The organism is Burkholderia sp. HI2714, from assembly GCF_002223085.1.
Classification (GTDB): domain Bacteria; phylum Pseudomonadota; class Gammaproteobacteria; order Burkholderiales; family Burkholderiaceae; genus Burkholderia; species Burkholderia lata_D.
This window is the reverse complement of the sequence record NZ_NKFM01000056.1, coordinates 1-112,122: the sequence shown is the minus strand read 5'-3', so window position 1 is coordinate 112,122 and position 112,122 is coordinate 1. Positions and strand designations below refer to the sequence as shown.

The following is a 112,122-nucleotide window of genomic DNA, read 5'->3' as shown; positions in this document are numbered from 1 at the left end:
CGCCCAGCGGGCTCGGAATCAGGTGAGCGGGTGTCATCGCAACACATCTCCATGAAGGCGCCACACGTGCAGTGCGGCATACGCGCGCCACGGCGCCCAGCGCGCCGCATGCGGCGCGGATGATGGCACACGGGCGCGTTCGGTGCGCGCGGGCAGCCACGCATCGTCGGCCGGGAACGCATTCGGCCAGGCCATCGCGCGCATCGCGACGTACTGCACCGCGTGCTCATCGAAGCCGGGTAGCGCGCGCAATGCGTCAAGCGTCGTGTCGAGCGGCGCCATCGGTTCGAGTGAGAGCGTGCCGTGGTCGACTGCGCGGGCGAGCGATACGATCGCCTGTGCGGGTTCGCGCGCGATGCCGATCGTTTCGAGGGTGGAAGGCGGCAGGGCCGCTAGCGTCGCGGCGGAGGGCAGCGCGTGCGTGAGGCCAGGCGGCGTGCCTTCGATCGATGTGCCGAAACGTTCGGCGATGCGTGCCAGCACCGGCGTGCCCGCATGCGTCGCCGCAAGCCGTTCGCCCGCGATCGCACGGATCGCGATCTCGATGCCGTCGAACGCGCCGGGGACTCGCAGGCCCGGCGAGCCGCTCGCGAGTTCGCCGAGATGCGCGTCGATCACGTCGGGGCGGCTGTCGAGATCGAACAGCCGCCGCACACGTGCGAGCACGGCCGGTACGACCGGCGTCAACGCGGGCGATACGGTGACGGCCAGCGCGAAGCGCTGCGGCACGTGCGCGACGGACAACCAGCCGGCCACGCGCCCGTTGTCGACGTTGGTGCTCCCGTTCCCGTTCGGCAGTTCGACGACACGCGCATAACCCTGCGCATCGATCCGCTCGACACCGTCGATCTGCCGCTGCGCGAGAAAGCGCATCAGGTCGTCCCAGGCGAACGGCGGGCGATACGGCAGCGGAAACGTCATGTCGCCATCGGCCGACGCGCGGGCTCCTTTGCGCAGCCGGAGTGGATTGAGGCCGTAACGCTGCAGGAACAGGTCGTTGAAGCGCCGCACGCTGCCGAACCCGGCCGTGGACGCAACGACGGCCACCGGCAGCGCGGTATCGGTCAGCAGCCGCTTGGCCATCAGCAGCCGGTGCGTTTGCGCGAACTCGACCGGCGACACGCCGAACTGCGCGCCGAAGATCCGGCGCAGGTGGCGTTCGGTCACGCCGACGCGCTGCGCGAGCGCATCGACGGAATGGGCGTTCAGGAAACCGTCCTCGATCAGCGTGGCGGCCGCGTCGGCGAGCGTGCCGGACAGGTCGAGCAGCCCGTGGCCGGGCGCGAGCTCGGGGCGGCAGCGCATGCAGGGTCGAAAGCCGGCTTTCTCGGCGGCCGCGGCGCTCGGGTAGTAGCTGCAGTTCTGCGCCTTCGGCGGCTTCACCGGGCAGACGGGGCGGCAATACACGCCCGTCGTCGCGACGCCGACGAAGAACCAGCCGTCGAAGCGGCGGTTCCGCGAAAGCAGGGCGTCGTAGCAGGTGTCGGGATCGAGGCGCATGAGACGACTGTAAACCATCCCGCCCGCCGATTCTGGCTGGAATCGGACATGTGTCTCGGCGGCCGTCCTCGCGCGCGGCGGTCAGGAAAATCCCGGAAAAACGGTTAATGCCATGTAGTGAAACAGTCGTCTCTTTTGCCGCGACTAATTTGAGATGACTCATCGAAATCCCCGACTGACAGGGCGCCGGCGCACGACCTATCCTTTGAAAAACGTTTTCCAGATTGATCGACGGAATCGGTCGTGCGCGACAGGCGCGCCGCCGTCCGCCCCGGCGCCGGTCGCCGGTCAACGAACATCGTGCGGAGCGACGGGCGCGGCCGCGTATCGGAGACAATCATGCAATCTGCCGTCGTCGGCGCCGTGCGCGCAGCCGCCAGCCGCTACCGCTGGACCGTCTGTGCGCTGCTGTTTTTCGCGACCGTCATCAACTACATGGATCGGCAGATCCTCGGCCTGCTCGCGCCGATGCTCCAGCACGACATCGGCTGGAGCCAGGTGCAGTACGGCCGCATCGTGATGGCGTTTTCCGCGTTCTATGCGCTGGGCCTGCTCGGCTTCGGGCGCATCGTCGACCGGCTCGGCACGCGCATTTCGTACGCGCTGGCGATGCTGGTGTGGAGCATCGCCGCGATGCTGCACGCGGCGGTCGGCTCGGTGATGGGCTTCGCGTTCGTGCGCGCGCTGCTCGGGATCGGCGAGGGCGGCAACTTCCCGGCCGCGATCAAGACGACGGCCGAATGGTTTCCGCGCCGCGAACGCGCGCTCGCCACCGGCATCTTCAACTCGGGCGCGAACATCGGCGCGGTGTTCGCACCGGCGATCATCCCGGCGATCGCGGTGGCCTACGGCTGGCGCGCGGCGTTCGTGATCGTCGGCGCGATCGGCATCGTGTGGCTCGCGGTGTGGCTGGTGATGTATCGCACGGCCGACACGCGCGCGCTCGCCGCGGAGTACGACGAGCCGCGCGACGAAGCGGAAGCGCTCGACGCGGCGAACGCGAATGCCGGCGCGCCGCGCTGGGGCGAACTGATCCGCAAGCGCGAGACGTGGGCGTTCCTGATCGGCAAGTTCCTGACCGACCCGGTGTGGTGGTTCTACCTGTTCTGGCTGCCGAAGTGGCTCAACGAATCGCGCGGGATGGACATGCAGCACATCGGCCTGCCGCTCGTCTGCATCTATGCGCTGACGACGGTCGGCAGCATCGGCGGCGGCTGGCTGTCGTCGATGCTGCTGCGCGCGGGCTGGAGCGTGAACGGCGCGCGCAAGACGGCGATGCTGATCTGCGCATGCTGCGTGCTGCCGATCGCGTTCGTGTCGCAGGTGCAGAGCCTGTGGGCCGCGGTGCTGATCGTCGGGCTCGCCGCCGCCGCGCACCAGGGCTGGTCGGCGAACCTGTTCACGACGGCGTCCGACCTGTTCCCGCGCCGCGCGGTGGCATCGGTGGTCGGCATCGGCGGGATGGCCGGTTCGATCGGCGGCGTGCTGTTCTCGGAAGTGATCGGCCAGGTGCTGCAGCGCACGGGCCACTACTGGGTGCTGTTCGCGATCGGTGCGTCGGCCTACCTGATCGCGTTGGGCGTGATGCACATGCTCACGCCGAAGATGAAACCTGCGCAGCTCGACGCGTAATCGTGTAATCGCGTGTCCGCAAACGAACGCGCCGCCCAAGGGCGGCGCGTTTTCTATTGAAGGCGCGAAAACAGGGAACTCAGCCGACCGCGGCCGTCGACGCGCGCATGATCAGCCGCGGCTCGAACGTCGAATAGCTCGCATCGGTGCGGCCCGCGAGCGCGTCGATCAGCTTCTGCATCGCGAGCTCGCCCATGTTCTCGCTCTGGATGTCGACGGTGGTCAGCGCGGGCGCCGCGTATTCGCCGTACGGCACGTTGTCGATACCGGCGACCGACACATCCTGCGGCAACCGGAAGCCGAGCGACGTGGCCTCCTTCATGAAGCCGAGCGCGATCAGGTCGTTGTAGCAGATCACGGCCTGCGGGCGCTGCGGCCCGAGCATCACGCGCGAACACGCACGCTCGCCGGCTTCGGCGGTCGGCGCATGCGCATCGTGCACGTCGAGCGTGAGCCCGGCTTCCGCGAGACAGTCGCGCGCGCCCTGGATCCGCTCGTCGTTCACGCGTGCCGTGCCGAAGCCGAGATACGCGATGCGCGTGTGGCCGAGATTGAGCAGGTGGCGCGCGAGCATGTAGGTCGACAGCCGGTTGTCGATGCCGACGCTCGGAATCGGCAGGCCGGGGCTGCGACGCAGCAGCACGAGCGGCTTGTTGAGATCGAGCATCCAGCCGGCTTCCTCATCGGGCATCCGCGTGCTGACGATCAGCCCGTCGACGCGCTGCGCGAGCGCCTCGATCAGCGAGCGTTCGCGCGCCTGGCTCTCTTCGGTATCGACGAGCAGCAGCGTGTAGTCGTGCTGCAGCGCGACGCGGTTCGCGCCTTTCACTACGTTCGTGAAGTGCGGGTTGCTGATGTCGAGGATCACGAGGCCGATCGTGCGCGTGCGGCCGGTGATCATCGAGCGCGCGAGCGGATTCGAACGGTAGCCGAGCCGGTCGATCGCCTCCTTGAGCCGTGCCTCGACGGTCGGCGAGAAGCGCTGCGTGCCGTTCACGTACTTCGATACCGTCGCGACCGACACGCCGGCTTCCGCCGCCACGTCGCGGATCGTCGGGGAAACTTTTTTCATTCGAAGGGTAACGTTTTCGTTCCGTAAGGCCGGATTGTGGCAGAAAAAGGGCGCGCGCGGCCACGCGCCGATATCGGGAAAGTGCGGATGGCTGCGACCGGGTTCGGCCATTGACGTTCGGCGGTGCGCCCGCGTATAGTTGGAAAACGTTTTCCGATTCAGTCAGATTTCAGATCAGATTCAAGGAGAGTCAATGAACGCCTCATCCACCGGCGCGCGCAAACCGTTCGGGCGCCTGCTGCTGACGGGCGCGGCCGGCAACCTCGGCCGCCAGTTGCGCGGCGCGCTCGCCGACTGGGCCGACGTCGTGCGCGTCAGCGACATCGCGACGCTCGGCGACGCGGCCGCGCATGAAGAAACCCGCGTCGTCGACCTGGCCGACCGGGCCGCGGTGATGCAGCTGGTCGACGGCGTGGACGCGATCGTCCACCTCGGCGGCATTTCGGTCGATGCGCCGTTCGACGATCTCGTCGGCGCGAACATCACCGGCACGTACAACCTGTACGAAGCCGCGCGCAAGCACGGCGTGAAGCGCGTCGTGTTCGCGAGCTCGAACCATGCGATCGGCTTCCATCCGGTCACGGAAGTGCTCGACGCCGATTCGCCGCTGCGCCCCGACAGCCTGTACGGCGTGACGAAGTGCTTCGGCGAATCGCTGTCGCGCTACTACTTCGACCGCTTCGGGATCGAGACCGTGTGCCTGCGGATCGGCTCATCGTTCGAAGTGCCGAAGAATCCGCGCATGCTCGTGACGTTCCTCAGCTATCGCGACTTCATCGAGCTGGTGCGCTGCTCGCTGCTGACGAACCGCGTCGGGCACGCGATCGTGTACGGCGCGTCGGACAACCCGGTGAAGTGGTGGGACAACACGAAGGCAGGCTTCCTCGGCTTCCGCCCGCGTGACAGCTCCGAGCAATTCGCCGGGCTGTTTCCGGTGACGGCGCCGACCGCCGACTACGACGATCCCGCGCAGCGGTTCCAGGGCGGCGGGTTCGTCGTCGGCGAGCCGATGGAGCGCAACGCGTCGTAAGCGTCGCCGGCGCCGTGCCTCAGCGCAGGATGTCGGTCGCCTTGTGCCGCTCGTCGACGCCGTCGATCAGGATCAGCGGGCCGCTCGCGTGCCGCGCGCGCAGCGGCTGGATCTGCCGATACGCATCCGATTCGTACCACGCGCGCGCCGTGTCCAGATCGGGAAACGCGATCGCGATCAGGTCGCCGCGCCACACGCCTTCACGTACGTCCGGCCGCGCGCCGTGAATCACGAAATGACCGTCGTACGGCGCGAGCGTGCCGTCGATGCGTTCGAGGTATTCGACGATGTCGTCGCACATCTCGACGTCGTGCAGGTGGGCGATGGCGTAGGCGGTCATGGCTGGCTCCTCGATGTGATGCGGTTCGTGCGTCGATGGAGCCATCATCGCGGCGCGGGCGGCGCGCGTCGATTACCTGCGACGTAAGCAAATCTGCGCGGCCGAGAAAGGGGGCAGGCGCGTTCCGGCAGACACACTGCGCGTGCGGCACGGCAGTGTCCGCGCATACCGCTTGTCCGCACGCATCGCCAGTCGCGGCGCGGCGGCGTGGCGTCGCCGTCAATGCGTCTTGCTGCAAGCCGGATCGCTGCCTCGCCGCTCGGCCGAATCACACCAGTAACCCGGCCGCCACGCTTCGAACGTGACCGCTTTCGCCGCATTGGCGCGCGTGACGCGCACCGGGTCGGCTTTCAGCGCATCGCCGTTCGGGTCGTCGTTGAAGCGCCAGTTCCGGAACACCTCGCGATGGAACACCCACGTGCGATGCGCGTTGTCGTAGCGAAACGTGACACGGTCGCGCCAGTGGTCATGGCCCGCGAATACGCCCTGTTCGACCGTGAAGGTGCGCGGTTCGATCGTGAGCGCGTTCTCGGCGACGCCGTCGAGATACGGGTCGCCCATTCCGCCTTCGTCGGCTTTCATGATCACGGTGTCGTTGCGCGCCGCGAGCCGGTAGTGCCCGTCCTTCCCCGGCAGGAAGATCATCAGCGGGCGCAGCGACGCCTTGCGCGTCGAGTCGTCGGGCCGATGCGCGACGACGACGTAGCCGACATGGGGGCTGTCGGTCAGTCGCCCTGACGCGGCATCCATCGCTTCGTAGCCGGCGGGCAACTGCGCGACGATGTCTGCCGGAAGCTCGGGGGCGTCGGGGCACGCGAACGACGCAGGCGTATCGGCGCACGTCCTGGCGCAAGCGCTGCCGATGCCGAACGTCAGCAGTGCGGCGACGAAGAGTCCTTTAATGCCGGGGATCGTCATGCGAATCGGGTCTTGAAGTCGCGCCGCGGAAGCCGGCGCGCGCGCGTCGACTCGACTCGCCGCCGCGCGGGTTGAGGTTTTTTCAGATGCCGCAGTGTAACCAGTCATGCGCGCTTGCGTGTCGGCCGCGGGGCCGGCAGCGGTGCCGGTGCCGACGCCGGCGCTTCGTCGGCCTGCGCGCTCAGCCGGTCGAGCATCCGTTGCGCGGTTTCCGCGCAATCCTCGCCCTCGGGCTTCTTCTCGATCTCGTCGATCAGCACCTCCAGATGTTGCCGGTTCTGCGCGAGACGCTGTTCGAGCAGCACGATTTCGTCGACCTTGTGCCGCAGCGCGACCAGCAGCTCGTCGCGCGGCCACGCGCCGAGATCGGGCGGACACACCGCGCGGATCTCGTCGAGCGTAAAGCCCGCGCGTTGCGCGCGGTCGATGATCGCGAGCCGCATCAACGCTTCCGACCCGTATTCCCGATAGCCGTTGGCCTGCCGACGGGCCGGTTCGAGCAGCCCGCTCGCTTCGTAGAAGCGGATGCGGGACGCCGCGAGGCCGCTCGCCTTCGCCAGTTCGCCGATTTTCATGCAGTGCTCCAAAGGGCTTGACCTTGAAGTTGACTTTAAAGTTATCGTTGGGCATCGTCAATCGAGGGTGCCCTCCATGAACCTGTTTACACCGCTGACACTGCCCAACGGGGCGGTGATTCCGAACCGTCTGGCCAAGGCCGCGATGGAAGAGAACATGGCCGATGCGAACCACGCACCGTCCGATGCGTTGCTGCGCCTGTACCAGGCGTGGGCCGATGGCCAGGTCGGCCTGATCCTGACCGGCAACGTGATGGTGGACGGTCGCGCGATGACGGGGCCGAACGGCGTCGTGCTCGAGAGCGATGCGCATCTCGACCGCTTCCGCCGCTGGGCGCAGGTGGCGCGCTCGGGTGGCGCGCACGTGTGGATGCAGATCAATCACCCGGGGCGCCAGATGCAGGCGGCGCTTGGCCAGACGACGCTCGCGCCGTCGGCCGTGCCGCTCGCGCTCGGTGCGCTGTCGAAGCAGTTCCCGGTGCCGAAGGAGATGACGCCGGCCGATATCGCCGACGTGCAGCGGCGCTTCGTGCGTGCCGCGCAACTCGCGGAGCAGAGCGGCTTCACCGGCGTGGAGATCCACGCGGCGCACGGCTACCTGCTGAGCCAGTTCCTGTCGCCGCTGACGAACCGCCGGCAGGACCAGTGGGGCGGCAGCATCGAGAATCGCGCACGCCTGCTGCTCGACATCGTGCGGGACGTGCGCGCGACGGTGTCGCCGGAATTCGCGGTCGCGGTCAAGCTGAACTCGGCCGATTTCCAGCGCGGCGGCTTCAGCGCGGACGATGCGAAGCGCGTGGTCGAACTGCTGAATCCCCTCGGCGTCGATCTCGTCGAACTGTCGGGCGGCAGTTATGAAGTGCCGGCGATGCAGGGCGAGGCGCGCGACGGGCGCACGCTGGCCCGCGAAGCGTATTTCCTCGAATTCGCGCAAGACATCACGGCCGTCGCGCGGATGCCGCTGATGGTCACGGGCGGCATCCGGCGTCGCGTGGTTGCCGAGCAGGTGGTCGACAGCGGCGTGGCGATGGTCGGCATCGCGACCGCGCTGTCGATCGAGCCGAACCTGCCGCGCGACTGGCGGGCCGGCAAGGACAGCGCGCCGGTGCTGGAACCGATCCGCTGGAAGAACAAGGCGCTGGGCGCGCTGGCCAACATGGCCGTCGTCAAGTTCCAGCTCACGCGGCTCAGCGAAGGCCGGCGCACGCACCCGCAGGTGTCGCCGCTGCGCGCGCTGGTCGGGCAGCAAATGGCCGCGCAGTGCCAGACACGGCGCTACCGGAAGTGGATGGCGGGGCGCGCGGCGGGCACGCGTGCGTGACGTGCGGTCATGCGGCCCGGCGAGTTGTGCGTCGGGCCGCTGTTCGCCGATCCAGGGCGTTCATGCGGTTGCGTGAGTGGCCGTGCATTCGCGGCGAGGTCGCGATGCATGCCCCCGCCGCAGTGCATGCGCACTGGCGGCGGGGGCCGCGCACCGCACCGCGCAGCATCAGAACCGGTAGTTCGCCACCACTTCGAGCCGCCGGTCGTTGCCGAGCAGGTACTGCGTCTCGTTGTAGTACGCGGACTGCACGAAGCGCCGGTTGAACACGTTGTACGCACGCGCGGTGATCGTCGTGTCCTTGCGCGGCTTCCACGCGAGGCCGAGGTCGACGGTCGTGTACGACGGCATCACGAGCTGGTTCGCGGTGTCGGCGAAACGCTTGCCGACGTACTTGACGCCCGCGATGCCCGTCCAGTCCGGCGCGAAGCGCCAGCTCACCCACAGGTTCGCGAGCCGCTGCGGCACCGACACCGGCACGTTGCCCGCGCGCGATACCGTCGTGCCGCCGGACGTCTGCTGGAAGTCGTCGTATTTCGCGCGCAGGATCGACACGTTCGCGTCGACGCGCCAGTCCTTCGCGATCTCCGCGCCGACCGTGGCCTCGAGCCCGCGCGACGACTGCCGGCCGATCTGGATCGACTGGTTCGGGTTCAGCGGATCGGCCGTCAGGAGATTGCTCTTGACGATCCGGTACGCGGCCAGCGTCCATTCCGCCTTGCCGCCGAGGAACGCCTGCTTCACGCCGATCTCGATCTGCCGGCCGGTCGCGAGCGTGAAGTTCGCCTTCGACGCGTTCAGCGACAGCAGCGAGCTGATCGGATCGGCCGCGACCGAATACTGGCCGTACACGGCGAGGCCGGGCTGCACGTCGTACACGGTGCCGATGCGCCAGCCCGTGTTCGCGAACACCTTCGTGAACGCGCCGCCGTTCACGAGATCGTCGCGGTTCACGCTCGCGTGGTCGTAGCGCAGCCCGCCGATCACCGACCAGCGCGGCGTGATCTCCAGCCGGTTCTCGGCGAACAGCGCGTACTGGTTCGCCTGGCTACGGTACTTCGGATAGGTGCCGGCCGTGTTGATGAAGCTGCCCGGATCGAAGTTGAACGGATCGACCGTCGACGTGCCCGAATACGGCGAATTGTTGTCGTGCTGGAACGTCGTGTGATTGAACTCGAAGCCCGTCGAGAACGTGTTGCGCATGCCGAGCAGCGCGGTGGTGACGGTGGCCGCCGTCACGTTGCCGTACTGCGCCTGGTCGTGGAAGATTTCCGTGAAGCTGCTGCGCCGCACTTGCGCGGTGGACGGCAGGTACGTGTAGTACTCCGCATCCTTCCAGTGACGGTTGCTCTTCATCCGGTAGAGCGTGCTCGTCACGTTCAGGCTGTCGCTCGGCTGCCAGTTCGCCGATACCGTCGCCCAGCTGTCGCGGAACGCGATGTCGCTGTCGCCGACGTTGTAGTTCTTCTTGTCGAGCGCGCGATCGCGCGCGCCGTTCACGAGCGGCACGCCGAAATACTGCATCGGATGCTGGAAGCCCTGCGCGTACGACGCGGTCACGTACAGGTCGGACGTCACGTCGTAGCGCAGCGCGCCGGAGATCGACAGGTTGCGCGAATTGCCGCGGTCGACCCAGTTCGACGAACGGTTGCCGCTGATGTCGAAGCGGTACGACAGCTTGTCGTTGATCGCGCCGCCGCTGCCGAACGCGACCCGCGCCGTGCCCTCGGTGCCGCCGCCGACCTGCAGCTCGTTCCGGATCGCGCCGCGCGTCGGCTTTTTCGGCACGATGTTGACGACACCGCCGATCGCGCCTTCGCCGTAGATCACCGACGCCGGGCCGCGCAGCACGTCGATATGGTCGACCGACCACGTGTCGAACGGAAACGTGATGCCGATCGCGCCGTACGGGCGCACGCCGTCATAGAGCTGCGTGACCGACGACGCGCCGACGAAGCCGCGCGCGCCGAGCTCCGAGCCGCCGTTGCCCGGATGCGGCGACGCGCTGATGCCGGCGGCGCGGCTCACCGCGTCGACGATCGCGCTGTCGCCGCGCGTGTCGAGCGTCTTGCGATCGATCTGCTCGACGCTCGCGGGCGTTTCGAGCGAAGTCAGGCCGAGACGGCTGCCGGTGTCGAGCGGCTGCGTGAGCGGTGTCATTTTCTGGGCGTTGACGCGAATCGGTGCGAGCGTCGCGCCGGTGCTCGCGGCATCGCTTTCCTGTGCTTGCCCGGCGGGCGAGAAGACCGCGAGGACGGCGGCAGGCAGCATCAATCTGAACTTCATGTTTCGGTATCCTTTGAATCTGTTCAATGCGGTGTTTCTTGTCAGGCCGGGCATCAGAACGCGTACCGCATGCCGGCGAACACGCTGCGGCCTTCGCCCGGATAGAAGATCGCGGCGTTCGCGGTGCGCGCATCGGCGACTGTGCTGATGTCGCTCACATAGCGCTTGTTGGTCAGGTTGCGCGCGTCGACGAACAGCGAGAGGCCATTGCGGAAGTCGTAGCCGGCCTGCAGCCCGAGCAGCGTGTAGCTCGGCACGCGCAACGTGTTCGCATCGTCGGCCCACGCGCCCGACGGCACCCAGTCGAGCGTCGCCGCGATGTGGAAGCCGCTCGGCCGCGCGTAACCCAGCGTCGCGCGCAGCACGTTCAGCGGCACGCCCGCGATCCGGTTGTTGCCGTACTGCGGGTCGTTCTTGAAGCGGAAGTCGTTCAGGTTCCAGATGCCCGACAGCGTGACCTTGTCGCCCGTGCCACGCCCGGTGACGTTGCGCAGCAACTCGACCGACGCGCCGGCCTCGATCCCTTGCAGCACCGTCTTGTTCGCATTGAACGTCGACGCCGGGACATCCGGGTTCGTCGTGTACTGCAGCAGCTGGTCGCGCACGAGCGAGCGATAGGCGGTCACGTCCCAGCTCACGCGCTCGCGCGAGCCGCGCGTGCCGAACTCGATCGTCCACGCGTGCTGCGCCGCGAGCGGCGTGAAGCGCGTCGTGTTCGAGAAGGTCTGCGTGAGGTCGGTGAAGTCGGGCACGTCCTGGCTGCGCGTGATGTCGACGTAGGCCTGGGTGTGCGCATCCGGCTGCCACAGCAGCCCGAGCTTCGGATTGACCCCGCTGTAGCTCGCGTTCGTCGACTTGTAGTTCGGGTCGCGCGGCAGCCCGCCGTTGTCGATGTATTCGCGCACCGAGTGCAGCACCTTCACGCCCGTCATCAGCGCGACCGTCGGCACGAAGAACAGCCGGTTCTCCACGTACGCCTCGTAGTTGAACGCCGTCTGCGTCGAGTCGAGCGTCTGCGCGCCCTTGTTGCCGTTGACGTTCACGTACTGGTTCGCCTGCGTGCGGCCGCCGAAGAAGCGCGCACCGACGATCAGGTCGTTGCGCATCCCGCCGAGCGTCAGGTGGCCCGTGTAGCGCGGCGCGAAGCCGTAGGTCCAGCCGTCCTGGTCGAGCGCCTGGAAGATCGGGTGATAGAGGCTTTTGTGGATCGCCCACGTGTCGAACTGCAGTTCGCCCGAATCGAGCTTCACCGTCGTGCGGTTCGCGATCCGCTCGGTGCGGGTGTTGCGCGCCTGGTCGCCCGATATCGCGTTCGGCGCGGCCCGGGTCGGATTGTTCAGCGCGTCGGACAGCGACAGCGTGCCGGGCAGCAACTGGTCGACGACGTACACGCCGACATAGAAGCGCGTCTCGACCGTCGGGCTGAACCGGTAGCCGACGTTCGCGTTGAACTGCTCGTATTGCCCCTTCGAATGATCGCGGTAGCCGTCCGCGTGATTGACGCTGAAGTTCGCGAGGAAGTCGAGCGGGCCGAGCACGCGCGAGATCTGCGCGCTGGTGCGCACCGTGCCGTAGCTGCCGCCTTCCACGCGCACGATGTTCGGCGCGTCGGCGGTATGGGCGGTCGGCGTGATGAAGTCGATCGCGCCGCCGAGTGTCGACGCCCCGTACGCGAGGCCGTTGCCGCCCTTGTAGACCTGCACCGCCTGCAGCGCGAGCGGATCGATCTGGTAGTAGTCGCCGCTGCCGTCCGCGAGGTTGGTCGGGATGCCGTCCTGCAGGATCTCGAGGCCGCGCGTGTGGTACGAGCGGGCGATCCCCGAGCCGCGAATCGACAGCCGCAGCTCCTGGCCGTAGCGGTTCTCGACGAACACGCCGGGCACGTCCTTCAGCACGTCGCGCAGCGTGAACGCGTAGGTGTTCCGGTAGCTGTCGGCATCGACGAAGCCCACCGAGCCGACCGTCTGCTCGAGCGTGCGCTTCAGCTTGCCGGTCGATGTCGATGTCAGCGAGTCCATCTCGCGGGTTGCGTTGACGTTGATCGCGGGCAGCGGCGACGCGGCCGGTGCATTGGTGGGCGCGTCGGCGCCTTGCGCGCATGCGGCCGGCGCGGAGAGCACGGAGATCGCGCCGGACAGCGCGACGGCAATACGGGTCAGGGTAAACATGTCGTTGTACGTAAGGTGAGGGTGACGATGACGAGTCGGACACGATGCGCGCGATGCGCGGCGCCGGCCGCCGCGCGTGGTCACGCGCGCGGGTTCGGCATCGGGCACCGGCAGGGCGGGCAGGCGAAGCGGACGGCGCCGCGCGGTGTGCGGCGGCGCAGTCGCGAGGGGCGTCAGGCGCGGGCGGAAGGCGGCCCGCGCGCGGCGAGCGCGTAGCGCTTCGCCGGGTGGCGGGCAGAGGGGATCAGCGGCGCGGGCGGCGCATGCCGCACGGCCGGGGAGGCGGACAGGAACACCGCATACTGCAGCGGCGGATGGCCGGCGAGCAGGCCGCAATAGCCGCAGCGGTCGAAATGCCTGTCGGATGGAGAACCGGACGGCGCATCGGACGGCGCATGCGATGCCGCGTGCGCGATGAGTGTGTTGCCGGTGGCCGAGCAGATCGGCGCGGCCGGCAGGCCGTCATCGGGTGCGGCAGCGCGCAGTTGCGAGATCAGCGGCGCGACGAGCGCGAGCACGAGCGCGAACAGCCCGAGCCACGCGGTGGCCCGGGCTTGTCGCGTCGGCGCGCCGCGTATGCCGGCGCGCGATGAATCAGGCCGCTGCGCGTGCCGCACGGCCGAACAGCAGACGGTCGATCAACCAGACCGCGACGATCGTCGCGCCCATCAGCGGGAAGACGACGCCGAGCAGCACGAGCCCCGCGATCCAGCCGCGCATCGGCGGCGCGCCGCGTTCGCGCGACGGCGCCCCCAACTTGGCCGCAGGACGGCGCTTCCACCACATCACGGTGCCCGTGACGGCCATCGCGGCCAGACCGAGCGACAGCACCGCACAGACGATCTGGTTCGCGAGCCCGAAATAGCGGCCCATGTGCAGCGACGTGCCGTACGACACGGCACGCGATACCGCGCCATAGTCGTCATAGCGGATGTCCTTCAGCACGGCCCCGCTGTACTGGTCGAGATAGATTGTCCGCTCGGCTTTCGGGTCGTCCGGGAAGTACGACGCGGTGAACACGCCGTCCGCGCCGGACGGCAGCGCGAGCGTGTAGCCGCTCGTCACGCCGAGGCCGGCGACGATCGCGATCGCGCGGGTCAGCGGCAGCGGTGCCGGCGTCGGCGCCGACGGCGAATGCGGGACGGGCACGTTGCCGACCGCCCACGGCGTTTGCGGCAACGGCAGGTCGTCCATCACCATCCCCGGCATCGACTCGCCGGATTCGTGGTGATGGCCGGATGGTGCTGGTGCGGCAGCCTCGGCTGGCGCGGGCGCCGCGGCGGCACCCGGGCGCGTCGAGCGTACCGACCCGCCGCCCCATGCGCCTTCCGGCGCGCCGAGGTTCACGGTCGCGGCCAGCGCCTTGAAGTTCTTGCCCCACGAGCCCGACCACGGCAGCCCCGTCAGGATGAACGCGACCGTGCCGGCCGCGAGCCAGATGCCGGCCGTCGCGTGGAGGTTTTTCCACAGCGGCCGGCCGCGCAGCGACAGGTCGGGGCGCAGTGCCCGCCCGACGCGCGCCGTGCCGCGCGGCCACCACAGCGCGATGCCGGTGCCGATCATCACGAAGGTCCAGCACGCGGCGAGCTCCATCAGCAACTCGCCCGTCTTGCCGAGCAGCAGCTTGCGATGCAGCATCCGGTCGATCTGCATGAAGCGATTCTCGACGCTCAGTGTGCCGAGCACACTGCCGTCGTATGGGTTCACGTACACGCTCTCGCGGCTGCCGTCGCGCAGCCGGAACACGTATTCGGCGCTGCGGTCCGGCGCGGTCGAGACCTGGACGGACACCGGCGTCGCGCCGGCCGGCATCGCGGTGCGCGCGCGCGCGAGCAGCGTGTCGGAATCGAGCCGCGGCGTGGCGCGCGGCTCGACGACGAGCCGGTGCGGATACAGCAGCGGCTCGATCTGCGGCTGGAAGCAATAGAGCGTTCCGGTGATCGCGAGAACCACCAGGAACGGCATGACGAACAGGCCGGCATAGAAGTGCCAGCGCCACAGCGTCCGGTAGCCGGCATGAGCGGATTGGGTGGGCGAGATTGCCCGTTCGACGGTGGTCGACATGGTGTCAGCTCCTCGTGTTCGTTGAGCGGCCACGCCGGCGCGGGCCGGCGGACGTCAACGCGCGTTGCGCCCGCCGGCGCGCATCGATGGCACGGGCGGCGCGGCGCCATGCGCGGAAGAGGCGCAGGACGGCGTCGCCCGCGCGAGGCGGGCAGGCGGGTGAACGCTTGAATCAGGTCGTGTAGGACGAACGGCATGCAGGCCCGCGCACGTCGACGTGCACGAGCCGCGGGGCGGAACCGTCAGCAGGACAGGGGAGGGGCGCGGGAGGGTGGGCGATCGTCGAAGATCGATCGCACGACGGGAATACGGTCGAAGTGAATCCGGAAGCGCCGCGGCGCGGCGGCGGGAAACAGCAGCACCAGCAGCACGAACGACGCCAACGCGGTGAACAGCGCGGCGCCGAATGCGCACAGGCTGTCGCCGCTGCCGGGCGACGCCGTGTTGTCGGCATGCCCGTCATGCTTGAGCGCATCGGCGAGCGCGAGCGCGTCGTTGGCCGGCGTGATCGGCGCGCCGGCATCGAAACGGGCAGCCAGCGCGGCCACGTTGACGATCAGCGGGCCGCGGCCCGAACACAGCACCACCGAGCCCGCATCCGGACCGTCCGGATCGAGCATCACGGCGCCCGACATCAGCGCGCGGGACAGCAGCGTCACGAGGAGGAACCCCCACAGAAGCTGTCGCGCGACGCCTTGCCGGAGCAGGAAGCGGCGAAGTGCGTTCATGGCGCGCGATTGTACCTCCGTTTGCGGGGCGGGGCCGTCCGCCACGCTGATGCACGGCATCAGCCCGGCGAGCTGCCGGAAGCAGACGAAAGCACGCGGGCGGCTATTCGGAACCGAACGGGTTCCCGGGGATCATGCCGCGAGGTCATCGGGCATGCGCGTGCCGCGAATCGGGAAGGGCCGCCGTGGCCGTGCGTGACGCCCGCGGCAGCCGATGCATGGCGCCGGCTCAGGCCGGATACGCATCGTCGACTTTCAGGTTCGCGAGCCGGAACAGCGTGCGCAGCGTCTGCGGATGAATGTCGCGGTGCGCGGCGAGCGACGTCAGCATGAAGTCGAGCACTTTCGCGTAGCGGAGCAGCACGAGGCAGCGCGCGAGATCGGGCGTGCGGCCGCGCATGTCCTCGGCGAGGTGAACCATTTCGGTGGACAACGAGCGTGCCATCTCGAGTTCCATCTGCTGTTTTTCGGTCCAGTCGGGCAACGGCTGTTCGAGCAGCTTCGCGAGAAAGAGCTGGAACGACGTGTCGGACGAATTGGGCAGCGCATCCATGAAGGGCCTCGTCACTTGCTCGGATCGTTCGGGTGTATCCGCTGGATGCGCCCGACGGTGGGTTCGTGTCCGCGCGGTGATCGGCGCGGTGGTCACCCGAACGGGACGCAGGTTTCGTACCAGCGGCGCGAGACGATTGTTGAGTATTGTTGAGCGGCGATGCGACGAGGGCGGAGAGTCCCGCCGGTACTGGGTGGGGGAAGGGACCGAGGAGGCGGTCTACCGGGGCGGCGCGATGCAGATCGAGTGCGCGGAGCGGCTCGCCGAGGCGAAATGCTTCACGCATGTAACGTAACGCCGGGAGAAATTGCGTGGCGCGTTCCCCGGCAGTCTGACGAAACGGACCGGCCCACGCGTGCCGCCTGCACCGGTCAAGCGTTCGGCCCGCCGGAAGCGGGGGAACGGGATGTCCGCCATGCCCGGCGAAAGCCACCGGCGAATGTGACGGATGTTTCAAATCCGAGACGGATTTTGCCGATGGCGATCCGGTTGCGCGCCCCGTCCAACTGGCCCAGCGAATTGTCGAGCAATTGTCCATGGGCAGACGGCGCGCGTTTGCCAACAATCCTCTGATCATCCCTGCGAGGTTCGACATGAGCGTCCACGCCTTTTTCTCGGCCAACCTGCTGCTGGCCTACACGGCCTATTTCATCGGGACGGCCAGCCCCGGGCCGAGCAACCTCGCGATCATGTCGGTCGCCGCGAACCAGGGCCGCAAGGCGGCGCTCGGTGTGTCGGCCGCGCTGCTCGCGTGGTCGAAGCTGCTGGTCGCGATCAAGCTCTTCGGCGGGCTGTACCTGCTGTGGCTCGCGTTCAAGTCGGGGCGCACGGCGTGGTCGGGCAAGGCGGCGGCATCGCTGAACGCAGCGGGCGAGCAGCGGCTGTCGCGCTTCTTTGTACGCGGCGCGATGCTGCATCTGACCAATCCGAAAGCGATCCTCGTGTGGGTGTCGATCGTCGCGCTGTCGTCGAACGGCGCGGGTGCGTCGCACGGCGGCGTCGTGCCGGGCTGCATCGTGATCGGGTGCCTGGTGTTCGGCGGCTATGCGCTCGTGTTCTCGATGGACGGCGCGCGCCGGCTGTACGTGCGCGGCCGGCGCGCGATGGAAGCGTGTCTCGCCGTCGTGTTCGGCGTGGCGGGGATCCGGCTGCTGGTGTCGAACGTCTGACGCGGCACGCCCGCATATCTAGCGGGCGGCGCGCCGGGCCGTCGAGCGGGTGGCGTTACCCGGCTGCTCCGCCGGACGCGTGAACAGCGACACGATCGTCTGCCGGAGCCAGCGGTGCGCGGGATGGCTGTCCCAGCGCTGATGCCAGATCACGCAGTAAGGCCGCGCCGGCATGCGCACCGGCGGTTGCCGCGACACCAGTTCCTTTTCGTGGATCGACAGATCGAGCAGCGTGGTCGGTAGCACGCCGATGAAATCCGACTCCCGGATGATCGCCAGCGCGGGCGAGTACGCATTCAGCGTGAGGACGAGATTGCGCTGCAGGCCGTGCGCGGAAAGCAGGCTGTCGTACACCGGCACCCGCATGCCGGAAAACCCGACGTCGAGATGCCGCGCCGCGAGAAAGCGCTTCAGCGTGAGCGGCCCCTTCGCGAGCGGGTGATCCTTGCGCATCAGGCAACTCCAGTGGATCGGCCACATCTCGTGCGTGCGCACGCCGCTGCTCGGGCTCGAGTCGTTCAGATAGCCGCCGATCGCGAGGTCGACGCCGCCGCGGTCGAACATGGCCGGCAAGTCGGCGACGCTGAACGGCGTGAGCTCGATCCGCATCGATGGCGCATGCGTGCCCATGTACTGCGCGAGGCGCGGCATGATGCGCTCGACCGAGTAGTCCGACATCGCGATTGTGAAGGTGCCCCGATGCGCTTGCGGGTCGAACTGGTCCGGCGAGATCGCCTGCTTCAATGCGTCGAAGTGCGGCTGGACCGCCGACCACAGCTCGCGCGCCCGCGCGGTCGGCCGCACACCCGTGACGGTCTTCTCGAACAGCACGTCGCCGAGCGATTCGCGCAGCCTGCGCAGCGCATTGCTGACCGCCGACTGTGAAAGCGCCAGCCGTTCGGCGGCGCGCGTGACGTTGCCTTCGGCCATCAATGCCGCGAACACGGGCAGCAGGTTGAGGTCGAGCTGACGGAACACATCCTTCATCGCACATCTCCCATTCGGGTGCCGGCATCCCGCGCGTGGCGTCGGGAGCCGGAACATCGTGGCGGCCAGTGTCCGGGCCGCGGGCCGTTCGCGCAAGGTCGCGTTTGCCCTTGCGGAAAGCCGGCCGACGCCGCGACGAAGTCGCGCGCCGCGCTCGCACCGTTATTCACGTTGGTGATGATCATATTCCGGAAATCCGTTGGACGCGGTAACGGTGCGCATCGAACATGAGCACGAAACCACTGCAGCCAGCAGCGGGAGGAGACAAACGATGAAAGAGGATGTAGTGAATCCGGCGGGCGCCATCGCGCTCGATCGCCGTTCGGCTGCGCCGCAGCCGTCTGCACGGGCAGGCACGATGCGCGACGTCGCGGCGGCCGCGGCAGGCAACGCGCTCGAATGGTTCGACTTCGTGATCTACGGCTATTTCGCCAGCGTGATCGCGAAGCTGTTTTTCCCGGTGGCCGGGCCAGTCGGGTCGCTGTTGCTCGCGACGGCGACCTTCGGCGTGGGGTTCGTCGTGCGGCCGCTCGGCAGTGTCGTGCTCGGGCTGTACGGCGACCGGTACGGCCGCAAGGCGGCGATGTCCGTCACGATCTGGCTGATGCTGGCCGGCACGGCCGCGATCGCGGTGGCGCCGCCGTATGCGCAGGCCGGCTGGCTCGGCGCCACGATTCTCGTGCTGGCGCGGCTCGTGCAGGGCTTCGCGGCGTCGGGCGAGTTCGGCAGCACCGTCGCGTTCCTCGCGGAAAAGGCACCGCCGCATCGACGCCATTTCTTCGTCAGCCTGCAGATGTCGAGCACGATGCTGGCCATCGTGCTGGGCGGCACGATCGGCACGATCCTGACGACGTCGCTCAGCCCGCATCAGCTCGAAAGCTGGGGTTGGCGCGTGCCGTTCGTGGTCGGCCTGCTGATCGGCCCGGTCGGCTTCTACATCCGCAGGAGCGTGTCGGAAACCGACGCGTTCGTGCACGGCGAAGCGCTGCCGGTCGCGCAGGTGCTCAAGCGCCTGTTCGGCGAGCACCTCGCGTCGTTCCTCGCGGCGAGCGGCGTGACGATCGTCAGTACGGCCGCGTTCTACATGGTCCTGATCTACATGCCGACGTTCGCGGTGAAGCAGCTCGGGTTGCCGATGTCCGCGCCGTTCATGAGCACGACCGTCGCCGGCATCGTGATGGTCGCGATCGCGCCGCTCGCGGGCCTGCTCGGCGACGTCTGGCGCCGGCCGGTCGCGATGGTCGCCGCCGCGATCGTCGTGCTGTCCGCGATCACGCTGCCGCTCTATATGTGGGTCATCGCGAGCCCTTCGCTGCGCAACCTGCTGATCATGCAGGCCGCTGCCGCCGCGCCGATGGGCGTGCTCGTCGGGCTGGTGCCCGCGCTGGCCGCGCGCGCGTTTCCGGCCGCGGTGCGCAGCACCGGACTCGCGGTGTCGTACAACATCCCGACGACGGTCTTCGGCGGTTTTTCCCCGCTGATCGTCACGTGGCTGATCGCGACCACGCACAACAAGGCGTCGCCGGCGCTGTACATCGTCGCGATGTCGGTCGTGAGCCTGGTCGCGCTGCTCGGGTTTCGACGCATGCCGAGCGAATAAGCGAGCCGGATTCGGTTTCGACCCGTATCGCTGAAATAGAGGATAACGAATGAAATGTCGATATATGGAGGCGTGGAAATGATCGGCCGTCCCGTCACTCTCAACAGGAGAAATCACGCATGAAGTTCACACCCACTTTCGCACCGCCCAGCGAGGCGGAACTCAAAGGACGCCTCGACCGCGTGCGCGCGCGCATGGCGGAAGCCGGCCTCGATCGCTATGTGGCGTTCTCGCCGGACAACATCTACTACCTGACGAACTTCGCGAACATCGTCCACGAGCGGCCGTTCGTGCTGGTCATTTCGCGCAGCGGCCCGCCGCAGTTCGTCGTGCCGCAGCTAGAGCAGCCGCATGTGCGGACGCGCTCGATCGGCGAACTCGAGCTGATTCCGTATTTCGAATTTCCGGCGCCGGCCGGGCGCGAATGGAGCGACCGGTTCAAGGCGCTGTTCGGGGCGGGCGAACGTGTCGGGGTCGAGTCGGTGTGTCCGTTGCAGGTCTATGCGCAGACGCCGGGCGAGCGTGTATGCATCGACATCATCGACGACGTGCGGATGATCAAGTCCGACTACGAGATCGGCCGCCACGTGTATGCGTGCGGGATCGCCACCGACGCGCACAACCTGCTGCTGAGCGAAGCACGCCCGGGCCTCGGGATGGCGGAGATGTCGTCGCGCATTCGCGGCTTCATCATGCAGCGGCTGCTGGCCGACGATCCGACGCTGAACCCGTTGGCCACGCGGATCGTCGCGGTGTTCCAGCCGGGCAGCGTGTCGCACGATCCGCACAACTTCAGCAACATCGACATGCGGATGGAAGAGGGCGGCCCGCACGTGTCGATCGTCAATGCAGTGATGAACGGCTACGGCGCGGAAGTCGAGCGGACTTTCTTCCTTGGCCACGTGCCCGACGCGGCACGGCGCGCGTTCGACGTGATGTCGGAAGGGCGGCGGCTCGCGTTCGACGCGGCGATGCCGGGCGCGCTGCTGAGCGACGTCGATCGCAAGGTCAACGACTATTTCCGTCGCGCGGGAATGGGCGACCGGATGCTGCACCGGACCGGGCACGGGATGGGTGTCACCGCGCACGAGGCGCCGTTCTTTGCCGAAGGCTACGACCGGCCGATCGAGAAGGGGATGTGCCTGACGATCGAGCCGGGCATCTATATCGAGGGTGTCGGCGGCTTCCGTCATTCCGATACGGTGCTGATCGGCGATGAAGGCCCGGTTCAGCTGACGGGCGGCCCGCTCGATCTCGACGCGTTGACGTTCCCGATTCGGGCGTAATCACGCACGGGTGCAAAAAAGCCGCTGCACCGGCGCGTGCAGCGGCTTTCTCACGAACGGCCCGCTTCGGAACTTGCAGCCCCCATCGACGAACGTCAAGATCTGCACCCCATGATCCCCAGGATTGTCATATCGGGCATCATGGGTTCGCCTATCGTCACGAAAGACAACGGTGACGAGGCTTTCTTCGCGCCGAACATGGACGCGCCGGGTGCTTCTCGGCAAGATGGCGCAGATCATGAAAGATATCGATGTGCGGGGAGGATCGTGATGGTGCGTTTCGTTTGTTCACTGCTCTTGCTGGCGGGGCTGTGTGCCTGCTCGTTTGCGTATTCCGTGGAACCCGGGATGAACAATCCGCTGTTATCGGAATTGCGTCCGTGGTGCATCGGTCGCCTGATGTTCGACCGGCCTGTCTCGAGCGAGATCTCGAACGAGCTTTACGAATACCGCGGTGAAAAGCTGGTGACGACGCACGACGTGTCAGTGGAGGACTACGGCGCCAAAGTCGCGGCGCGGGAGAAAGAACTGCGCACTAAACAGCGGGTGAATCCCGTCGATCTGCAGGAGCAGACGGGACGCATGTCGCTGGAAAAGGCCTTCTCTCCTGTGTCGCACTCACGGGTTTTCGTCTTCAACGATGCGGTGGTGAAAGCTGTCGCCTTGCCGTTCTATACGGAAGGCTATCTGTTCGCGAACCGCACGCTCATCCGGACGACGAGCTTGATCGGTGCGGATGTGCTGGACCGCGCCGAAAGCATCTATGACGACACCTACCGCCGCATCAAGGTACGCGACAACTGGACCGTGCCGACGCAATCGGGTTTCTGTTTCGATGGTGGCATCGTCACGGGCCCGTCGACCTACTCGGAAGAGGTCAGCCAGTCGTTCGCGTTGATGCCGGGCCGACCGGCGCTGCTTGTGATCAAGCTGCGGGATGCGGTGGACGTAGATCTGGAGCAACCGCTCACCCGCAATCTGCGCGCGACACTCAATCGCATGCCGGGACGCTACAGCATCCTGCGCCAAGGCAAACGGCAGGTCGCCGGCATGGACGCGGAGGAGGTGCTGTTTGCGCTCAGGGATGGCGCGGTCACGGTCTATCGCTTCTACCTGCTCGCGCCGGGGAATCCAGCGACGGTGGAGCAGCCGCATGCATCGGTCGAACTGCTGTTGGGCGCCCCCGCGCGTGACGACTTGCCACCGGAGAAGGCCACGTCGCCGGTCGACGAAGCGGGCGCGTTGCAAGTATGGGACACACTGCTGAACAGTCTGCGCGCGAGGCCTGGTGCGATCTGACCGGAGGCGGACGAGGTGGGGCGCGCACTCAACCCGATGACTCCGCCGCACCGACGCGCGGCGGAGGGCACCCGAATCAGAGCCGCTTCAGAAAATAAAGCCCGTATTGATGAACTTCGAGTGGTGATCCGACACGATCGAATCGAGCAGCTGCTTGCTGCTGTCGGTCTGCTTCGCCGCGACCATCGAGCGGATCGAGAACGCGCGCAGCGCGTCGCTTACCGACAGCGTGCCTTCCGCCGAATCCTTGCGCCCCGCGAACGGGAACACGTCGGGCCCGCGCTGGCACTGGCAGTTGATGTTCACGCGGCACACCTGGTTCACGAGCGGATCGACGAGCGCGCCGATCTGCGCCGGGTCGGAACCGAAGATGCTGACCTGCTGGCCGTGATCCGACGTCGTCACGTAATCGAGCGCGGTGTCCACGTCGTCGAACGTCGCCACCGGAATGATCGGCCCGAACTGTTCCTCGCGGTACAGCTTCATCCCTTCCGACACCGGGTACACGACGGCCGGATAGAACAGCGTCTTGCTGAACTCGCCGCCCGAATGGTTGACGACCTGCGCGCCCTTGGCCTTCGCGTCGTCGATCGCATCCGTCATGTAGGCCGTGCGATGCATGCCCGGCAGCGGCGTGATGCTCACGCCTTTCTCCCACGGCATGCCGATCTTCAGCTGTTCGAGCGCGGCGGTGAAGCGCTTCAGGAATTCGTCGACGATCGAACGATGCACGAGCAGCATCTTCAGCGCGGTGCAGCGCTGGCCGTTGAACGACAGCGCGCCGAGCAGGCATTCCTTCACGGTGAGGTCGAGATCGGCGTCGGGCAGCACGATCGCCGCGTTCTTCGCGTCGAGGCCGAGGATCGCGCGCAGCCGGTGCGACTTCGGGTGCTGCTTCTTCAGGTGGTCGGCCACCTTGCTCGACCCGATCAGCGCGAGCACGTTGATCTTGCCCGACGCGAGCATGTGCGGCACGACCACCGCGCCCGGCGCATAGATCGTGTTGATCACGCCTTTCGGGAACGCGTCGCGGAACGCTTCGAGCAGCGGCTCGAACAGCAGCGTGCCGTACTGCGGCGGCTTGAACACGACGGTGTTGCCCATCAGCAGCGCGGGGATCAGCGTCGCGAAGGTCTCGTTCAGCGGGTAGTTGTACGGGCCCATGCACAGCACGACGCCGAGCGGCGTGCGGCGGATCTGGCCGATCGTGCCTTCGGCGATCACGAAGCGCGAATTCGCGTTGTCGAGCTCCTTCAGCGCGTCGATCGTCTGCGTCATGTACGTGACGGTGCGGTCGAACTCCTTCTGCGAATCGGCGAGGCTCTTGCCGATTTCCCACATGATCAGGTTCACCACCAGTTCACGCTGCGCGACCATCCGCTTGATGAAGTCCTGCATGCACGCGATGCGCTGCTCGACCTTCATCGTCGGCCACTCGCCGCGGCCGGCATCGTACGCGCGCACCGCGGCGTCGAGCGCCGCGTCGCTTTCCGTTTCGCCCATCACCGGGTAGCTGCCGATCTCGACCTGCTCGACGCTGCCGTCAGCCTGGCGCACGCACACGGGCGACAGCACGGTCTTGGTCGCGCCGTCCCACGGCCGCAACGCGCCGTCGACGAGCGACACGCGCTGGTGAATCGGCGAAGTGAGCCGGTACTCGGCGGGGATGTCCTGAAAGGCGGGAAACAGCTGCTGCAGGGAGGCGGAATCGGGCATGACGGTCTCGTTTGACGGGGTGTCCGGGAAGGACGGGCGATGCGAATCCTGAGCTGGGAGATCCTCGATCCTGAATCGGCATCATGACGCGCGGACGACGACACGTCACGCCTGACCATGGCCGATTCAATAATTGGAACCAGTTCCATTAAAAAGGAACGCCGGCGTGAATGCAAGAATTGCCGAATCGCGCCGCATGCATCGTAAGCATTCAGAAAGACTGTTGCCGAATGCTTGGTATAAGCCGCCAACAGCGCTCGCAAACGTTTCAAACGGGCTGGTTTCAGCGGATAATGGCCCGGCGCGGTGAAGAAAAAAAATGAAGTGAGCCTGAGAGCATATGTAGTGAAGAACGGAAGAAGGTCCGCCGCGCTGCCGATGCGAGGTCGGCTGCCCGGAGCGCCGGGTCGGGGTTGCCCGGTCCGGCGCGCACCGGACTTCGAATGCGCGCCGTCCGCTTCGCCGGATGTTTTGTCATCCTCTCCAGTCCTTTCGTCGTCGTCTCCCGAATCCCGCCTATTGCCTGGCCCTTCATCGCCCGATGCGGCTGATGGAATTCTTTCGTTTTCGTTACGCAAAGTCGCGTTAAAGCGTGAAACAGAAAGGCATTCGTCAGGAATGCAGAGCGCCATGCGCATGCACGTTGCGGGCAGGCGACACGTTAAAAATTAACTAAAAACACGAATCATTCTCGTTTAATATTTCGCTCCGTTACGCGCCGTGACGGAGCGTCGCGACTGCTTTCGTGCCGCTCCTGCCGGCCGGCCGCAACCCGCGCCGGCCGTTCACCGGCTCGCCAGCGCGACGAGGCGATCCCTCGCGCGCCGCTGCTTTTTACGGAAAGGATTTCGCCCGCCGATTCACAGCGTGGTTCGCGCGTTGGCCGGATGCGTTTCCGTTCGCCGTTTTCCCTCAGCCTCTACTTCAACGATGAAACTCAACAAGAGCGCTTGCCATGCGCTGCTGATCGCCACGTCGCTGGCCGGCGCACGCACCTCCTTCGCACAGGCGAGCGACGCCGCGGCGACCTTGCCCGCGATCTCGGTCAAGGCGACCGCCGAGCATGCGTCGTACGACGGCGGCCACTCGCGCGCGGCGACCAAGACCGACATGTCGCTGATGGACGTACCGCAGACGGTGAACGTCGTGCCGCACGCGGTGATCGAGGACCAGAACGCGACGTCGATGCAGGATGCGCTGCGCAACGTGCCGGGCGTCGGCTTCTCGGTCGGCGACGGCCAGCGCGACCAGATCACGATCCGCGGCTTCAACAGCATCACGGACCAGTACGTCGACGGCATCCGCGACGATGCGCTCTACTATCGCGACCTGTCGAACGTCGATCACGTCGAAGTGCTGAAGGGGCCGGCGGCCGTGCTGTACGGGCGAGGCTCGGCGGGCGGCATCGTGAATCGCGTGTTGAAGCGGCCGGAGGCGAACCCGGTGCGCGACGTCGGCGTGACGCTCGGCACGCGCGGCGAGCGGCGCGGCGAATTCGACCTCGGCTGGAATGCGAACGACGCGGCGCGTTTCCGGATCACCGGCGCGGCCGAAAACTCGAACAGCTTCCGCGACCAGTTCCAGCTCAACCGCCAGGCGATCGCGCCGTCCGCGCAGTTCAAGCTCGACAGCAACACGGTGCTGAACGTCGAATTCGACTACCTGCACGACCGCCGCACGTCCGACCAGGGGCTGCCCGCGTATCTCGGCCGGCCGGTCGACGTGCCGATCAACACGGTCTACAGCTCGGCCGACGCGGCGAACAGCTCGTACAACGACGTCTCCGCGAAGAGCGCGACGGTGTCGCTCGATCATCGCTTCAACGATTCGCTGTCGTTCCATGGCGCGATCCGCGCGTACGACTTCTCGCTCGAACGCAAGAACTACGTCACGTACGAGCCGATCAAGACGGCCGCGCACCCGGTCGTGACGCTCGACCAGTCGACGCGCCAGCGCACCGACCACGGCATCGACGGCCTGTTCGAGCTCACGCAGAAGACGTCGCTGTTCGGCATGCGCCACGAACTGCTGTATGGGCTCGAACTGTCGCAGCAGCAGAAGTTCGACACGATCTACAGCGTGTCGAAGGTCGCGACCTACGATCTCTTCAATCCGCAGCAAGTGGTGCTGCCCGGCGTGCCGACCGGCGCACGGGCAAAGACGAACGCGTCGACCGTCGTCGGCCTCGCGGGTGTCTATGCGCAGGACCTGATCTCGCTGACCGAGCACTGGAAAGTGCTCGCGGGGCTGCGCTTTGACTACCTGAACCAGATCCGCCACGACTACACGTCGTCGAACGTCAACCTCGATCGCACCGATCACGCGTGGAGCCCGCGCGTCGGCCTGATCTACGAACCGCTCGACTGGCTGACGCTGTACGGGTCGTTCAGCCAATCGTTCTCGCCGCTGGCCGATACGCTGATCAGCTCCGGCGCGTTCTCGAACGGCGCCGCGCTCGCGCCGCAGAAGACCACCGCGTATGAAGTCGGCTCGCGCTTCGACCTCGGCGGCAAGGCGACGGCCAGCGTCGCGCTGTTCGACATGCGGCAGACCAACCAGCAGATCGGCGACCCGGCGAATCCCGGCTATGCGCTGCCGATCGGCACGCAGCACGTGCACGGGATGGAGCTGGGCTTCACCGGCGAGATCGCGCCGAAGTGGTCGGTGTATGCGGGCTACGCGTACCTGAACGGGACGGTCGACGGTTCCGCGCAATCGACGGCGGCCGGTGTCGCGGTGTCGAGCAATACACCGGGGCTGATGCCGCGCCATAGCGCGAACCTGTGGGTGAAGCGGGAGCTGCCGTACGGCTTCTACGCGGCGGCCGGCATGCAGTTCCAGTCGGCGCGCTACACGTCGGCGAGCGATCTCGTCACGCTGCCGTCGTTCACCGTGTTCAACCTCGGCGCCGGCTATCGCAGCAAGAAGGTCGACGTGACGCTCACGCTCGACAACCTGTTCAATCGCCGCTACTTCATCGCCGCGCACGGCAACGCGGACCTGTACAACATGCCCGGCGATCCGCGCACGCTGACCGCCACGGTGAAGTGGCACATGTAATGCACGTGATGCCTACGCCGGATGACAATGCGGGTCTTCGTCACGACGACCCGCACCTCACTGCCCATGATCCGCCAATCGATTGATATGTCGAGCCTGATTGTCCGAGCCAGCGTGCTGTGCGCGGTGTGGTGGCTGGCTTGCGGCACGGCCGCGGCGCACGCGCAGACGATCCCGGCCGACGCCGAACCCGAATGCCATTCGGTGTACGTCGGCCGTGCGATCACGTTGTCGGGCCGTTACTTAGTCGATTACGGCGACGAAGAGAGCGGGGAGGACGTGTGGTTCGAGGAGGACGACGCATCGGCGCGGCGCCTGCCGGACCGTTCGCAACGCGCGGGTGTGATCCGGTTCACGAACCAGCGCGATGCACGGCGCAGCCTGCGGCTGCCCGCCGCGCAGCCCGTTGGCGTATGCCGCTTCGACGGGCGTGCAACGGTCGTGATCCGCGATCTGGAAACCGTGTGCCCAGGGCTGGAAGAGCCCGATCACGCGCGGCTGGTGAAGGTGGTGAAGGCCAGCCAGCCGACGCGATACGCGTGCGAGGCCGCCGCGCCATGAGGCTGGCGCGACCGCGCCGTTACTCGACGTCCTCGTCGTCCACCAGATCGCCGCCATCCGCGTCGAAACCGGGCGCCGCATACGCGCTCGCCTGCTCGAGCAGCCAGCCGCGAAACAGCTCCAGCGGCTTGCTGTGGCTGAACTCCGTCGGATACACGAGGTAGTACGCGGAATCGCCGACCGTCGCCGCGTCGCACGGCACCACCAGCCCGAGCTGCTGCAACTGTTCCTCGACGAAGAACTTCGGCACGAGCGCGATGCCGAGCCCGGCCGCGGCCGCGCTGATCAGCATCGTGTGCAGCTCGTAGCGCACGCCCTGCATCGTGCGGATGTCCTCGACGCCGTGCGTCTCGAACCACTGCGCCCATGCGCCGGGGCGCGTCGTCGAGTGCAGCAGCGGGTAGGCGAGCAGATCCTCGACGCTGTGCACGGGCCCGTCGAGCAACGCCGGCGAGCAGATCGGCACGACTTCCTCGCCGAACAGGTAGTCGGACGACGTGCCGGGCCAGGTCGGCTTGCCGTAGTGGATCGCGGCCTCGAAGTGAGTGTCCTCGAACGAGAACAGGTCGGTGCGGCTGCCCATGTTCACGCGCACGTCGGGCGTGTGGTCGTAGAAGCTCTTGATGCGCGGGATCAGCCAGTGCGACGCGAAGGTCGGCAGCACCGCCAGCTCCAGGTAGCCGCCGCCGCTGCCGTGCGCGATGATCGACAGCGTGTCGCGGTCGAGCGCCTCCAGCGCGCGCCGCACCTGCGTGCCGTACAGCTTGCCGGCGCGCGTCAGCACGACACGCTGCTTCACGCGGGCGAACAGCCGCACGCCGAGGCTCGCTTCGAGCGTCGCGATCTGGCGCGAAACCGCGCTTTCGGTCAGGAACAGCTCCTTGGCCGCGTGCGTGAAGCTTTCGTGGCGCGCGGCGGCTTCGAAAGCCACGAGCGCGCCCATGTTGGGAATCTTGAATTTACGCATGATGCTCGATTTGTCTGACGAACGGGGCTCCCGCAGCGTGAGCGCGAAGGGCGGGCAACGAACGGCCAATAATTCCAAAAACTCATCACATATCAATTTAATCTCGCTTTACGCCCGGCTGCAACCCTTTGAATAATGCTCCCCACGCAAGGTCAGGCGCCCGTGGGGCGGCCGGCCGACGAGTTGCCGGCACGTTTGCCGGCGGTCCCCCGAGACGAGAATCCTGATGCGCAATCCGAATATCGAGAGCTTGCTGACGAAGTTGCTGGGACAGGCGAAGACCGACGCCCTGTTCTCGACCCTGAACATGCCGGCCATCCTCGAAGAATGGGAAGACGGCGTCGTGACGCGCGCGGAAATCGCGCAGGCGATGAACATGGCGCTGTTCGAAGGGTTGCTCGAACGTTCGGCGAACGGCCGTGCGTATACGGCCGACGCGATCGAAAGCGGCGGCTCGGTCTATTTCGACCACGGCGCGCTGCGCACGGTGCGCTGGCCGCACACCGGCGCGCTGCCGCCGGGCGAGGCCGCGTTCACGCGCATCCTGCGTCCGCTGGGCTTCCGCCTGAACGGCCGTTACCCGCTCGACAAGCTCGGCATGACGGGCCGCGCGTATGCGCATGAAGACGCACCGGACGAAATCGCGCAGTTCTTCGTCAGCGAGCTGCATCCGGAACGTTTCTCGAAGGAATTCCAGCAGGCCGTGACGAACGTCGTGAGCACGTCGCGCGACCCGCTGTCGCCGGCGGCCGTCGCGCTGCTGTGGGAAGTGGAGCGCGAAGGCTGGCTGTCGCTGGAGGCCGCGCATGCGCTGCTGCCGGAGATCGTCGGCGCGTTCGCACGCCAGCACGACGTGCCGAACGAACTCGACTACGAGACGCTGCTGATGGAATCGGCGGAAATGGCGTGGATCGCGACCGAAGGCAATGCGTTCAATCACGCGACCGACCGCGTCGCCGACGTGTTCAAGCTGTCCGACGACGAGAAGGCGAAGGGCCGGCCGATGAAGCCGGAAGTCGAACGCTCGCGCTCGGGCCGCGTGTTCCAGACCGCGTATCGCGCGGATACCGTCGAGCGCGAATTCCGCACGCGCGACGGCGGCACGGTGAAGCGCAACGTGCCGGGTTCGTTCTACGAGTTCATCACGCGCAAGCGCACGTTCGATCAGGCGGCGCGCCGCTGGGTGACCGACCTGCGTTTCGATGCGGGCAACGCGCAGGGCATCTTCAAGATGACGGCGAACGCGGCGAAGTAACGAAAGGAAAGCGGGGGGCTGCGCCGGCCGCGACCGATTGGCCGGCGCACGCATGCACCGCGGCCTGAAGCGCCCTGCGAATGCAGGGCGTTTGCCATTTCGGGTGTGGGCCGTCGTGGACGCCACGGCCGGCGCGGGATTACGCGACCCCGAAAATCTCATCGAGCCGTGTCATATCCGCCGGTACGGGACGACAAACGTCTCGCCAGTCGAACCATCATTCATCAGCCGATTCGTCGTAGCACTTGTCAGGGAGACGCCTCTCGATCACCTGGTCGATTGATTGGACGAGGTCTTGATGTCAGCTGGCAGTTCATGACCCACGCTCAGGAAACCCGTGCATGCGACACGGGCGCTTCCCGACGTCCTTTCTTGACAGGAGAACCCGGATGAACCCGATTCGCAAGCTCATGCTGTGTGGCGCCATTCCGTTCCTGCTCGTCGCCGGTGCGGCACAGGCGGACGGTGGCGGCATTGGTCGCAGCGGCACCTACATGTCGCATACCAGCGACTGGACCATGATGATGATGGACAAGCTCACACCCGAGCAACGCACTCAGGCCATCGGCATTCAGCAAAAGATGATGGCGATGGAAATGGAGCACAACGAAGCAATGGCGAAGCTGCAAATGCAGCATGACAAGGCCATGATGGCCTTGCAGAGCCAGTTGCTCGAACTCTACAAGGGGCACTAAGTGTGGCGAGCCCGGTGTCGAATGCCGGGCTCGTCCATTTGACACGAGACGCTTCTTGTCGCTTCCACCGCACGCCAGCTGTGAGTCCGGCGCGCTGAATAGACCCGTCACGTTGCGCGATGGAACTGGCGGATCACGAGCAAGAGGATCACGGCACCGATGAGCGCGATGACGATCGAACCGAGCATCCCGCTGAAGCCGATACCGAGCAACCCGGCGAGCCAACCGCCGATCACCGCGCCCACGATGCCGACAACGATGTCGATGAGCAAGCCGAAACCTCCGCCCTTGACGAGTACGCCCGCGAGCCAGCCGGCGATGGCGCCGATGATCAGCCATACGATCAAGCCATGCATATCCATGTACGATCTTCCCCTTGGATTGGCGAAATTGTTGTAAATCCGGTGGTCATGTCATGACCGGTGGCATCGCGCACGCGGCGCAACGCCGGCCGTTCCGACGAGCGTCGACCGGCGTCGTCGTGACGCATTCATTGCGACGCGGCCGTTGCCGCGCTTGCCGCCTTGGCTTTCTTTGCTGCGTGGTGATGGCCGATTGCGCAACCCGCGGCGGCACCCATCGCCCCGTGGTGCCCTGCGACATGGCCGGCGACTCCGCCCACGGCCGCGCCTTTCAGGCATCCTGCTGCATGTCCCGGGATCGAAGCGGTCAGCAACGCGATGCAGGCTGCCGAAATGGAAAGGAATTTCATTGGTCATCTCCCTGAAAAGCGAGTCGTATTGTTCGGCTTTATCGCGCGGACACGGTCAGAAGATGTGCGTGATCAGATAGAACAGCAGCAGCAGCCCGACCGGCACGCCGAGCAGCCAGGCGATCAGGTATTTACCCATGTCGTCGTCCTGATGGCCGCGACGCCGTTGGCGCCGCGGCGGTTGTATTGAAGCGCTATCGCGTTACAGCTCGCGGTCGAATTCCTTCAACTGCTTCTCGGCTTCATCGCGGGCGATCCCGTAACGCTCCTGGATCTTGCCGGTCAGATACTCGCGATTGCCGTCGGCCACCTTCAGGTCGTCGTCGGTCAACTTGCCCCACTTGGCCTTCAGCTTGCCGGAGAGTTGCTTCCACTGGCCCTTGATCTTGTCCTCGTTCATCGTGTGCTCCTTGTCATGCAGGGATAAGAGCGCGGCGGCTGCCGCGCCGGGAGGTCAGGCCTTTGCCTTCAGGCCGGATGCGTCGACGTGCTTCACGCCCTTGACTGCGCGCGTGACGGCGATAGCCTTCTTCACGGCGACCTTCGTCGGCAGCACGCCGGTGAGCGTGACGACGCCGTCGACCGTCTTCACGCTGATGTCAGTGCTCTTCACGCCCTCCGTGGTCGCGAGTTCCCCTTTCACCTTGGTCGTGATCCACGTGTCGGTGACAGGCTGGTTCGATTCGGCCGTCATGCCGCTGTCGGTAGACGAGGCCTGTGCCTGTGCGTTCGTGAGCGGTGCGGCGGAAAGCAGGAAAGCCGCACTGGCGGCGAGCAGCGTCGAAAGGTGCGAGGTCTTGTTCATTGATGTTCTCCTTCGATTGGCGTGGTGAATGGATTGACGACCGAGCACGGCGCGTGCCCGGATCAATGGGCGATCGGCGTGTCGTAGCCGGGCTCGCGCGGCGGTATGTCCGGGCGCGGCACGTCGGGCGGTACCGGGACCGGCGGATCGGTGCCGGGCGACGGTTCGGGCGGATTGTCCGGGGCCGGCTCCGGCCGCGTCGGATCGGGTGTCTGATGCAGCTTCATCGTGCTTCTCCTCTGCGGGTCGGAAGGCAGCGCATGAGCGCCGATGCAGTACCAGCGTACCGATGCAAACTTGCACGGACATCGCGCAAATTCACCTGATCGGCTAGTGCGTTTGCACGGGGGCGTCGTGGAGGGAGAAGCGGGCCCGTTTGGGGCGGCGCGCGGAAGGCAGGCGCGGTGGATGCTTCCGGGATCGGCGGGACACCGCACGGTAGGGCAGGCCGTGCGAATGTACTATGACGAATAGTGCATCTGCGCCTGTCGTGCACCGGTGCGACACGCGATCATCGCCACACGCGCGGGCCGGCACGTGTCGACGAAGCGGCAACCGGGCCGACGCTCATGCTGACGACATGGACAACCATTCGATGAACGAACAGGTAAACGAACAGGCGCTGAAGTCGCATACCGACCGGCGCCAACTGCACCAGATCATTGCGGGGCTCACCGAGGGCGTGATCCTGATCGAGCCCGACCAGCGGATCGTCTGGGCAAACGAAGCCGCGCTCGCGATGCATGGCGTGACCGAGCTGACGGCGCTCGGCGCGACCGTCACCGACTACCGCGAGCGCTTCCGGCTGCGCTACCGGAACAACCACCCGGTGCGTGACGGCCACTATCCGATGGATCGCGTGATCGCGGGCGAGGAGTTCAGCGACGTGACGGTCGAAGTCGAATCGGCCGCCGACGAAACCGTGAGCTGGGTTCACCGCATTCGCAGCCTCGTGCTGACGAACGCGGCCGGCGAGCCCGACTGCCTCGCGCTCGTGCTGCACGACGCGACCGAATGGGCGAGCGCCGAGGAGCGTTTCGAGCGCACCTTCAATGCGAACCCGGCGCCGGCCGTGATCTGCCGGCTCGACGACCTGCGCTACGTGAAGGTCAACCAGGGCTTTCTCGACATGACCGGCTACGCGAGTGAAGACGTGCTCGGCCGCTCAGTGTACGAGATCGACGTGCTCGACCAGGCCGACCGGCGCGACCTCGCGATCGAGCGGCTCGGCGAAGGCGCGACGATCCCGCAGATGGAGGCCGTGCTGAAGCTCGCGGACGGCAGCACGAAGGCCGTGGTGGTCGCCGGGCAGCCGATCGACATGAACGACGAGGCGTGCATGCTGTTCACGTTCATGGATCTCGAGCCGCGCAAGCAGGCCGAGCGCGCGCTGCGGCAGAGCGAGGAACGCTTCGCGACGGCGTTCCGGATGGCGCCGGTCGCCACCGCGATCGTCACGGCAGACCGCTTCGAATTGCTCGACGTGAACGACGCGTTCGCCGCGATGACGGGCCACGCGCAGGACGACCTGCTCGGCAAATCCGCGGACGAGATCGGGCTGTGGGCCGAACGCGGCGCGTGGCAGCGCATCGAAGGCCGGCTCGCACGCGACGGCAACGTGCGCAACGCCGACGTGCAGATCCGCACGCGCGAAGGCGACGTGCGCGATTGCGTCGTGTCGGCCGATCCCGTCGCGATTCACGGGCGCGACTGCCTGCTCGTCGCGCTGCTCGACATCAGCGATCGCAAGCGCACGGAGATGGAGCTCGTCTACGCGATCGAAACGGCGATGCAGGATGCGTCGTGGTTCAGCCGCTCGCTGATCGAAAAGCTCGCGAACGTGCGGCGCGCGAATGCGCCGGATGCGGGCGCCCAGCTGTCGGACCTGACCGCGCGCGAGCGCGACGTGTTCGACCTGCTGTGCCACGGCCTCGCCGACAAGGAAATCGCCGGCCGCCTCGGGCTTGCGCCGAACACCGTGCGCAATCACGTCGCGACGATCTACGCGAAGCTCGACGTGCACAGCCGCGGCGAGGCGATCGTCTGGGCGCGCGAACGCGGGATCGTCGGTGCGGCCGAAGCGAACGGCGCGCGTGGCGAGAAGGGCGGCGCGAAGGACAAGGACTGACGCTGTCGGTACGAATGCACCAGAGGCGCTGGTGCATTCGCATCTGCCGCGCGCGGCGCCCGCTTGCGATCCTGTCCACTCGGCGGTGCGGCGCAGGCCGTTGCATCGTCGGCTCTCCCCAACCATCGCAGGAGACGACCATGGACAGGAATCGCATCGAAGGTAAGCTCAAACAAGTCAAGGGTTCGGTCAAGGAAGCGCTCGGCAAGGTCACGGGCGACCGCGAGACGGAAGCGGAAGGCGTCGCTGAACAAGAGGCCGGCAGGATGCAGGAGCAGGCCGGCGAGGCGGCCGATGCGGTGCGCAAGCAGACGGGCACCGATCGGCACTGACCGATGACGCGGCGCCGCGGGCGTCGCGATGGCCGGCCGGGCGTCATTGCAACGATGATGCGCCGCCGGCATGACCATGGCCGGCCTTGATGGCCGGGCGCCGGCGCGGCATTCCACGGGAGCGATTTACCCGCGGCCCACCGTTGCGCGGGCCGCGGGCCGCCCGCGAACGCGGAACTTGATGACAAATCCTCACAACATAGTTCCGATATTTCGTTTGCTGCACGGGTATTGGCTGCCCACAATCCATTCACCTCTTTCGCGATGAAAGGCTCTTCGGAGACGGAGCCGCGGCGATCGACCGGCCAGTTGGGACGTTGCATGACGCCCCGGTGGCGGACGACATGACCGGCACGCGGGAGGTTGCCGACGCGTGGCAGTCGCGCGTTGCATCCCGGCCCCCAGAACAAGGATTGTCATGACGTTCCGCATTCGTTCGCTTTCCGGCGTCGCATTGACCGCCGCGATCCTCGCGCTCCAGACGGGCGCGGTTCACGCGCAGGAGACGGTCGTCAAGGTCGGCGTGGCCGGCCCGCTGACGGGCGGCGGCGCCGCCTACGGCAAGGACATCGAGAACGGCGTGCGCATGGCCGTCGACGAAGCGAATGCCGCGCATACGACGGTGGGCGGCAAGCCCGTGAAGTTCGTCGTCGCGTCGCAGGACGACCAGAGCGATCCGCGCACCGGCGTGCAGGCCGCGCAGCAGCTCGCCGACGCGCAGGTGGCCGTCGTGATCGGCCACTTCAACTCGGGCACGACGCTGCCCGCCTCGAAGATCTACGCGAAGGCCGGCATTCCGATGATCACGCCGTCGGCGACCAATCCCGACATCACGCGTGCCGGGCTCGGCACCGTGTACCGCGTGATCGCGACCGACACGCAGAACGCCGGCAACGCAGGCGCGTATGCGGCGAGCGTGACCAAGGCGAAGCGCATCGCGATCATCGACGACCGCACCGCGTTCGGCCAGGGCGAAGCCGATGAATTCGAGAAGTCGGTGAAGGCGAACGGCGGCACGATCGTCGCGCGCGAATTCACGAACGACAAGGCGGTGGACTTCAGCGCGCAGCTCACGAAGATCAAGAGCACCAACGCCGATCTCGTGTTCTTCGGCGGGCTCGACGCACAGGCCGCGATGCTCGTGAAGCGCATGCGCCAGCTCGGCATCCGCGCGCAGTTCCTCGCGGGCGGCGGTGTGATGAACGCGAACTTCATCAAGCTGGCCGGCAACGCGGCGGAAGGCGCGTCCGTGTGGGAATACGGGCAGCCGCTGGCGCGTCTCGCGAAGGGCAAGGCGTTCGAAACGAAATTCAAGCAGAAGTACGGCATCGACATGCTCGCGTATGCGCCGTTCGCGTACGACGCGACGTGGATCGCGATCAACGCGATGCAGAAGGCGAACTCGACGAAACCGGCCGATTTCAACGGCGCGCTGAAGGGCACGCGCTTCGACGGCATCACGGGCACGATCGCGTTCACGAACACGGGCGACCTGAAGAACCCGAGCTCGACGTTGTATGAGGTGAAGAACGCCGCGTGGCAGCCCGTCACGACGCAATCGGCGGATTGAACGCAACCCGCGCCCGCGGACTTTCGCGGCGATGCCGGACGTGCTGAAATGCCATCAGCGATCGGTGCCGATCGCGGCGCACGCCGGTGTGGCAGCCGCACCGGTCCGCCCGCGCGACGCCGCGCGTGACGCGGCACGAACAACCCACGGGCGGGGCCGGCTGGCCGCGCCCAATCTGTGCAACTGGAGTCAGTCGTGAGTTCTCAAGTCGTCATCGTCGGCGGTGGTGTGATCGGCAGCTCGATCGCCTATTTCCTGCGCGCCACCGATCCCACGGTTTCCGTGACCGTGATCGAGCGCGACCCCACCTATGCGCGATCGTCGTCGGCGTTGTCGGCCGCGTCGATTCGCCAGCAGTTCTCGACGCCGCTGTCGATCGAGATGTCGCTGTTCGGCATCGAGTTCCTGCGCACGATCGGTGAACGCCTCGAAGTGGATGGCCACCAGCCGTCGATCGACCTGCACGAAGGCGGCTACCTGTTCCTCGCGACGCCGGCCGGCGATGCGACGCTGCGCGAGAACCACGCGCTGCAGACGAGCCTCGGCGCGGACATCCGGCTGATGGATCGCGATGCGCTGCGCGCGAAGTTTCCGTGGCTGAACGTCGACGATCTCGTGTCGGGGGCGTACGGCGTGAGCGGCGAGGGCTGGTTCGACGGCTACGGGCTCGTGCAGGCGCTGCGCAAGAAGGCGCAGGCGCTCGGTGCGCGCTATGTGCCGTCCGATGTGAAGGAGGTGGTGCGCGACGGCCACAGGGTGACGCACGTGGTCACGGCCGACGGCGAACGCTATGCGTGCGACACGCTCGTCAACGCGGCAGGCGCGTGGACCCGCACGCTGTCGTCGATGATGGGCATCGACATCCCCGTGTATGCGCGGCGCCGCAGCATCTTCAACGTGTCGTCGCCCGCGAAGCTCACGGATTGCCCGCTGCTGATCGATCCGACCGGCGTGTATTTCCGGCCGGAAGGGCGCACGTATATCTGCGGGACGTCGCCGAGCCCGGACCGCGACCCGGACGACCTCCCGCTCGACGAAGTCGACCACGACCTGTTCGACGAGGTGATCTGGCCGACGCTCGCGAACCGCGTGCCGGCGTTCGAGGCGCTGCGCGTGGAGAACTGCTGGTCCGGGTACTACGAGTACAACGTGTTCGACCACAACGCGATCATCGGGTATCACCCGGAACTCGACAACGTCGTGTTCGCGAACGGCTACAGCGGCCACGGGCTGCAGCAGGGGCCGGCGACGGGGCGCGGCGTCAGTGAACTCATTCTGGGCGGGCGTTACGACACGCTCGACCTGTCGACGCTCGGCTGGGCGCGGGTGCTGGAAAACCGGCCGATCGTCGAAAAGAACGTCGTGTAGCGCGGCGTAACCCGCCCAGTGTGGTGGGCGGGATTCTCCTTGTGTCTCAACTCATTGGCCCGACTGTGTCGGGCTTTTTTTGTTACGCGTGCAATTACATTGCGCGGGTCAGCCGAACGCCGTAGATCGCGTCGCGCAGATCGAGCGTGTACGGTCCGTTCATCCCTTCGTAAAGCGTGTTCGACAGCGACACGACGGTGAGCCCTTGTGCGCGGTCGACGAACCACGAATGACCGTAGACGCCGCCCCAGCGCCACGTGCCCGGCGACTCCGGCGACAGCGCCGCGCGCGGGTCGCGCAACACGGAAAACCCGATCCCGTACCCCGCGCCGGGCAGGTCGGGCAACGCGAGGTTGCCGGTGTGGATGCGGCCCATCTCGTCGACCAGCTCGGCCGGCAGAATGGCGCCGCCACCCGCGCGCAACGTGTCCAGCACGTTCAGCACATCACCGGCGGTGCCGACCATCCCGGCGCCGCCTGATGCGAACGCATCCTGGTCGAGCGCGCGCGATGGCGAGTACGTCACGCCGACGGAGCCTTCGTAGATGGGCACGGCTTCGTTCTCGGCGAGCCGGTGCGGCCGCGGCGTGTCGTTGACGTAAGGCGTCGCGAGCCGCGCGGCGTCGCGTGCGACGAATCCCGTGTCGCGCGTGCCGAGCGGGCGGAGCACGAGCGCATCGACTGCATCGGCGAGCGGCCGCCCGCTGACGGCTTCGATCACTGCCCCAACGACGTCGATGGAGAGTGAATAGTTCCAGCCGGTACCGGGTGCGTACTGCAACGGCACGCTCGCGATCCTGCGCATGTTCTCGGCGAGCGTGATCGATGCGCCATCGAGCCCGTCGGAGACGCCTGCGCGTGCATACGGGCCGGTCGCGTCGGCTTCCGCGTAGCGATAGCCGAGGCCGGCGGAATGCGTGAGCAGGTGGCGCACCTTGATTACCGGCACGCTGCCGTCACGCAGCGCCGGACGGAATTCGGGCAGCCAGCGCGTGACCTCGTCGTCGAGCGACAGCTTGTGCTGGGCGACGAGCGCCATGGCGGCCGCCGAGACGATCGGCTTCGTCACCGACGCGAGCCTGAACAGCGTGTCCTCCTGCATCGGCGTGCGGGCTTCGCGATCGGCGAACCCGGCCGCGCGGCGATAGACGAGTTCGCCGTCGCGTGCGACCAGGACGACCACGCCGACGAGGCGTTGCGTGTCGAGTTGGCGGGACAGTACCGCATCGATGCGCTCGGCAAGCGCGGGATCGGCCGACGGCTGCCGTGATGATGCTCGGTTGGGGATCATCGAAGACTCTGTCGTGAAGGGGAGCCGACATGGTAGGCGGCACGCGGCGGACGTGCCATTTATCCATACGTGGAACAGGGCTTCGCGGGCGTCGTGCGCTGCAACGGCCGGCATGGACGGCCACCGGGCGGGCGATTCAGCCGGGGGCCGCGGCGGCGCCGTTGCAGCGCGGCGCGCCGGCTGGCGGCGGCGCCACGTCATACCTGCGCCGGACAGCCGACAAAATATGCCCCAAGCGGCGCGCGGCCTTCGTTAGAATCTGCTTTCGTCGAGAAAATAACGCAATTGCATGGGTGCATCGCGGTATCGCATCACGGACACTGCTCGCCCAGATTCCATCGTTCATCTTTCACTGGAGGCGAGCATGCCAGGTTTACTTCCCGATGTTGACCGCGAGGGGCTCCTCGAATATTCGGTGGTGTACACCGATCGCTCGGTCAACCATATGTCGCAGCGCTTTCAGCGCGTCATGCGCGACATCTCCGGCACGCTGAAGAAGGTCTACAACGCGAAGTCCGTCGTGATCGTCCCCGGCAGCGGGACGTTCGGCATGGAAGCCGTCGCGCGGCAGTTCGCCACCAACAAGAAGTGCCTCGTCATCCGCAACGGCTGGTTCAGCTTCCGCTGGTCGCAGATTTTCGACATGGGCAGCATTCCGTCCGAAACGACGGTGCTGAAGGCGCGCCCGGTCGAAGCGGGACGGCAGGCCGCCTATGCGCCGGCCCCGATCGACGAAGTGGTCGCCGCGATCAACGCGCACAAGCCGGATCTGGTCTTTGCGCCGCATGTCGAAACCGCGTCCGGGATGATGCTGCCCGACGGGTATCTGCGCGCGGTGTCCGACGCCGTGCATGCGGTCGGCGGCATGTTCGTGCTGGATTGCATCGCGTCCGGCACGGTGTGGGTCGACATGCAGGCGAGCGGCGTCGATATCCTGATCAGCGCGCCGCAGAAGGGCTGGAGCGCGTCGCCGTGCTGCGCGATGGTGATGCTCGGCGCGCTTGCTCGCGAACGCATCGATGGCACGACCAGCACCAGCTTCGCGTGCGATCTGCGCAAGTGGCTGCAGATCATGGAAGCCTATGAAGGCGGCGGGTTCGCTTACCACGCGACGATGCCTACGGACAGTCTTGCGACGCTGCGCGACGTGATGAAGGAAACCGAGGCGTACGGCTTCGACAAGGTGAAAGAGGAGCAGCTCGAGCTGGGCAAGCGGATTCGTGCGTTGCTGGCCGACAAGGGTTTCCGGAGCGTGGCGGCCGAAGGCTTCGAGGCACCGGGTGTCGTGGTCTGCTACACGGACGACGACGGGATTCGATCCGGGAAGAAGTTTGCCGACGTTGGGTTGCAGATCGCGGCCGGCGTGCCGCTGATGTGCGACGAGGGGGAGGATTTCAAGACCTTCCGTCTCGGACTGTTCGGCCTCGACAAGCTGCATGATGTCGATGGGGCGGTTGGGCGGTTCTCGGATGCGCTGAATCGGATTCTTTAAGGCGCTTCGCGGAGTGGGCGAGGCAGTGGACGGTGGGTATGTGCGACCGTGGTCTACTGTCTCGCTGGATGGATGGTCATGGTCTTGTCCGATGCGCGCGTTCGGGTTCAGGGTTGGTGTACCCATGCATAGCGAGGTCGGTCCATTGGCCTGTACGGTCAACCTGAAGGGCTCACATGGAATATGTCGTTCGACAGGAAGTCCCGTCGGTATCCGACTACATCGGCATTCGTGTTGCTGCGGGGCTGAGCAGAAAGTCGGAACAGGCCGCGACGATCGGGTTGAAGAATGGACTCTTTAGCGTCGTGGCTTACTGCGATGGTGTCCCGATCGGAATTGGCCGGGTCATCGGTGACGGCGGCTGTTTCTTCGAGATCGTCGATATCGCGGTGTTGCCCGCTCACCAGAAGAAAGGCGTGGGCGACCTGATCATGCGGGCGCTTATGGGCTACGTTCACGAGCATGCGCCGCCGACCGCCTATGTCAGCCTGATGGCGGATCACGGGACACCGAAGTTCTACGAGCGCTACGGTTTTCAACCTTCGGTGTTGCCCGAGAAGGCGGGGATGTTTCTGCGCATCACGTAACGTTGAGGCGTCGTATTCCCTGTCGCGGTGCGGCGGCCCGGCGTACGCCGGTGCACCTGCGCTAATTCACGCATTCGGGCACCACGGGGTCGTTGCTGCCCGTGTAGACGAATCCGTCGGATATCCATTGATTGGAGTCGAGTCGATACCAAAGCCGTGTGGCGCCCCAGTTGCCATTCACGGAATCGCCGTACTGGTGGCAAGCGAGCTGCACGGTGCGCCCATTCTCGAGCGAACCGACGACCGGCGCCGACAATGATGGCGCGCTGCGCAGATTCGCCGGACCCGGTGCCTGCACACGCGCGCTGACGGGCGTGGACGGATCGCCGGAATCCGCGCTCCCGTAGTTGACCAGCCATGCCTGCGGAGAGACGCGTCGCTGATTGCGAACCGCGTATCCGGAATACGGCGAAGTGCCTTCGAAGAATTGCCAGCCGCCGATCGTCATGCCATTGACGGACACGTCATTGCCATCCTTGCTCAATGAAAAGTGAACATGCGGCCCCGTCGTTTGCCCGCCGCACGGCAGGCCGTTTCCGACGCTGCCGAGATAGTCCCCCTGACGGACCCGCGTACCGCTGTTCAGCGACGTCAGCCGGACCATGTGGTAATAAGTCGTCGCATAGCCATTGTCGTGAACCACCTTCACGATGGCGCTGCCGTCGCGCTCGCAGCTCTTGTAAAGATAGCCGTCTCGTGCCGCCAGCACGCGGCCGTTGCCGCCCGAGAAATCGAGGGAGTTATACGGCCTGCTTTGTCCGGACCAGCCGTGTGCACCGCCCGTCCAATACCACCCGGCATTCGGTTCCCACGGCAACGCAAGGCCCGGTTGCGGCAAGGCAGCCGATCGTGGCGCAAGCGATGCGCGTCTCGACGCCAGACTTTTCCGCTCGTCGGCCGCGAGCAGCGTGGGGGGCGCCGCATCGAGCAATTCTCCGAACTGGCTGCTGCCCTCCACACCCGAGATCCATCGGCCATTCACGTTGCGCGCAATGAACAGCTTCGTGACGGGATCGCCGGATTCATCCTCGCGCAGGATTTGTGTCGCAGTGCCAAATACCCATCCGGAAGCGTCGTCGGTTTTTATTGCCTCGACCAGGCTGTCGTCCGACCGGGCCGGCAGTGTCAACGTCCTGGCCGATCGGGATGCGAGCGCCTGCCCGATCGAGCGTTGCAACGACGTCTCGATTGGCGCCGCATGCGCGATTTCGGCAAGGCTGGCTGTAATCAGCAGGATGCCAATGGAGTATTGAATCGAATTCGACGCAGAACGATCTAATAAATTGCGCATGGTCAAATGAACCACGAAGAGGGTTTGCAAGAAGTTCATGGCAGCGCCGGCAAGCCTACATCATTCGCCAGTCATTGCAAGGAAAATGAAATGGATCTTGATGCGTTTTTAAATTGGCGGCTTCAGATGAAATTGTTGATGCGATAGTTTCAAAGTAATTTGACCACTCGGGAAACTGGAGCCGATTGATCTGGAGTCGCCGTACGGGGGCTCAAAACACCATCCATGCCCAGCCTCGTGGCGAACCACGTCGAGATCTGCTTAGATCGAAAAAGGATTCAATAACTGTCGAATTGGATTGGATCGTTTATGAAAAAGAAACGATCGAGATAGGGTATTGTTAATATCATTTACATCTTCCTGACAAATATAACAGTTTGTTTTCAATCGAATCGAGATTCAAATTGAGCCGCGACAAAATAAATCATTTCGATTGATGAATTTTCAGGAGGGGATGTGATGCATCGAATGCTGTTTGGCCGGCTGTTTGCCGGTGCGCTCGTGCTTGCGACGGCGATGCCTGCCCACGCGGAAAGCGCCACGGACGTTTCGCCCGTCTGCACGACGGTCCGGACCGAAACGAGCAAGAATGCGCTGTTGAGCCGGACCAGTTACTGCCAGAAAACCGAGCCGCTCGTCTATGTCGCGATAGACGGCCAGAACAATGAAATCGGCCGAGTGGCGATTGATGCCTATGCGTATTCCGACAATCCGTCGAACCAGCTCGCATGGCCGGTGACGTTCCGCTTCCGCACGCGCGTCCTGTCCGGCAATCCGCCCGGCCTGATGATCAAGCCGATCGTCGAATGCGGCTCCGATTGTACGGTTGCCGCCAATGCCGGCGTGCCGCTCGCCCTTGGCGGGCTGTCCAACGAGCTATCGGTGATGATCACGCCCAACATGGGATCCGGTAATCCGCTCAGGTTCAGTCCGACGCTCGAGTACCGGGTGGCCAAATCGGGAGACTCGTTCGAGAACGGCGCAAGCATGAATCCCTACGCGGGCGCCGGCTATATTCCCAACATTCGATGTGACGTCGCGATCGTCAAGAGCAACTCGCAAGGATGCATCTACGCGGACGCACCGGCCGTTCTGCGTACCATCGTCGCCACGAATCCCGACGTCGACGAATCCGCGATCCATATACGCGAGGCGCAAGCTGCCGGACGTCCCGGCAAGTTCGTACCGATGGGGGATGGCACGATCTTTCCGGATACCTTTGCGTCCAAGCCGCTGACACGCACCCGCGACGCAGCACTCCGGCGGGCCAATCGGGACACGTCCAAACAGCAATGCGTCGCGAAATTCGGCGCGGTCACTGGCCAGTGCACGTTCACCGGTGATCCGGACGAAACGCCGTCCGATTGCGATTGCGACGAGTATCCGTTTGCCTCGACAGAGGAAGGCGCATCGAGGGATCCGGAAGTATCGGTCAAGCGTATCGATGCGAGTGATAATCGACGTGCGGGCGCTTTCCTCGGCAATTTCTATTTGAATCAGCGCGTGCTCGACCAGGAGCAGTTTTACGTCGATGTCGGTTCTCCGCAGCCTGCGGCAAAACGTTAAGCCACGGGCGACGATAACCGTACCTGTGCCGCGGTTCGCAGGCATCCTTCGAACCACGGCATGACAACACCCATCACCATGAACGATCACGAGAACTTCCCCGTCTGGCTCGACCAGCCCTACAAGCTCTGCCGACGGGTCGTGCCGGGCGCGATGCAATCCGAGACGATTCCGGTCGAGGATGCGCTGACGCGCGTGACGGCGGCGGACGTTTTCGCCCCCGAGAATGTTCCGCCCGTTCCGCTTGCTGCGGTCGAAGGCTATGCGTTGCGTGCATCCGATACCGCGCATGCGACGCGTGGCGCACCGGCTGAGCTGGACTTCCAGTTCAGCCGGCGCGCGCTGGCCTCGCCGGCCGGCAGTCCGGCGGCTCGCGCAATCGGCGCGCAGTGTGCGGTCGATGTCCCACCCTGTTTCCCGCTGCCGGAAAATGCCGACACCGTCGTGCCGAAAAGCGACCTCGAGGTTTCGTACCGTGGCGCTCGATCGTTTCTGCTGCTGCACGCGCCGCTATCCGCCGGCCAGCATGTGATCGCACCGGGCAGCGAATTTCGGCAAGGCAGCCTGCTCCTGCCCAGGGGCAGCCGGATAACGGCCGAACGGCAGATCGCGCTGACGGCCGCAGGCGTACGCGACATCGAGGTGACGAAGCGGCCGCGCATTGGCGTGGTGATCGTCGGGTATGAGCAGTGCGTACCCCGCACCGCGCGCGAGCGCTGGCAGCGGCCCGACACGAGCGGACCGTACATCCGGGCGGTACTGCAGCGCTGGGGATACGAGGTGGGTTCGGTCGAGTACATCGAGCCGCCGGACATGGCACGGCCGCCGCTTGAGGTGCAGCAGAACGAATACGCGTTCAAGAAGAAACTGGCCGAGCTCGCGCAGCGTTACGACCTGATCGTCGGTGCCGGGCTGCCTGCCGTGCCGCCCTTTCGGAATCTGGGGCTGAATATGCCGTTGGTGTACGCCTACGACGAAACGACTGTCGACATCGAGCAAACGCCAGCCGATCGCTTCAACTTCGGACGCAGCGACAATCGCTCGCCGCCGAAGAAAACCATTCTGACGCTCACGCGCCCGGACGGTACGCAAGGCGGGATGACGGTCCTGACCAGCTACGATCAGGCCACGCTGATCAACCTGCCGGGCCACACGAGCGCAGTGGCGATGCTGATGCACGCGATCATGCCGCGCGTGCTCGATTTGCTCGAGCATGCTGCAACGCCGGGGCCTCATTGGGAGTCCGGCATCGTCGACCACGGCGTCGAGCGCGATGCCGGACTGAACGCGATGCGATGGGGCAATCTGCATCGTGGCGTCGACGGAAACCTGGTCGTCCGTCTGTTGCCGTCCGAAAGCGACGGGCTGATCGGCGGCGTCGTTCGTGCCGATGTGCTCGTCGCGATCCCCGCTGCGGAAGGTCCCATGGCAGCAGGTTCGTCCGTGCTGTTCCTGCGTCTCGACCGCGACCTCGCCAGTGAACCGCCGCGCTCCGTGGCGGAGACATCCGTCGACGCAGCGTCACCACCGTCGCCGGTGGTCGACGCCCGCGTGTCGACCCGCGATATCGACGACGCACGCGGCATCGATCTTCGCGAAACATGGCAACGGCTCGAAGCAGCCTTCGCCGCCGATGCGTCACGTCTGCCGGGGGGCCTCAACGGGCCGGCGTCCGACGACGCGATCGCAGCCTTGCAGACTGCGCTGGGAACGCAGCTGCCTGACGCATTCGTCGACAGCCTGCGCATTCACGATGGCCAGGCCGATTCGGGGGATGAATTTTCCGGAAGTGATGCGCTGCTGAGCGCGCGCGAGATCCTCGCGCAATGGCGTATCTGGAAAGGTCTCGTCGATGGAGGCGATTTCGACGGTATGGAATCGGAGCCGGATCCAGGCATCGGGGACGACTGGTACAACCTGAAGTGGATTCCATTCACGCACGACGGCAGCGGCAATCACCTGTGTATCGATCTCGATCCCGCGGAAGGCGGTTGCTCCGGACAAGTGATTCGGGTCTGGCATGATGACGCGCGGCGCGAGCGCATTGCGGCGAGCTTCTCGGCGTGGCTTGCCCGCGTCGCCGACGAGGGGCACTCAAGCTGAGCAGTCGTTGAGCAAAAGGGTGGCGGGGTGTGGGCCGCTACGTTGATGCGCATGCTCCAAGGGCAATGCCGGTGGCCCTTGGGGAAGCGATTGTCTGCGCAGGGCAGACGGGCGTTTCGTGTGCTACCGGGTCAAGCAGTACAAGACGTCAGGGCAGCCCTCCTCATTCCTGCTTCCATCGCTGTATGCGATCGCAACGAACCCGTGCCGCTCATAAAACGCAGCGGCATCGCGATTCATCTGGAACGTGTAGAGCTGGAGCTTGCCAACCGTCTGCGACTTCACCGATTCCAGGAGGGAAGCCCCGATCCCTTGTCGCTGGAATTCAGGGCACACATACAACTGGTCAAGCCACGCCACGCCGTCAGTGACAACGTGTGCGGCCATGCCGACTATGCGGCTGTCGCTCACGGCGACGGTAACGTTGCCCGACGGAACAAGCAGGTTGGCCACCCAATCGCGGACAGCGGCTTCAGAGTGCGCGAGCGGCGCATACGATGCCAGCGTGTTGCGCGACCGTAGATAGACGTCAGCCACCTCTGCGGCATCCGCAGCAATCGCGCGACGCAGGATCAAGGGCATGTATCTTCCGCTCCGAAATCGTCAAAAGGTGCACAACGATAGCAGCGCGGAATCGAACTTCCAAGATCGCGGAAGCGTGCCGCTGAAACCGGCGAGACCGGAAGTTCAGTGCGACGTATCGAGTGTGCAGCGCAGCGAATCGGCAGCGAGATCCCGTCACCGATTCGCTGCTTCGTTCCGGGATTACCGGGCCTCGACATTCCCGTATCATCTGTCCGATTCGCCGGGATCTCACGACCGGGCGATTCCGCACAAACGAGAGGACGAGCGATGAAGGTCGAAGGGCGCGGCCACGGTAAAGCGATCGGGCAAAACGCGGCGGCGGCACCGAAGCGGGCCGGCATCGCACCCGTCACGAAGAGCACCGACCCGCGCGACTACCAGCACGCGCCCGGCATCGCCGCCGTCATGCCGAAAGCCTTCCCCGACGGCTTCGTCGTCGCAGAGCACCGTCACCCGCGTGCCCAACTCGTCTACACGACGACCGGCATCGCCGAAGTCATCGCCTGCCAGTCGCTCTGGATGATCCCGCCGCATCGCGCACTCTGGATTCCGCCCGACCTGCCGCACGCGATGTGCGCCCACGGGCAGCTCGAAATGCGTACCGCCTACGTCGACCCGCAAGCGTACCGATCGGCAACCCCGGATCAGCCGAGCCTGGTCAACGTGTCGCCGCTGCTGCGTGAATTGATCGTGCGTGCGTCGTCTTTCCCGGTCGACATCCCTCCCGACGGCCGCGACGATCTCGTCATCCAGCTCATGCTCGCCGAAATCGAGTGGTCACCCGAGCAACCGTTGCGGCTGCCGTCCGGCCAGGACCGGCGCCTTGCCCGCGTCTGCGACGCGATTCTGGCGAATCCGGCCGACCAGCGAACGCTGACGGAATGGGCCGATGAAGTCGGTGCGTCGAGCCGGACCCTGGCCCGACTGTTCACCGCCGAAACCGGCCTGTCGTTCAGCCAGTGGCGCCAGCAGGCCCGGATTTCGGCCGCGCGCCCGCTGCTGGCATCGGGCCGCTCCGTGATCGCCGTCTCGGCCGAACTCGGCTACGAAACCACGAGTGCCTTCTCGACCGTGTTTCGCCGGTTTGCCGGCATGACGCCCAGCGCTTACGCGAAACTGTCCGATTCCGCGTAGCAAACGTCTTTCCAGCAAACGCAGGGCGTGGCGCGCACGCTTATCGTGTCGGTCATCGAATCACTCACCGAACGAGGTAAGCCGACATGACGCGACACGACATCGAATTCCAGTCCGAAGGTGCCACGCTGCGAGGCTGGTACTACGAGCCGGCGCAGCGCATCGCCGATACCGCAACGTATCCGGCCATCGTGATGGCGCACGGCTTCTCCGGCGTAAAGGAACAATATCTGGACCGCTATGCCGAGGTGTTCGCTGCCGGCGGCTTTGGCGTGCTGCTCTACGATCACCGGAATTTCGGTGCGAGCGACGGGTACCCGCGGCAGGAGATCGACCCCGTGCAACAGAAGCGCGGCTATCGCGATGCGATCAGCTATCTGCTCACCCGCCCGGACGTCGACGCCGAACGCATCGGCATCTGGGGCACCAGTTACAGCGGCGGCCACGTGCTCGAAGTCGCGGCGATCGACCGGCGCGTCAAATGCGTGGTGTCGCAGGTGCCGACGATCAGCGGCTATCAATCGGCGTTGCGCCGTACGCGTTCCGATCTGGTGCCGGCGGCGCTGGCTCGCTTCGATGAAGATCGTAGGCAGCGATTCGCGGGCGGCGCGCCGGCGATGTTGCCGGCTGTCAGCGCCGATCCCGCGACCGCCTGTGCGATGGCCGGTGCGGATGCATACCGGTTCTTCACCGAGTCGGCAGCGCGGTTCGCCCCGAACTGGAAAAACGAAGTGACGCTGCGCAGCGCCGAGCTGTCGCGCGAGAACGAGCCGGGCCAATATGTCGATCGCATCTCGCCCACCCCGTTGCTGATGATCGTGGCCGACCAGGATCTGCTGACGCCCACCGACCTTTGCCTCAACGCGTGGGGAAGTGCGCTGGATCCGAAGCGGCTGCTCATGATCAAGGGTGGGCACTTCACGCCGTATATCGAGCACTTCGACGCAACCAGCCAGGCGGCGGTGGAATGGTTCACGCTGCATTTGCGCGGCACGCGTTGATCGGGCCCGTTGCGGCGTTGGTCGTCTCCGCGGCTTGTATGAAGACCGCCGCTGCCGGTTCTGACGGCGACTGCGTTTGCACGGACCTTATATCCCGCTCGTTGGCCCGACTGTGTCGGGCCTTTCTTGTTCGGTCGCGCAGGGGATGCCGGCGACGGCTACGTATGGCAACATCGCGGTGATTTCCACATTCCATCCGGGTGCCGGCAGACCCATCTATCCGAGGGGGAGTCATGTTTGACCATGTCAAATTCGGCGTGACCGACTTTGCAGCGAGCAAGGCGTTTTTCCTGAGCGCACTTGAACCGCTTGGCGTCGTGGTGCAGGGCGAGGGCGAGCCGTCGTACGGCATCGAGATCTCTCCGCCGGGCAAGCCTTCGTTGTGCCTGTTCCAGACGACGGAGAAACCGGCGCATCTTCACATCGCGTTCGTGGCCGACAACCGGCAGCAAGTCGATGCGTTCTATCGCGCGGCGCTGGCGGCAGGCGGGAAGGACCATGGCGCGCCGGGGCTGCGGCCGCACTATCACGCGAATTACTACGCGGCGTTCGTCATCGGGCCGGATGGGCACAATATCGAGGTGGTGTGTCATCAGGCGGACGGGAGCGCTTCGGGCGACTGATCGCTGTCATTCAAACCAAGACATGAGCGAACGCACGCGACACGCACGCAACCGGGCATTCCGCGATGAGTGAAATCACCATTGATTGGCCTTTCTATCTCGTCGTGCTTGGAACTGGCATGGAATACTGGCCCGTGACGCTTTGTGTCGGCGCGGTTGGAGTGTATTTCGGGGCGACTCGCCTGCGCGGCCCATGGCGAACTGCCTGCCTCGTCATTGCGCTCTTGTTCATCGTTGATGCTGGCGCCGGAATTTACTTGTCCGTGGGTTAGCGTTCAGGCAAATCACGCAGTACCTGGAATCGAGTTGGCATCTGGCTGACTCGACGCCCGTCCCGTATCGGAATACTTGCCCTTGCGAAAATATCTGCTGCTTGTGGTTCTCGTGATGTATGCGTTCGATGCATCCGCACAGTTTCCCTTTTCTCAACCGCCATTCTTTGGCCAGCCCAAACCTCGCTTTGGTCTGGGCATGATTTTCAGTTTTCCGGCTCCGTCCCCTGACGAGTCGCGTGAGGAAGCCTCCGAGTTTTGCGTGCAGGCTGCCGTATCCGCCTTGATGCGCTTCGACGATTTTCTCGTCGCAAGCACGTCGTCGATTCTGCCGGGTTCGCCGATCGCTCCGCAGCAATTGCCGAGAGTCTTTCCCGCATTTCCTGGTGTGAAACACTCGCCGACTACTTACTACCTTGACCGTAACCGGTGCGTGCGAGGATACGAAGCTTTGAAAGAGGTGGCGGTCGACATGCCCACGTTCGACCATCTATATGCGGGATTGATGCAGTGTGAGCAAATCTACGGCCGCGAACAGATCGCCAATCATGTGCTCTGCGTTGCTGCGATTGCAGGGTCCAAATAGTCGTTGCATCAACAGAACCAGAACAAGCATGCGAGCCGAATTGCGCGACCCCGTCGACCACGACAAGCTTCAGCTGCTGCTGCCGTTGACGAGAGCGGTGTTCCTGCTGCACGAGAACGGACACGACTACGTCGCGAAGTTGCAGCAGATTTCCCGATTGCTTGGCAACGCCATCGATCAAATCGACGTGCTCGGCGCGTTTGGTTCGATGAGTGCCGACGAATTTGCGAAGCAGCTGGCAATCGACTGGCATGCCGTGCCGACCGATCTGTCGGAGCCGGAGCTTCTGGAGTTGCTTGATGCAGTCTGCGCGTGTCGCGGAGACGAGACGCTGATCGACTACTGGGTTCGATGTCTGTCGGTCAACACCGGCGATGACCGCATTTCGGACCTCATCTTCTGGCCGGAAGCCTATTTCGGCGCAGCGTACGACGGACGAGAGCTTGCGCCGGCCGAGATGCTGGAGGTCGTGCTTCGCAAGCGGCGTATGGAATGAAACCGGTGATGATTCTTGGCAATAACCGGCCAGATCATCGACAATCTGCGTCATTCAAAAAAATGAGAGAGGGTGGGGCATGCGCTGGATCGACAAGACGCTCACTGTGATCTTGGGCTTTTCTGTCATGGGCGTCGCGGATGTGCAAGCCGCATCCACCGAACTTGCATTCCCGCGTTTCACTCAGGCGCAGGGCCGGGCGGACAACGACGGCCTCCCGTTGTCCGGCGTGAAACTCTGCGTACTCCCCGACCATGCGCCGTGCTTCGAGATGCCGCCCGCGCCGCTTCCCGATGGCTCGACGCAGGTGCAGTACCAGTTCGGGCTGGATCCTCGATCCGAACGGTTGCCGATTGCGTCGGGCGGCTCCTGGGTGTTCTTCTCGGGGATGTTCTCCGGCGGTGGCAGCGGCATGCTGGAGCGCGTGGCGGTCTTGCGTTACGGCGCGAACGGCAAGATCGAGAACGTGATGCCGAAAGTCACCCAGACCGAGCAGGCCGACCGCGCGATGTGGAAGGTGCCGGAAGTGTCGCCCTATCCGGTGTTCGTTCGCGCGGACTATGTGTGGGGCAAGGGCGAGAGCCATTTCGAAGCGCACCTGTTCGACGTCGATGCATGGGTGTTCGATCCCGCCATCAGCCAGTACAGGAAGCGGTTTTCCTACCAGACCACCAGGCGCTATGACCGCGGCGAGGGCTCGGACCACGTGCTGACCGCCGAGCGCGCGGAAATTCTGCGGCGCCTCGCCGCCAGCAAGTAGCCGCCTACCGCTGCGCGTCCCCGTAAGTCTCCCGGCACACCCCGCGCAGCGCCTCGACGAGCAGATCCCGCGCCGGCGAGCGCGAATCGGCGGCGCGGGTAAACAGCGCGATGGGCGGAAGCGTCCACACCAGCGTGTACGGCACGATCGCCACGCCGGCGATCCGCACCAGTTCTTCCGCGATATCGGCCGGCACGATCGAGACGGCCTCGTCGCTCGACGCGATCATTTCGCCGATCAGCTTGGATGAATAACTCTCGACGATCGGAACGGGCGGCGCGATGCCGGCCGACAGGAACAGGTCGGTGACCTGTTCCCGCATCGGCGTATGCGGCGCGCCGAGAATCCAGTCGAGCGCGTGCAGCTTGTGCCAGTCGAGCGCGGTGCGGGCCAGTTTCGCGGCAAGGCGCCGGCTCGCGATCATGCGCGGCTGCTGCTGGTACAGCACTTCGAAGGAAACCTGGCCCAGGTCGATCGCCGACGACGCCCGCCCGATCACGATGTCGACGCCGTGGTCCCTGAGCTGCAGCAGGAGCTGATCGCTGGTGCCCTCGTGAATCGTCACGGTCAGGCGCCGCTCCATGCGCGCTTGTAGCCGCTTGAGCGCCGCCGACAGCATCTGTCCGGAAATGAACGGAATCACGCCGATGTGCAGGTGGGCCGCGTGCCCGGCGGCGACGGCCTCCATCTCGCGGGCAAGGTGGTCGAGATCCTTGATCATCGCCTTCGCCCGTTCGAGCACGACCGCGCCGAGCGCGGTGGGCCGCATGCCGCGCGACGAGCGCTCGAACAGCGGCGTGCCGAACATGCTTTCCAGCTCGGACAGCGCATTCGTCACGGCGGGCTGGCTGCTGGCCATGTGCTCCGCGACGCGCGTCAGCGACCCGTGCTGCTGGATCTGCAGCAACAGCACCAGGTGCCGCATCTTCAAGCGGGCGCCCAGCCGCCTGACCACGTCGTTTGCGTCAAAAGTCATTGACTGGTCACGTATGCATCATGAAAAAGTGATGGACCGATATTAAAACAGAATCAACACCTTATGGCAGACCCCTAGAATCCCTTCATGGATCGCGCCGGGACTGGCCTGGCGCCCGTGCCCGGATCGAAAAACATGAAACAGACTGAGACACAGCAACAGGCAGCGTTCGACTATCACGAATTTCCGACCCCGGGGAAGATCTCGGTCGTCGCCAGCAAGCCGCTGGTGACGCAGCGCGATCTCGCGCTGGCATACACGCCGGGCGTGGCGGGCGTGTGCGAGGCCATCGCCGCCGATCCGCTGCAGGCGCACCGTTTCACGAGCCGCGGCAACCTGGTGGGCGTGATCACGAACGGCACGGCCGTGCTCGGCCTGGGCAACATCGGCCCGCTCGCATCGAAGCCGGTCATGGAAGGCAAGGCTGTCCTGTTCAAGAAGTTCGCGGGGATCGACGTCTTCGACATCGAGATCAACGAAACCGATCCGGATAAGCTGGTCGACATCATCGCCGGTCTCGAGCCGACCTTCGGCGGCATCAACCTCGAGGACATCAAGGCGCCCGAATGCTTCACGGTCGAGCAGAAGCTGCGCGATCGCATGAAAATTCCCGTCTTCCACGACGATCAGCACGGTACCGCCATCACCGTCTCCGCCGCGTTCATCAACGGGCTGAAGGTCGTCGGGAAATCGATTTCGGAGGTGAAGGTCGTGACGTCGGGGGCCGGAGCCGCCGCGCTGGCCTGCCTGGACCTGCTGGTCGACCTCGGGTTGCCGGTTGAAAACGTCTGGGTGACCGACATCGAGGGCGTCGTCTATCGCGGCCGCACCACGCTGATGGACCCGGCGAAGTCGCGCTTCGCGCAGGAAACCGAGGCGCGCAAGCTGGCCGACGTGATCGGCGGCGCGGACGTGTTCCTGGGCCTGTCGGTCGGCGGCATCCTGACCGCCGATATGCTGAAGGCGATGGCGCCGCGCCCGCTGATTCTCGCGCTGGCCAATCCCACCCCGGAAATCTTCCCGGAACTGGCGCATGCGACGCGCGACGACGTCGTCATCGCGACGGGCCGCTCGGATTACCCGAACCAGGTCAACAACGTCCTCTGCTTCCCGTACATCTTCCGCGGCGCGCTCGACGTCGGTGCGACGACGATCACCCGTGAAATGGAGATCGCCGCCGTTCACGCGATCGCGGGGCTGGCCGAGGAGGAGCAGAACGAAGTCGTCGCGGCGGCCTACGGTGCGTACGACGTGGCGTTCGGCGCGCAATACCTGATTCCGAAGCCGTTCGACCCGCGCCTGATCGTCCGCATCGCGCCGGCCGTGGCCAAGGCGGCGATGGAAGGCGGCGTGGCGAAGCGCCCGCTGACCGATCTCGACGCGTACGTCGAGCAACTGCAGCAATTCGTCTACCATTCCGGCGCGTTCATGAAGCCGCTGTTCGCGACGGCACGCCGGCTGGTGCGCGACGGCGGCAAGGCGCGGATCGTCTTTACCGAAGGCGAGGACGAGCGCGTGCTCCGCGCGGTGCAGGTGATCGTCGACGAGAAGCTGGCACGGCCGATCCTGGTCGGGCGCCCCGAGGTGCTGCTGGCGCGCATCGAGCGCTTCGGCCTGCGGATCCGGCTCGGGCAGGATGTCGAAGTGACCAATCCGGAATATGACGAGCGCTTCCCGCAGTACTGGACGAAGTACTGGGAACTGCGGTGCCGCGACGGCATCTCGAAGGAAATGGCGCGCGTGGAAATGCGCCGCCGCCTGACGCTGATCGGCGCGATGATGGTGCAGCTCGGCGATGCGGACGGGATGCTCTGCGGGACGGTGGGTGAGTATCACAACCACTTGCGGTTCGTCGACGAGGTGATCGGGAAGAAGCCCGGGGCGTCGACCTATGCGGCGATGAACATCCTGTTGCTCGACCAGCGGACGGTCGCGCTGGTGGATACGCACGTCAACGACAATCCCGACGCGGAGCAGATCGCGGAATTCACGATCGCCGCGGCGCGTCAGATGGAATGGCTGAACCTGACGCCGAAAGCGGCGTTGCTGTCGCGGTCGAACTTCGGGTCGGGGAGTGCGGCGTCGGGCGTGAAGATGCGCCGGGCGCTGGAGATCGTCCGGGAGCAGGCGCCGGATATCGAGGCGGACGGCGAGATGCATGGCGACTGCGCGCTCGACGAGGGCTTGCGGTCGAAGCTGCTGCCGATGTCGCCGCTGAAGGGCGCTGCCAACCTGCTGGTTTGCCCTAACGTGGATGCGGGGAATATCGCGTACAACCTGCTCAAGACCGAGGCGGGCAGCAACGTGGCGGTGGGGCCGTTCCTGCTGGGCGTCAACGCGCCGGTGAACATCCTGACGTCGAGCGCGACGGTGCGCCGGATCGTGAACATGGCGGCGTTGACGGTGATCGAGGCGAATCGCAACGCGTCTGCCTGAGCAGGCAATGGAGGCGGGGCGTGGCGGCTCCGCAACGCGCCGCGTAGCGGAATCCGGGTGGTAGCGGGTTCCGCTATCCGGTCGCCTGGAGAGCGGGTGTCGTGGGTGGTTCGTGTCGTCGCGCCGCGTGTGTCAGTGGCGGGTCGGCTGCGGCCTGCTTCGGACGTCGGGCAATCGTTTGCACGCAGCCACCCGGACCTCGGCTTTACCCTTATACGCACCCGCCGCCTTCTCCTTCGCACCGGCTTCCCGCGCCGATGCTGCAGTGAATTTAATAAGTATCACGTAACAACTTCCTCGGCGCGACACGCTGCCGCATCCTCTTTTGCTATCGATCCTAACGATCTTTTTGGGGCTCGCCACCCTCGATATCTTCCGATAATTGCCTTTTATTTTCGTCTAAAATCGCGCTTCTTCTTACTTTATGACGGGAAGTGTTTTGATTAAACTGACGAAAAATCTCTCGCGCACGGCCATCGCCGCCTGTGTCGCTTATGCCGGGCTCCTGCCTTTATCCCGGCCCGCTGAAGCCCAGGTCGAACCTCTGAAGAATCCCGTCTACGGCGTGACCCTCGACGACCTGACCAAGCTGGACGCCATCGTCGCGTCGCTGCAGAACCTGCCGTACAAGCCCACCGTGCGTGTCGTGTTCGATCCGGGTACGTCGGCCGCCGACTACTACGCACCGCTGCTGCGCCTGCATGCCGTCGCATACGTGATGGGTGAGGTCTATGATTCTTACTATTTCCCGACGGATCTCGCCACGTACAAGGCCAGAACGCAGGAACTGGTGTCGCAGTTGAAGAACACGGTCGACGTCTGGGAGATCGCGAACGAAATCAACGGCGAATGGCTGCGTACCGACCCGAGCGGCACCAACACGGTGGTCAACTCGGAGGAGCAGCAGATCGGTCAGATGGTTGCCGCGGCAAACCAGATCGTCAAATCGAACGGCGGCAAGACGGCCATCACGCTGTACTACAACGACGACAGCAAGGGCAACAACTGCTGGGAGAAGCCGCAGGATTACTGGAAGACGTGGCCGACCGCGTTCCTGTCCTCGACGGTCCGCCAGCAAGCCGACTACGCACTGTTCAGCTACTACCCGTACCAGGATTGCCCGGGGTTGAATCCGACGTGGAAGAACGATTTCGCGGCGCTGGAAAGCATCTTCCCGAACGCGAAGGTCGGCTTCGGCGAAATCGGTACCTCGGATACGGCCGCGCCGGCGTCGGTGCAGCAGAACCTGATCAAGACGTACTACCCGATGGTCAACACCATGAACGATCCGCGCTTCATCGGTGGATTCTTCTGGTGGAACTACGCCGAGCAAATGGTGCCGTATTCGACGAGCTCGTACTTCCAGCTGTTGCGTCAAACGATCATCACGCTCAAGGCGCCCAACTAAGCGAAATGCGCCATCCATGAGCAAGCGTCAGCGTCGTTGTCAGAACCACAATGTCGCGCGTACCACGAGACCACGTGCGCGTGCCGCTGACGTCAACCCGAACCGGTATTGCACCGTGACATCGAGATAGCTTGCCGGCGCGCTATAGCGGCCTTCGCGAAACCAGTATCGCAGCTGGACGCCTGGCCCGGCACCGATCGCCGTCTTGTCCGGCTGCCGATTGTCGTGATCGCCGGCCACCGCGGCGTGCGGGTAGATGGTCAGCCGATCGCTGATCATCGGCAAACGCCAGGTGTGCCCGTAACGCAACTCCGAATAGATGATGTATCGCCCCGCGCTGATGAAGTAAGCGCCTTCGACGTATGCCTGCCAGCTGCGCCAGCTCGGCTCGGTGACCCTCAGGTCGGTCCCGCCTTCCGACGAATAACCCAGGCGCATCAGCCAGTCCGTCATCGACTGGCTGCCGACGTGGAACAGCCGCTCGGCGGTCAGCACGACGTTCTGGTCGGGCAGCGGCTTGTAGCGCGCGCCCACCGAACCCTGCACGGTCGGCAGTCCGGTCGTGTTGCCCGATCCGTCGTAGGCCGTGCCGTATCCGCGCACGAAGAACTGGAAGATGCGGCCGTTCTGATAGCCGATCTTCGGCGGCTGCCAATACGCTTCCACACCCGGCTGCAGCACGCTGATGGTGCCTTGTGGACCGAACGCGGCCGACTGGTACGGCACACTCAGCACGAAACCCCAGCTGCGCTGAAGCTGCTCGACCTCCCGCCGATAGCCGAACTTGCGTTGCGCATCGAACGCGTGTTCGTTTTCATCGGCGTCGAGGCTGTGCTCGAACAGATCGATGGACTCCTGGTTCAGCCCGATTCGCTTGGCGGCGTAGCCCGCGTCCGCGTAGTTCATCGCATTGCCGGCACCGCCGGAAAATCCCGCCTGAAATGCGTCGAGCGCCTCGCGATCCTTGTGCTCGCGCAGGAGGTCATAGGCGTCCTGCAACTTCTGTTGCGCGGTATTGTCGACCGGCGCGTCGGCGGCCTGGTCGTCCTGCCGCGCCTGCACCGCGATCGATGCGGCCATGTTGCGCTCGCCGTCGGTCGTCGCGTCGCCGGCCGCCAGGTCGGCCATGCGGATGGCGGTGTCGCGGTCGCCTGCCTGCAGGCTCATCTGCGCGATGCGCACCTGGATCACGGCCGATTTTTCATCGGCCAGCGGCGCCAGCGCGATGCCGGCTTCATGCGGAAGCTTCGCCGCGAGCGCGCTGTCCGACCAGGCGAGACGCAGGTTGCGCTGCTGTTCCTTGCTCCATTTCCCGGTCGCGACGGCGGCCGCAAAATCACGGCAGGCAACGTCGTAGCGCATCTGGCGCTGCGCCAGGTAGCCATGCTGCGCGCGTACCGCCGCACTCTTCGGAAAACGAACGATCAGCGATTCCACCATCGAATCCGCTTCGTCGACTTTTCCTTCCCGTCTGTATACGTCGACGAGCAGCAGCCCGAGCTGTTCGCTTCCGGGCTGAATCTTGATGGCGCGCGACGCATACCCTTCCGCGAGGGGCAGGTCGCCGGCATTGATTGCCTTGTAGGCGCTGTCGGCGAGCTTGTAGGCCTTGGGCGTCAGTGGTTGCGCGGCGGATGCCGGTGCCTGCCAGGCCAGCGACACGGCGATCGCCAGCGCGCTCAACCGTGCGCAGCGCTTGAGGCCGGCCGCGATCCGGAGTCTCGAATGCTTCATGCGTGTTCTCCCGACGGTCTTTGCGCGGGAGCACCTTGCTGCGCGGCCGGGTCGCCGTCGCGCATGCGCGTGAGTTCGACGAAGCGCGAGTGGCGGGCGAGCTCGGCGGCAATCTCCAAATCGCTGGCAATGAAATAGGCCACCTTCGCCCGGGCGCCGCGCCGCACGACATCCTGTTCGTCCGGCGTGAGCGGCCGCCCGACCGCGATGTTCAACGTGCCGTCGTCCGCTGTTGAAAACGGGACGGCCCGGTACGCGTACTGCAGCTCGAATGCGAGCGAATCCGCGAAGTGGCCCACCGCGACGTTGCCCAGGCTCACCCGGGGCAGCTCGGATTGCTCGGCGATCGCATCCGCAAGCGATTCGGCCGAGATCTCGCTACCTTCGATCAACAATTCGCCCAGCCGCTTGCCGCAGGTCAGTTGTTTCTCGAGGCTCGCCTGCAATTGCTCCAGCGTGACCACGCCCCAACCGACGAGGATCTCGCCGATCTTGAGGCGCGCCTTCCCAAGCTCCATGTTCGACAGGTAGGTATGACTGGTCTTGTCCCACGCGATGGGCTTGCCGCTCACGAGATGGCCGAGATAGATGCGCCACGCACGGCAGACCGCGTAGAAGTTGATCAGGTTGTTGACGAACATCCGCGGAATCGACAGCAGCCCCTGGAGCGGGCCGTTCAGCTTGCTGACGAAGTGATAGCGCTGCCCGGCACGCGCAAACAGCATGGCGGCATTCACCCACAGCAGCGGCGTGACCCACGAGCTTCCCATGCTGGCCGATGCGCCGGCAGGGAGGACAACGCCGGCGCGCTGGAGCGCCGCAAGCAGCAGGAAGTTGAGCAGCACGGCATAGGCAATCACCGAAAACAACGATGTCACGATGCCCTTGCGATCGTGGAAGAACATGTAGCGGGTGAGCAGGTTGCCTTTCCAGCCGAGCTGCTCCCAGCCCTGAAAGGCGATGCCGAGAATCCAGCGCGCGCGCTGACGGTACGCGGTGCGAAATGTCTTCGGAAAATACTCGCGCGTGGCCAGCAGGTTTCGATTGACGACGTTGCCGGTTGCACGCTGGCCGCCGGTGTCGCGTGCGATATCCGAAAGCGGGAAACGGGCAAAGGTTTCCTTCATGCCGAGGTCCCGCAGCCGAAAGCTGAAGTCATAGTCTTCGGTCAGCGAACCGGTGTTGAACGGGCAACCGTTGCGTTCCTTCATCGCCGCTTCGATCGAGCGCCGGCTGTAGCAGGACGCCACGCCCGCGCCCGGGACGATGCCGGTCAGCCGGGCGCGCACCGGTACGTCCTTCTGGTGCGTTTCGCTGAAGTCGTCGAGGTAGCAGCCGGCGACGAACTCGTTCCATTTCCGCGGCAAGGACAGCACGGGAAGCTGGACCAGGTCGCTATCCGCCACCGCGTGGTTGAGGTACTTGAGTTCGACCGGATGAATGACGTCCTCGCAGTCGTGCATGACGACGCCCGCGAACTGAATGTGATGGACCGCTTCGTAGCGCAGGATGGCTTCGACGATCCAGTTCAGGCAGTCCGCCTTGCAGGTCGGCCCGTCGTTCATGACGGTCGCGCGTGTGACCCGGCCCGGATACCGGCGGACCATCCGTTCGACCTCGGCCGTGGTTTCGGCATCGTTGTGATAGGTGCCGACGAATATCACGTATCGCTCGTACTCGAGCGTCGCCAACGTGTTTTCTATCATCTTGGCGATCACGTCATATTCTTTCCACGCCGGTACCATCAGCGCCAGATGCCGCTCTTCCAGCGCGCGCAGCATGCCGATATCGATCGTTTGCGATTTTTCGCGGCGCAGGATACGCCCGATTTCAAAGGACCAATAGCAGGCATCCAGCGTGAGGTCATCCAGTGTGCTGACCAGGATGACGATTGCGGTCACAATGGTGACGATGTCAAGCGCATATAAGTACGCACTCCAAACCATGTTGTCCATCATCTTTTCCGCGCTGTTATCTTGTATTTGATTATTTCCCCTCGTGCCGACGCAAGACGAAACGTTCACTCGTCCTCGTCGCCCCCGTCACGTCCACTGCGTGGTGTGGGCCACGCGAATGCCTGCCGCTCGAAAAAGCGCCGCGCAGGGCGCGAGCTTCCTCGATGCAGCCGCGTCACATCGCCAACGATGCAACGTGTTCAGTGGATGACTTTTCGACAGCCCATTTCCGCCTGCCTGCCTCCGTCACTGCATCCTTCAACGCTTGCAGCCGCTTTCCGCCCGGCGCACGCGCATGGCTCCCCGCGCATCGACTTCGCAACACAGTGCTCATGTAGCAAGTCGTGCGCCATCGCCGCGCGACCCTTGACGTTGCGGGCGTCGCGGACCGCCGCACAGGATCTACCCGCCGAATCCGAGCCAAATGTTTCAGTGCTGAAACACGAGGCGGATCGACCCGATGACACATCGTTCTCGGACCCTCGGCACGTGCCCGGCTGCCGCCCGCTGCACATCGTTACGCGATGCCAGCGGTGACCGGCGGGATGAATTGGCGCTGAACCGAATATCGGGCGCGTCGGTCGCTGTTGCGCGTGCGAGCGTGCCGTCCGCGACGATCGTCGCATCGCGACTTGCGAAGCGTGGGGCACAACAGGTTTCACCCGGGGTGCATGAACGGGTTTCGCGTGGTTGTCCGATTAAATTCGTGGCACCGCCGCGTTGCACGCCTGAAACGTTTTATCGACGTAATTTTCAAGCGCCTCGATGCGCCAATTTCCGCGCCTTGGCGCTATGCCCATTTGCGACGGATGGTACGGTTCTAGCTTGAATATCAAACCGTCTCCTACCGGATTTATTTGTCTGGTTTCATTTGCGCATCAAAATATTTACGACATGGCGCCCCGATTCCGGATGGTGATTCGACGTAATCGTTTCGCTAACGAGATGAATTTATTTTGCATATCAAAGGATGAAAATCATGCCTTCGCATCGCAATCAATCTTTTGGAAACGGGTTGAGCGCCGCCGGATCAATCGCCGCATTGATCACGACACTCGTCTTCGCCGTCGGCGTTCAGGATGTGGGTGCGCAGCAGACGAGTAACTCCTCTGCCCAGAAGATCAAGCCGCCTCCGCTGCCGAACGGTTCGGCGCAGGTCAACGTGAAAGCCGGCATGTCCGACGAGGATTGGGAAAAGGCGTACAAGGAAACGGGCCGCCCGAAGTTCAGCAAGAATTCCGTCAAGAAACTCAATGGCAATGTGGAACGTGAATAGGGAGAAACGGTCATGAAAAGGATCTTGCTCGTCATCGCCCTGCTTGCGGGACTCGCGCAAATGACATTGCCGGGCACCGCATACGCGCAGGCCACCACTGCCCATACGCTCATCCTGTACGACAATCCGGCCAACGATCCGTTTTCGAAGCTGGGCCTGATGTACAGCATCATGCTGAGGAACCTGCTGGGTCACTTCAATACGACGGTCGATCTGGTTCCGATCCAGAACTACACGGCCGGCATGGTCGGGAATCACGATGCCACGTTCTATATCGGCGATTACTACAACAACCCGATTCCGACCGCGTTCATGAGCGACGTGATGACCACCAAGAAGACGGTGGTCTGGTTCAAGTACAACCTGTGGCAACTGGCCTGGAACACGGCCTACACGTTCAACCAGACCTTCGGGTTCAGCTTCGTGGGCCTTGCCGGGATGAACGCGACGCCTTCGTCGAGTAATCCGAATCCCGGCTTCTACGACACGGTCACGTACAAGAACCTGCCGATGGTCAAGTACTACGCCTATAACGCGTCGACCGGCGTCATCAACGCGGATCCGGATGTCGGCCTGACCCAGGTCGTCGATGCCACCAAGGCGCAGGCGCTCGTCACCATTAAGAACAGCAAGAGCGGCGCAACGGCGCCGTACATCATGCGCTCGGGCAACTTCTGGTACTTCGCCGACATGCCGTTTTCCTACATCGGACCGACGGACCGCTACCTGGTGATCTGCGACATCCTGCACGACATCCTGCAGACCAATGCACCGGTGAATCATCGTGCGCTCGTCCGCCTGGAGGACCTCGACGCGCATACGACCACGAGTTCGATGCAGCTGCTGACGAACTACATGTACTCGAAGAAGATCCCATTCACGATGGCAACCATCCCGTTGTATACGGATCCGAACGGCTACTACAACGGCGGCGTGCCGGAGACGATCCATCTGGCGCAGGCGACGGGCCTCAAGCGAGCGCTGAATTACGCGCTCTTGCGCGGCGGCTCGATCGTGATGCACGGCTATACGCACCAGTACGATTCGACGCCGAACCTGCTGACTGCAGTCAGCGGCAGCGACTACGAGTTCTGGTACGCCGTGCAGAACCGGCCGGTTGATGAGGACTCCGTCCAATGGGCGGAGGGAAGAATGGCCGACGGCCTGCTCGAGTTCACGCTCAACGGTTACAAGGTCGTAGGCTGGGCTGCACCGCAGTACCAGATGTCGCCGGCTGCTTCGTCGGCCACGGCGCTCACGTTCCCGACCACGTTCCAGCGGGCCGTGTATTACACGTCGACCAATCCCCGCATCGGCACGGGTGCGGCCAACCAGGACTTTTCGGCCGGGCAGTTTTTCCCGTACATCATCAACTCCGATTACTACGGGCAGCGGATCATTCCGGAAAACCTGGGCAGCGTGCAGTACAACATCTGCAATATCGACCCGTTCTCGTGCATCACTTACACGTGGCAGCAAATCGTGACCAATGCCCAGTATGGCCTGGCGGTGCGGGACGGTTTCGCGTCGTTCTTCTTCCATCCGTACTGGCTCGAACCGGATCTCGGATTGCCGGCGTATCAGGACTTCCAGAGCATGATCACCGGCATTACGAATCTCGGCTACACGTGGGTGGACGGCGCGACGGCCAAGTGACGCCGACGTAGCGACAACCCCGTGCGACCCGCATTGACAACGCGGGTCGCACGTTTGCATTTGATCGGCTACGATGACGCGCAGGCATGCTTCCAGGGAGCCAGCGATGACCACGTATGCGATCCCGGCCTGGCGCAGGATTCGACGGCGCATGGGCCGGCTTCGGCTCGCAGGGCCGCCAGGCCCGCTTACCGACGCGCCGCGTTCGCCTCGCGCGGCGACGCTCGCGGCGATCGGCGCATCGCTCGTCGTGGCCGCCTGCAGCTGGACCGCGCACGACGTGCACGCGGACGGCATCGTCTGGCAGGTGGACAACACGACGACGAATCCCGTCGGCAACTGGCAGATACTCGGCATACACGATCTGCTGATTCAGTGGACCGTCGTCGACGATACCGCGTTCATCGCCAACACCCGCATCCAGCCTGCTGCGCACCTGCCAGACTGGGAACGTATCGGTCGTGAGCCATGGGCTCGAAACGTGATCCTGGGCCTCGCCGGCTACCAGGACGAAAAACGTGCGCGCACGCATCTGTCGACGCTCGTCGACCAGTCGCTGGAAGTGGCGCGCGCAACGGTCCCGCTGCATGTGACCGGCTACTACTTCCCCGTCGAAATCGATCCGACCTGGCAGGACGCGCCCAAGCTCGCCGCAGTCCTGCAACGGCTGCCGCGTCCGCTCTGGGTGAGCGTGTACGACCAGACCAACATCGGCGGAAAAGCGCTCGCGGACTGGCTCGCAGCGTGGCTGCCCGCGGACGTCGGCGTGTTCTTCCAGGATGGCTGCGGCGTCTATGCCCGCGAGGCGTACGTCGCGCGCAGCTACCTCGACGAACTCGTTTCAAAACTGGGCAAGCAACGCGTGCGGGTGATCGCCGAGGCGTTCCGGCCTGCCGAGCGTGGCGGGTTTCGCGCCGCCAGCGCTGACGAGCTGAGCACGCAACTGGTGGCGTATCGCGGCTATTCGGTCTATCTGTTCGACGGTCCGCACTACGTGTCGGACGACCTCACGCGCGCGCTCTCGACGTGGAAGCCCAAGCCGCCGCCGCCCGCGCCTGCGGGGCCGGCGCACTGATTCGGCCGGATCCCGGCCGAGCGGGGCGGGCAGGGTGAGCGCGTGGCGAAACGAAACAATCGGGCGGATTGGCTTTCCGCTGGCAACACGTGCGCGGAACCCGGTGCCGAAACGCTGGCGCACAGCGCGTTCCGCTGCTCTCGCCCACGTCCCATGTGATGACCAAACCGCAAGACCTAGTGCATAGATATCGTTTGCCGCGGCCTTAATGACTATCGACAATCGTGGCTCGATTTCACCGCCGTGGCGCCAGAAGCGCCGCGGTGGCCGGTATCGGGCGGCTATCCCGGCCGTCCGCGCCATCCAGCTCACGACGACATGTACGCGTTCACTCCCTCATTCCAGAATCCCGCCGGCTCGCCGATCCGCGAACTGTTCAAGTACCTGTCCGAACCGGGCATGATTTCCTTCGCGGGCGGTTATCCGGCCAGCGACCTGTTCGACGTCGACGGCCTGAACGCAGCCGCCGAGCGCGCGTACGCGCAGCCCGTGCGCTGCCTGCAATACGGTCCGACCGACGGCCTCGCCGAACTGAAGCAGCAACTGATCGCGCTGATGGGGCGCCGCGGCGTGGCGTGCACACCGGCCGAGCTGCTCGTCACGACCGGTTCGCAGCAGGGCCTCGACCTGCTGCTGCGCGTGATGGTGTCGCCCGGCGACGTCGTGCTGACCGAGCAGCCGGCTTACCCGGCGACGCTGCAGGCGATGCGCTTGCAGCAGGCGCGCATCGTGACGATTCCGGTCGACGGCGCGGGCCTCGACGTCGATCGTCTCGGCGAACAGCTGGCGTCCGGCGCGATCGCGCAACCGAAGCTGCTCTACACGGTCCCGACCTTCGCGAACCCGACGGGCGCGACGCTCACGCGCGAGCGCCGGCTGAAGCTGCTGCGTCTCGCGGTGCAATACCGTTTCCTGATCATCGAGGACGATCCGTACGGCGACCTGCGTTTCGCGGGCGAAGCCGTGCCGTCGATGCTGGCACTCGCCGATGAAGTGGACGGCGCGCGCGACTGGATCGTGCATTTCGCGAGCCTGTCGAAGATCGTCGCGCCGGGGCTGCGCGTGGGCTGGACGATCGCGCCGGCCGAGATCGCGCGGCGCTGCGTGATCGCGAAGCAGACGGTCGATCTGTGCAGCACGCCGTGGACCCAGGCGGCGGCCGCCGAGTATCTGGCCGACGGTGCGCTCGAACGCCATCTGCCGCGCATCACGGCCGCGTACCAGCGCAAATGCGACGCGATGTGCGACGCGTTGCGCGACGGCCTGGGCGATGCGATCGAATTCCATCGTCCCGAAGGCGGGATGTTCGTGTGGGCGCGGATCGGCGCGGTGTCGTCGGACGTGCTGCTGCAACAGGCGATCGCGAACAAGATCGTGTTCGTGCCGGGCAAGGCGTTCTTCGCGGACAACGTCGACGCGGCCTCGCTGCGCCTGTCGTTCGCCGCGCCCGACGTCGACGCGATCCGGGAAGGCGTTGCGCGCCTCGTGCGCGCGTATGGTGCGGCGCTGGCCGCGTGAGGAGACACCGACATGACTATCACCGTCAACGACACCGTATCGATGGGCGCAGCGCCGGGCGCGGGCGATAACCGGCCGGTTGCGCACCGGTCGTCGCAGATCAGCGCCGGGCCGCAGTATGTGGCCGACGTGCTCGGCCGCTTCGGCGCGGAGCCGGCGGCCGACCTCGGCGACGCGGCACCGGTCGTACGCGGCTACAACTGAGCCGCCCGGCGACGGCCGGCGCGTCGCGCGCGTGCCGTCGCCGCGGCAAACGGTTAAGCTGGCGCGATCGCAACCCGCACGATCACCGCTTCGTCATGCCCGACTCCCCTTCCGAATCGCTCGCGCAAACCTACGAGCGCCTGTGGTCCTGCCTCGAATCCGGCGTGAGTGCGCAGCGCTCGCCGTTCACGATGCTGCAGGCCGCGACGCTCGGCATCGACGGCGCGCCGAAGGTGCGCACAATCGTGTTGCGTCAGGTGAGCCGCGCCGATCGCGTGCTGTCGTTTCATACCGATGCGCGTTCGGAGAAGGTCGCGGAGCTGCGCCGCGATCCACGCATCGCGCTCGTCGCCAACGATCTCGATGCGCTCGTGCAGATTCGCGTGGAAGGTGCGGCATCGATCTGCGACGACGAAGCGCAACGGCGCGCGGTCTGGCAAGCGAGCCGTCCGCGTACGCTGCTGTTGTATCGCGCTCCGTTGCCGCCGGGTACGCCGGTCGCGTCGCCGGAAGCCGCGCATGTCGACAACGCCGCATCAACCGGCGACGGCTACGACAACTTCTGCCTGCTCCACGTGACCGTGACGCGCATCGACTGGCTCGAACTCGCGCGCCCCGGCCATCGCCGCGCGGTATTCGACCTGCACGAAGGCGGCTACGAAGGCCGCTGGGTCGCGCCCTGACGCTGCCGAAGCCCGCTCAAGGGCGCCCGTCCGACACGGCCTGCGTGGCCATCCACCCGCGCATCACGACGATCGCATCGTCATCGCGCCGCTCGGCCGGATACACGAGATAGAACCCCACCGACAGCGGAAACGCGAAGTCGAACGGCTTGCACAGCCTGCCCGCGGCGATGTCGCGCTCGACCAGCGGATCGGTGGCAAGGGCGATGCCCTGGCCGGCGACGGCCGCATCGATCGCGAGCGACGTCTGGTTGAAGCGCAGCCCCTTGTGCGGATCGATGTCGACGGGCTCGGGCATCGCGGCGAGGAACTCGGGCCACAGGTCGTGCGCGTCGTGCAGCAGCACGTGGCCCGCGAGCGCGCGCGGCGACGCGGGCGCGGCCAGCAGCGCGGGGCTGCACACCGCACACACGTCGAGCGGGAACAGCGCATGCGTGGCGAGATGCTTGCCGAACGGCGGCTTGCCATAGCGGATCGCGAGATCGACGCCGTCGTGGCGGAACGTCGCGATCTGCGGGTCGGCGATCACGCGCACGTCGTAGTCGGGATGCGCATCGGTGAACTGCGCAAGCCGCGGGATCAGCCATTTCGACGCGAACGACGGCGTCGTGCTGATCGTCAGCGCCGCGCGGCGCTTCACGAGCTTGTCGGTCGCGTCGGCGATCGCATGCAGCGCGCGCTGCACGTCGGAGAAATACGCGGCGCCGTCGTGCGTCAGCGCGAGGCCGCGCGGCAGGCGCTCGAACAGCTTCAGGCCGAGCACGTCCTCGAGGTGGCGCACCTGCTGCGCGACGGCGCCCTGCGTGACGCCGATCTCGTCGGCGGCGGCGCGGAAATTGAGGTGTCGCGCGGACACTTCGAACGCACGAAGCGCATTCAGCGGCGGCAGGCGGGAGGGGCGAGGCGGCATCGTCAGGCTGTAGAAAAACTATCGGCTGGCGGCAGAAATACTGGTTCGACAGTCGGGGTGGATGCGCCTACATTACCACCATGGCGCGCCGAACGGCGGCTGCGGCGGCAGGATTCGAACGAGGAGCACATCGTGACTGTAGAAAAAGTAGCGTTGATCACGGCGGCAGGCAAGGGCATGGGCGCGGCGATCGCGCGCGAACTGGCGGCGACGGGCTATCGCGTCGCGCTGATGTCGCCGTCGGGCAGCGCGGTGGCGCTCGGCGAGGAACTGGGCGGGTTCGGCATCCAGGGCTCGGTGACGGAGGAAGCCGACATCGACCGGCTCGTGCAGGAAACGGTAGCGCGCTACGGTCGCATCGATGCGGTCGTGAACAACACCGGGCACCCGCCGAAGGGCGATCTGCTGGCGATCACCGACGACAACTGGCACGCGGGGCTCGACCTGATCCTGCTGAACGTGGTGCGCGTGATGCGCCGCGTGACGCCGATCTTCCAGAAGCAGGGCGGCGGCGCGGTGGTCAACATCTCCAGCTTCGCGGCGGATGCGCCCGAGCAGCCGATGCCCGTTTCGTCGGCGTTGCGCGCGGCGCTGAGCGCGTGGACGCGGCTTTACGCGGAACGCTATGCGGCCGAGAACATCCGGATGAACGCGGTGCTGCCGGGCTTCATCGACAGCTGGCCGGAAACGCCGGAGATCGTCGCGCGCATTCCCGCCGGCCGCTTCGGCAAGACCGGCGAGATCGCGAAGACGGTCGCGTTCCTGCTGTCGGACGGCGCGGGCTACATCACCGGGCAGAACATTCGCGTCGACGGCGCGATCGTCAAGGCGCTCTGAGCGTCGCGCCGGCGGGCGGCCGCAGAGGCCGGGCCGCTCGCCGTGCTGCCGCTACAAACGCGTACAAATCAGACAAATACGGGATACATCAGACATTTCAAATGGGCGACGCCGCGTGACGCGGGCGCGCCGGATTGAAAGCCCGGGCGCATTGCCCGCGCGCGGCATGTTCACTTTCCACTTTACGAAAGGAGATGCCGAACGATGTCTTCCACACCGTTTTCCCCGATGCGTCGCCACCTGCTGGCCACCTCCGTGGCCGCCGGGGTCTCGGCGATGCTGCCCACCGCGCTGCATGCGGCGACCGGCGCGAGCGGCATACGCCCGTTCACCGCGCACATTCCCGACGCCGCCGTGGCCGACCTGCGCCGCCGCATTGCCGCGACGCGCTGGCCGGGCCGCGAGACCGTCGCCGACGAATCGCAAGGCGTGCGGCTTGCCCGCATGCAGGCGCTACTGCGTTACTGGGGCACCGACTACGACTGGCGCAAGGGCGAGGCGCGCCTGAACGGTTTCCCGATGTTCATCACGGAAATCGACGGGCTCGACATTCATTTCATTCACGTGCGATCGCGGCACGAGAACGCGATGCCGATGATCATGACGCACGGCTGGCCGGGCTCGATCTTCGAGTTGCTGAAGGCGATCGGCCCGCTGACCGATCCGACCGCGCATGGCGCGAGCGCGGACGATGCGTTTCACGTCGTCGTGCCGTCGTTGCCGGGCTTCGGCTTCTCGGGCCGCCCGACGCAGACCGGCTGGGGTTCCGACCACATCGCGCGCGCATGGGGCGAGCTGATGGCGCGGCTCGGCTATACGCGCTTCGTGTCGCAGGGCGGCGACTGCGGCTCGGTGATCTCGCACCGGATGGCGATGCAACGCGTGCAGGGCCTGGCCGGGATTCACGTGAACATGCCGGCGACGGTGCCGCCGGATATCGCGACGCTGCTCGCGACCGATGCTCCCGCGCCGGCTTCGCTGTCGCCGAAGGAGAAGGCCGCGTACGAGAAGCTCGCGACGTTCTATCGCGACAACTGCGGCTACTCGGCGATGATGGTCACGCGCCCGCAGACGGTCGGCTATGCGCTCGCCGATTCGCCTTCGGGTCAGGCTGCGTGGATGTACGACAAGATCTCGCAGTGGACGTACAGCGGCGGCGTGCCCGAACGTTCGATTCCGCGCGACGAGATTCTCGACGACATTTCGTTGTACTGGCTGACGAACACCGCGACGTCCGCCGCGCAGATCTATTGGGAGGATCACTCGAACAACTTCAACGCGGTGGACATCTCGCTGCCGGCTGCAATCACGGTGTTTCCGGGCGAGATCTACCAGGCGCCGCGCAGCTGGGCCGAGCGCAGTTATCACAACCTGATCTACTTCAACGAAGTCGACAAGGGCGGCCATTTCGCGGCATGGGAGGAGCCGGAGCTGTTTGCGCGTGAAGTGCGTGCCGGGTTCCGGCCGTTGCGGCGCGTGTAAGCGGGGAAGGAATTGCGAACGCGGGCCGGCGCAGTCATGCGGCCTGCGTTCGTTTCTGTTTTATCGCGGAAACGGTGGTTACTTCTTTTCTGCCTGCAGAAGTAACACGCGTTTTCGCACGCGATTGAATGACATATCGATGAAATTCATCCTGCCGGATCGAAACATTCCATCGTAATTATTTGATTTAAAAGCGATTTTGACAAAAATCAACAATATATCGCATGAATTGTCTGATGGTTTGAAACCCTCAATACAATGATTCACGGCAGAAAGGCCAATCGGCCCTTTCACGGTTTCGCCCGGTGAAAAAATACGATCCGAGGTTTCGCGATGACGAATCACGACGTGCGCGAGTCGCGCGTGTCCGGCAATGGCATGCGGTCGCTTGAAGGCAAAAGAGGCATCGTCGTCGGCTTGGCGAACGAGCAGAGCATCGCCTGGGGATGTGCGCGCGCCTTTCATGCAGCGGGGGCCGAGCTGGCCGTGACCTGGCAGTCCGAGCGCGCATTGCCGTACGTCGAGCCGCTGCTGGAACAGCTGAAGCCGGCGATCGCGATGCCGCTCGATGTCAGCCGGACCGACCGGATGCGCGAAGTGTTCGACACGATCGGCGAGCAGTGGGGCGGCCTCGATTTTCTGCTGCATGCCGTTGCCTATGCGCCGAGGGCCGACCTGCACGGGCGGGTCGTCGACAGTTCGCCGGAAGGGTTCGCACTCGCGATGGATACCTCCTGCCACTCGTTCATCAGGATGGCGAAACTTGCCGAGCCGTTGATGACGTCCGGCGGCAGCCTGATGGCGATGACCTATATCGGCGCCGATCAGGTCATCGCCGAGTACGGCGTGATGGGGCCGGTCAAGGCGGCGCTGGAGGCCGCCGTTCGCTACCTTGCCGTCGAGCTTGGGCCGGCAGGCATCCGCGTGCATGCGGTTTCGCCCGGTGCATTGCCCACGCGAGCGGCCTCCGGGCTGCCGAACTTCGATCACCTGCTTGACGACACCGCACGGCGTGCGCCATTGCGCCGGCCGCTCGACATCGACGACGTCGGCGCGCTGTGCACCTTTCTCGCCAGCGATGCCGCACGCGCGATGACCGGCGGCGTTCACTACATCGACGCGGGGATGCACGTGCTCGGCTGACGCGAGACGGCCGCTCCCGGAATGCGTCGGGATTCACCTTGCCCTCTGGAGAACAGTGTTATGGATGCTGCCACGCAACTGGCGCGCAGTCATGAGATCGCCGCGGAAATTGTCCACGTCCTGCAAAAGCGCACGCAGCACGCGCTGGAGCAGTACGGGAAGCGGTTGAGCGAAGCATTCGACGGCAGCGACAGCCTCGGCCACGACCCGGGCGCCGCGCCCTTCGCCACAGCGCTCTCGCCGTTGAGCGCATGGCACTACGCGGTCGACGCCGTCCAGCGCTCGCTGCTGTTCTGGGACACGCTGCGCGAGCGCGGCACGCAATACGTCGAGCGCGCGGGCCAGGGGCTCAAGCCGGTGCTGCATTTCGACTACGACGTCGTGCTCGATGGCCGGCAGTTCGAGCGCCCCGTCAATTACGCGCTCGTTCACATCCAGCCGCCGGACGGCGTGATCGTCGACGCCGGCAAGCGGCCTTACCTGATCATCGATCCGCGCGCGGGGCACGGCCCCGGGATCGGCGGCTTCAAGGACGATTCGCAGGTCGGCGTCGCGTTGCGCGCGGGTCATCCCGTGTACTTCGTCGTGTTCTTCCAGGAACCCGAGTCCGGCCAGACGCTGCTCGACGTGTGTGCGGCGGAACAGGCGTTCGTCCGGAAAGTGCGGGCGCTGCATCCGGACAGCCTCAAGCCGGCCATCGTCGGCAACTGCCAGGGCGGCTGGGCCGCGATGATGCTCGCAAGCTCGTCGGCGGACGATACGGGCCCGATCGTCATCAACGGCGCCCCGATGTCGTACTGGAGCGGTGCGTGGAGCGAAGGGCCCGGCGACAATCCGATGCGCTATGCCGGCGGGCTGCTCGGCGGCACCTGGCTCGCGTCGCTCTCGTCGGACCTCGGCAACGGCAAGTTCGACGGCGCGTATCTCGTGCAGAACTTCGAGAACCTGAACCCGGCGAACACGTTGTGGGACAAGTATTACCACGTGTACGACAACATCGACACCGAACCGCCGCGCTTCCTCGAGTTCGAGCGCTGGTGGGGCGGCTACTACCTGATGAACCGCGAAGAGATCGAATGGATCACGCGCAACCTGTTCATCGGCAACAAGCTCTGGTCCGGCGAGGTGCGGGACGGGGCGGGCAAGGCGTTCGACCTGCGCGAGATCCGCTCGCCGATCATCCTGTTCGCGTCGATGGGCGACAACATCACGCCGCCGCAGCAGGCGTTCAACTGGGTCGCGGACATCTACGGCAGCACGGAGGAGATCAAGTCGCGCGGTCAGGTGATCATCGGGTTGATGGAAGAGGATGTCGGACATCTCGGCATCTTCGTGTCGGGCAAGGTCGCGAAGAAGGAGCACGCACAGATCGTCAGCGTGCTGGATGCCGTCGAAACGCTGCCGCCCGGCCTCTATGCGATGTCGATCGAGGAAGTGAAAGGCGCCGACGGGAAAGTTGCTTACGAGGTCACCTTCGCCGAGCACCGTCTCGAAGAGATCGCGCAGCACTTCAACCGCTTCGGGCGCAAGGACGAACATGCGTTCGAGGCCGTCGCCGAGCTGTCCGAATTCACGCAGCGCGCCTATGAGCTGTTCCTGCAGCCGTTCGTGCAGCAGGCCTCGAACGAAGCCACGGCGCGCCTGCTGCGCGATTTTCATCCGCTGCGCTTTCAGCGCTGGGCGTTTTCGGACCTGAATCCATGGCTTGGCTGGCTGAAGCCGGCCGCCGACACGGTCAAGGCGAACCGCCAGCCGGCCGACGATATCGAGCCGTGGCGCAAGCTCGAACGTCGCGGCTCGGACATCGTCAGCGCGTCGCTCGATTTTTTCCGTGCGATGCGCGATGCGAGCACCGAGTCGCTGTTTTTCACGATGTACACGCAGCCCTTCATGCTTCATTTCGCGAAACAGTATTGTGTCCGTCATGCCGCTTCGCCGGTGGCGACGGACCCGCGCGACCTGCCGTTCGTGAAGGACGCGCTCGCGTCGATCGACCAGGGTGGCTACACCGAAGCGGTGGCGCGCGCAGCGTTTCTGCTCGAACGCAGCGGCGAACCGTTTCCGCTGGCGCAGCTGGCGACCGAGCGTGAACTCGCCGAAACCTACGCCGAGTATCTGCCGGACCTGCCGCCCGACCAGTGGCGGCGCATCTACGGCGAACAGGAAATCATCGCGACCTACGAGCCGCAGCAGGCCGTCGCCACGCTGCCGGCCCTGCTGGCCCGGCCGGACGATCGCCAGCGGCTGCTGACGTTGCTGGACAAGCTGCTGGGCGATCCGCGCGTGCAGAGCGCGTCGGTGAGCGAGCAGCAGTGGATGGCCCTGCAACGCATCCGCGCGGTGCTGGGTGCGTCGCCCGCGAAGCGGCCGGCCAAGGGGCCGGTGGCGGCCCTCGATCATGTGCAGTGACGGACAGCCAGGAACCTCGATGGAAAACAGACACGAGAAATATCTCCGCCTCATCGAACACTGCCGGACGCTGGCGCCGATGCCGACGGCCGTCGCGCACCCGTGCGATCGAAGCGCGCTCGAGGGGGCGCTGGAGGCGGCGCGCAAGGGGCTGATCGAACCGGTCCTGGTCGGCCCGCGTGCCCGTATCGAAGCGACCGCCGCGGCGTCCGGGCTGTCGATCAGCGATTACGAGGTCGTCGATGCGCCGTACAGCGAGGCGTCGGCAGCGGCGGCGGTGCGGCTCGTCCGCGACGGGCGGGCGGCCGCGCTGATGAAGGGCAGTCTGCACACCGACGAGCTCATGGCCGAAGTGGTGCGTCACGATGCCGGATTGCGCACCGGTCGGCGCATCAGCCATTGCTTCGTGATGGACGTGCCGGCGCATGCCGATCCGCTGATCGTGACCGACGCGGCGATCAATATCGCGCCGACGCTCGAGGACAAGGTCGACATCCTGCAGAACGCGATCGATCTAGCGCACGCACTGGCATTTCCGCAGGTGCGCGTGGCGATCCTATCGGCGATGGAGACGGTCAACCCGAAAGTGCCGTCGACGCTCGAAGCCGCCGCGCTGTGCAAGATGGTGGACCGGCGGCAGATTACCGGCGCGCTCGTCGACGGCCCGCTTGCGCTCGACAACGCGATCGATCCCGAGGCCGCGCGCATCAAGCAGATCGATTCGCCGGTGGCCGGGCAGGCGAACGTGCTGATGGTGCCGGACCTCGAAGCAGGCAACATGCTCGCCAAGAGCCTGTCGTTCCTGGCCGGCGCGGACGCGGCGGGGATCGTGCTCGGCGCGCGCGTGCCGATCATCCTGACGAGTCGCGCCGATTCGTTGATCACCCGGCTGGCTTCATGCGCGGTCGCGATGCTCGTCGCGAACGTGCGGCGTGAAGCGGCCACGCGCGCGGGGTGATGCCATGGCAGACGTGATTCTGGTGTTGAATGCCGGCTCGTCGAGCATCAAGTTTTCCGCATTCGACGTGCAGGGCGACACGCTCGGGCTGATCGTGCACGGCCAGGTCGACGGTCTTTACACGGCCACCGCGCACTTCAGCGCCGTCGACCATCACGGGGAACGGCACGCGCAGCAATGGGCCGGCGCCGAGGCGTTCGGCCATCACGAAGGGCTCGAGCAGATCGCCGCGTTCCTGGAGGCTCACCAGGAAGGGCATCGTCTCGCGGCGGTGGGCCATCGCGTCGTACATGGCGGGCAACGCTTCAGCGGCCCGGTGCGCGTCACGCCCGAGATCGTGGCCGAACTGGAAAAGCTCACGCCGCTCGCGCCGTTGCATCAACCGCACAACCTGACGCCGATTCGCATCCTCGAAGCGGTGCAGCCTGGTATCGAGCAGGTGGCCTGTTTCGACACGGCATTCCACCGCACGCAGCCCGCGGTGACCCAGGCGTTCGCGCTGCCCGAGTCGATCACCAGCCGGGGCGTGCGCCGCTACGGCTTCCATGGGCTCTCGTACGAGTACATCGCGAGCGTGCTGCCCGACGTCGCGCCACAGGCGGCGCGCGGGCGCACGGTGGTCGCCCATCTCGGCAACGGTGCGAGCATGTGCGCGCTCGTTGCAGGCAAGAGCGTCGCGAGCACGATGGGGTTCACCGCCGTCGACGGGCTGCCGATGGGTACGCGCTGCGGCAACCTGGACCCGGGCGTCGTGCTCTTCCTGATGGAAGAACTCGGGATGGACGTGCGCGCCGTCGAGGATCTGATCTACCGGCGCTCCGGGTTGCTCGGGGTGTCCGGCCTGTCGAGCGACATGCGCACGCTGCTCGCGAGCGACGATCCGCATGCGCGCTTCGCGATCGAGCTATACATCTACCGCATCGCGCGCGAACTCGGGTCGCTCGCCGCCGCCATGGAAGGCATCGACGCGATCGTCTTCACGGCGGGGATCGGCGAGCACGCGCCGGCGATTCGCGAAGGGGTGATGCGCCGCGCGGCCTGGCTCGGCGTCGAGATCGACGTCGACGCGAACCATGCCGGCGGCCCGCAGGTCACGACGGCGTCGAGCCGCGTGCCGGCGTGGGTGATCCCGACCAACGAAGAACTGATGATCGCGCACCATACGCGCCGGCTGATCCGGTGACGGCGGTCGAATCAAGAAAGGAGCCGTCATGGCCGAACTGTTGCTGATCAATGTCGAAGAACACGCACGCGACGACGAGGTCGGCGCGTTCCTGAGCCGGTATGGATTCCCGCTGTTCGATTCGATCGAGCGGGTGCCGGCCGGGATTGGTAACCCGATCGCGCTGCTCAGGTTCAGTACGCTGTCGTCGGTGGCGCTCTACACGCTGCGCGCGCGGATCGATCACCTGTCGTGGCGGGGACGGTCGATCCGCGCGCATATCCTGCCGGATCGGAAGGTGTGAGCGGATTCGTGCGTCGGCGTGGTTGAAGGGGGGAATGCGGGCCGATTCCCCGAAAATGCGCCTTTCCAGCACGATTTTTGAATCCCCGTGTGTCGTGTTCGCGCACAGATACGTTGGGATACACAGCCTCCAGGCGGTTCGGATATAAATCCGGTGAAGCGATTCACACGGCAGCGCAGCGCAGTGCCGGCGCCGCCGCCGCGAACGCCGATTCCCGAGCGCCCCTGCGCGCCGCGGGCCACCTTCCTTAGCGATCGACACTGGAGAACGAGTCATGCCTGAAACCGTGAACACCCGCCGCCGCCTGATCCTCGGTACGACGCTCGCAAGCCTGAGCCTCGCCGACCTCGGCTTCAGCGCCCTGGCGCATGCGCAGTCGGCGCCCGATGCTGCGCCCGCAAAGCGCACGGCCGGCGTCGCGTCGCTGGGCACGATCCACCAGATCGACGCGGGCGTGCTCAACGTCGGGTATGCGGACCTCGGGCCGAAGAACGGCCCCGTCGTGTTCCTGCTGCACGGCTGGCCGTACGACATCCATAGCTATGCGGAAGTCGCGCCGCTGCTCGTCGCGGCCGGCTATCGCGTGATCGTGCCGTACCTGCGCGGCTACGGGTCGACGACGTTCCGTTCGGCCGACACGGTGCGCAACGGCCAGCAGGCCGTGACCGCCGTCGACATCATCGCGCTGATGGACGCGCTGAAGATCGACCGCGCGGTGTTCGGCGGCTACGACTGGGGGGCGCGCACGGCCGACATCATCGCGGCGCTGTGGCCGCAGCGCGTGAAGGCGCTGGTATCGGTGAGCGGCTACCTGATCGGCAGCCAGGCGGCGAACGCCAAGCCGCTGCCGCCGCAGGCCGAGTTCCAGTGGTGGTATCAGTTCTACTTCACGACCGAGCGCGGCGTGCTGGGCTACACGGCGAACCGCGATGCGTTCAACAAGCTGATCTGGCAGCTCGCATCGCCGAAGTGGCAGTTCTCCGACGAAACCTATGCACGCTCGGCCGCGTCGTTCCAGAACCCCGATCACGTGGCCGTCGTGATCCACAACTATCGCTGGCGCCTCGGGCTCGCGAAGGGCGAGGCGCAGTACGACGACATCGAGCGGCGTCTCGCAGCCGCGCCCGCGATCACCGTGCCGACGATCACGATGGAAGGCGACGCGAACGGTGCGCCCCATCCGGAACCGGCCGCGTACGCGAAGAAGTTCACGGGCAAGTACCAGCACTGGACGATTTCCGGCGGCATCGGCCACAACCTGCCGCAGGAAGCACCGCAGGCGTTCGCGGATGCGATCCTGCAAGTGGAGCATCTGTGATGCGGGCGCGCGTGGGTATGGTCCGTCGCGGCGCGCGCCGAGCCTTCGTCGCGGGCGTGCTGCTGGCCGGCGCGTGGTCGGCGAGCGGTCCGGCCGCATTCGCGGAGCAGCCGAAGCCGGCCGCCGCCGCCGCTTCGCCGATCTATGGCGTGACGATCCCGCCCGGCTACCGGAAGTGGGAAATGGTCGCGCCGGCCGAGGAAGCCGCACCACTCGATGAACTGCGCGTGGTGCTCGGCAACCCCGTCGCGATCCGTGCGCTCGAACAGGCGACGCTGCCGTTCCCGGACGGCACGATCCTCGTGAAGCTCGCGTACAAGCGCAAGCAGTCCGACGAGTTCGCGCCGGCGACGGTGCCGGGCCAGGCGACGACCGTGCAGGTGATGGTGAAGGACTCGCGCCGCTATGCGTCGACGGGCGGCTGGGGTTTCGGACGCTTCATCAACGGCGTACCGGCCGATATCGGCCAGCATCAGACGTGCTTTGCGTGCCACCAGGCGCGTGTGAAGAATCACGACTACGTGTTCACGCGGCTTGCGCCGTGACGTGCGTGGTGTGACGGGTTCGACGGAAAGGCGTGCCATGCGTGGCACGCCTTTTTTCATGGTGGGTTGGTTGGGGGGAGCCCATCGGCAGACGGGCCGTGAACGATGCGGCAGCCCGGTTTGTATCGCACTGTATCTGCGGCCGTTCCTGAAAAACTGGCATGCAGAAAGCCCCGGTTTCGGAAACATGGCAGATACGTGCGCGGGTTCTACTGTCGACATGCAGGAAACGTTCGATGCCAGACGATCTGGATCGGATGCCGAATGATCGACTGACCTACCTCTCTCAAGGAGAACCCTCATGAAAGCCGCTCGACTCCTCGCCGTTGCCGTCCTCGCTGCCATCCCCGCCTTGTCGTTCGCCGATACCGGCCACGGCCTCACGCGCGCCGACGTGCGCGCCGATCTCGTCCGCCTGGAGAAGGCCGGCTACAGCCCGGCCAGCAGCGAAGCGAACTACCCGAACGATATCGCGGCTGCAGAGAACGCCGTCGCCGCGCAGCAGGTCGCGCGTTCCGACCAGAACGGCCCGTCGAAATCGCAAGGCGACAACGTGGCCGATGCGTCGACGCCGGCCGGCCATCACGACGCGTCCCAGTCGCGCTCCGCACGGAATGCCGCCGACGACCTGTACGCGCATTCGTGATTTGCTGCCGCGCTTGCCGCAGGCGGGCGCGGCCACCACTGCAGCACTGCATGTAAAACACACAACTGAGCAAGGAGCATGACGATGGCCGGTTTGATGAAACGCGTTCTGGTATCCGCCGCGGTGATCGGCGGACTGTTCGGCGCGGTGGCGGCACAGGCCGCGCCGAAAGAAGATCTGAAGGGCACGAACGTCGTGCTCGTGCACGGCGCGTTCGCCGACGGGTCGAGCTGGAACCGCGTGATTCCGCTGCTCGAGGCGCGCGGGCTGCACGTGGTGTCGGTGCAGAATCCGCTGAGCTCGCTCGCCGACGATGCGGCCGCAGCGAAGCGTACGATCGACGAACAGAAGGGGCCGGTCGTGCTGGTCGGCCATTCGTGGGCCGGCGTCGTGATCAGCGAGGCGGGCAACGACGACAAGGTGAAGTCGCTCGTGTACGTCGCCGCGTTCGCGCCCGACAACGGCCAGTCGATCGCCGACGTCACGCAGGGGCTGCCGGCGCCCGCGTGGGCCGGTGAGCTGCGCAAGGACGCGGGCGGTTTCGCGACGCTGTCGGACAAAGCGATCGCACAGGATTTCGCGCCCGACCTGCCGCCCGCACAGCAGCGCATCGTTGCGGCGACCCAGGGGCCGTGGTATAGCGGTTGCATCTCGGAGAAGGTCACGCAGGCCGCGTGGCATGCGAAGCCGTCGACGTTCGTCGTCGCGACGCAGGACAAGATGATCGACCCGACGCTCCAGGAAGCGATGGCGAAACGGATCGGCGCGACGGTCACGCGCGTGAACGGCAGCCATGTGTCGATGCTGAGCCAGCCGAAGGCCGTGGCCGACGCGATCATCGCGGCGGCCGAGCGCGCGAAGCAGGATACGCAGTGAGTGAACGCGGCGCCGTGCTTTCGTGGGGAAGCGCGGCGCCATGAGTGAGTGTGATGTCCTTCCACAAGGAGAAGTCATGACGGAACTCTGGCAACTGCCCGCAACCGAACTCGCGAAACGCGTGCGGCATCGTGACGTGTCCGCGCGCGAAGTGGCCGATGCGGTGCTCGATCGTCTCGATGCGGTGAATCCGGCGATCAACGCGGTGATCGAACACCGGCCCGACGATGTCCGGCGGCAGGCCGACGAAGTCGATCGCGCGATCGCGCGCGGCGAGGATCCGGGGCCGCTCGCGGGCGTGCCCGTGACCGTGAAGATCAACGTCGACCAGGCGGAATTCGCGACGACCAACGGCACGCGCCTGCAGGAGAACCTGATCGCGCACGCCGACAGCCCGGTGGTCGGCAACATCAGGAAGGCCGGCGGAATCCTGCTCGGCCGCACCAATTCGCCGACGTTCGCGTTGCGCTGGTTCACGTCGAATCTCGTGCATGGCCACACGCGCAATCCGCGCCATCCGTCGCTGACGCCGGGCGGATCGAGCGGCGGCGCGGCGGCAGCCGTGGCCGCCGGGATCGGCCCGCTTGCCGTCGGCACCGACATCGGCGGCTCGGTGCGTTATCCGGCCTACGCGTGTGGCGTGCACGGCATTCGTCCGTCGCTCGGTCGCGTGCCGGCGTTCAATGCGTCATCGCCCGAGCGGGCGATCGGCGCGCAGCTGATGTCGACGGCGGGGCCGATTGCACGCACGATCGACGATCTCTCGCTCGCGCTGCGTGCGTTCGCCGCGCCGGACCCGCGCGACCCGTGGCACGTGGCGGTGCCGTTCGACGGGCGCGAGGTGCCGAAGCGCGCGGCACTGTGCGTGCGGCCGGGGGGCTTGCAGGTCGTGCCCGAGGTCGAGGCCGCATTGCGCGATGCCGCACGGCGGTTGATCGATGCCGGCTGGACCGTCGACGAGATCGACGACACACCGCCGATGCGCGAGGCGGCACTGTTGCAGGAGCAACTCTGGCTCGGTGATGGCTTCGACGCATTGACGAATGCGGTCGTGAAGGACGGCGATCCGGGTGCGGCTGCCGTGGTCGACGCGGTGCGCGGCAAGGTGCGCGACCTGCCGGCCGACGTGATCAGCCGCGCGCTCGTCCGGCGCACGACGCTGACGCGGCAGTGGCGGCTGTTTCTCGACGCGTATGCGGTCGTGTTGCTGCCGGTGTCGTCGGAGCTGCCGTTCCCGGACGATCTCGACCGGCAGGGGCCGGACGGGTTCGATCGCGTGTGGGAGGCGCAGCTCACGTTGCGCGCGCTGCCGGCGATGGGGCTGCCGGGGTTGGCCATCACGACGGCGCTCGTGAATGGCGTGCCGGTCGGCGTGCAGGTGGTCGCTGCGCATCATCGCGAGGATCTGTGCCTGCTCGCGGGGCGCGATATCGAAGCGCGCGGCGTGCCGGTCGCGCCGGTCGACCCGGTGGTGTGACGCGCGGAAGCGTGAGTGCATCGGCGATGCCCGTCCGGCGTCGCGTCGATGCATTCCGACCACCCGCCTGATTTCCTGAGTCGTCCATGCATGCACGCCCGTGCATGCATGCCATTTCGGATTCCGTTGCAACGCGCCGCACGCCGCGTTGATCGTCTCCCGCGATCCCTTTCAAAGTCTTTCGATGCGTGACATCGAACGGCCACCCACCTTCCCGTCCTCCTCGCCGGCGAGCCCATCCCGATAGCGCACGTCTGCTATTGCATTCCTCGCGGCGCTGATTAGGAAATGAATTTTTATTGGTTCTGCTTGCTCTTCCTCGCTCGCATAGTGGCGCTGACGGCTATAGACAGCATGCAAGCTGCAACGGCCGCATTCCCGGTGTTTTTTGATCATACGAATCAACGAAAACGAGGAAGTGTCATGACGGTTGCATTGGAAGAACGAACCGCTGCGCAGCAGGCGCTCGAAGACGCGCGCGCAGCGGCTACGGCGGCCGGCACGCCCTATGCGGGCGGCGTCGCGCCGGAAGCCGCGTGGGCGCTGTTCTCCGCCGGCGACGCATTGCTGGTGGACGTACGCACGGCCGAGGAACGGAAATTCGTCGGCCACGTGCCGGAGTCGCTGCATGTGCCGTGGGCAACGGGTACGAGCCTGACACGCAACCCGCGCTTCGTGCGCGAACTGGAAGCAAAGACTGGCAAGACGGCTGTCGTGTTGCTGTTGTGCCGCAGCGGCAACCGCTCGGCGCAGGCGGCCGAAGCCGCGACGAAGGGGGGCTTTACGCAGGTATTCAACGTGCTCGAAGGGTTCGAGGGCGACCTCGACGAGCGGCAGCATCGCGGCGGCAGCAATGGCTGGCGTTTTCGCGGCCTGCCGTGGGCACAGGACTGATTCACGGCCGTTACGGGAGAAAGCAGCATGGCCGCATTCGACATCGACACCATCGTTCAATCGCTGCAGAGCGTGCGCCGCGCATGGCGCGAGAAGCAGCGGCGCTCGCTCGAACCGGGCGGGCGCGACCTGCCGGCGCGCGAGGCGCTCGCGCAGATCATCGGCGCGCTGAAAGGCGTGCTGTTCCCGATGCGGCTCGGGCCGCCCGACCTGCGCCAGGAGAGCGAGAACTTCCACGTGGCCCATGCGCTCGACGCGGCGCTGAATGCGCTGCTCGCGCAGGTGAAGCTCGAATTGCGCTACGCGGCGCGACAGCGCAATGCCGACGGGCCGGTCGACAACGTCGATGACGTTGCATCGACGGCCGTGCAGGCCTTCGCTGCGCGCTTGCCCGAGATTCGCCGGCTGCTCGACAGCGACGTGCTGGCCGCGTTCCACGGCGATCCGGCGGCCGGCAGCGTCGACGAGGTGCTGCTGTGCTACCCGGGCATCCTCGCGATGATCCACCACCGGCTCGCGCACGAGCTGTACGGGCTCGGCCTGCCGCTGCTCGCGCGGATCATCGCCGAGCAGGCACATGCGGAAACGGGCATCGACATTCATCCGGGCGCCCGCATCGGCGCGGGCTTCTTCATCGATCACGGCACGGGTGTCGTGATCGGCGAAACGGCGATCATCGGCGAGCGCGTGCGCGTGTACCAGGCCGTCACGCTCGGTGCGAAGCGCTTTCCGCGCGATGCGGCCGGCCATCTGGAGAAGGGGCTCGCACGCCATCCGATCGTCGAGGACGACGTGGTGATCTATGCGGGCGCAACGATCCTCGGCCGCGTGACGATCGGGCGCGGTGCGGTGATCGGCGGCAATGTATGGCTCACGCAGGACGTGTCGCCCGGCGAAAACGTCACGCAGGCCGTGCTGCGCAGCGAAGCGAATACCGCACCGCGCGCGGCGGCGCGCGTCGCCTAGGAGGCGCGATGAGCGACCTCATCCATCACTTCGGCGCCAACGTGCGCAAGCTGCGCGAAGCGCGCACGTGGTCGCAGGAGCAGCTGGCCGAGCATGCGGGGCTGAACCGCTCGTATGTCGGCGAGATCGAGCGCGGCGAGGCGATCGCATCGATCGTCACCGCCGACAAGATCGCGCGCGCGTTCGACGTGTCGATCTCGACGCTGCTGCCGGGCGCGTACGTCACCTGAGGCTGCCCCGTTCCGTTTCCCTTTCGGTTGCACGCGACATGACGGCTATAGCATGTTGAGCCGGCAGGGGCGTGCTTCCGATAATCACCGAGCGTCATAAGCAATCCCGTTTTTCATCTAAAGAACCCGGAGCCATACATGTCGACCGTTGCAAGCGGCACGGCCGCGCTGAGCGATCACGCCGCCCGCCAACTAGCGAACGCTACCAAGACCGTCCCCCAGCTTTCCACGATCACGCCGCGCTGGCTGACCCACCTGCTGCAATGGGTGCCGGTCGAGGCCGGCATCTATCGGCTGAACCAGGTGAAGAACCCGGAAGCCGTGCGTGCCGCGTGCACGCAGCTCGAGGACGAAAGCGTGCTGCCGCAGACCTTCGTGCCGTACGAGGAGCAGCCGCGCGAGTATTTCCTGAACGCGGTGAGCACGGTGCTCGACGTGCATACGCGGATCTCCGATCTTTACAGCAGTCCTCATGACCAGATCAAGGAACAGCTGCGCCTGACGATCGAGACGATCAAGGAGCTGCAGGAAAGCCAGCTGATCAACAACCCCGACTACGGGCTGCTGGCCAACGTGACCGACGAACAGCGGATCTTCCCGCTGACGGGCGCGCCGACGCCGGACGACCTCGACGAGCTGCTGACCAAGGTGTGGAAGGAGCCCGCGTTCTTCCTCACGCACCCGCTCGCGATCGCCGCGTTCGGCCGCGAATGCACGCGGCGCGGCGTGCCGCCGCCGACGGTCAGCCTGTTCGGCTCGCAGTTCCTCACGTGGCGCGGCATTCCGCTGATTCCGTCGGACAAGGTGCCGGTCGCGGATGGCAAGACCAAGATCCTGCTGCTGCGCGTCGGCGACAAGCGCCAGGGTGTGGTCGGCCTCTATCAGCCGGGCGTCGCGGGCGAGCAGGGCCCGGGCCTGTCGGTGCGCTTCATGGGGATCAACAACCAGGCGATCGCGTCGTACCTGATCTCGCTGTATTGCTCGCTCGCGGTCCATTCGCCGGATGCGCTGGCTGTCCTCGATGACGTCGAAATCGCCAAGTTCCATGACTATCCCGACACCTACCGTTAATCCCGGCCTGGCCGGCGGCGACGCGCACGCGCTGCCGCACGCGCCGCTGCCGGCCGGCTTGCCCGACCCGGCGACGCTTGCGCGGCTTGCGTCCGAGTTCTTCGCGACGCCGCCCGGGCAGGCCACGGCGCCCGGGCTGTCGGCGGGCAGCGGCGCGGTCGGCGGTGTGCCGTCGGCGTTGCCGGCCGCCGCGCCGATCCTCGCGTCGGTGAGCAACCCGGTACCCGGCGGTTCGCCGCTCGCGGGCCCGGGTGGTGCGGGCACCGGCGTGCCGGGTCTCGCACTCCCGCAAGGAAAGGTGCCCGGTGCGAACCTCGTGCCGTCCGCGCCGACGCACGTTCTGTCGCTCGGCAACCGCGCACCCGCGCTGGCGCCGCATGCGGCCGCGCAGAACGGGCTGCCCGACAACGTCGTGTCGATCGCACCCGCGCTCGAACCGCGCGTCGGCGGCGCGGCGCTCGGCGTGCCGCCGGTGAATGCGCCCGCACCGGAAGGCGCGGCGAAAGCATCGCCGTACTACTTCACCGACGGTTCGCTGCAGGGCTGGCAGGCGACGCCGCAGGACATCGTCGTGCCGTCGAACGGCCTTGCATCGCCGGAAGCGTTCGGGCTGCCGGGCGACGACGCGCTGCGCGAACTGCTCGCCGTGCATCGCGACGTGCCGGTGTCGCGCGCATCGGGCGGCGACGTGCCGCGTTACTTCATCGACGATACGCACGCAGCCGAGCCGCAAGGCCAGTTGCATCGCGGCGCGCATCCGCCGTTCGACGTGAATGCGATCCGCCGCGATTTCCCGATCCTGCAGGAGCGCGTGAACGGCAAGCAGCTCGTGTGGTTCGACAATGCGGCGACGACGCACAAGCCGCAGGCCGTGATCGACCGGCTCGCGTATTTCTACGCGCACGAGAACTCGAACATCCACCGCGCCGCGCATGCGCTGGCCGGCCGCGCGACGGACGCATACGAGCACGCGCGGGACACCGTGCGGCGTTTCATCGGCGCATCGTCGTCGGATGAAATCGTGTTCGTGCGCGGCACGACCGAGGCGATCAACCTGATCGCGAAGACGTGGGGTGTGCAGAACGTCGGCGAAGGCGACGAGATCATCGTGTCCCATCTCGAGCACCACGCGAACATCGTGCCGTGGCAGCAGCTTGCCGCGCTCAAGGGCGCGAAGCTGCGCGTGATTCCGGTCGACGATTCGGGGCAGGTGCTGCTCGACGAATACCGGAAGCTGCTCAGCGACCGCACGAAGATCGTGTCCGTCACGCAGGTGTCGAACGCGCTCGGCACGGTCGTGCCGGTGAAGGAGATCGTCGAGCTCGCGCATCGTGCGGGCGCGAAGGCGCTCGTCGACGGTGCGCAGTCGATCTCGCACATGCGCGTGGACGTGCAGGCGCTCGATGCGGATTTCTTCGTGTTCTCCGGGCACAAGATCTACGGGCCGACCGGGATCGGCGTCGTGTACGGCAAGCGCGCGATCCTCGACGACATGCCGCCGTGGCAGGGTGGCGGCAACATGATCGCGGACGTGACGTTCGAGCGCACGGTGTTCCAGCCGCCGCCGAACCGGTTCGAGGCCGGCACCGGCAACATCGCGGATGCGGTGGGGCTGGGCGCCGCGCTCGACTACGTGAACCGGGTCGGCATCGAGAACATCGCGCGCTACGAGCACGACCTGCTTGCGTACGCGACGAGCGTGCTCGCGCCGGTGCCGGGCGTGCGGCTCGTCGGCACCGCGCGCGACAAGGCGAGCGTGCTGTCGTTCGTGCTGAAGGGCTATGAGACCGAGGAAGTCGGGCAGGCGCTGAACGAAGAGGGCATCGCGGTGCGCTCGGGGCATCACTGCGCGCAGCCGATCCTGCGGCGGTTCGGGCTCGAGGCAACGGTGCGGCCGTCGCTCGCGTTCTACAACACGTGCGACGAAGTCGATGCGCTGGTGAGCGTCGTGCGGCGTCTTGCGACGCGGCGCTGACGCCATTCGCTTGCGGCGGCCCGAGTGGGTCGCCGCAAGCGCTTGATCACGTCAACAATCAGAACCGCACGACCTGCTTCTGCTCGACGCTGAAGCCGTCGCGCAGCACACTCGCCGAATCCGCGAAGTAGCGGCGGGTTTCCGACAGCAGGTCGGTGTTGCCGCGACGGCAGAACACGACCCCCGATCCTTCTTCCGTCAGCAGTTCGTCGATCAGCGATTCGGGCTGACCGATATCGGCGAGGTGGACGTTCTGCACGCCGTGCGCGAGCGCATCGAGCGCGTCCCGCACGCACGGCGCCGCCGTGGCGGCCGGGTGCTCGGCCAGCCAGTGCTCGAGTTCCGTGATGCCGTAGAGCCCGGCGAGTTCGCCAAGTTCGCGCAGCAGCGCGCTGTCGACCATCATCACCAGCGTGACGGCGCCCGTGCGCTGCGCGAAGAGGCTGCCGAGCCGTTCCGCGCGCAGCAGATGGTCGTGGCCAGCGTCGTCCGGGGCGACCGGCATCACGACGGGCACCAGCCCGTTCTCGAGAAACGCGTTCAGCGCGGTGCCGTCGAACCGTGCGACCGCGCTCGTGTCGGTGCGGTCGGAACTTGCGCTCGCCACCAGCAGGCCGCCGTCGTGGCCGTCGATGCCGATTGCCTTGGCGCCGTGACTGCCGATCAGCCGAACCAGTTCATGATTGACGCCCGCCATCGCCGCGTGAACGGCGTGGATCGATTGCGTGCCGGATGCGGCCGGCACACCCTGGACGACGATCGGTCGAACGCCGGTGAGCGCGAGCAGCGCGACATCCTGCGCGAACGCCTGGCGGGCGCGTGCATCGCTCGCGGCGCCGCCGTCGACGATGACGACGGTCTGCCCGTGCAGGGCCTGCATGAACGGCAGCGAGCGCGCCAGGCCGGCTACGCGCCGCGACGTCAGAGTGGGACTTTCAGGGTCTGGGAACATGGGAATCCGAATGGATGAAGGGAGTGCCTGTCGCCGCAGGGTGCGGCATCGATGCGGCATCAGTGCGTGCGTTGCATCAGCTGGTGAATCTCGTCGGGCGTCTGCGCGTCGCGCGATGCCTGCCGGAACGGGCGTTCGCTGAAACACCGCGCCGCGTCGGCGAGCAGTTCGAGATGCGCGCGGTTGTCTTCCTGCGGCAGGACCAGCACGATGAACTCGCGCACGGGCTTGCGGTCCGGTGCGTTGAAGGTGAACGAATACTGCGCGCGAACGAACAGCGCGACGGCCGAGCGGAGACCGGCGACACGCGCATGCGGAATCGCGACGCCCTGGCCGAGGCCGGTCGAGCCGAGTTGCTCGCGCTTCGTCAGTTCGGTCCTGATCCGTTCCGCGGATACGCCGCTGCTGCGCTCGATATAGCGCGCGACGAGGTCGAACAACTGGATCGCGCTTTCGACGGGTACGTCGAGCAGGATGTTGTCCGGCGGGCAGGCGTCGGCCAGCCGGGTCGCGAACGGTGCGCCGCCGCGTCGGTAGGGAAGGTCGGGTTGGCCGCCGACGGCGGCCTGCTGCGTTTGCATGCGGATCTCTCCGTGTCGGGATGACAGGGAAATCCTAGATAAAACCGCGTAAAGACGGTGTTAGATACGAGCGGGCCCGGCATTAAAATTGTGTATCGATTGCCGATGGAACCGCGCCCGACACGTACCGCTTCAGGTACCGGACAGCACGAACGGCAGCGTCGTCAGCAGAAACACCGAAATGCCGACCACCGGCGCGCCGAACGCGATCGCCGCGAACGCCACCGCGGCGCTGGTCAGCACGAGCGTTCTCGACACCCGTCGGTGCCGGTCGTGTGCAGCCGCCCTGTCATCGCGGATTGCATCGGTCCGCGCACCGATCACGTGTTTCCAGAACGTCAGGCCAAGCATGATGGCTCCTGTATGAAAGTTGACCGGGACCGGGCGCGCGACGCGCCCGCCAAGCGGGTCAGCAGCGCTTGAGCTTGAGCACGCGCGAGATCTGCCCGGACGTGAAGCTGCTGTTGCGCACGTAAGGCGCGCAGTCGAGCGGTGCGGTGAGCGATTCGCTGACGACGTACTGGCCGACGAAGCGGTACGCGTCCGTGGCCATGCGGATGAACACCGGAATCGCATCGCGTTGTGCGGCGAGCGTCCTGCCGGCCGCCCGCGCGGACGCGCTGCCGTCGCAGAGGATCACGTCCGGCGCGTGCGGGTTGAGGTCCGTGCGCAGGCAGGCGGCCACGACCTTGCCGTTCTTCGTCGGCAGGAATGCCTGTTTGCTGCCGCCGCAAGCGGTGTGGATGAATTCGCGGGTGTATTGCTTGTCGATCTCGAACATGATCGGGCTCCGGTATCGGGAATATCCGTTTGGTAAATCAGGTATGCAAAGCAATTCGATCGGATCGACCTGTCTGACGTGGGCATGCCAATCGAACGTTGCCGCGGCGGCGGATCGATGGTGCGTCGTGATACGGAAATTTCCGCGCGAACACGCTTGCATCGCGCGATGCGCGGCTAACGCATCGACGTCGTGTTCAAGCGTGCACGGGAAGGACTACGGCGCGCACCGTCCGCCTGCTGGCAGGACGGTGGCTCGGGAAAAGAGACGCAGGCGTCCTGCCTGTCAGGCAGAAAAGCAACTCGGAGGGCGAGGACTTCGGATGCGCATGTGCGTACTCGGTGATGGATTGCGAACACATTCTAGTGAACGCATGCGCAGGCGCAAGTAAAAAGGTCGTAAAGGTTGCGTGGTCCGTGCGGGATCGCGCCGTGTACTACGTGCACTGCCAGAAATGCGCGCTGGTGCGGCACGGCGCGCACCAGAACGTGTAGTTCGCACCGCCGCTACCCCACAGCCATTCGCCGCCGTCCGTTTGGGGAAGGCCGGAATCGAGCTGCATGACGAATGGCATCTTGCGGCCGCAATCCGGGCAGTCGGGATACCACGCGGACTGTACCCACGACGGGGCGCCGCCCACACGGCTCAGGTTCTGCCGGCTGTTCGACATGCCCCATTCCTGCCGCGTCCAGCGTGCCGGTGCGGCGAAAAGTGCAACGTCTTCCTCCAGGAATGGGGCCGCCGGACAGTCCGGCTGGATCGCGGTGTCACGTTGCTGAGCCGGGTGCGCACAGGCGTTTCCGGCGTCGTCGTGCTGGTGGAACATCGGGCCATTGCTCTCCCAGCCAACGCACGACAGGCAGGTGTCGAACGACACGGGGGTCGTGCTGTCGATGCCTGCCGCGGCTGGTTGCGGCAGTGTCAGCAATCGATGCAGCGGCTCGTGACACAGGCCGCATCGATGCGACGACACGCCGCCGAAGCGAGCCCCCAATCGATGCGAATCGCGCGCGTGCCAGGTTGGGTGATGCGCGTGAATCTCGCGGTTCCACTTCGGCTGGGCGCGGCGTATCGGCGCGCCCAGCGTCAGGCCGAAGTCGATATGCAGTGGTGCTTCGCCGTGCAACGCGCGCAACGTGTCGTGTTCCTGAACGTAGCCGGCGGACATGAGCCAGTTAAAGCGCTTCTCGGGATCGTCCGGAAACAGCCACGCTGCCGCGTCGCGAACGGCCGCAGGGTCTCGCGAATAAAGCAGAGCGATGGCGCGTTCGTGTGCCGTGTCGCTGCCGGAAGGCGCGTCGGCAAGCAGGCCGCGCCATGCTTCGATCGTCGCCGGATCGAGCATCCGCCACGCGTTTCCCTCGTAATACAGGCGCGATGACCGCTTCGTGGCGGCAATGTCGAGGAATGCGTCCCAGTGACCAGAAAACACCTGCGGCGTCTGCATCACCACGCTCGACAACACGCTCGCGAGCCGCTCGTTCCATGCGCCGTTGCGGACGTCTTGCCACGCTTCGGCGGCGACTTTCGCGAAAGCGGTGTCGTCCATCAGGTCGAGCGCGGCACTGAGGAACGTCGCATGCGGCAATACGCGATCGAACGACGCGATCACGAGGTCGGCGAGCGCAGCCGGGTTGTCGCGTCGCAGCGCCAGCATCTGCGACATCGGATCGTTGCCGTTCCAGCGGAGGCGTTCGTAGTCGTCGAGAATGGTTTGTACGGTCGGCATGGCGGGGCGCGGTGAAGGTTCGACGAGTGAGCGGAAGCCGGGTGGATCAACGTCCGGCGAGCATCCGCCCGCCGACCCCCATCAGCAGCAGCCCGGCCGTCGTATCGAGCACGGCCTTGCGACGAACCAGGAGCGCGCGCACCGACGGGTGCGAGGCGAGCAGCACCATCGTGCAATACCACGCAGCCGAGATGGCGACCGACAGCGTGACGACAGCAAGATCGAGCCACGCCGACGCATGGGCCGGCACCATCAACGCGAAGATGCTCCCGTAGAACGCGACCGATTTCGGATTGGTCATGCTGACGACGTAGCCCTTCTTCGCGGCGTGCCAGTCGGACGCGGCGGCCGGTGCGGCAACGGGCAACGGCTTGCGCGCGGTCACGATCATTTTCAGGCCGAGCCAGATCAGGTAGGCGGCGCCCGCCAGCCGCAGCGCCGTGTGCACCCATGCGACATGCGTGACGAGCAGGCTGAGCCCGGCGATCGCAATTGCCGCCCAGGTGCCGGACGCGGCGGCCAGGCCAACGCCGGTCATCACACCGGCGCGGCGCGACTCGACCGCGGTCGACGTGACGATCACGAAGTTCGGGCCGGGGCTGGCGACGCTCAGCAAGAGGACGCCGGCGAGTGGAAGCAAGGTGGTGAGGGTGGTCGACATGGCGTGGAGGGCAGCGCGACGGGACGGGCTTTCATCTTACCCGAGCGAGCTGGCGGGTTGGCACGTCGCTCTGCTTCGCCAATCCAATGAAAAAACGCGTGACGACTTTTATCGCCACGCGCACGGGGAGTCTGCGAGACACGGGGAGTCTGCAAGATCGCGCGCATGCCGGCGAACCGGCACACGGCACACGCGCTACACCGTCAGAAATCGAACCCCGGCCCGCCCGCACCCGGGCCGCCCGGCGCCGCCGCCGGCGCCGCATCCTTCGGCGCTTCGAACACGGTCGCATCGGTCGTCAGCAGCAGCCCCGCGACCGACGCCGCGTTCTGCAGTGCCGTACGCGTGACCTTGGTCGGATCGAGCACACCCGATTCGACGAGGTCGCCATATTCGCCCGTCTGCGCGTTGTACCCGAAGTTGCCCGAGCCTTCGGCCACCTTTGCGACGACGACGCTCGCTTCCTCGCCCGCGTTCGTGACGATCTGGCGCAGCGGTTCCTCGAGCGCGCGCAGCACGATCTTGATGCCCGCGTTCTGGTCGGCGTTCACGCCCTGCAGCTCGCGGATCGCCTGCCGCACGCGGATCAGCGCGACGCCGCCGCCCGGCACGATGCCTTCCTCGACGGCCGCGCGCGTCGCGTGCAGCGCGTCGTCGACGCGGTCTTTCTTCTCCTTCACCTCGATCTCGGTGGCGCCGCCAACCTTGATCACCGCCACGCCGCCCGCGAGCTTCGCGACGCGTTCCTGCAGCTTTTCACGGTCATAGTCCGACGTGGCTTCGTCGATCTGCACGCGGATCTGCTTCACGCGCGCCTCGATGTTCTTCGCATCGCCCGCGCCGTCGATCACGGTCGTGTTTTCCTTGCCGACCTCGATGCGCTTCGCCTGGCCGAGTTCGGCGAGCGTCGCCTTCTCGAGCGTCAGGCCCGTTTCCTCGGCGATCACCTGCCCGCCGGTGAGGATCGCGATGTCCTCGAGCAGCGCCTTGCGGCGGTCGCCGAAGCCCGGCGCCTTCACGGCGACCGTCTTCAGGATGCCGCGGATGTTGTTCACGACCAGCGTCGCGAGCGCTTCGCCTTCGACATCTTCCGCGATGATCAGCAGCGGCCGACCCGACTTCGCGACCTGTTCGAGCACCGGCAGCAGGTCGCGGATGTTCGAGATCTTCTTGTCGTGCAGCAGGATGTACGGGCTTTCGATCTCGGCGATCTGCTTGTCGGGGTTGTTGATGAAGTACGGCGACAGGTAGCCGCGATCGAACTGCAGCCCCTCGACGACATCGAGTTCGTCCGCGAGCGACTTGCCGTCCTCGACGGTGATCACGCCTTCCTTGCCGACACGGTCGATCGCTTCCGCGATGCGCTGGCCGATTGATTCCTCACCGTTCGCGGAGATCGTCGCGACCTGCGCGATTTCCTTGCTCGTGGTGGTCGGCCTGCTGATTTTCTTCAGCTCGTCGACGGCCGCCGCGACGGCCTTGTCGATGCCGCGCTTCAGGTCGAGCGGGTTGAGCCCGGCCGCGACGTATTTCTGGCCTTCACGAACGATCGCCTGCGCGAGCACGGTGGCCGTCGTGGTGCCGTCGCCGGCGGCGTCGCTGGTGCGCGACGCGACTTCCTTCACGAGCTGCGCGCCGATGTTCTGCAGCTTGTCCGCGAGTTCGATTTCCTTCGCGACCGACACGCCGTCCTTCGTGACCACGGGCGCGCCGAAGCTGCGCTCGAGCACGACGTTGCGGCCCTTCGGCCCGAGTGTGACCTTCACCGCGTTCGCGAGAATGTTCACGCCTTCCGTCAGCTTGGCCCGTGCGACGTCGCTGAAAATGATTTCCTTCGCTGCCATGATTGCGCTCCGTTATTGATTGACGACCGCGACGATGTCTTCCTCGCGCAGCACGAGAAACTCGTTGCCGTCCACCTTGACGGCTTGCCCCGCGTATTTGCCGAACAGCACGCGTTCACCGACCTGCAGGTCGGGCACGATGCGCTGGCCGTCCGTATCCTTGCGGCCGGGGCCGACGGCGATCACTTCACCCTGGTCGGGCTTTTCCGCCGCGCTGTCGGGGATCACGATGCCCGATGCGGTGGTGGTTTCCTGGTCGAGTCGTTTCACGATCACGCGGTCGTGCAAGGGGCGTAGGCTCATTGGTTCGTCCTGTGCTGATCTGTTGAAATGGGCTGGCACTCTTTAACAGAGAGTGCTGACGAGTATAAAAATGCGCGGCGGCGCAATCCAATAACGGATTCCGAAATGCATTCGCGCCGTCGTGCAAAAGCGCGTCGCCCCGCTACTGCGACACGGCCTGCTGGGCTGCGGGCGTGCAGACCGGGCGGATCGTCTCGCCGGCGAGCACGCGCTTCACGAACGGGATCGAATCGGCGAGCGACGCGTTCACGGTGCCGTTGTGTTCGCGGCCCGCATACAGGTGCGCCTCGACCGTCGTGCCGGCCGCGCATGCGTCCTTCGCGAGCGCGAGTTCGAGCGGCGCGAGCCCGTCGTCCGCGCCCGCGCCGATGAAGACGGGCGTGGCGATCTTCAGCGTCGGGTATTTGAGGTATTCATCCCACCATGCCTTCAGCCGCGCATCGCCGCCGGGCTTCACGGTGTTCGCGTGCGTGAGGTGCGCGAGCGCCGCGTCGTCCTCGAGCGATGCAAGGCAACTGATGCGCGACTGTTCGAGGATCGGCAAGGCCTGGTCGGTCAGCACCTCGTCCGCGCGCAGCGACGGGTCGATCTGCTGCGCGGAGAGCACCGAGTAGAACTGGTACGCGAGCGTCGGATCGACGCGCCCGGGATCGCGCCGGTACGCGCTCTCGAACTTCGGCAGCGACGCGAGCGTGGCGGGCGACGCGTTGTAGATCGTGCCGGTGGCGACGGTCGCGCGGATCGCGAGTTCGGGCGTATAGGCCGATGCGTAGCCGGCCGCCGCGAACACGGCCGAGCCGCCTTGCGACTGGCCGACGAGCACGACCTCGTTCGCGAGGCCCGGCACGCCGCCGAGCACCGCACGCACGCTGTCGAGCAGCGTGTAGCTGTTCGAGCGGTTGTTGAGCTGAGGATTCGGGCCGGGCGTGCCGAGCCCCTGGTAGTCGGTCGCGACGACCGCGAACCCTTGCTGAAGCCACGCGTTCAGGTAGCGCACGTCGCGGTACGAGCGGCCGAACCACGACGGCGCGCAGATGTCGGCCATCCCGAACGTGCCGTGCGCCCACGCGACGATCGGCCAGCCGCCGGCCGGCGGCGTGCCGCGCGGCACGAACAGCGCACCCGACACGGCGATCGGCGTGCGGCCGCCGACGCCGTCGGTCGATGCATACAGGATGCGCAGCTGGCGCCCGGCGCTCGCGAGCCCGAGCGTCGCCGGAAGCGGCTCGGTGCGCAGCAGCACGCCGGGCGTCGCCGGAATGTCGCGGTCCCACGTGTAGAACGCGGACACGCGGCCGTCGCCCTGCAACGGATCGGGTGCGGGCACGCGGCCGGGGGAAGCCGCATGCGAGAGGAGAGACGAGACGGCGAGCGTCGAAGCCAGCAGCGTGCGCGCGGCATGGCCGCGCAGGGGGAGAAGCGTCATGGTTGGATGGGTGTCGGTGAAGTCGGATCGGACGTGCCGGACAGTGCGCGGCGCGGGCTGACCACGACGCAAGTTTCGAACCAGCGCGCGCGTGGCAGAGGCGACGCACGGTGTGACAGGCCATCGCGCGGCGCGTCGGGCCGTCCCCGCATGGACCGGCTGCGCGTCGCGCAACAATCCGGGCCGGCAGGCTGTTGCTCCCGCAACAGAGGCGCACGCGAGGATCGCACGGCACGCGTCGTGCAAAAGGCGCACGCGCACCGTGGCGCGGGCCATCGACGCATGCCTGCCCGGCTGGCACGATTGCTGCTGATCCGGTGGCCGTGCGTCGCGGTGTTACGACATCGCGATGCGAGCCCATCCGTCCATCCGATCAAGGAAACCGTCCTCATGTCCGTCACCTCAACTATCGACAGCGGCGAACTCGTGGCATTCGTCGAGCGCGCCACGCGCGAATTCACGCAGGCCGAACGCGTGCTGAAGGACACGCGCACGCTGTCCGCGACCAACACGTTCCAGGCGTTCCAGCGCATGCCGGGCACGGAACTCATCGTCGCGCTGTCGGCACCGAGCCCCTGGGCCGCGTCGCAGGAGATCCAGCCGGTCGTCGTGACGTTCGACGGCGATGTGCTGCACGGCGACGCGCGCGCGGGCGGCAACGGGCCGCGCTATGCGGACGTGTTCCGCGAGGTGCCGGAAGTCGGCGTCGTGATCCACGTGCACGGCCCGTACCTCGGCGCCTGGGCGAGCGCGCATCGGCCGCTGCCGATCCGCTATGCGCCGGCCGCGCGCTACACGCGCGCCCGCGAGATTCCGGTGTACGTCGATCGCCGCCCCGGCGAGCCGCGCTTCATCGTCGACACGATCCGCCGCGACCCCGAGGTGCCGGCGATCATCGAGGCGAACGGCGGCGCGACGTTCTGGGGCAAATCGATCCTCGACGTGTCGAAGTACATCCTGATTCTCGAGGAGGCCGCATATTTCCAGGCGCTCGCGGAACCGCTCGGCGGCTCGCTCGAATTCGGGCCGGGCGCGCTCGAGCAGCAATGGAAAATGACCGGCCTCGCGTGACGCCGCGCGGCGGCCGGCGCAATCCGGCCGCCGTCATACCGATAGCTCGATGAATTGGTTCGTGGCCGGCGCGCGCCTTGCTATCGTCGAACCTTCCCCGTTCAACACGCCGGTCGTGCCATGGCCATCTTCAGCTTGCCGGACCCGACTTCGCATGCAATCACGATTCGTGCGAAGGCGCTGACGTTCGACGATCCCAAATCGCGGGTGCTGCTCGAGCGCATCCAGCTCGTCGCGCCCAGCGACGCGACCGTGCTCGTCACCGGCGAGAGCGGCACCGGCAAGGAGCTGATCGCGCGCCTCGTGCATTCGCTGAGCGAGCGCCGCGATGGCCCGTTCGTCGCGGTCAACTGCGGCGCGTTCTCCGAGACGCTGATCGAGAGCGAGCTGTTCGGCCACGAGCGCGGCGCGTTTACCGGCGCGATCAACAGCCAGCCCGGCTGGTTCGAATCCGCGAATCGCGGCACGCTGTTTCTCGACGAGGTGGGCGACCTGCCGCTGTCCGCGCAGGTGAAGCTGCTGCGCGTGCTGCAGGAGCGCGAAGTGACGCCGGTCGGCTCGCGCAAGACCGTGAAGATCGACGTGCGGCTCGTCGCGGCCACCAACGTGAATCTCGAAGCCGCGGTGCGCGCGGGCAATTTCCGCGAGGATCTGTACTACCGGCTCAACGTCGTGAAGCTGAGCCTGTTGCCGCTGCGCGAGCGGCCCGGCGACATCGCGCCGCTGATCGAACACTTCATCGACACCTATGCGAAGCGGCTGCGGGTGACCGCGCCTACGCTGACGGACGCCGCGCGCGCCCGGTTGCATGCGCATGCGTGGCCCGGCAACATCCGCGAACTCGAGAACGTGATCCACCACGCGGTGCTGATCTGCGCGGGCGGCGCGATCGACGTGAGCGACCTGCAGTTTTCCGCGCTGTCGCTTGCGCCCGATGCCGGTGCTCCGCACGGCGCGGCGGCGGCACCGCCGCGCCGTGCGCGCGACGTGGCCGAGGCAACCGATGCGCTGCGCCACGCGGTGATCGAGCTGCTGGATCTCGGCACGCCGGCGCTGTGGCAGCACATCGAGGACACCGTCTACCGCAGCGTGTTCGACTACAGCGAGCACAATCAGCTGCGCATGTCGCGCCTGCTCGACCAGTCGCGCAACATCGTGCGCGCGCGGCTCGCGCAGCTCGGCATCCTGAAGCCGCGCGACGCGGGCGACGGCGACGCGCGGCTGCGCCGTCAGGCGTGATCGCGCCAGCGCAGCGCGCGCCGCGCGATTCGCTCGCATAGCGCACTCATGCCGACGGCAAGCGCCGTCACCCCCAGCACGCAGACCAGCAATACGTCGGCGCGCGCGCCGGCCTGCGCGTTCTGCATCAGGCTGCCGACACCCGCGCCCGCGTTGAACAGCAGCTCGCTGCTGGTCGCGGTGATCCAGGCGAACGGCACGGCCTGCAACACGCCCGCGAACAGGTCGGGCAGTGCGCCCGGGATCAGCACGTCGCGCCACAGGCCGATGCGCGTCAGGCGATACGACTGCGCGAGTTCGACATAGCGCGGATCGACGCGGCGCAGCCCGTCGAAGCTGGCGGTGGTCATCGGGTAGAACGCGGCGAGCGCGACGATGAAGACCTTCGCGAATTCGCCGGTGCCGGCCCACAGGCTCAGCAGCGGTATCAGCCCGAGCAGCGGCACGTAGCGCAGCGCCTGGAACGCCGGCTCGCCGAGCTTGCGCGCGAGCGTCGAGCGCGCCATCGCCGCGCCGAACACGAGCCCGAATGCGACACCGGCCGCCAGGCCGAGCGTCGTGCGGCGCAGGCTCGCGCCGAGATCGGTCGCGAGTTCGCCGCTGCGCGCGAGTTCGACGAGCGCGGCGCCCACCTGCTGCAACGGCACGAATGCGTATTGATGGGCCGCGTCGCCGGACGACGCGTATTGCCACGCGGCGACCAGCAGGGCCGGCACGACGAGGCCGCGCGCACGACGGCGCAGCGCGGCGAACGAGAATGAGGGGATGGCGACGGTCATTCGGATACCTGTACGTTCAGCGCGCGGGCGTCTGCCAGCGCAATGCGTAGCGTTGCACGAGCGCGATCGACCGGTCGATCGCGAAGCCGATCAGCCCGATCACCGCGACGTCGATGAGCACGACGTCGAGCCGCAGCATCTGCCGCGCCAGTTCCATCATCTGGCCGATCCCGCTGTCGGCGCTGAGCAGCTCGACCGCGACGAGCGCGAGCCACGCGCGCGCGAGCGCGATCCGCACGCCGGTCAGCAGCGGCGGCAGCGCGGCCGGCAGCAGCACGTCGCGCAGCAGCGCGAAGCGGCCGAGCCCGTAGTGCCGCGCCATCTCGACGAGATCGCGCGGCGCGTCGTGCACGCCCGTGTATGCGGCCAGCGCGACCGGAAAGAACACGGCCTTGCCCACGACGACGAGCTTGAGCGGCTCGTCGACGCCGATCAGCAGGATCAGCAGCGGAATCAGCGTGAGCGTCGGCACCTGCCGCAGCAGATCGAACGTCGGCCGCAGGTAGTCGGCGAACAGCCGGCTGCGCGCCAGCAGGATGCCGAATGCGGCACCGCCGGTCGCGCCGATCGCGAAGCCGAGCGCGAGACGATGCAGCGTGATCAGCAGGTTGTCGCGCAGTTCGCCAGTGTCGAGCAGCGTGCGCAGCGTTGCCGCGAGCCGATCCGGCGGCACGACGAGCTGCGGCGGGAACCAGCGCTGCGCGCTCGCGAGCCACCACAGCGCGACGAACGCGACGGGCGTGGCCCACCCCAGCGCGATGCCGCCGAGCCGTGCGAGTCCGGGCGGGCGGCGCGCGCGTGCGCCGTTCGACGCGAGCGCATGCATCCGCATCAGCGGCTCGCGACGCGCGCCGCGTCGGCACGCCAGTAACCGTCGAGCCCGAGCTGCTTGAGCGCGGTCGACACGAACGTCGGCGCGAGCAGCGCGTTCACGTCGACCGGCGTGGACGTCAGCCCGGCCTGGCGGCTGTACGCGATGACGTCGCGGTAGTGGCCGGTCAGCGCGGGCGTGAAGAGCGGCGTCCATTGCTCCTTCCACGGTGTCGCCTCATCCGCGTATTCGCGGCGCACGACGCTTTCCGGCTGGCCGGACGCGCTCAGGATCTTCACGTACGCGTCGCGATTCTGCGGCTGCGAGATCCAGTGTGCGGCGCGCACGTAGGCCGTCGCGACGAGCTGCGTGATGTCGGGGTAGCGCCGCACGAAATCGTCGGACGCCCACAGTTCCGCGCGCATCTTCCAGTCGTCGGGCGCGGTCTTGGTCGACCAGATGATCTTGCCGACCTGCTTGTCGACGAGCGAATACGCATCGGACAGCGTGAATAAGCCGTCGACGCGGCCGGCCGCGACGGCCGCCGCACCGGCCTGCGGGTCGAGGTTGTAGATCCTGAAGTCGGACAGCTTCAGCCCGTTCTCGGCGAGCAGCTTGCTGAACGTGACTTCCCACGGCCGGCCGCGATTGAGCGCGATGCGCTTGCCCTTCAGATCGACGATCGATTTCGCGGTCGAGCCGGCCGGCACGACGAGATACGTGTTGCTGCCCACGCCGCCCGGCACGATCAGGCGCGTATGCGTGCCCGATGCGTTGACGACGACCGACGGCAGGTCGCCGTAGCCGGCGAAATCGATGCTGCCGTTCGTGAACGCCTCGTTCACGAGCGTGCCGACCGCCGCAGTCGACACGGGCACCCATTGCAGCTTCACGTGCCGCGCGGCGAGCGCCTTCTCGAGCGACTTGTCGGCGTCGATCAGTGCGGAAGCGCCCGCGTATTGCGTCTTGCCGCCGCTCGGATAGGCGACGACGGCGATCCGCACGACCTTGGGCGCATCGTCCGCATGCGCGGCCGGTGCGGCGAGCGATGCCGCGGCGAACGGCAGCGCGGCGAACAGCGCGCGCAGCGGGCGGTGCAGCGAGGCGAGGGAGAGTGTGTATTTCATGATGATCCGGAACGGTAGGCGGAAAAGGGGCTCACGCGCGCTTCTGCAGCGACGGCCGCAGCACGTCGGCGAGCGGGCGCGGGTCGATCCAGTCGGCGACGTCGAAGTCGGCTTCCAGAAAACCGTGGTCGTGCAGGAAGGTCTTGAAGTCGTCGAGCGCGGCGACCGATTCGTCGTCGAGGTTGACGCCGAGATGCCGGTGCAGCTGGTTGCCGTACGCGGCGCGGACCCAGTCGATCGACGACGCGGTTTCGCCGGCCACGTAATGGGCGGTTTCGTCGGGATGCGTGCCGGCCCAGTCGCCGGCCGCGACCACGAGCTTCAGGAAGCCGGCGACGATGTCCGGATGATTCGCGAGCACGTCCGCGTTGACGGTCAGCGGGCGCGGCGTGCCGTTGTTGTTGCGGATCGCGCGCTCCGGATGAAAGCCGATATCGATCACGACGTGCGCGCCGATCAGCTGCGCGATCTCGAGGCCCGTCGAGCCCTTCACGTAGATCGCGTCAACCTCGCCGCGCAGCAGCGCGCCCGCTTCGGCCGCGTACAGCGCGCGGCTCGAAAAGCCGTGCGGCGACGCGAACAGGTCCGCCGCGCGCGCCGGCCCGACGGCCTGCAGCGTGCGTGCGCGCACGTCGACGCATTCGACGTCGCGCGTGGTCAGCCCGTCGAGGCTCAACGCGTTGACGAAGCCGCGCAGCGCCGACGCGCGAAAGATGTCGATGCGGTCATCGGGGCGGCTCGGGATCGCGATGCGGCACCCGCGCAAGGCCTTCACCGAGCGGATGCCCGACTCGGGCCGCGCGAGGATCAACTGCGATTCGTCGACCCACGACAGCCCGATCACACGCGTATTCGCGCCGTTCGAGCGCGCCCACATCGCGGGGATGCTGCCGCCCTGGCGGAACGACTGCGCGAGCGTGTGATCGCTGATCGACGACACGTCGTGCCGCGTGGCGCCGCGCGGCGAGCGGATCGCGACGCCGTCGGCCGACGTCTCGCCGTTGAGCCAGCCGAGATGCACGGCGATGCCGAGCGGGGTCGGCACGGGCGATCGGGCGTACCAGAACGTTTGCTGCTTGTCCGATGACGAATCGGGCCTGTCTGTCATGGGTGAGATTCCCTCTCTGCGTAAGCATGGTTGAAGCCCGGTCGCGCACGGTGTCGGTGTCGCACGCGCGGGCCGGTCAACGTTGCAAGTTCCGGGCCAGTGAACGGAAACGTCGCGGCCGCACGTGGCGCGGGCATCGCGCCGGACGGGCGATGCGTGTATCGACGCATGGGCTGTTGCGTCAGCAACAGTCGCGTCGGCCGCTGTTGCGCGCGCAGCAGCGGTGTGGTCGGCGCAGCAGTGCGGTACGGGCGTGTCGTGATGGCATGGGCGAGCGCGAGCGGCTGCGATCCGATTGCCGCTGATGCCCGGTGTGCAAGGCACTGCGCAGGTTCGCCGGCGGCCGTGCACGCGCCGTGGCGAGCGCGTTGGCACACCGCGTGCTTTACAGCGCAGTACACGCGCGGCACGCCGATGCCGCACGCAATCCGAATGGCCCGACCAGGAGAACTCCGATGGCTGTTGAATTTCTGTGGCGCCTGCCGATGCATGGCGACGGCCGGCGCGCACACGACCTGCATACGCGCGGCGAATGGAACCGCCAGCGCGCATCGCGCGTCGCGCCGAAAGTCGATGACGACGATTTCGGCTACATCGACTATCTGTCGCAGGTCGCGCGCGCGGCCGATATCGCCGGCTTCCATGGCGCGCTGATTCCGATCTTTCGTTTTACGGAGGAACCGTGGGTCGTGGCGGCCGCGCTGGCGCGCGAGACGCGCCGGTTGCGGCTCCTGATCGCGCTGCAGCCGCATTTCGTGCATCCGGTCTATGCGGCGCAGTTGGCCGCGAGCCTGCAGAGGATCAGCCGCGGGCGCGTCGAGTGGAACGTCGTCACCGGCGGCGGCGGCCCCGACCAGCGCGCATACGGCGACTTCATCGATCACGACAGCCGCTATGCGCGCACCGACGAATTCCTCGATGTCGTGAAGGGCGTCGCGGCCGGCGCCCCGTTCACGTTCGACGGACGCTTCTACCGCGTTGAAGCCGGCGGCCTGCTGCCGCCGCTGAGCGGCCAGAAGCCGCCGCGGATCTACCTGGCCGGCGCGAGCGATGCCGCGCTCGCGGTTGCCGCGAAGCACGGCGACGTGCACCTGAGCTGGGGCGAGCCGCTCGCGAAACAGAAGGAGGTGATCGATGCGGCGCGCCGCGCGCTTGATCGCCAGCACGCCGAGCGCGACCTGCGCTTCGGCATGCGCATCGACATCCTCGCGCGCGAGACCGAAGAGCAGGCGTGGGCCGAGTTGCGGCAGATGTTCGCGACGGTGGGCGACGTGACGCGCAACGGCTTTGGCGGGCGCGGCGAAGCGTCGGAATCGGTCGGCGCGAAACGCCAGTTCGCGCTGCACCAGGGCAACACGCAGCACTTCGACGATCTGATCGTCGGCCCGAACCTGTGGGCCGGGATGTCGCAGATTCGCGGCGGCCCCGGTTGCGTGATCGTCGGCAGCCACGAGCAGGTGGCCGAGCGGCTCGCGGAATACGTCGACATCGGCGTGTCGACGTTCATTCTCGCCAGCAACCCGCATCTCGAGGAGGCGTACCGCGTGGGCGAGGAAGTGCTGCCGCTCGTCGACGGCGCGCTGAACGCGCGCCATACGCAGGCGGCGCTGCGCGTGGCCGGCGCATGAACGCGACGGCCTTCCCGCGCCATCCAACGACATCGACAAGGACATTCACCATGACGACACTCGCTGCGCAGGCCACGGCCTGCGACGCACTCTGGTACACGCGCTGCCCGGTGCCGACCGCGCTCGGCATCGCCGTGCACCGCGGCTGGTTCGACGAGGAGTTCGGGCCGGACGGCATCACGCTGAATTCGCTGCAGGAGACGACGGATGCCGGCAAACGCGAATCGCATTTCGATCACAGCCTGCCGCACTCATTCCGGCAGGGCGGCAACATTCCCGCGCTGTGGGCGCGGGCGCGCGGCGCCGATACGCGCGTGATCGGCCTGTCGTGGACCAACGAATTCCAGGCGATCGTCACATTGCCCGATCGCGGCATTCGCTCGGTGCGCGATCTGCGCGGCCGGCGGCTCGGGTTGCCGCGCCATCCGATCAGCATCGACTTCTGGCGGGCGGCCGCGCTGAAAGGCTTCCTGAGCGCGCTCGAACTGGAAGGGCTCGGGCACGGCGACGCCGAATGGGTCGACCTGCCCGACGAACGTGAACGTCGCACCGGGCCCGCATCGTTTACGCGCGGCCCGCACGAGTATGGGCTCGAGATCGCGGCACTCGTGCGCGGCGAAGTCGACGCGGTGTTCGTGAAAGGCGTCGAAGGGCTCGAGACCGTGCATCTGATCGATGCGCAGGTCGTCATCGATCTCGGCGCGCACCCCGATCCGCTGGTGCGAATCGGCAACGGCACGCCGCGCACGCTGACGGTCGACCGCGCGCTGATCGACGCGCGCCCCGATCTCGTGAGCCGCTTCCTGTCGGTGGTGGTGGGGGCGGGCGACTGGGCCGCGCGCCATCCGGCGGAGACGGTTGCGTATATCGGCCGCGAGACGCGCGCGTCCGACGAGTGGGTGCGCTATGCGTATGGCACGGACGTGCACCGCCATCTGGAGACAGGGCTCGCGCAGACGTCGATCGACGGGCTGGTCGCGTTCAAGGACTTCCTCGTCGAGTGGGGCTTTCTCGAACAGGATTTCGATGCGCGCGCGTGGATCGACCCGGCGCCGTTCACGCGCATCGACCGGCAACGCCATGCGTGGGTCGCGTAGCGCGCCGCGGCGCGTCATTGCAAGGAGTCGAGCATGACAGGTCTGACGATCGAATACGGCGTGCCGCCGGCACGCCGGCATGCAGCGCGTACCGCGCCGCGCGCGGAGTCGGGCAGGACGGCGGCGGTGGCGCGGCCGCCGTCCGCTTCGCCTTCGGCGCGGCCGGATGCGCGAGCGGCGCGGCCGGGCGCGTGGCGCGTCACGGGCGCGATTGCGCTTGCTGTCACGGCGCTGCATGCGGGGGTCGCGCTGCTGGCCGCACACACACCTGCCGCGCCGCTCGTACAGCCGCCGCGGCCGTTGCCGATGACGGTCGAACTTACGCGGCCGCCCGAACCGTTGCCGCAGGCCGCGCATCCGCCGCCGCCGGCAGTGCCGCCGAAGCCGCTGAAGCAGGCGCCGACCCCGCCGAAGCCGCGTGCGGCCGTCGCACATCCGGCGCCTGCGCCCGCTGCCGCGCCGCAAGCCACCCGCGAGGCGGCCCCCGCGACGGCGGCACCAGCCGCCGCCGCGCCAGCCGCGCCGGTTCCCGCGCCGTCGGCGCCCGCCGCACCGGTGCGCGAAACCGCGCCGATCGGCGACGCGGCCTACCTGCGCAACCCGGCGCCCGACTATCCGGCGTTCGCGCAGGACCAAGGCTGGGAAGGGCGCGTCGTGCTGCGCGTGCACGTGCTCGCGAACGGCACGCCCGATTCCGTCGAGGTTCGCACGAGCAGCGGCCGCCGCATGCTCGACACCGCGGCGGTGGCCGCGGTGAAGCGCTGGACGTTCGTGCCCGCGAAGCGCGGCGACGAAGCGGTCGACGGCTGGGTCAACGTGCCGATCGATTTCAAGCTGGGCTGACCCGCCGGGCGGCCCGCCACATTTTTCAAGGAACTCACATCATGAACGGTATCCCGACCACCTTCATCGTCCAGGGCGCGCTCTGGCTGCTCGTCGTCTTCTCCGTCGTCACGTGGACGCTGATCGTCGTGAAGGCGATCCAGAGCCTGCGGGCGAGCGCGCGCAACCGGCGTTACGTCAGCGCGTTCTGGGCGGCGAACAGCTTTCACGAGGCCGCGGCGCTCGACGGCGCGAACAGCCCGGTGGGCGAACTCGCCGCGACGGGCTTCGACGCGCTGCGGCGCGCCGACGAGAGCAGCGCGCACGACCTCGAACACAGCTGGAGCCGCCACGACCTGCTTGAACGGCATCTCCGGCAGCAGATCCACAACGCGCGCCGGCGCGAGGAGGCGGGGCTGGCGGTGCTCGCGTCGATCGGCAGCACCGCGCCGTTCGTCGGCCTGTTCGGCACCGTGTTCGGCATCATCCACGCGCTGACCGCGATCACGCACAGCGCGTCGGCGAGCATCGACGTCGTGGCCGGGCCGATCGGCGAGGCGCTCGTCGCGACCGGGATCGGCATCGCGGTCGCCGTGCCGGCCGTGCTCGCGTACAACTTCTTCGTGCGCCGTGTGAAGGCCGCGTCGGCCGATCTCGATGCGTTCGCCACCGATTTCGTCACGCTCGCGCAGAAGGCCGGCTTCCGCGTGCCGGCCGCCGCCGCGCCCGCGCCGGCACGCCGTGCCGACGACACCCGTCAGGAGGCGTTCGCATAATGGCTTTCTCCTCGTCCTCCGACAACGACGACGTGCTCAGCGAAATCAACATCACGCCGCTCGTCGACGTGATGCTCGTGCTGCTCGTCGCCTTCATCGTCACGGCGCCGCTGCTGAACAACGCGGTGCACGTGACTCTGCCGAACACGGTTGCCACGGCACCGGCCGATCGCAAGCCGAACGTCACCGTGAGCGTCGACGACAAGGGTGTCGTGTATCTCGACAAGCGTGTGGTCGCGCTCTCCGCGGTGCCGGCCGAGCTGGCGGCGCTGAAGGCCGGCCGGCCCGACGTCGCGCTCGACCTGCAGGCCGACGAGCACGTGCCGTACGGCACGGTCGCGAAGCTGATGGCCGCGATCGAGCATGCGGGCATCACGCGGCTGTCGGTGCTCACCGCGCCGCGCGGCTGACGCGCGGGTCACGACTCCCTCTACGAACGCATCCATGAGCATCACGGCTTCCTCCAACGTCCAGTCGATCTGGTACACACGCTGTCCGGTGCCGACGCCGCTCGGCATCGCCGCGCATCTCGGCTGGCTCGACAGCGAATTCGCCGGCGACGGCATCACCGTGCGCGCGCTTCAGGAGAGCCAGCACGCGGCGCTGCATCACGCGCACGTCGATCATTCGCTCGACAACGCATTCCGGCAGGGCGGCAGCATTCCCGCGCTGTGGGCGCGCGCGGCCGGCGCCGATACGCGCGTGGTCGCCCTGACCTGGGTCGACGAGGCGCAGGCGATCGTCGCGCTGCCGGAACGCGGCCTGAAGCGGCCGAAGGACCTGCGCGGGCGCCGCATCGGCCTGCCGCGCCGCGACGGCGAGCGCATCGACATCTTTCGTGCGGCGGCGCTGCGCGGCTTCGTCAGTGCGCTGTCGCTCGACGGGCTCGGCCCCGCCGACGTCGAATGGATCGACGTGCCCGCATCGAACCTGCGCGCACCGGTATCGACACCGGTGACGCGCGACGCGGCCTTCAGCCATCCCGCGAGCCTGTCGAGCCGCCGGCTCTATGCGGCCGAAGCGGCCGCGCTCGTGCGCGGCGAGGTCGACGCGATCTACGTGAAGGGGTCGCTCGGGCTCGAAACCGCGCACCTGATCGGCGCGCAGGCAGTCGTCGACATCGGTTTTCATCCCGATCCGCAGATCCGCATCAACAACGGGTCGCCACGGCCGCTGACCGTCAATGCGTCGACGCTCGAACGGCATCCCGACATCGTCAGTCGCTTCCTCGCGCGCGTGACCGATGTCGAAGGCTGGGCGCGCGAGCACGAGCAGGAAGTGCTCGGCTATCTCGGTCGCGAGACGGGATCGGGCCATGACTGGCTGCGGCTCGCGTACGGCGCGGACGTGCACCGGCGGCTGCGCACGGATCTCGACGAAGCGTCGATCGCCGCGCTCGACGATTTCAAGCGCTTCCTCGTCGAATGGCGATTCCTGCCGGCCGACTTCGACGTGCGCGCGTGGATCGACCGGCGCGCGCTCGACGGCATCGCGACGCTGTCTCGCGACGCTGTCTCGCGACGCCGCGCGGTGAACGCGCCGGCACGCGTCGCCGACGCATGGCGGCGCGAGCGCTTCACCGGCGGCTTCATGCTGCTGGCGCTCGCGAGCGGCACGACGATCAGCATGGCCCAGCTCGCGACGACGCTGTACGCGCTCGCGCTCGGCGTCGACAGCGCGCGGCTCGGCATCATCGCGGCGATGGAACCGCTCGGCATCGCGTTGATGACGCTGCCGGCCGGGTTGCTCGTCGCGCGCTACGGCGCGCGGCGCGTGTACTTCGTCGCGAGCATGGGGCCGATGCTGCTCAATCTCGTCGTGCCGTTTACCGGCGCATGGCCGCTGATCGCGCTCACGCAAGTGTTGATCGGGCTGTGCATCCCGTTCCGGATCGTGTCGATCAACGGCGTGTTCCTCGCGCGTCTCGCGCAGATCGGCCTCGCACGCGCCGGCTGGTACCGCGCGGCGATGTCGGTCGGGTCCGGCATGGTCGGGCCGTGGCTCGCGAGCGGGCTGATCGGCGCGCATGGCGCGGTCGCGACGTTCTGCGCGGCATCGGCGAGCTTCGCGGGCATGGCGCTGTTCAGCCGGACGCTGCTCGGCGATGCGGAGCCCGCGGCGTGCGGTGCGCCGCCTGAACCCGGTGGCCTGCGCGCGTTGCTGGCGCTCGCGTGGAGTCACGACGTGCGCGAACAGCTCGTGCTGGAAGCCGTGAACAGCGCGACACGTTCGCTCGCCGGCGCGTATACGGTGGTGCTGGCGATCCAGTCGCTCGGGCTGTCGCAAACGAAAGCCGTCGCGCTGCTGACGCTGCAGGGCGTCGTCGCGGTGATCGCGCTGTTCGGGCTCGGGCACGTCGCGCAACGGATGACCGCGCGCCGCTGCCACGCGCTCAGTCTTGCCGGCGGCATGGCCGGGTTGCTCGCGCTGGGTCTCGCCCATGACGCATGGACCGTCGGCGCGGGGCTCGTCGTGCTGTGCGCCGGGTCGTCGCTGCTGCATCTCGTCAACATGCAAAGTCTCGGCCGTCATCCGGCCGACAAGAGCCAGGTATCGAGCCTCTACAACCTCGCGTCGATGACGGGGGCGTTCTGCGGCCCGTTGGCCGGCAGCGCGCTCGTGCCGGTCGTCGGGTTGCCGGGCGTGTTTCTGTGCTGGCTTCCCGTCGTCGTGCTGGTTGCGTTCGCGTTGCGCGTGTCGACGGGGCGGCGCGAGGTGTCGCAGTCCGTGACTGCAAAGCTCTCCTGACGACCATCGGATCGGGTATTGCGGGATCCGCACGGTGTTGCGTGACAAGCAGTTTGCTTCCCGTCACAGATGCGCATGCAGCAACACCCGCACCGCACGTGCGTTGGAAGCTCCGTGCGACGGGCTTCTCGATGCTGGCATCCGAATTGCAATAGGTCACCCGTGCGTCGTGCACGCACGAGCGTTCAACCGATCAAACAGGATGACTCATCGATGTTCAGGAAAAAACTAATCGTCACCGCGCTGGGGGGACTGCTGACGGGCGGAGCCGTATCGGTGCCCGCGTGGGCGGAAGATGGCGCGGCGACGGCGGCACCGGACGCGAAGCCGGTACAACAGGGCGCGGACGATACCACCGTGGTCGCGCCGAAGGCAGCCCGCGCGAACCGCGGCACGGCCGCACGCGAGGCGAACCTCGGCACGGTGACGGTGACCGCGCGCCGCCGCAAGGAGAGCATCCAGGACGTGCCGGTCGCGGTGAGTGCGCTGAGCGGCGACACGATCAGGAACAACGAATTGCGCGTGGTGAACGACGTCACGAAATATGTGCCGAACTTCACCGGCCAGTCGACCGAAGGCCGCGAGCGGCCGCGCTGGTTCCTGCGCGGCGTCGGCAGCAACGATCCGTCGGACCTGTCGCTGAGCCCGATCGGCGTGTACTTCGACGACGTCTACATCAACAGCGTGTTCGGACAGGGCTTCCCGCTGTTCGACCTCGATCGCATCGAAGTGCTGCGTGGCCCGCAGGGCACGCTGTGGGGCAAGAATACCGTCGGCGGCGCGCTCAGCATCACGTCGCAGAAGCCGACCTTCGACGTGAGCGGCTACGGCAAGATCGGGCTCGGCCAGTACAACAGCCGGCTCGCGGAAGCCGCGATCGGCGGCCCGATCGGCAAGAACGACGTGCTGGCCGCGCGCGTGTCGGTGTATCACGAGAACGCCGACAGCTTCTACACGAACACCGTGCAGCAAGGGCGCTTCGGCGGCTTCCACGACAATGCGGTGCGTTTCCAGGTGCTGGCCGTGCCGACCTCGGATACCGATTTCCTGTTCAACATTCACGGCCGCAACTACACGGGCGGCGGCAATGCATGGCACGCGCAGGGCGCGGGGTCGGGCGGCGCGAACCAGTTCGGCTTCGTCGGGTCGAGCGATCCGTACACGGTGTCGCTCAACGCGCCGTCGAGCGATCACATCTCGACCTGGGGCACGTCGCTCACCGCGCACTGGCGCATCAACCCGGCGGTGACACTGACGTCGATCACCGCGTTCGAAGGGCTGCACCGCTGGTACCAGGACGACGAGGACTATTCCGCGTTCGACGCCGCACGCTCGCACGATCGCTTGTCGAGCCGCCAGTTCTCGCAGGAATTCCGGCTCGAGTCGCCGCAGAGCGACCGGCTCAGCTGGCTCGTCGGCACGCACCTGTTCACCGAGCAACTGGCCGAGCAGGGCGCCGGCGGCGGCCTGTCGGGCTCGCCGTCGCCCGCGTTCTACCACCTGACCGACCTCACGCAGCACACGCAGAGCGCGGCGATCTTCGGCAGCGTGAAGTACCGGTTCACCGACCGCTTCAACGTGACGGGCGGGCTGCGTTACACGATCGAGCGGAAGAACATCAACCTGACCGGGCTGCAGGGCACCGGCAACGTGACGTTCAGCAATCCGGGCAGCTGGTGGGATCCGTCGTCGGTGTCGTCGCCGCTGGCGGTCAGCGCGCGGCAGAACCAGACGAACACGTGGCGCGCGCCGACCTGGGACCTCACGCCCGAATATGCGCTCAGCAGCAACGTGCGCGCGTATTTCCGCTATGCGCGCGGTTTCCGGTCGGGCGGCTACAACGGCAACGCGTATACGCAGAGCACGGTGTCGACCGTGTCGCCCGAGTACCTGACCGACTACGAAGTCGGCATCAAGAGCGAGTGGTTCGACAAGCGGCTGATCGTCAACGCGAGCGTGTTCCACTACGACTATCGCGACATCCAGGTGTTCGCGCTCGCGCCGAACCCGTTCGGCGGCCCGCCGGTGTCGACGCTGTCGAATGCGGGGCAGGGGCGCGCGGACGGCTTCGAGCTGGAGCTGAAGGCGCAGCCGGTCAACAGCCTCTACTTGTTCGCGAACCTCGGGATGCTGAACACGCGCTATACGGAGTTCCGCAACGTGCCGACCGCCGTCGGCAATTCGTTCGCGCGTTCGCCGCATACCACGCTCAACGCGGGCTTCGACTATCGCGTGCCGGTGTCGTTCGGCACGCTGACGGCCGGCGGCGACGTGAATTACCGTAGCCGCGAATACTTCAGCGCGACGCGGCAGACGATGCCGCAGCTCTGGCAGGGCGGCTACACGGTGCTGAACGCGCACGTGTCCTACACGACGCCGAACCAGAAGTACATCGTGACGGGCTACGTGACGAACCTGACCAACAAGGTCTACAAGAAGCTCGAGCTGCTGCCGTCGTATGGCGCGTATCCGGTGCTGTACGGCGATCCGCGCACGGTCGGGATCACGCTGACAGCGAAGATCTGACGGGCAGCACGCGCATGAGGCGCGGGCGGCGCGGCGGCGAGCCGTGTTTGCCGCGTTTGCCGCGCGTCAGATCAGCAGCGACAGCGTCCTGAACAGCGCGAGATCCGCCTTGCGTGCCGAGCGCGCATGCCGGCGGATCACGTGCAGCAGGCAGTCGATGAAGCAGCGCGCGGCGTCGCTGAGCGTGCTGCTGCGCCGCGTGACGACCCCGAGGTCGTGCGGCTCGAAGGTCTCCTGCAGCGGCAACGCGCGCATCCGTTCGCCGAACGACGGCACGGCCGCGAGGATCGTCGGGCACCACGTGCACATGTCGGCCTGCTCGAGCATCGTCTGCAGCATCGCCACCGACTGCGCACGCACGATGCGCCGCTCGTCGATTTTGGCGCCGTGGCGCGTGAACAGGTAATCGACGAGCGCGGCCTGTCCGTCGGCCGCGAAATTCAGCACCCAGTCGTGGTCGAGCAGGTCGTGAATCGACCGCGCGTGCTCGAGCGGATGGCCGGCGCGCACCATCACCGATGTCTCGTAGCGCAGCATCGGCTCGAACGCGAATTCCTGCGTGCCGCCCGGTTGCACGTGCCCGAGCGCGAAGTCCATGCTGCCGTCGCGCAACAGCGGCTGCGCGACGGCCATCAGCGCTTCGTAGAGTTCGAGGCGCACGTCGGGCATCTGCGCGCGAAAACGCAGCACCGCTTCCGCGAGGAAGGTCATCGTGAGCCACGGCGTGACGCCGATGCTCAACCGGCCCTCGACGCGGCCGCGCATGCGCTCGAGATCGCTCTGCGCGTGTTCGAGCTGCTTCAGCACGAGCTTCGCGTGCGTGAGCAGCGTCTTGCCGTATTCGGTGAAGCCGATCCCCTCCGGCGCGCGGACCAGCAGCGGCAGGCGTTCGCTGGCCTCCAGCTCGCGCAGCGCGCGCGTGACGGCCGCCTGCGACAGCCCGAGCGTGCGCGCCGCGCCGCGGATGCTCCCGGCCTCCGCGCTCGCGACGAGTGCCTGCAGCTGATGCAGCTTGATCGTGCTCATGGTGCGCTACCCGACAACGAAAGGTTGTCATCATAACGAAACCGCGGCTGTTCGCCGGGATTTTCGCTGCCTACGATGCGGGCACGATCGGTCATTCGGGCGATCGGCAACCGGAAACCATCGAGGAGAATCGGGGTTGGACCACAAACACATCCATCCGGAAATGGCGGCCATCGAGGCGGAGATGATCGCGCTGCGCCGCCGGCTGCACGCGCATCCGGAGCTTGGTTTCGAGGAACACGCGACGAGCGACCTCGTGGCCGGCTTGCTGACAACGTGGGGTTATCGGGTGACGCGCGGGCTCGGCGGCACTGGCGTGGTCGGCACCTTGACGCGCGGCCCCGGAAAGCGGCTCGGGCTGCGCGCGGACATGGACGCGCTGCCGATTCGCGAGACGACCGGGCTGCCGCACGCGAGCCGGTGCGACGGCGTGATGCACGCGTGCGGCCACGACGGCCATACGGCGATGCTGCTCGCGGCGGCGCGCTGCCTGGCCGGGCGCGAACGCTTCACGGGCACGCTGAACCTGATTTTCCAGCCGGCCGAGGAAGGGCTCGGCGGCGCGAAGCGGATGATCGACGACGGGCTGTTCGAGCAGTTTCCGTGCGATGCGGTGTTCGCGATGCACAACGTGCCGGGCCTGCCGGCCGGCGTGCTCGGTTTCTGCGACGGCCCCGCGATGGCGTCGGCCGACGAGGTGCGGGTGCGCGTGACCGGGCGCGGCGGGCATGGCGCGGCGCCGCATACGACGATCGATCCGGTGGTCGTGTGCGCGTCGATCGTGATGGCGCTGCAGACCGTCGTGTCGCGCAACGTGAACCCGCAGGATCTGGCGATCGTGACGGCCGGCTCGATCCATGCGGGCACTGCATCGAACGTGATTCCGCCGCACGCGGATCTGGCGCTCAGCGTGCGTGCGCTGTCGCCGGACGTGCGGGCGCTGCTTGAACGGCGCATTCGCGAGATCGTGCACGGGCAGGCCGCGAGCTATGGCGCGACCGCCGAGATCGACTACCGGCACGAGTACCCGGTGCTGGTCAATCACGCCGCGGAAACCGCGTTTGCGCGCGACGTCGCCCGCGAATGGGGCGGCGATGGCGCGCTGATCCCGCATCTGCGGCCGATCGCGGCCAGCGAGGACTTCGCGTTCATGCTGAATGCGTGCCCCGGCAGCTAGTCGGACATGCAAAACATAGTGGAACCAAGCCCTGCAAGGGATTGCCGGGAGCCGGATATGCTGCGAACTCCCAGAACGAATATCGATCTGATTTAGAACCTGGGAGCTGGAGCGCGCCGACATGACCGACGATTTCTTCCGAAGCCGCCTTGATTCGATGATCGACCTGCGCCATCCGCTTGCGGTGCTCGCGACGCGCATGCCGTGGGCGCAGCTCGAAGCTACGATGGCGCCGCTGTTCGCGCATCGCAATCGTGAAGGCATTGCTGCGCAGGTGATCGATCTGTTCGGCGCGACAGCGC

At 66.4% G+C, this 112,122-nt stretch carries 102 protein-coding genes and 3 pseudogenes (1 of these 105 only partly in view); 62 read left to right on the top strand and 43 right to left on the bottom strand.

Annotated elements, in window-relative coordinates:
- A protein-coding gene (locus CFB82_RS31120; RefSeq protein ID WP_089486566.1) for a methylated-DNA--[protein]-cysteine S-methyltransferase crosses the window boundary here: on the bottom strand, positions 1–37 show its 5' end (the start). Its footprint begins 497 nt before the window's first position; the window shows 37 of its 534 coding nt (coding positions 1–37); its start codon is at positions 35–37; its stop codon lies beyond the left edge, outside the window.
- Positions 34–1,518, bottom strand: coding sequence for a bifunctional transcriptional activator/DNA repair enzyme AdaA (locus CFB82_RS31115; RefSeq protein ID WP_089486565.1), 1,485 nt, complete (start codon positions 1,516–1,518; stop codon positions 34–36). The genes CFB82_RS31120 and CFB82_RS31115 overlap by 4 nt, the downstream gene beginning before the upstream one ends.
- 321 nt (positions 1,519–1,839) lie before the next feature.
- Between CFB82_RS31115 and CFB82_RS31110 the strand changes: the two genes are divergently transcribed.
- Positions 1,840–3,132: an MFS transporter gene (locus tag CFB82_RS31110; protein ID WP_089486564.1), complete on the top strand. Its 1,293-nt coding sequence runs from the start codon at positions 1,840–1,842 to the stop codon at positions 3,130–3,132.
- A 79-nt stretch (positions 3,133–3,211) separates the two neighbouring features.
- On the opposite strand, the gene CFB82_RS31105 is transcribed toward CFB82_RS31110, so the two are convergent.
- The gene (locus tag CFB82_RS31105) at positions 3,212–4,315 is read right to left on the bottom strand and encodes a LacI family DNA-binding transcriptional regulator (protein ID WP_069250720.1); all 1,104 of its coding nucleotides are present in this window, start codon (positions 4,313–4,315) and stop codon (positions 3,212–3,214) included.
- A gap of 82 nt (positions 4,316–4,397) precedes the next feature.
- On the opposite strand from CFB82_RS31105, the gene CFB82_RS31100 reads away from it, so the two are divergent.
- A complete protein-coding gene (locus tag CFB82_RS31100; protein WP_069250721.1) occupies positions 4,398–5,234 on the top strand; it encodes an NAD-dependent epimerase/dehydratase family protein in 837 nt (278 codons plus the stop codon).
- Positions 5,235–5,253: 19 nt separating this feature from the next.
- Here CFB82_RS31100 and CFB82_RS31095 read toward each other — a convergent pair whose 3' ends face one another.
- From CFB82_RS31095 to CFB82_RS31085, 3 genes are all read right to left on the bottom strand, one after another.
- Complete coding sequence (locus CFB82_RS31095; protein ID WP_089486563.1) at positions 5,254–5,574, bottom strand: DUF1330 domain-containing protein; 321 nt, start codon at positions 5,572–5,574, stop codon at positions 5,254–5,256.
- A gap of 219 nt (positions 5,575–5,793) precedes the next feature.
- Positions 5,794–6,492: a hypothetical protein gene (locus tag CFB82_RS31090; protein ID WP_089486562.1), complete on the bottom strand. Its 699-nt coding sequence runs from the start codon at positions 6,490–6,492 to the stop codon at positions 5,794–5,796.
- Positions 6,493–6,596: 104 nt separating this feature from the next.
- Positions 6,597–7,067 carry a MerR family transcriptional regulator gene (locus tag CFB82_RS31085; protein ID WP_089486561.1) on the bottom strand — a complete coding sequence of 157 codons (471 nt, stop codon included), beginning with the start codon at positions 7,065–7,067 and terminating at the stop codon, positions 6,597–6,599.
- A gap of 76 nt (positions 7,068–7,143) precedes the next feature.
- Between CFB82_RS31085 and CFB82_RS31080 the strand changes: the two genes are divergently transcribed.
- Positions 7,144–8,388, top strand: coding sequence for an NADH:flavin oxidoreductase/NADH oxidase family protein (locus CFB82_RS31080; protein WP_089486560.1), 1,245 nt, complete (start codon positions 7,144–7,146; stop codon positions 8,386–8,388).
- A 168-nt stretch (positions 8,389–8,556) separates the two neighbouring features.
- Here the strand turns inward: CFB82_RS31080 and CFB82_RS31075 are convergent, their stop codons facing one another.
- The 6 genes from CFB82_RS31075 to CFB82_RS31045 all read right to left on the bottom strand — a co-directional run bounded on the left by CFB82_RS31075 (position 8,557) and on the right by CFB82_RS31045 (position 16,187).
- On the bottom strand, positions 8,557–10,674 hold the full coding sequence (locus CFB82_RS31075) for a TonB-dependent receptor (RefSeq protein ID WP_089486559.1): 2,118 nt from the start codon (positions 10,672–10,674) through the stop codon (positions 8,557–8,559).
- Between the two features lie 53 nt (positions 10,675–10,727).
- The gene (locus tag CFB82_RS31070; protein WP_089486558.1) at positions 10,728–12,842 is read right to left on the bottom strand and encodes a TonB-dependent receptor family protein; all 2,115 of its coding nucleotides are present in this window, start codon (positions 12,840–12,842) and stop codon (positions 10,728–10,730) included.
- Between the two features lie 173 nt (positions 12,843–13,015).
- The gene (locus CFB82_RS31065; protein ID WP_143750989.1) at positions 13,016–13,459 is read right to left on the bottom strand and encodes a DUF2946 domain-containing protein; all 444 of its coding nucleotides are present in this window, start codon (positions 13,457–13,459) and stop codon (positions 13,016–13,018) included.
- On the bottom strand, positions 13,437–14,906 hold the full coding sequence (locus tag CFB82_RS31060; protein ID WP_089486557.1) for a PepSY-associated TM helix domain-containing protein: 1,470 nt from the start codon (positions 14,904–14,906) through the stop codon (positions 13,437–13,439). The genes CFB82_RS31065 and CFB82_RS31060 overlap by 23 nt, the downstream gene beginning before the upstream one ends.
- A 242-nt stretch (positions 14,907–15,148) precedes the next feature.
- A complete protein-coding gene (locus tag CFB82_RS31050; RefSeq protein ID WP_069250730.1) occupies positions 15,149–15,634 on the bottom strand; it encodes a hypothetical protein in 486 nt (161 codons plus the stop codon).
- Positions 15,635–15,863: 229 nt separating this feature from the next.
- Complete coding sequence (locus CFB82_RS31045) at positions 15,864–16,187, bottom strand: hypothetical protein (protein WP_021162626.1); 324 nt, start codon at positions 16,185–16,187, stop codon at positions 15,864–15,866.
- Positions 16,188–16,780: 593 nt separating this feature from the next.
- Here CFB82_RS31045 and CFB82_RS31040 point away from each other — a divergent pair.
- Positions 16,781–17,356, top strand: coding sequence for a LysE family translocator (locus CFB82_RS31040; RefSeq protein ID WP_089486653.1), 576 nt, complete (start codon positions 16,781–16,783; stop codon positions 17,354–17,356).
- An 18-nt stretch (positions 17,357–17,374) separates the two neighbouring features.
- On the opposite strand, the gene CFB82_RS31035 is transcribed toward CFB82_RS31040, so the two are convergent.
- Entirely contained in the window at positions 17,375–18,343 is a 969-nt protein-coding gene (locus CFB82_RS31035; RefSeq protein ID WP_089486556.1) for a LysR family transcriptional regulator, read from the bottom strand.
- Between the two features lie 271 nt (positions 18,344–18,614).
- Between CFB82_RS31035 and CFB82_RS31030 the strand changes: the two genes are divergently transcribed.
- The 3 genes from CFB82_RS31030 (at position 18,615) to CFB82_RS31020 (ending at position 22,528) form a co-directional block, all read left to right on the top strand.
- Positions 18,615–19,943, top strand: a complete 1,329-nt coding sequence (locus tag CFB82_RS31030; protein WP_089486555.1) for an MFS transporter — start codon at positions 18,615–18,617, stop codon at positions 19,941–19,943.
- A 119-nt stretch (positions 19,944–20,062) separates the two neighbouring features.
- Entirely contained in the window at positions 20,063–21,229 is a 1,167-nt protein-coding gene (locus tag CFB82_RS31025) for a M24 family metallopeptidase (protein WP_089486554.1), read from the top strand.
- Between the two features lie 348 nt (positions 21,230–21,577).
- Positions 21,578–22,528, top strand: coding sequence for a T6SS immunity protein Tli4 family protein (locus CFB82_RS31020; protein WP_179255474.1), 951 nt, complete (start codon positions 21,578–21,580; stop codon positions 22,526–22,528).
- A gap of 87 nt (positions 22,529–22,615) precedes the next feature.
- Here CFB82_RS31020 and CFB82_RS31015 read toward each other — a convergent pair whose 3' ends face one another.
- Both CFB82_RS31015 and CFB82_RS44625 read right to left on the bottom strand, forming a co-directional pair.
- Entirely contained in the window at positions 22,616–24,244 is a 1,629-nt protein-coding gene (locus tag CFB82_RS31015) for an NADP-dependent glyceraldehyde-3-phosphate dehydrogenase (protein WP_089486553.1), read from the bottom strand.
- Between the two features lie 211 nt (positions 24,245–24,455).
- Positions 24,456–24,509 (bottom strand): annotated as a pseudogene (locus CFB82_RS44625) (zinc finger domain-containing protein); the annotation flags it as partial.
- A 665-nt stretch (positions 24,510–25,174) separates the two neighbouring features.
- Between CFB82_RS44625 and CFB82_RS31010 the strand changes: the two are divergent.
- Positions 25,175–27,304: a TonB-dependent receptor gene (locus tag CFB82_RS31010; protein ID WP_089486552.1), complete on the top strand. Its 2,130-nt coding sequence runs from the start codon at positions 25,175–25,177 to the stop codon at positions 27,302–27,304.
- A 27-nt stretch (positions 27,305–27,331) separates the two neighbouring features.
- A complete protein-coding gene (locus tag CFB82_RS31005; RefSeq protein WP_256990542.1) occupies positions 27,332–27,865 on the top strand; it encodes a hypothetical protein in 534 nt (177 codons plus the stop codon).
- Between the two features lie 19 nt (positions 27,866–27,884).
- Here CFB82_RS31005 and CFB82_RS31000 read toward each other — a convergent pair whose 3' ends face one another.
- Positions 27,885–28,832 carry a LysR family transcriptional regulator gene (locus tag CFB82_RS31000; protein ID WP_089486551.1) on the bottom strand — a complete coding sequence of 316 codons (948 nt, stop codon included), beginning with the start codon at positions 28,830–28,832 and terminating at the stop codon, positions 27,885–27,887.
- 226 nt (positions 28,833–29,058) lie between these two features.
- Here CFB82_RS31000 and CFB82_RS30995 point away from each other — a divergent pair, with 226 nt between their 5' ends.
- Positions 29,059–30,087, top strand: coding sequence for a DUF1338 domain-containing protein (locus CFB82_RS30995; RefSeq protein ID WP_069250740.1), 1,029 nt, complete (start codon positions 29,059–29,061; stop codon positions 30,085–30,087).
- A gap of 389 nt (positions 30,088–30,476) precedes the next feature.
- A complete protein-coding gene (locus tag CFB82_RS30990; protein WP_143750988.1) occupies positions 30,477–30,782 on the top strand; it encodes a hypothetical protein in 306 nt (101 codons plus the stop codon).
- A gap of 107 nt (positions 30,783–30,889) precedes the next feature.
- Here CFB82_RS30990 and CFB82_RS30985 read toward each other — a convergent pair whose 3' ends face one another.
- Positions 30,890–31,144, bottom strand: a complete 255-nt coding sequence (locus CFB82_RS30985; protein WP_089486549.1) for a GlsB/YeaQ/YmgE family stress response membrane protein — start codon at positions 31,142–31,144, stop codon at positions 30,890–30,892.
- Between the two features lie 128 nt (positions 31,145–31,272).
- Positions 31,273–31,494, bottom strand: coding sequence for a hypothetical protein (locus CFB82_RS30980; protein ID WP_083266045.1), 222 nt, complete (start codon positions 31,492–31,494; stop codon positions 31,273–31,275).
- Here CFB82_RS30980 and CFB82_RS42520 point away from each other — a divergent pair.
- The gene (locus CFB82_RS42520) at positions 31,478–31,684 is read left to right on the top strand and encodes a hypothetical protein (RefSeq protein ID WP_143750987.1); all 207 of its coding nucleotides are present in this window, start codon (positions 31,478–31,480) and stop codon (positions 31,682–31,684) included. The two genes, CFB82_RS30980 and CFB82_RS42520, sit on opposite strands and share 17 nt — an antisense overlap.
- Positions 31,685–31,696: 12 nt before the next feature.
- On the opposite strand, the gene CFB82_RS30975 is transcribed toward CFB82_RS42520, so the two are convergent.
- From CFB82_RS30975 to CFB82_RS43450, 3 genes are all read right to left on the bottom strand, one after another.
- Positions 31,697–31,894 carry a CsbD family protein gene (locus CFB82_RS30975; RefSeq protein WP_069250743.1) on the bottom strand — a complete coding sequence of 66 codons (198 nt, stop codon included), beginning with the start codon at positions 31,892–31,894 and terminating at the stop codon, positions 31,697–31,699.
- 54 nt (positions 31,895–31,948) lie between these two features.
- Positions 31,949–32,299 (bottom strand): BON domain-containing protein, encoded by a 351-nt coding sequence (locus CFB82_RS30970; RefSeq protein WP_089486548.1) that lies wholly within the window; start codon positions 32,297–32,299, stop codon positions 31,949–31,951.
- Positions 32,300–32,361: 62 nt separating this feature from the next.
- Complete coding sequence (locus CFB82_RS43450) at positions 32,362–32,526, bottom strand: hypothetical protein (protein WP_179255473.1); 165 nt, start codon at positions 32,524–32,526, stop codon at positions 32,362–32,364.
- 368 nt (positions 32,527–32,894) lie between these two features.
- Here CFB82_RS43450 and CFB82_RS30965 point away from each other — a divergent pair, with 368 nt between their 5' ends.
- The 4 genes from CFB82_RS30965 (at position 32,895) to CFB82_RS30950 (ending at position 37,697) form a co-directional block, all read left to right on the top strand.
- Positions 32,895–34,427 carry a helix-turn-helix transcriptional regulator gene (locus CFB82_RS30965; protein ID WP_089486650.1) on the top strand — a complete coding sequence of 511 codons (1,533 nt, stop codon included), beginning with the start codon at positions 32,895–32,897 and terminating at the stop codon, positions 34,425–34,427.
- A gap of 140 nt (positions 34,428–34,567) precedes the next feature.
- On the top strand, positions 34,568–34,759 hold the full coding sequence (locus tag CFB82_RS30960; RefSeq protein ID WP_069250745.1) for a CsbD family protein: 192 nt from the start codon (positions 34,568–34,570) through the stop codon (positions 34,757–34,759).
- A gap of 418 nt (positions 34,760–35,177) precedes the next feature.
- Complete coding sequence (locus CFB82_RS30955; protein ID WP_089486547.1) at positions 35,178–36,329, top strand: branched-chain amino acid ABC transporter substrate-binding protein; 1,152 nt, start codon at positions 35,178–35,180, stop codon at positions 36,327–36,329.
- A gap of 195 nt (positions 36,330–36,524) precedes the next feature.
- The gene (locus CFB82_RS30950) at positions 36,525–37,697 is read left to right on the top strand and encodes an NAD(P)/FAD-dependent oxidoreductase (RefSeq protein ID WP_089486546.1); all 1,173 of its coding nucleotides are present in this window, start codon (positions 36,525–36,527) and stop codon (positions 37,695–37,697) included.
- A 94-nt stretch (positions 37,698–37,791) separates the two neighbouring features.
- On the opposite strand, the gene CFB82_RS30945 is transcribed toward CFB82_RS30950, so the two are convergent.
- The gene (locus CFB82_RS30945) at positions 37,792–38,988 is read right to left on the bottom strand and encodes a serine hydrolase domain-containing protein (protein WP_089486545.1); all 1,197 of its coding nucleotides are present in this window, start codon (positions 38,986–38,988) and stop codon (positions 37,792–37,794) included.
- Positions 38,989–39,352: 364 nt separating this feature from the next.
- Here CFB82_RS30945 and CFB82_RS30940 point away from each other — a divergent pair, with 364 nt between their 5' ends.
- A complete protein-coding gene (locus tag CFB82_RS30940) occupies positions 39,353–40,480 on the top strand; it encodes an aminotransferase class V-fold PLP-dependent enzyme (protein ID WP_089486544.1) in 1,128 nt (375 codons plus the stop codon).
- Between the two features lie 176 nt (positions 40,481–40,656).
- A complete protein-coding gene (locus CFB82_RS30935; protein WP_089486543.1) occupies positions 40,657–41,067 on the top strand; it encodes a GNAT family N-acetyltransferase in 411 nt (136 codons plus the stop codon).
- A gap of 61 nt (positions 41,068–41,128) precedes the next feature.
- Here the strand turns inward: CFB82_RS30935 and CFB82_RS30930 are convergent, their stop codons facing one another.
- Complete coding sequence (locus CFB82_RS30930) at positions 41,129–42,358, bottom strand: peptidoglycan DD-metalloendopeptidase family protein (protein ID WP_089486542.1); 1,230 nt, start codon at positions 42,356–42,358, stop codon at positions 41,129–41,131.
- Positions 42,359–42,817: 459 nt separating this feature from the next.
- Between CFB82_RS30930 and CFB82_RS30925 the strand changes: the two genes are divergently transcribed.
- Both CFB82_RS30925 and CFB82_RS30920 read left to right on the top strand, forming a co-directional pair.
- On the top strand, positions 42,818–43,924 hold the full coding sequence (locus CFB82_RS30925; protein ID WP_256990540.1) for a NucA/NucB deoxyribonuclease domain-containing protein: 1,107 nt from the start codon (positions 42,818–42,820) through the stop codon (positions 43,922–43,924).
- A 60-nt stretch (positions 43,925–43,984) separates the two neighbouring features.
- A complete protein-coding gene (locus CFB82_RS30920; protein ID WP_256990538.1) occupies positions 43,985–46,027 on the top strand; it encodes an SMI1/KNR4 family protein in 2,043 nt (680 codons plus the stop codon).
- Between the two features lie 123 nt (positions 46,028–46,150).
- Here CFB82_RS30920 and CFB82_RS30915 read toward each other — a convergent pair whose 3' ends face one another.
- A complete protein-coding gene (locus CFB82_RS30915) occupies positions 46,151–46,609 on the bottom strand; it encodes a GNAT family N-acetyltransferase (protein ID WP_089486540.1) in 459 nt (152 codons plus the stop codon).
- A 270-nt stretch (positions 46,610–46,879) separates the two neighbouring features.
- On the opposite strand from CFB82_RS30915, the gene CFB82_RS30910 reads away from it, so the two are divergent.
- The 6 genes from CFB82_RS30910 (at position 46,880) to CFB82_RS30880 (ending at position 51,484) form a co-directional block, all read left to right on the top strand.
- Complete coding sequence (locus tag CFB82_RS30910; protein WP_089486539.1) at positions 46,880–47,746, top strand: AraC family transcriptional regulator; 867 nt, start codon at positions 46,880–46,882, stop codon at positions 47,744–47,746.
- Positions 47,747–47,832: 86 nt separating this feature from the next.
- Positions 47,833–48,747 (top strand): alpha/beta hydrolase, encoded by a 915-nt coding sequence (locus CFB82_RS30905; protein WP_089486538.1) that lies wholly within the window; start codon positions 47,833–47,835, stop codon positions 48,745–48,747.
- A 233-nt stretch (positions 48,748–48,980) separates the two neighbouring features.
- Positions 48,981–49,370: a VOC family protein gene (locus CFB82_RS30900; protein ID WP_089486537.1), complete on the top strand. Its 390-nt coding sequence runs from the start codon at positions 48,981–48,983 to the stop codon at positions 49,368–49,370.
- 354 nt (positions 49,371–49,724) lie between these two features.
- Positions 49,725–50,228: a hypothetical protein gene (locus CFB82_RS30890; protein WP_089486536.1), complete on the top strand. Its 504-nt coding sequence runs from the start codon at positions 49,725–49,727 to the stop codon at positions 50,226–50,228.
- Positions 50,229–50,256: 28 nt separating this feature from the next.
- Positions 50,257–50,724, top strand: coding sequence for a hypothetical protein (locus CFB82_RS30885; RefSeq protein ID WP_143750985.1), 468 nt, complete (start codon positions 50,257–50,259; stop codon positions 50,722–50,724).
- A 79-nt stretch (positions 50,725–50,803) separates the two neighbouring features.
- A complete protein-coding gene (locus CFB82_RS30880) occupies positions 50,804–51,484 on the top strand; it encodes a hypothetical protein (RefSeq protein WP_089486534.1) in 681 nt (226 codons plus the stop codon).
- 4 nt (positions 51,485–51,488) lie between these two features.
- Here CFB82_RS30880 and CFB82_RS30875 read toward each other — a convergent pair whose 3' ends face one another.
- Positions 51,489–52,460, bottom strand: a complete 972-nt coding sequence (locus tag CFB82_RS30875) for a LysR substrate-binding domain-containing protein (protein ID WP_089447068.1) — start codon at positions 52,458–52,460, stop codon at positions 51,489–51,491.
- Between the two features lie 135 nt (positions 52,461–52,595).
- Between CFB82_RS30875 and CFB82_RS30870 the strand changes: the two genes are divergently transcribed.
- Positions 52,596–54,896, top strand: coding sequence for an NADP-dependent malic enzyme (locus tag CFB82_RS30870; protein ID WP_089486533.1), 2,301 nt, complete (start codon positions 52,596–52,598; stop codon positions 54,894–54,896).
- A gap of 424 nt (positions 54,897–55,320) precedes the next feature.
- Positions 55,321–56,304: a hypothetical protein gene (locus tag CFB82_RS30865; RefSeq protein ID WP_069250762.1), complete on the top strand. Its 984-nt coding sequence runs from the start codon at positions 55,321–55,323 to the stop codon at positions 56,302–56,304.
- Between the two features lie 39 nt (positions 56,305–56,343).
- Here CFB82_RS30865 and CFB82_RS30860 read toward each other — a convergent pair whose 3' ends face one another.
- Entirely contained in the window at positions 56,344–58,038 is a 1,695-nt protein-coding gene (locus tag CFB82_RS30860) for a bacteriophage N4 adsorption protein A (protein ID WP_089486532.1), read from the bottom strand.
- Positions 58,035–59,993, bottom strand: coding sequence for a glycosyl transferase family protein (locus CFB82_RS30855; RefSeq protein ID WP_069250764.1), 1,959 nt, complete (start codon positions 59,991–59,993; stop codon positions 58,035–58,037). Before CFB82_RS30855 ends, CFB82_RS30860 begins: the two co-directional genes overlap by 4 nt.
- Positions 59,994–60,972: 979 nt before the next feature.
- Here CFB82_RS30855 and CFB82_RS30850 point away from each other — a divergent pair.
- The 6 genes from CFB82_RS30850 (at position 60,973) to CFB82_RS30825 (ending at position 66,405) form a co-directional block, all read left to right on the top strand.
- Positions 60,973–61,269, top strand: coding sequence for a hypothetical protein (locus CFB82_RS30850; RefSeq protein ID WP_069252847.1), 297 nt, complete (start codon positions 60,973–60,975; stop codon positions 61,267–61,269).
- Positions 61,270–61,281: 12 nt separating this feature from the next.
- Positions 61,282–62,925 (top strand): DUF2334 domain-containing protein, encoded by a 1,644-nt coding sequence (locus CFB82_RS30845; protein WP_069250765.1) that lies wholly within the window; start codon positions 61,282–61,284, stop codon positions 62,923–62,925.
- 106 nt (positions 62,926–63,031) lie between these two features.
- The gene (locus CFB82_RS30840; RefSeq protein ID WP_089486531.1) at positions 63,032–64,000 is read left to right on the top strand and encodes a hypothetical protein; all 969 of its coding nucleotides are present in this window, start codon (positions 63,032–63,034) and stop codon (positions 63,998–64,000) included.
- Positions 64,001–64,318: 318 nt separating this feature from the next.
- On the top strand, positions 64,319–65,518 hold the full coding sequence (locus CFB82_RS30835; RefSeq protein ID WP_089447074.1) for an aminotransferase-like domain-containing protein: 1,200 nt from the start codon (positions 64,319–64,321) through the stop codon (positions 65,516–65,518).
- 12 nt (positions 65,519–65,530) lie between these two features.
- Positions 65,531–65,722 carry a hypothetical protein gene (locus tag CFB82_RS30830; protein ID WP_089447075.1) on the top strand — a complete coding sequence of 64 codons (192 nt, stop codon included), beginning with the start codon at positions 65,531–65,533 and terminating at the stop codon, positions 65,720–65,722.
- 95 nt (positions 65,723–65,817) lie between these two features.
- On the top strand, positions 65,818–66,405 hold the full coding sequence (locus CFB82_RS30825) for a pyridoxamine 5'-phosphate oxidase family protein (RefSeq protein ID WP_089486530.1): 588 nt from the start codon (positions 65,818–65,820) through the stop codon (positions 66,403–66,405).
- 16 nt (positions 66,406–66,421) lie between these two features.
- On the opposite strand, the gene gcvA is transcribed toward CFB82_RS30825, so the two are convergent.
- Positions 66,422–67,315, bottom strand: a complete 894-nt coding sequence (gene gcvA, locus CFB82_RS30820; protein WP_089486529.1) for a transcriptional regulator GcvA — start codon at positions 67,313–67,315, stop codon at positions 66,422–66,424.
- A 132-nt stretch (positions 67,316–67,447) separates the two neighbouring features.
- Here gcvA and CFB82_RS30815 point away from each other — a divergent pair, with 132 nt between their 5' ends.
- Together CFB82_RS30815 and CFB82_RS30810 are read left to right on the top strand one after the other, a co-directional pair.
- On the top strand, positions 67,448–68,152 hold the full coding sequence (locus tag CFB82_RS30815) for an SDR family oxidoreductase (RefSeq protein WP_034188601.1): 705 nt from the start codon (positions 67,448–67,450) through the stop codon (positions 68,150–68,152).
- A 204-nt stretch (positions 68,153–68,356) separates the two neighbouring features.
- Complete coding sequence (locus CFB82_RS30810) at positions 68,357–69,634, top strand: epoxide hydrolase family protein (protein WP_089486528.1); 1,278 nt, start codon at positions 68,357–68,359, stop codon at positions 69,632–69,634.
- Between the two features lie 78 nt (positions 69,635–69,712).
- On the opposite strand, the gene CFB82_RS44165 is transcribed toward CFB82_RS30810, so the two are convergent.
- Positions 69,713–70,099, bottom strand: coding sequence for a hypothetical protein (locus CFB82_RS44165; protein WP_256990557.1), 387 nt, complete (start codon positions 70,097–70,099; stop codon positions 69,713–69,715).
- Here CFB82_RS44165 and fabI point away from each other — a divergent pair.
- The 15 genes from fabI (at position 70,013) to CFB82_RS30730 (ending at position 85,608) form a co-directional block, all read left to right on the top strand.
- Positions 70,013–70,777, top strand: a complete 765-nt coding sequence (gene fabI / locus CFB82_RS30805; protein WP_089486648.1) for an enoyl-ACP reductase FabI — start codon at positions 70,013–70,015, stop codon at positions 70,775–70,777. The genes CFB82_RS44165 and fabI overlap by 87 nt on opposite strands.
- Positions 70,778–70,837: 60 nt before the next feature.
- Positions 70,838–73,186 (top strand): DUF3141 domain-containing protein, encoded by a 2,349-nt coding sequence (locus CFB82_RS30800; RefSeq protein ID WP_089486527.1) that lies wholly within the window; start codon positions 70,838–70,840, stop codon positions 73,184–73,186.
- Positions 73,187–73,205: 19 nt separating this feature from the next.
- Positions 73,206–74,144: a phosphate acetyltransferase gene (locus CFB82_RS30795; RefSeq protein ID WP_089486526.1), complete on the top strand. Its 939-nt coding sequence runs from the start codon at positions 73,206–73,208 to the stop codon at positions 74,142–74,144.
- 4 nt (positions 74,145–74,148) lie between these two features.
- Positions 74,149–75,327 (top strand): acetate/propionate family kinase, encoded by a 1,179-nt coding sequence (locus CFB82_RS30790; protein WP_089486525.1) that lies wholly within the window; start codon positions 74,149–74,151, stop codon positions 75,325–75,327.
- A 28-nt stretch (positions 75,328–75,355) separates the two neighbouring features.
- On the top strand, positions 75,356–75,610 hold the full coding sequence (locus tag CFB82_RS30785; RefSeq protein WP_089486524.1) for a hypothetical protein: 255 nt from the start codon (positions 75,356–75,358) through the stop codon (positions 75,608–75,610).
- 274 nt (positions 75,611–75,884) lie between these two features.
- A complete protein-coding gene (locus tag CFB82_RS30775; RefSeq protein ID WP_089486523.1) occupies positions 75,885–76,928 on the top strand; it encodes an alpha/beta fold hydrolase in 1,044 nt (347 codons plus the stop codon).
- A complete protein-coding gene (locus CFB82_RS30770) occupies positions 76,928–77,473 on the top strand; it encodes a cytochrome P460 family protein (protein WP_089447083.1) in 546 nt (181 codons plus the stop codon). The genes CFB82_RS30775 and CFB82_RS30770 overlap by 1 nt, the downstream gene beginning before the upstream one ends.
- A 301-nt stretch (positions 77,474–77,774) precedes the next feature.
- Positions 77,775–78,119 carry a DUF4148 domain-containing protein gene (locus tag CFB82_RS30765; RefSeq protein ID WP_089486522.1) on the top strand — a complete coding sequence of 115 codons (345 nt, stop codon included), beginning with the start codon at positions 77,775–77,777 and terminating at the stop codon, positions 78,117–78,119.
- 84 nt (positions 78,120–78,203) lie between these two features.
- A complete protein-coding gene (locus CFB82_RS30760) occupies positions 78,204–78,995 on the top strand; it encodes an alpha/beta fold hydrolase (protein ID WP_089486521.1) in 792 nt (263 codons plus the stop codon).
- Between the two features lie 76 nt (positions 78,996–79,071).
- Positions 79,072–80,472: an amidase family protein gene (locus CFB82_RS30755; RefSeq protein WP_089486520.1), complete on the top strand. Its 1,401-nt coding sequence runs from the start codon at positions 79,072–79,074 to the stop codon at positions 80,470–80,472.
- Between the two features lie 423 nt (positions 80,473–80,895).
- Positions 80,896–81,366 carry a rhodanese-like domain-containing protein gene (locus tag CFB82_RS30750; RefSeq protein WP_089486519.1) on the top strand — a complete coding sequence of 157 codons (471 nt, stop codon included), beginning with the start codon at positions 80,896–80,898 and terminating at the stop codon, positions 81,364–81,366.
- 27 nt (positions 81,367–81,393) lie between these two features.
- Positions 81,394–82,332, top strand: a complete 939-nt coding sequence (gene epsC, locus CFB82_RS30745; protein WP_089486518.1) for a serine O-acetyltransferase EpsC — start codon at positions 81,394–81,396, stop codon at positions 82,330–82,332.
- Between the two features lie 8 nt (positions 82,333–82,340).
- A complete protein-coding gene (locus CFB82_RS30740) occupies positions 82,341–82,562 on the top strand; it encodes a helix-turn-helix domain-containing protein (RefSeq protein WP_011356215.1) in 222 nt (73 codons plus the stop codon).
- 138 nt (positions 82,563–82,700) lie between these two features.
- The gene (locus CFB82_RS30735) at positions 82,701–83,633 is read left to right on the top strand and encodes a family 2A encapsulin nanocompartment shell protein (protein WP_006479760.1); all 933 of its coding nucleotides are present in this window, start codon (positions 82,701–82,703) and stop codon (positions 83,631–83,633) included.
- The gene (locus CFB82_RS30730; protein ID WP_089486517.1) at positions 83,608–85,608 is read left to right on the top strand and encodes a family 2A encapsulin nanocompartment cargo protein cysteine desulfurase; all 2,001 of its coding nucleotides are present in this window, start codon (positions 83,608–83,610) and stop codon (positions 85,606–85,608) included. Before CFB82_RS30735 ends, CFB82_RS30730 begins: the two co-directional genes overlap by 26 nt.
- A gap of 58 nt (positions 85,609–85,666) precedes the next feature.
- Here CFB82_RS30730 and CFB82_RS30725 read toward each other — a convergent pair whose 3' ends face one another.
- From CFB82_RS30725 to CFB82_RS30685, 9 genes are all read right to left on the bottom strand, one after another.
- A complete protein-coding gene (locus CFB82_RS30725) occupies positions 85,667–86,560 on the bottom strand; it encodes an amino acid kinase family protein (RefSeq protein WP_089486516.1) in 894 nt (297 codons plus the stop codon).
- A gap of 59 nt (positions 86,561–86,619) precedes the next feature.
- Positions 86,620–87,141: a PTS sugar transporter subunit IIA gene (locus tag CFB82_RS30720; protein WP_089486515.1), complete on the bottom strand. Its 522-nt coding sequence runs from the start codon at positions 87,139–87,141 to the stop codon at positions 86,620–86,622.
- A 132-nt stretch (positions 87,142–87,273) separates the two neighbouring features.
- Complete coding sequence (locus CFB82_RS30715; RefSeq protein ID WP_011356211.1) at positions 87,274–87,492, bottom strand: hypothetical protein; 219 nt, start codon at positions 87,490–87,492, stop codon at positions 87,274–87,276.
- A gap of 58 nt (positions 87,493–87,550) precedes the next feature.
- On the bottom strand, positions 87,551–87,922 hold the full coding sequence (locus CFB82_RS30710; RefSeq protein ID WP_043178447.1) for a DUF6697 family protein: 372 nt from the start codon (positions 87,920–87,922) through the stop codon (positions 87,551–87,553).
- 436 nt (positions 87,923–88,358) lie between these two features.
- Positions 88,359–89,651, bottom strand: a complete 1,293-nt coding sequence (locus CFB82_RS30705; protein WP_089486514.1) for a hypothetical protein — start codon at positions 89,649–89,651, stop codon at positions 88,359–88,361.
- Between the two features lie 46 nt (positions 89,652–89,697).
- The gene (locus CFB82_RS30700; protein ID WP_089486513.1) at positions 89,698–90,312 is read right to left on the bottom strand and encodes a LysE family translocator; all 615 of its coding nucleotides are present in this window, start codon (positions 90,310–90,312) and stop codon (positions 89,698–89,700) included.
- 203 nt (positions 90,313–90,515) lie between these two features.
- Entirely contained in the window at positions 90,516–92,156 is a 1,641-nt protein-coding gene (gene groL, locus CFB82_RS30695) for a chaperonin GroEL (RefSeq protein WP_039354347.1), read from the bottom strand.
- 12 nt (positions 92,157–92,168) lie between these two features.
- A complete protein-coding gene (locus CFB82_RS30690) occupies positions 92,169–92,459 on the bottom strand; it encodes a co-chaperone GroES (protein ID WP_011694564.1) in 291 nt (96 codons plus the stop codon).
- A gap of 142 nt (positions 92,460–92,601) precedes the next feature.
- Positions 92,602–93,885: an alpha/beta fold hydrolase gene (locus CFB82_RS30685; RefSeq protein WP_089447095.1), complete on the bottom strand. Its 1,284-nt coding sequence runs from the start codon at positions 93,883–93,885 to the stop codon at positions 92,602–92,604.
- Positions 93,886–94,275: 390 nt separating this feature from the next.
- On the opposite strand from CFB82_RS30685, the gene CFB82_RS30680 reads away from it, so the two are divergent.
- Together CFB82_RS30680 and CFB82_RS30675 are read left to right on the top strand one after the other, a co-directional pair.
- Positions 94,276–94,956, top strand: a complete 681-nt coding sequence (locus CFB82_RS30680; protein WP_089486512.1) for a class II aldolase/adducin family protein — start codon at positions 94,276–94,278, stop codon at positions 94,954–94,956.
- 120 nt (positions 94,957–95,076) lie between these two features.
- Positions 95,077–96,195 carry a sigma-54 interaction domain-containing protein gene (locus CFB82_RS30675; protein WP_089486511.1) on the top strand — a complete coding sequence of 373 codons (1,119 nt, stop codon included), beginning with the start codon at positions 95,077–95,079 and terminating at the stop codon, positions 96,193–96,195.
- Here CFB82_RS30675 and CFB82_RS30670 read toward each other — a convergent pair.
- The 4 genes from CFB82_RS30670 to CFB82_RS30655 are packed head-to-tail and all read right to left on the bottom strand — an operon-like array spanning position 96,186 to position 100,020.
- A complete protein-coding gene (locus tag CFB82_RS30670) occupies positions 96,186–96,974 on the bottom strand; it encodes an ABC transporter permease (RefSeq protein ID WP_089447098.1) in 789 nt (262 codons plus the stop codon). The two genes, CFB82_RS30675 and CFB82_RS30670, sit on opposite strands and share 10 nt — an antisense overlap.
- Positions 96,975–96,990: 16 nt before the next feature.
- Complete coding sequence (locus tag CFB82_RS30665) at positions 96,991–97,806, bottom strand: ABC transporter permease (protein ID WP_089486510.1); 816 nt, start codon at positions 97,804–97,806, stop codon at positions 96,991–96,993.
- Positions 97,806–98,912: a PhnD/SsuA/transferrin family substrate-binding protein gene (locus CFB82_RS30660; protein ID WP_089486509.1), complete on the bottom strand. Its 1,107-nt coding sequence runs from the start codon at positions 98,910–98,912 to the stop codon at positions 97,806–97,808. The genes CFB82_RS30665 and CFB82_RS30660 overlap by 1 nt, the downstream gene beginning before the upstream one ends.
- Before the next feature lie 31 nt (positions 98,913–98,943).
- Complete coding sequence (locus CFB82_RS30655; RefSeq protein ID WP_089486508.1) at positions 98,944–100,020, bottom strand: ABC transporter substrate-binding protein; 1,077 nt, start codon at positions 100,018–100,020, stop codon at positions 98,944–98,946.
- A gap of 455 nt (positions 100,021–100,475) precedes the next feature.
- Between CFB82_RS30655 and CFB82_RS30650 the strand changes: the two genes are divergently transcribed.
- The 7 genes from CFB82_RS30650 to CFB82_RS30615 all read left to right on the top strand — a co-directional run bounded on the left by CFB82_RS30650 (position 100,476) and on the right by CFB82_RS30615 (position 109,617).
- A complete protein-coding gene (locus CFB82_RS30650) occupies positions 100,476–101,648 on the top strand; it encodes an LLM class flavin-dependent oxidoreductase (RefSeq protein WP_089486507.1) in 1,173 nt (390 codons plus the stop codon).
- A gap of 50 nt (positions 101,649–101,698) precedes the next feature.
- Positions 101,699–102,745, top strand: coding sequence for an ABC transporter substrate-binding protein (locus CFB82_RS30645; protein ID WP_089486506.1), 1,047 nt, complete (start codon positions 101,699–101,701; stop codon positions 102,743–102,745).
- A gap of 33 nt (positions 102,746–102,778) precedes the next feature.
- The gene (locus tag CFB82_RS30640; RefSeq protein ID WP_089486505.1) at positions 102,779–103,588 is read left to right on the top strand and encodes an energy transducer TonB; all 810 of its coding nucleotides are present in this window, start codon (positions 102,779–102,781) and stop codon (positions 103,586–103,588) included.
- 41 nt (positions 103,589–103,629) lie between these two features.
- Entirely contained in the window at positions 103,630–104,343 is a 714-nt protein-coding gene (locus CFB82_RS30635) for a MotA/TolQ/ExbB proton channel family protein (RefSeq protein ID WP_089447105.1), read from the top strand.
- Positions 104,343–104,753: an ExbD/TolR family protein gene (locus tag CFB82_RS30630; protein ID WP_089447106.1), complete on the top strand. Its 411-nt coding sequence runs from the start codon at positions 104,343–104,345 to the stop codon at positions 104,751–104,753. Before CFB82_RS30635 ends, CFB82_RS30630 begins: the two co-directional genes overlap by 1 nt.
- 34 nt (positions 104,754–104,787) lie before the next feature.
- Positions 104,788–107,091: an MFS transporter gene (locus CFB82_RS44160; protein ID WP_256990533.1), complete on the top strand. Its 2,304-nt coding sequence runs from the start codon at positions 104,788–104,790 to the stop codon at positions 107,089–107,091.
- A gap of 213 nt (positions 107,092–107,304) precedes the next feature.
- On the top strand, positions 107,305–109,617 hold the full coding sequence (locus CFB82_RS30615) for a TonB-dependent receptor (protein ID WP_089486504.1): 2,313 nt from the start codon (positions 107,305–107,307) through the stop codon (positions 109,615–109,617).
- A 66-nt stretch (positions 109,618–109,683) separates the two neighbouring features.
- Here the strand turns inward: CFB82_RS30615 and CFB82_RS30610 are convergent, their stop codons facing one another.
- Positions 109,684–110,643, bottom strand: a complete 960-nt coding sequence (locus CFB82_RS30610) for a LysR substrate-binding domain-containing protein (RefSeq protein ID WP_089486503.1) — start codon at positions 110,641–110,643, stop codon at positions 109,684–109,686.
- Between the two features lie 184 nt (positions 110,644–110,827).
- Between CFB82_RS30610 and CFB82_RS30605 the strand changes: the two are divergent.
- Positions 110,828–111,817, top strand: a pseudogene (locus tag CFB82_RS30605) (M20 aminoacylase family protein); the annotation flags it as partial.
- Between the two features lie 124 nt (positions 111,818–111,941).
- Positions 111,942–112,122: pseudogene (locus tag CFB82_RS30600) on the top strand (IS5/IS1182 family transposase); the annotation flags it as partial.

What these genes read in the sequence shown, in the direction of transcription:
- CFB82_RS30635 (WP_089447105.1), top strand. Translation starts at nt 103,630, where the DNA reads ATGAACGGTATCCCGACCACCTTCATCGTCCAGGGCGCGCTCTGGCTG.
- CFB82_RS30645 (WP_089486506.1), top strand. Translation starts at nt 101,699, where the DNA reads ATGACGACACTCGCTGCGCAGGCCACGGCCTGCGACGCACTCTGGTAC.
- CFB82_RS30990 (WP_143750988.1), top strand. Translation starts at nt 30,477, where the DNA reads ATGAACCCGATTCGCAAGCTCATGCTGTGTGGCGCCATTCCGTTCCTG.
- CFB82_RS30885 (WP_143750985.1), top strand. Translation starts at nt 50,257, where the DNA reads ATGCGAGCCGAATTGCGCGACCCCGTCGACCACGACAAGCTTCAGCTG.
- CFB82_RS30960 (WP_069250745.1), top strand. Translation starts at nt 34,568, where the DNA reads ATGGACAGGAATCGCATCGAAGGTAAGCTCAAACAAGTCAAGGGTTCG.
- CFB82_RS30660 (WP_089486509.1), bottom strand. Translation starts at nt 98,912, where the DNA reads ATGAAATACACACTCTCCCTCGCCTCGCTGCACCGCCCGCTGCGCGCG.
- CFB82_RS31095 (WP_089486563.1), bottom strand. Translation starts at nt 5,574, where the DNA reads ATGACCGCCTACGCCATCGCCCACCTGCACGACGTCGAGATGTGCGAC.
- CFB82_RS31085 (WP_089486561.1), bottom strand. Translation starts at nt 7,067, where the DNA reads ATGAAAATCGGCGAACTGGCGAAGGCGAGCGGCCTCGCGGCGTCCCGC.
- CFB82_RS30640 (WP_089486505.1), top strand. Translation starts at nt 102,779, where the DNA reads ATGACAGGTCTGACGATCGAATACGGCGTGCCGCCGGCACGCCGGCAT.
- groL (WP_039354347.1), bottom strand. Translation starts at nt 92,156, where the DNA reads ATGGCAGCGAAGGAAATCATTTTCAGCGACGTCGCACGGGCCAAGCTG.
- CFB82_RS30795 (WP_089486526.1), top strand. Translation starts at nt 73,206, where the DNA reads ATGGAAAACAGACACGAGAAATATCTCCGCCTCATCGAACACTGCCGG.
- CFB82_RS31005 (WP_256990542.1), top strand. Translation starts at nt 27,332, where the DNA reads ATGCGGGTCTTCGTCACGACGACCCGCACCTCACTGCCCATGATCCGC.
- CFB82_RS30835 (WP_089447074.1), top strand. Translation starts at nt 64,319, where the DNA reads ATGTACGCGTTCACTCCCTCATTCCAGAATCCCGCCGGCTCGCCGATC.
- CFB82_RS30685 (WP_089447095.1), bottom strand. Translation starts at nt 93,885, where the DNA reads ATGACGCTTCTCCCCCTGCGCGGCCATGCCGCGCGCACGCTGCTGGCT.
- CFB82_RS30905 (WP_089486538.1), top strand. Translation starts at nt 47,833, where the DNA reads ATGACGCGACACGACATCGAATTCCAGTCCGAAGGTGCCACGCTGCGA.
- CFB82_RS30975 (WP_069250743.1), bottom strand. Translation starts at nt 31,894, where the DNA reads ATGAACGAGGACAAGATCAAGGGCCAGTGGAAGCAACTCTCCGGCAAG.
- CFB82_RS30925 (WP_256990540.1), top strand. Translation starts at nt 42,818, where the DNA reads ATGCATCGAATGCTGTTTGGCCGGCTGTTTGCCGGTGCGCTCGTGCTT.
- CFB82_RS30650 (WP_089486507.1), top strand. Translation starts at nt 100,476, where the DNA reads ATGGCTGTTGAATTTCTGTGGCGCCTGCCGATGCATGGCGACGGCCGG.
- CFB82_RS30665 (WP_089486510.1), bottom strand. Translation starts at nt 97,806, where the DNA reads ATGCGGATGCATGCGCTCGCGTCGAACGGCGCACGCGCGCGCCGCCCG.
- CFB82_RS30725 (WP_089486516.1), bottom strand. Translation starts at nt 86,560, where the DNA reads ATGTTCCCAGACCCTGAAAGTCCCACTCTGACGTCGCGGCGCGTAGCC.
- CFB82_RS30880 (WP_089486534.1), top strand. Translation starts at nt 50,804, where the DNA reads ATGCGCTGGATCGACAAGACGCTCACTGTGATCTTGGGCTTTTCTGTC.
- CFB82_RS30615 (WP_089486504.1), top strand. Translation starts at nt 107,305, where the DNA reads ATGTTCAGGAAAAAACTAATCGTCACCGCGCTGGGGGGACTGCTGACG.
- CFB82_RS30970 (WP_089486548.1), bottom strand. Translation starts at nt 32,299, where the DNA reads ATGAACAAGACCTCGCACCTTTCGACGCTGCTCGCCGCCAGTGCGGCT.
- CFB82_RS30790 (WP_089486525.1), top strand. Translation starts at nt 74,149, where the DNA reads ATGGCAGACGTGATTCTGGTGTTGAATGCCGGCTCGTCGAGCATCAAG.
- CFB82_RS44165 (WP_256990557.1), bottom strand. Translation starts at nt 70,099, where the DNA reads ATGAAAGGCGCGCGCACATCCCCAGGCGATGCTCTGCTCGTTCGCCAA.
- CFB82_RS30955 (WP_089486547.1), top strand. Translation starts at nt 35,178, where the DNA reads ATGACGTTCCGCATTCGTTCGCTTTCCGGCGTCGCATTGACCGCCGCG.
- CFB82_RS30765 (WP_089486522.1), top strand. Translation starts at nt 77,775, where the DNA reads ATGAAAGCCGCTCGACTCCTCGCCGTTGCCGTCCTCGCTGCCATCCCC.
- CFB82_RS30670 (WP_089447098.1), bottom strand. Translation starts at nt 96,974, where the DNA reads ATGACCGTCGCCATCCCCTCATTCTCGTTCGCCGCGCTGCGCCGTCGT.
- CFB82_RS30840 (WP_089486531.1), top strand. Translation starts at nt 63,032, where the DNA reads ATGACCACGTATGCGATCCCGGCCTGGCGCAGGATTCGACGGCGCATG.
- CFB82_RS30675 (WP_089486511.1), top strand. Translation starts at nt 95,077, where the DNA reads ATGGCCATCTTCAGCTTGCCGGACCCGACTTCGCATGCAATCACGATT.
- CFB82_RS30680 (WP_089486512.1), top strand. Translation starts at nt 94,276, where the DNA reads ATGTCCGTCACCTCAACTATCGACAGCGGCGAACTCGTGGCATTCGTC.
- fabI (WP_089486648.1), top strand. Translation starts at nt 70,013, where the DNA reads ATGCGGTCGCTTGAAGGCAAAAGAGGCATCGTCGTCGGCTTGGCGAAC.
- CFB82_RS30690 (WP_011694564.1), bottom strand. Translation starts at nt 92,459, where the DNA reads ATGAGCCTACGCCCCTTGCACGACCGCGTGATCGTGAAACGACTCGAC.
- CFB82_RS30930 (WP_089486542.1), bottom strand. Translation starts at nt 42,358, where the DNA reads ATGCGCAATTTATTAGATCGTTCTGCGTCGAATTCGATTCAATACTCC.
- CFB82_RS30855 (WP_069250764.1), bottom strand. Translation starts at nt 59,993, where the DNA reads ATGGACAACATGGTTTGGAGTGCGTACTTATATGCGCTTGACATCGTC.
- gcvA (WP_089486529.1), bottom strand. Translation starts at nt 67,315, where the DNA reads ATGCCGCCTCGCCCCTCCCGCCTGCCGCCGCTGAATGCGCTTCGTGCG.
- CFB82_RS30630 (WP_089447106.1), top strand. Translation starts at nt 104,343, where the DNA reads ATGGCTTTCTCCTCGTCCTCCGACAACGACGACGTGCTCAGCGAAATC.
- CFB82_RS30825 (WP_089486530.1), top strand. Translation starts at nt 65,818, where the DNA reads ATGCCCGACTCCCCTTCCGAATCGCTCGCGCAAACCTACGAGCGCCTG.
- CFB82_RS31070 (WP_089486558.1), bottom strand. Translation starts at nt 12,842, where the DNA reads ATGTTTACCCTGACCCGTATTGCCGTCGCGCTGTCCGGCGCGATCTCC.
- CFB82_RS30980 (WP_083266045.1), bottom strand. Translation starts at nt 31,494, where the DNA reads ATGAAATTCCTTTCCATTTCGGCAGCCTGCATCGCGTTGCTGACCGCT.
- CFB82_RS31100 (WP_069250721.1), top strand. Translation starts at nt 4,398, where the DNA reads ATGAACGCCTCATCCACCGGCGCGCGCAAACCGTTCGGGCGCCTGCTG.
- CFB82_RS44160 (WP_256990533.1), top strand. Translation starts at nt 104,788, where the DNA reads ATGAGCATCACGGCTTCCTCCAACGTCCAGTCGATCTGGTACACACGC.
- CFB82_RS31060 (WP_089486557.1), bottom strand. Translation starts at nt 14,906, where the DNA reads ATGTCGACCACCGTCGAACGGGCAATCTCGCCCACCCAATCCGCTCAT.
- CFB82_RS30740 (WP_011356215.1), top strand. Translation starts at nt 82,341, where the DNA reads ATGAGCGACCTCATCCATCACTTCGGCGCCAACGTGCGCAAGCTGCGC.
- CFB82_RS31090 (WP_089486562.1), bottom strand. Translation starts at nt 6,492, where the DNA reads ATGACGATCCCCGGCATTAAAGGACTCTTCGTCGCCGCACTGCTGACG.
- CFB82_RS30865 (WP_069250762.1), top strand. Translation starts at nt 55,321, where the DNA reads ATGACGGGAAGTGTTTTGATTAAACTGACGAAAAATCTCTCGCGCACG.
- CFB82_RS42520 (WP_143750987.1), top strand. Translation starts at nt 31,478, where the DNA reads ATGGAAAGGAATTTCATTGGTCATCTCCCTGAAAAGCGAGTCGTATTG.
- CFB82_RS30705 (WP_089486514.1), bottom strand. Translation starts at nt 89,651, where the DNA reads ATGCCGACCGTACAAACCATTCTCGACGACTACGAACGCCTCCGCTGG.
- CFB82_RS31025 (WP_089486554.1), top strand. Translation starts at nt 20,063, where the DNA reads ATGAAGTTCACACCCACTTTCGCACCGCCCAGCGAGGCGGAACTCAAA.
- CFB82_RS31035 (WP_089486556.1), bottom strand. Translation starts at nt 18,343, where the DNA reads ATGAAGGATGTGTTCCGTCAGCTCGACCTCAACCTGCTGCCCGTGTTC.
- CFB82_RS30785 (WP_089486524.1), top strand. Translation starts at nt 75,356, where the DNA reads ATGGCCGAACTGTTGCTGATCAATGTCGAAGAACACGCACGCGACGAC.
- CFB82_RS30910 (WP_089486539.1), top strand. Translation starts at nt 46,880, where the DNA reads ATGAAGGTCGAAGGGCGCGGCCACGGTAAAGCGATCGGGCAAAACGCG.
- CFB82_RS30760 (WP_089486521.1), top strand. Translation starts at nt 78,204, where the DNA reads ATGGCCGGTTTGATGAAACGCGTTCTGGTATCCGCCGCGGTGATCGGC.
- CFB82_RS31015 (WP_089486553.1), bottom strand. Translation starts at nt 24,244, where the DNA reads ATGCCCGATTCCGCCTCCCTGCAGCAGCTGTTTCCCGCCTTTCAGGAC.
- CFB82_RS31030 (WP_089486555.1), top strand. Translation starts at nt 18,615, where the DNA reads ATGAAAGAGGATGTAGTGAATCCGGCGGGCGCCATCGCGCTCGATCGC.
- CFB82_RS30915 (WP_089486540.1), bottom strand. Translation starts at nt 46,609, where the DNA reads ATGCCCTTGATCCTGCGTCGCGCGATTGCTGCGGATGCCGCAGAGGTG.
- CFB82_RS31050 (WP_069250730.1), bottom strand. Translation starts at nt 15,634, where the DNA reads ATGAACGCACTTCGCCGCTTCCTGCTCCGGCAAGGCGTCGCGCGACAG.
- CFB82_RS31000 (WP_089486551.1), bottom strand. Translation starts at nt 28,832, where the DNA reads ATGCGTAAATTCAAGATTCCCAACATGGGCGCGCTCGTGGCTTTCGAA.
- CFB82_RS31105 (WP_069250720.1), bottom strand. Translation starts at nt 4,315, where the DNA reads ATGGCCGAACCCGGTCGCAGCCATCCGCACTTTCCCGATATCGGCGCG.
- CFB82_RS30935 (WP_089486543.1), top strand. Translation starts at nt 40,657, where the DNA reads ATGGAATATGTCGTTCGACAGGAAGTCCCGTCGGTATCCGACTACATC.
- CFB82_RS31115 (WP_089486565.1), bottom strand. Translation starts at nt 1,518, where the DNA reads ATGGTTTACAGTCGTCTCATGCGCCTCGATCCCGACACCTGCTACGAC.
- CFB82_RS30985 (WP_089486549.1), bottom strand. Translation starts at nt 31,144, where the DNA reads ATGGATATGCATGGCTTGATCGTATGGCTGATCATCGGCGCCATCGCC.
- CFB82_RS30750 (WP_089486519.1), top strand. Translation starts at nt 80,896, where the DNA reads ATGACGGTTGCATTGGAAGAACGAACCGCTGCGCAGCAGGCGCTCGAA.
- CFB82_RS30995 (WP_069250740.1), top strand. Translation starts at nt 29,059, where the DNA reads ATGCGCAATCCGAATATCGAGAGCTTGCTGACGAAGTTGCTGGGACAG.
- CFB82_RS30830 (WP_089447075.1), top strand. Translation starts at nt 65,531, where the DNA reads ATGACTATCACCGTCAACGACACCGTATCGATGGGCGCAGCGCCGGGC.
- CFB82_RS30845 (WP_069250765.1), top strand. Translation starts at nt 61,282, where the DNA reads ATGAAAAGGATCTTGCTCGTCATCGCCCTGCTTGCGGGACTCGCGCAA.
- CFB82_RS30860 (WP_089486532.1), bottom strand. Translation starts at nt 58,038, where the DNA reads ATGAAGCATTCGAGACTCCGGATCGCGGCCGGCCTCAAGCGCTGCGCA.
- CFB82_RS30870 (WP_089486533.1), top strand. Translation starts at nt 52,596, where the DNA reads ATGAAACAGACTGAGACACAGCAACAGGCAGCGTTCGACTATCACGAA.
- CFB82_RS43450 (WP_179255473.1), bottom strand. Translation starts at nt 32,526, where the DNA reads ATGAAGCTGCATCAGACACCCGATCCGACGCGGCCGGAGCCGGCCCCG.
- CFB82_RS30800 (WP_089486527.1), top strand. Translation starts at nt 70,838, where the DNA reads ATGGATGCTGCCACGCAACTGGCGCGCAGTCATGAGATCGCCGCGGAA.
- CFB82_RS30730 (WP_089486517.1), top strand. Translation starts at nt 83,608, where the DNA reads ATGACTATCCCGACACCTACCGTTAATCCCGGCCTGGCCGGCGGCGAC.
- CFB82_RS30655 (WP_089486508.1), bottom strand. Translation starts at nt 100,020, where the DNA reads ATGACAGACAGGCCCGATTCGTCATCGGACAAGCAGCAAACGTTCTGG.
- CFB82_RS30810 (WP_089486528.1), top strand. Translation starts at nt 68,357, where the DNA reads ATGTCTTCCACACCGTTTTCCCCGATGCGTCGCCACCTGCTGGCCACC.
- CFB82_RS30940 (WP_089486544.1), top strand. Translation starts at nt 39,353, where the DNA reads ATGCCAGGTTTACTTCCCGATGTTGACCGCGAGGGGCTCCTCGAATAT.
- CFB82_RS30775 (WP_089486523.1), top strand. Translation starts at nt 75,885, where the DNA reads ATGCCTGAAACCGTGAACACCCGCCGCCGCCTGATCCTCGGTACGACG.
- CFB82_RS30755 (WP_089486520.1), top strand. Translation starts at nt 79,072, where the DNA reads ATGACGGAACTCTGGCAACTGCCCGCAACCGAACTCGCGAAACGCGTG.
- CFB82_RS30945 (WP_089486545.1), bottom strand. Translation starts at nt 38,988, where the DNA reads ATGATCCCCAACCGAGCATCATCACGGCAGCCGTCGGCCGATCCCGCG.
- CFB82_RS31040 (WP_089486653.1), top strand. Translation starts at nt 16,781, where the DNA reads ATGAGCGTCCACGCCTTTTTCTCGGCCAACCTGCTGCTGGCCTACACG.
- CFB82_RS30920 (WP_256990538.1), top strand. Translation starts at nt 43,985, where the DNA reads ATGACAACACCCATCACCATGAACGATCACGAGAACTTCCCCGTCTGG.
- CFB82_RS30720 (WP_089486515.1), bottom strand. Translation starts at nt 87,141, where the DNA reads ATGCAAACGCAGCAGGCCGCCGTCGGCGGCCAACCCGACCTTCCCTAC.
- CFB82_RS30770 (WP_089447083.1), top strand. Translation starts at nt 76,928, where the DNA reads ATGCGGGCGCGCGTGGGTATGGTCCGTCGCGGCGCGCGCCGAGCCTTC.
- CFB82_RS30715 (WP_011356211.1), bottom strand. Translation starts at nt 87,492, where the DNA reads ATGCTTGGCCTGACGTTCTGGAAACACGTGATCGGTGCGCGGACCGAT.
- CFB82_RS30710 (WP_043178447.1), bottom strand. Translation starts at nt 87,922, where the DNA reads ATGTTCGAGATCGACAAGCAATACACCCGCGAATTCATCCACACCGCT.
- CFB82_RS30700 (WP_089486513.1), bottom strand. Translation starts at nt 90,312, where the DNA reads ATGTCGACCACCCTCACCACCTTGCTTCCACTCGCCGGCGTCCTCTTG.
- CFB82_RS31080 (WP_089486560.1), top strand. Translation starts at nt 7,144, where the DNA reads ATGAACCTGTTTACACCGCTGACACTGCCCAACGGGGCGGTGATTCCG.
- CFB82_RS31045 (WP_021162626.1), bottom strand. Translation starts at nt 16,187, where the DNA reads ATGGATGCGCTGCCCAATTCGTCCGACACGTCGTTCCAGCTCTTTCTC.
- CFB82_RS31010 (WP_089486552.1), top strand. Translation starts at nt 25,175, where the DNA reads ATGAAACTCAACAAGAGCGCTTGCCATGCGCTGCTGATCGCCACGTCG.
- CFB82_RS30610 (WP_089486503.1), bottom strand. Translation starts at nt 110,643, where the DNA reads ATGAGCACGATCAAGCTGCATCAGCTGCAGGCACTCGTCGCGAGCGCG.
- CFB82_RS30900 (WP_089486537.1), top strand. Translation starts at nt 48,981, where the DNA reads ATGTTTGACCATGTCAAATTCGGCGTGACCGACTTTGCAGCGAGCAAG.
- CFB82_RS30875 (WP_089447068.1), bottom strand. Translation starts at nt 52,460, where the DNA reads ATGACTTTTGACGCAAACGACGTGGTCAGGCGGCTGGGCGCCCGCTTG.
- CFB82_RS31020 (WP_179255474.1), top strand. Translation starts at nt 21,578, where the DNA reads ATGAACAATCCGCTGTTATCGGAATTGCGTCCGTGGTGCATCGGTCGC.
- CFB82_RS30850 (WP_069252847.1), top strand. Translation starts at nt 60,973, where the DNA reads ATGCCTTCGCATCGCAATCAATCTTTTGGAAACGGGTTGAGCGCCGCC.
- CFB82_RS31075 (WP_089486559.1), bottom strand. Translation starts at nt 10,674, where the DNA reads ATGAAGTTCAGATTGATGCTGCCTGCCGCCGTCCTCGCGGTCTTCTCG.
- CFB82_RS31110 (WP_089486564.1), top strand. Translation starts at nt 1,840, where the DNA reads ATGCAATCTGCCGTCGTCGGCGCCGTGCGCGCAGCCGCCAGCCGCTAC.
- CFB82_RS30965 (WP_089486650.1), top strand. Translation starts at nt 32,895, where the DNA reads ATGAACGAACAGGTAAACGAACAGGCGCTGAAGTCGCATACCGACCGG.
- epsC (WP_089486518.1), top strand. Translation starts at nt 81,394, where the DNA reads ATGGCCGCATTCGACATCGACACCATCGTTCAATCGCTGCAGAGCGTG.
- CFB82_RS30735 (WP_006479760.1), top strand. Translation starts at nt 82,701, where the DNA reads ATGTCGACCGTTGCAAGCGGCACGGCCGCGCTGAGCGATCACGCCGCC.